This window comes from Acinetobacter sp. AS23, from assembly GCF_023612055.1.
Classification (GTDB): domain Bacteria; phylum Pseudomonadota; class Gammaproteobacteria; order Pseudomonadales; family Moraxellaceae; genus Acinetobacter; species Acinetobacter oleivorans.
The window spans coordinates 1,730,145-1,845,487 of sequence record NZ_CP082274.1; the positions used below are offsets into that span (position 1 = coordinate 1,730,145).

110 protein-coding genes and 1 pseudogene (2 of these 111 cut by a window edge) are annotated in these 115,343 nt (G+C 38.5%); 74 read left to right on the top strand and 37 right to left on the bottom strand.

Translation table 11 applies throughout. The annotated features are described in order from the left end of the window. From feaR to K6I41_RS08135, 5 genes are all read left to right on the top strand, one after another. Window positions 1-777, top strand: partial view of a transcriptional regulator FeaR gene (feaR, locus tag K6I41_RS08115; protein WP_004701415.1) — the 3' portion only. The gene continues 138 nt to the left of window position 1, outside the view; only the last 777 of its 915 coding nucleotides appear in the window; the start codon falls outside the window, past its left edge; the stop codon is at window positions 775-777. Between the two features lie 208 nt (window positions 778-985). Continuing rightward, window positions 986-3,301 (top strand): primary-amine oxidase, encoded by a 2,316-nt coding sequence (gene tynA, locus K6I41_RS08120; RefSeq protein WP_250375578.1) that lies wholly within the window; start codon window positions 986-988, stop codon window positions 3,299-3,301. A gap of 143 nt (window positions 3,302-3,444) precedes the next feature. After that, the gene (locus K6I41_RS08125; protein ID WP_250375767.1) at window positions 3,445-4,662 is read left to right on the top strand and encodes a hypothetical protein; all 1,218 of its coding nucleotides are present in this window, start codon (window positions 3,445-3,447) and stop codon (window positions 4,660-4,662) included. A 66-nt stretch (window positions 4,663-4,728) separates the two neighbouring features. Beyond that, entirely contained in the window at window positions 4,729-6,336 is a 1,608-nt protein-coding gene (locus K6I41_RS08130) for a GMC family oxidoreductase (RefSeq protein WP_250375579.1), read from the top strand. 44 nt (window positions 6,337-6,380) lie between these two features. Continuing rightward, window positions 6,381-7,868, top strand: a complete 1,488-nt coding sequence (locus K6I41_RS08135) for an NAD-dependent phenylacetaldehyde dehydrogenase (protein WP_250375580.1) — start codon at window positions 6,381-6,383, stop codon at window positions 7,866-7,868. Between the two features lie 56 nt (window positions 7,869-7,924). On the opposite strand, the gene pcaD is transcribed toward K6I41_RS08135, so the two are convergent. The 7 genes from pcaD to K6I41_RS08170 form a co-directional block, all read right to left on the bottom strand. Then, a complete protein-coding gene (gene pcaD / locus K6I41_RS08140) occupies window positions 7,925-8,704 on the bottom strand; it encodes a 3-oxoadipate enol-lactonase (RefSeq protein ID WP_250375581.1) in 780 nt (259 codons plus the stop codon). Between the two features lie 10 nt (window positions 8,705-8,714). Further along, entirely contained in the window at window positions 8,715-9,929 is a 1,215-nt protein-coding gene (pcaF, locus tag K6I41_RS08145; RefSeq protein ID WP_250375582.1) for a 3-oxoadipyl-CoA thiolase, read from the bottom strand. A gap of 417 nt (window positions 9,930-10,346) precedes the next feature. Then, entirely contained in the window at window positions 10,347-11,000 is a 654-nt protein-coding gene (locus K6I41_RS08150) for a 3-oxoacid CoA-transferase subunit B (RefSeq protein ID WP_004792017.1), read from the bottom strand. Between the two features lie 18 nt (window positions 11,001-11,018). Then, window positions 11,019-11,690: a 3-oxoacid CoA-transferase subunit A gene (locus tag K6I41_RS08155; protein WP_013197703.1), complete on the bottom strand. Its 672-nt coding sequence runs from the start codon at window positions 11,688-11,690 to the stop codon at window positions 11,019-11,021. Window positions 11,691-11,825: 135 nt separating this feature from the next. Then, window positions 11,826-12,746, bottom strand: coding sequence for a catechol 1,2-dioxygenase (catA, locus tag K6I41_RS08160; protein WP_016137995.1), 921 nt, complete (start codon window positions 12,744-12,746; stop codon window positions 11,826-11,828). A 161-nt stretch (window positions 12,747-12,907) separates the two neighbouring features. After that, window positions 12,908-13,198 carry a muconolactone Delta-isomerase gene (gene catC, locus K6I41_RS08165; protein WP_005069136.1) on the bottom strand — a complete coding sequence of 97 codons (291 nt, stop codon included), beginning with the start codon at window positions 13,196-13,198 and terminating at the stop codon, window positions 12,908-12,910. Between the two features lie 23 nt (window positions 13,199-13,221). Continuing rightward, the gene (locus tag K6I41_RS08170; RefSeq protein ID WP_005305941.1) at window positions 13,222-14,328 is read right to left on the bottom strand and encodes a muconate/chloromuconate family cycloisomerase; all 1,107 of its coding nucleotides are present in this window, start codon (window positions 14,326-14,328) and stop codon (window positions 13,222-13,224) included. Between the two features lie 100 nt (window positions 14,329-14,428). Here K6I41_RS08170 and K6I41_RS08175 point away from each other — a divergent pair, with 100 nt between their 5' ends. After that, window positions 14,429-15,343 (top strand): LysR family transcriptional regulator, encoded by a 915-nt coding sequence (locus K6I41_RS08175; protein WP_250375583.1) that lies wholly within the window; start codon window positions 14,429-14,431, stop codon window positions 15,341-15,343. A gap of 81 nt (window positions 15,344-15,424) precedes the next feature. Further along, the gene (locus tag K6I41_RS08180; RefSeq protein ID WP_250375584.1) at window positions 15,425-16,219 is read left to right on the top strand and encodes a TorF family putative porin; all 795 of its coding nucleotides are present in this window, start codon (window positions 15,425-15,427) and stop codon (window positions 16,217-16,219) included. A gap of 68 nt (window positions 16,220-16,287) precedes the next feature. Here K6I41_RS08180 and K6I41_RS08185 read toward each other — a convergent pair whose 3' ends face one another. Together K6I41_RS08185 and K6I41_RS08190 are read right to left on the bottom strand one after the other, a co-directional pair. Next, a complete protein-coding gene (locus K6I41_RS08185) occupies window positions 16,288-17,004 on the bottom strand; it encodes a FadR/GntR family transcriptional regulator (protein ID WP_009388335.1) in 717 nt (238 codons plus the stop codon). 83 nt (window positions 17,005-17,087) lie between these two features. After that, entirely contained in the window at window positions 17,088-18,821 is a 1,734-nt protein-coding gene (locus K6I41_RS08190) for an IlvD/Edd family dehydratase (protein WP_250375585.1), read from the bottom strand. A gap of 169 nt (window positions 18,822-18,990) precedes the next feature. Here K6I41_RS08190 and abaQ point away from each other — a divergent pair, with 169 nt between their 5' ends. From abaQ to K6I41_RS08225, 7 genes are all read left to right on the top strand, one after another. After that, a complete protein-coding gene (gene abaQ, locus K6I41_RS08195; protein WP_250375586.1) occupies window positions 18,991-20,295 on the top strand; it encodes a multidrug efflux MFS transporter AbaQ in 1,305 nt (434 codons plus the stop codon). Window positions 20,296-20,305: 10 nt separating this feature from the next. After that, entirely contained in the window at window positions 20,306-21,304 is a 999-nt protein-coding gene (gene araD1, locus K6I41_RS08200; protein WP_250375587.1) for an AraD1 family protein, read from the top strand. Between the two features lie 10 nt (window positions 21,305-21,314). Next, entirely contained in the window at window positions 21,315-22,889 is a 1,575-nt protein-coding gene (locus K6I41_RS08205) for an aldehyde dehydrogenase (NADP(+)) (RefSeq protein ID WP_250375588.1), read from the top strand. Between the two features lie 260 nt (window positions 22,890-23,149). Then, window positions 23,150-23,650: a 2-oxo-4-hydroxy-4-carboxy-5-ureidoimidazoline decarboxylase gene (gene uraD / locus K6I41_RS08210; RefSeq protein WP_250375589.1), complete on the top strand. Its 501-nt coding sequence runs from the start codon at window positions 23,150-23,152 to the stop codon at window positions 23,648-23,650. Continuing rightward, a complete protein-coding gene (gene uraH / locus K6I41_RS08215; RefSeq protein WP_250375590.1) occupies window positions 23,650-23,985 on the top strand; it encodes a hydroxyisourate hydrolase in 336 nt (111 codons plus the stop codon). The genes uraD and uraH overlap by 1 nt, the downstream gene beginning before the upstream one ends. Before the next feature lie 50 nt (window positions 23,986-24,035). After that, window positions 24,036-25,409 (top strand): nucleobase:cation symporter-2 family protein, encoded by a 1,374-nt coding sequence (locus K6I41_RS08220; protein WP_250375591.1) that lies wholly within the window; start codon window positions 24,036-24,038, stop codon window positions 25,407-25,409. A gap of 176 nt (window positions 25,410-25,585) precedes the next feature. Next, the gene (locus tag K6I41_RS08225) at window positions 25,586-26,881 is read left to right on the top strand and encodes a hypothetical protein (protein WP_250375592.1); all 1,296 of its coding nucleotides are present in this window, start codon (window positions 25,586-25,588) and stop codon (window positions 26,879-26,881) included. A gap of 99 nt (window positions 26,882-26,980) precedes the next feature. Here K6I41_RS08225 and hpxO read toward each other — a convergent pair whose 3' ends face one another. The 3 genes from hpxO to K6I41_RS08240 all read right to left on the bottom strand — a co-directional run bounded on the left by hpxO (window position 26,981) and on the right by K6I41_RS08240 (window position 30,294). Further along, entirely contained in the window at window positions 26,981-28,138 is a 1,158-nt protein-coding gene (hpxO, locus tag K6I41_RS08230) for an FAD-dependent urate hydroxylase HpxO (protein ID WP_250375593.1), read from the bottom strand. A gap of 192 nt (window positions 28,139-28,330) precedes the next feature. Further along, window positions 28,331-29,047 carry a FadR/GntR family transcriptional regulator gene (locus K6I41_RS08235; protein ID WP_192835646.1) on the bottom strand — a complete coding sequence of 239 codons (717 nt, stop codon included), beginning with the start codon at window positions 29,045-29,047 and terminating at the stop codon, window positions 28,331-28,333. Between the two features lie 233 nt (window positions 29,048-29,280). After that, complete coding sequence (locus K6I41_RS08240; protein WP_250375594.1) at window positions 29,281-30,294, bottom strand: isopenicillin N synthase family dioxygenase; 1,014 nt, start codon at window positions 30,292-30,294, stop codon at window positions 29,281-29,283. Between the two features lie 658 nt (window positions 30,295-30,952). Between K6I41_RS08240 and K6I41_RS08245 the strand changes: the two genes are divergently transcribed. The 15 genes from K6I41_RS08245 (at window position 30,953) to K6I41_RS08315 (ending at window position 47,367) form a co-directional block, all read left to right on the top strand. Continuing rightward, window positions 30,953-31,945 (top strand): ABC transporter substrate-binding protein, encoded by a 993-nt coding sequence (locus K6I41_RS08245; RefSeq protein ID WP_250375595.1) that lies wholly within the window; start codon window positions 30,953-30,955, stop codon window positions 31,943-31,945. 50 nt (window positions 31,946-31,995) lie between these two features. After that, complete coding sequence (locus tag K6I41_RS08250) at window positions 31,996-32,817, top strand: ABC transporter ATP-binding protein (RefSeq protein WP_250375596.1); 822 nt, start codon at window positions 31,996-31,998, stop codon at window positions 32,815-32,817. Continuing rightward, complete coding sequence (locus K6I41_RS08255; RefSeq protein WP_005305891.1) at window positions 32,810-33,604, top strand: ABC transporter permease; 795 nt, start codon at window positions 32,810-32,812, stop codon at window positions 33,602-33,604. The genes K6I41_RS08250 and K6I41_RS08255 overlap by 8 nt, the downstream gene beginning before the upstream one ends. Further along, entirely contained in the window at window positions 33,601-35,070 is a 1,470-nt protein-coding gene (locus tag K6I41_RS08260) for an amidohydrolase family protein (protein ID WP_250375597.1), read from the top strand. The genes K6I41_RS08255 and K6I41_RS08260 overlap by 4 nt, the downstream gene beginning before the upstream one ends. A 423-nt stretch (window positions 35,071-35,493) precedes the next feature. Beyond that, the gene (locus K6I41_RS08265; RefSeq protein WP_005305883.1) at window positions 35,494-36,390 is read left to right on the top strand and encodes a LysR family transcriptional regulator; all 897 of its coding nucleotides are present in this window, start codon (window positions 35,494-35,496) and stop codon (window positions 36,388-36,390) included. A 202-nt stretch (window positions 36,391-36,592) separates the two neighbouring features. Next, window positions 36,593-37,681, top strand: coding sequence for an LLM class flavin-dependent oxidoreductase (locus tag K6I41_RS08270; RefSeq protein WP_013197709.1), 1,089 nt, complete (start codon window positions 36,593-36,595; stop codon window positions 37,679-37,681). Between the two features lie 17 nt (window positions 37,682-37,698). Next, on the top strand, window positions 37,699-38,691 hold the full coding sequence (locus K6I41_RS08275; RefSeq protein ID WP_250375598.1) for an ABC transporter substrate-binding protein: 993 nt from the start codon (window positions 37,699-37,701) through the stop codon (window positions 38,689-38,691). 2 nt (window positions 38,692-38,693) lie between these two features. Beyond that, window positions 38,694-39,257 carry a cysteine dioxygenase family protein gene (locus K6I41_RS08280; protein ID WP_250375599.1) on the top strand — a complete coding sequence of 188 codons (564 nt, stop codon included), beginning with the start codon at window positions 38,694-38,696 and terminating at the stop codon, window positions 39,255-39,257. 1 nt (window position 39,258) lies between these two features. Further along, window positions 39,259-40,848, top strand: a complete 1,590-nt coding sequence (locus tag K6I41_RS08285) for a rhodanese-like domain-containing protein (protein WP_250375600.1) — start codon at window positions 39,259-39,261, stop codon at window positions 40,846-40,848. 324 nt (window positions 40,849-41,172) lie between these two features. Then, window positions 41,173-42,330 carry an acyl-CoA synthetase family protein gene (locus tag K6I41_RS08290; protein ID WP_250375601.1) on the top strand — a complete coding sequence of 386 codons (1,158 nt, stop codon included), beginning with the start codon at window positions 41,173-41,175 and terminating at the stop codon, window positions 42,328-42,330. 12 nt (window positions 42,331-42,342) lie between these two features. Continuing rightward, window positions 42,343-43,134 carry an ABC transporter ATP-binding protein gene (locus K6I41_RS08295; RefSeq protein WP_250375602.1) on the top strand — a complete coding sequence of 264 codons (792 nt, stop codon included), beginning with the start codon at window positions 42,343-42,345 and terminating at the stop codon, window positions 43,132-43,134. Window positions 43,135-43,174: 40 nt separating this feature from the next. Beyond that, the gene (locus K6I41_RS08300; RefSeq protein ID WP_005305864.1) at window positions 43,175-44,056 is read left to right on the top strand and encodes a branched-chain amino acid ABC transporter permease; all 882 of its coding nucleotides are present in this window, start codon (window positions 43,175-43,177) and stop codon (window positions 44,054-44,056) included. Window positions 44,057-44,059: 3 nt separating this feature from the next. Next, complete coding sequence (locus tag K6I41_RS08305; protein ID WP_250375603.1) at window positions 44,060-45,130, top strand: branched-chain amino acid ABC transporter permease; 1,071 nt, start codon at window positions 44,060-44,062, stop codon at window positions 45,128-45,130. Between the two features lie 42 nt (window positions 45,131-45,172). Further along, on the top strand, window positions 45,173-46,570 hold the full coding sequence (locus K6I41_RS08310) for an ABC transporter substrate-binding protein (RefSeq protein WP_250375604.1): 1,398 nt from the start codon (window positions 45,173-45,175) through the stop codon (window positions 46,568-46,570). Window positions 46,571-46,587: 17 nt separating this feature from the next. Beyond that, window positions 46,588-47,367: an ABC transporter ATP-binding protein gene (locus K6I41_RS08315; protein ID WP_250375605.1), complete on the top strand. Its 780-nt coding sequence runs from the start codon at window positions 46,588-46,590 to the stop codon at window positions 47,365-47,367. Between the two features lie 65 nt (window positions 47,368-47,432). On the opposite strand, the gene K6I41_RS08320 is transcribed toward K6I41_RS08315, so the two are convergent. Beyond that, window positions 47,433-48,509 carry a sigma-54 interaction domain-containing protein gene (locus K6I41_RS08320; RefSeq protein ID WP_250375606.1) on the bottom strand — a complete coding sequence of 359 codons (1,077 nt, stop codon included), beginning with the start codon at window positions 48,507-48,509 and terminating at the stop codon, window positions 47,433-47,435. A 92-nt stretch (window positions 48,510-48,601) separates the two neighbouring features. After that, entirely contained in the window at window positions 48,602-49,798 is a 1,197-nt protein-coding gene (locus tag K6I41_RS08325; RefSeq protein WP_250375607.1) for an acyl-CoA dehydrogenase family protein, read from the bottom strand. Between the two features lie 486 nt (window positions 49,799-50,284). Between K6I41_RS08325 and K6I41_RS08330 the strand changes: the two genes are divergently transcribed. Next, complete coding sequence (locus tag K6I41_RS08330) at window positions 50,285-51,346, top strand: sigma-54 interaction domain-containing protein (RefSeq protein WP_250375608.1); 1,062 nt, start codon at window positions 50,285-50,287, stop codon at window positions 51,344-51,346. Window positions 51,347-51,526: 180 nt separating this feature from the next. Here the strand turns inward: K6I41_RS08330 and K6I41_RS08335 are convergent, their stop codons facing one another. Then, complete coding sequence (locus tag K6I41_RS08335; RefSeq protein ID WP_250375609.1) at window positions 51,527-52,267, bottom strand: SDR family NAD(P)-dependent oxidoreductase; 741 nt, start codon at window positions 52,265-52,267, stop codon at window positions 51,527-51,529. A gap of 190 nt (window positions 52,268-52,457) precedes the next feature. Here K6I41_RS08335 and K6I41_RS08340 point away from each other — a divergent pair, with 190 nt between their 5' ends. The 5 genes from K6I41_RS08340 to K6I41_RS08360 all read left to right on the top strand — a co-directional run bounded on the left by K6I41_RS08340 (window position 52,458) and on the right by K6I41_RS08360 (window position 58,668). Then, a complete protein-coding gene (locus tag K6I41_RS08340) occupies window positions 52,458-53,264 on the top strand; it encodes an IclR family transcriptional regulator domain-containing protein (protein WP_005305842.1) in 807 nt (268 codons plus the stop codon). A 311-nt stretch (window positions 53,265-53,575) separates the two neighbouring features. Beyond that, window positions 53,576-55,360 carry an FAD-dependent oxidoreductase gene (locus K6I41_RS08345; RefSeq protein WP_151989410.1) on the top strand — a complete coding sequence of 595 codons (1,785 nt, stop codon included), beginning with the start codon at window positions 53,576-53,578 and terminating at the stop codon, window positions 55,358-55,360. Next, window positions 55,350-55,682 carry an NIPSNAP family protein gene (locus K6I41_RS08350; protein WP_013197722.1) on the top strand — a complete coding sequence of 111 codons (333 nt, stop codon included), beginning with the start codon at window positions 55,350-55,352 and terminating at the stop codon, window positions 55,680-55,682. Before K6I41_RS08345 ends, K6I41_RS08350 begins: the two co-directional genes overlap by 11 nt. Window positions 55,683-55,769: 87 nt before the next feature. Next, the gene (locus K6I41_RS08355; protein ID WP_250375610.1) at window positions 55,770-57,122 is read left to right on the top strand and encodes an MFS transporter; all 1,353 of its coding nucleotides are present in this window, start codon (window positions 55,770-55,772) and stop codon (window positions 57,120-57,122) included. Between the two features lie 211 nt (window positions 57,123-57,333). Next, complete coding sequence (locus K6I41_RS08360; RefSeq protein ID WP_502800635.1) at window positions 57,334-58,668, top strand: carbohydrate porin; 1,335 nt, start codon at window positions 57,334-57,336, stop codon at window positions 58,666-58,668. A 38-nt stretch (window positions 58,669-58,706) separates the two neighbouring features. On the opposite strand, the gene K6I41_RS08365 is transcribed toward K6I41_RS08360, so the two are convergent. Next, the gene (locus K6I41_RS08365) at window positions 58,707-59,324 is read right to left on the bottom strand and encodes a TetR/AcrR family transcriptional regulator (RefSeq protein ID WP_005305827.1); all 618 of its coding nucleotides are present in this window, start codon (window positions 59,322-59,324) and stop codon (window positions 58,707-58,709) included. A 101-nt stretch (window positions 59,325-59,425) separates the two neighbouring features. Here K6I41_RS08365 and K6I41_RS08370 point away from each other — a divergent pair, with 101 nt between their 5' ends. After that, window positions 59,426-60,634 (top strand): MFS transporter, encoded by a 1,209-nt coding sequence (locus K6I41_RS08370; RefSeq protein WP_250375612.1) that lies wholly within the window; start codon window positions 59,426-59,428, stop codon window positions 60,632-60,634. Window positions 60,635-60,722: 88 nt separating this feature from the next. On the opposite strand, the gene K6I41_RS08375 is transcribed toward K6I41_RS08370, so the two are convergent. Continuing rightward, complete coding sequence (locus K6I41_RS08375) at window positions 60,723-61,493, bottom strand: IclR family transcriptional regulator (RefSeq protein ID WP_250375613.1); 771 nt, start codon at window positions 61,491-61,493, stop codon at window positions 60,723-60,725. A gap of 209 nt (window positions 61,494-61,702) precedes the next feature. On the opposite strand from K6I41_RS08375, the gene K6I41_RS08380 reads away from it, so the two are divergent. The 6 genes from K6I41_RS08380 to K6I41_RS08405 are packed head-to-tail and all read left to right on the top strand — an operon-like array spanning window position 61,703 to window position 68,872. Then, a complete protein-coding gene (locus tag K6I41_RS08380) occupies window positions 61,703-63,058 on the top strand; it encodes an MFS transporter (RefSeq protein WP_250375614.1) in 1,356 nt (451 codons plus the stop codon). Between the two features lie 37 nt (window positions 63,059-63,095). Beyond that, entirely contained in the window at window positions 63,096-63,911 is an 816-nt protein-coding gene (locus K6I41_RS08385; RefSeq protein WP_250375615.1) for a shikimate dehydrogenase family protein, read from the top strand. Continuing rightward, window positions 63,901-64,728, top strand: a complete 828-nt coding sequence (locus tag K6I41_RS08390; protein WP_250375616.1) for a sugar phosphate isomerase/epimerase family protein — start codon at window positions 63,901-63,903, stop codon at window positions 64,726-64,728. The genes K6I41_RS08385 and K6I41_RS08390 overlap by 11 nt, the downstream gene beginning before the upstream one ends. Before the next feature lie 5 nt (window positions 64,729-64,733). Next, entirely contained in the window at window positions 64,734-66,509 is a 1,776-nt protein-coding gene (locus K6I41_RS08395) for an FAD-dependent oxidoreductase (protein ID WP_250375617.1), read from the top strand. Between the two features lie 12 nt (window positions 66,510-66,521). Beyond that, the gene (locus K6I41_RS08400; protein WP_250375618.1) at window positions 66,522-68,258 is read left to right on the top strand and encodes an FAD-dependent oxidoreductase; all 1,737 of its coding nucleotides are present in this window, start codon (window positions 66,522-66,524) and stop codon (window positions 68,256-68,258) included. Then, on the top strand, window positions 68,255-68,872 hold the full coding sequence (locus K6I41_RS08405) for an NIPSNAP family protein (protein ID WP_013197734.1): 618 nt from the start codon (window positions 68,255-68,257) through the stop codon (window positions 68,870-68,872). The genes K6I41_RS08400 and K6I41_RS08405 overlap by 4 nt, the downstream gene beginning before the upstream one ends. Window positions 68,873-69,001: 129 nt before the next feature. On the opposite strand, the gene K6I41_RS08410 is transcribed toward K6I41_RS08405, so the two are convergent. Then, window positions 69,002-69,898: an acetoacetate decarboxylase family protein gene (locus tag K6I41_RS08410; protein ID WP_250375619.1), complete on the bottom strand. Its 897-nt coding sequence runs from the start codon at window positions 69,896-69,898 to the stop codon at window positions 69,002-69,004. A gap of 328 nt (window positions 69,899-70,226) precedes the next feature. Between K6I41_RS08410 and K6I41_RS08415 the strand changes: the two genes are divergently transcribed. From K6I41_RS08415 to K6I41_RS08430, 4 genes are all read left to right on the top strand, one after another. Continuing rightward, window positions 70,227-71,057, top strand: coding sequence for an alpha/beta fold hydrolase (locus K6I41_RS08415; RefSeq protein WP_191900911.1), 831 nt, complete (start codon window positions 70,227-70,229; stop codon window positions 71,055-71,057). A 159-nt stretch (window positions 71,058-71,216) separates the two neighbouring features. Continuing rightward, window positions 71,217-72,455, top strand: a complete 1,239-nt coding sequence (locus K6I41_RS08420) for an NADH:flavin oxidoreductase/NADH oxidase family protein (RefSeq protein ID WP_250375620.1) — start codon at window positions 71,217-71,219, stop codon at window positions 72,453-72,455. 15 nt (window positions 72,456-72,470) lie between these two features. Then, window positions 72,471-73,538 (top strand): saccharopine dehydrogenase family protein, encoded by a 1,068-nt coding sequence (locus K6I41_RS08425; RefSeq protein ID WP_250375621.1) that lies wholly within the window; start codon window positions 72,471-72,473, stop codon window positions 73,536-73,538. A 201-nt stretch (window positions 73,539-73,739) separates the two neighbouring features. Continuing rightward, window positions 73,740-74,315 (top strand): dihydrofolate reductase family protein, encoded by a 576-nt coding sequence (locus K6I41_RS08430; protein WP_192835621.1) that lies wholly within the window; start codon window positions 73,740-73,742, stop codon window positions 74,313-74,315. Between the two features lie 67 nt (window positions 74,316-74,382). Here the strand turns inward: K6I41_RS08430 and K6I41_RS08435 are convergent, their stop codons facing one another. Both K6I41_RS08435 and K6I41_RS08440 read right to left on the bottom strand, forming a co-directional pair. Then, on the bottom strand, window positions 74,383-75,189 hold the full coding sequence (locus K6I41_RS08435; protein WP_250375622.1) for a type 1 glutamine amidotransferase domain-containing protein: 807 nt from the start codon (window positions 75,187-75,189) through the stop codon (window positions 74,383-74,385). 75 nt (window positions 75,190-75,264) lie between these two features. Further along, complete coding sequence (locus K6I41_RS08440) at window positions 75,265-75,681, bottom strand: MerR family transcriptional regulator (protein ID WP_199945620.1); 417 nt, start codon at window positions 75,679-75,681, stop codon at window positions 75,265-75,267. A 155-nt stretch (window positions 75,682-75,836) separates the two neighbouring features. Between K6I41_RS08440 and K6I41_RS08445 the strand changes: the two genes are divergently transcribed. Next, entirely contained in the window at window positions 75,837-76,529 is a 693-nt protein-coding gene (locus tag K6I41_RS08445) for a type 1 glutamine amidotransferase domain-containing protein (RefSeq protein ID WP_250375623.1), read from the top strand. A gap of 82 nt (window positions 76,530-76,611) precedes the next feature. Here K6I41_RS08445 and K6I41_RS08450 read toward each other — a convergent pair whose 3' ends face one another. The 5 genes from K6I41_RS08450 to K6I41_RS08470 all read right to left on the bottom strand — a co-directional run bounded on the left by K6I41_RS08450 (window position 76,612) and on the right by K6I41_RS08470 (window position 81,579). Further along, window positions 76,612-77,817, bottom strand: a complete 1,206-nt coding sequence (locus tag K6I41_RS08450) for an NAD(P)/FAD-dependent oxidoreductase (RefSeq protein ID WP_250375624.1) — start codon at window positions 77,815-77,817, stop codon at window positions 76,612-76,614. 158 nt (window positions 77,818-77,975) lie between these two features. Next, window positions 77,976-78,524, bottom strand: coding sequence for an RrF2 family transcriptional regulator (locus K6I41_RS08455; protein WP_003651943.1), 549 nt, complete (start codon window positions 78,522-78,524; stop codon window positions 77,976-77,978). Between the two features lie 198 nt (window positions 78,525-78,722). After that, on the bottom strand, window positions 78,723-79,742 hold the full coding sequence (locus K6I41_RS08460; protein WP_250375625.1) for an MBL fold metallo-hydrolase: 1,020 nt from the start codon (window positions 79,740-79,742) through the stop codon (window positions 78,723-78,725). Between the two features lie 140 nt (window positions 79,743-79,882). Then, window positions 79,883-80,452 (bottom strand): TetR/AcrR family transcriptional regulator, encoded by a 570-nt coding sequence (locus tag K6I41_RS08465; RefSeq protein ID WP_035366076.1) that lies wholly within the window; start codon window positions 80,450-80,452, stop codon window positions 79,883-79,885. A gap of 80 nt (window positions 80,453-80,532) precedes the next feature. Further along, entirely contained in the window at window positions 80,533-81,579 is a 1,047-nt protein-coding gene (locus K6I41_RS08470) for an AraC family transcriptional regulator (RefSeq protein ID WP_250375626.1), read from the bottom strand. 107 nt (window positions 81,580-81,686) lie between these two features. Here K6I41_RS08470 and K6I41_RS08475 point away from each other — a divergent pair, with 107 nt between their 5' ends. The 5 genes and pseudogenes from K6I41_RS08475 (at window position 81,687) to K6I41_RS08495 (ending at window position 86,261) form a co-directional block, all read left to right on the top strand. Beyond that, window positions 81,687-82,490, top strand: a complete 804-nt coding sequence (locus K6I41_RS08475; RefSeq protein ID WP_250375627.1) for an SDR family NAD(P)-dependent oxidoreductase — start codon at window positions 81,687-81,689, stop codon at window positions 82,488-82,490. Further along, the gene (locus K6I41_RS08480) at window positions 82,487-83,233 is read left to right on the top strand and encodes an acetoacetate decarboxylase family protein (RefSeq protein WP_250375628.1); all 747 of its coding nucleotides are present in this window, start codon (window positions 82,487-82,489) and stop codon (window positions 83,231-83,233) included. Before K6I41_RS08475 ends, K6I41_RS08480 begins: the two co-directional genes overlap by 4 nt. Window positions 83,234-83,246: 13 nt before the next feature. Next, window positions 83,247-84,104 carry a metal-dependent hydrolase gene (locus tag K6I41_RS08485; protein ID WP_250375629.1) on the top strand — a complete coding sequence of 286 codons (858 nt, stop codon included), beginning with the start codon at window positions 83,247-83,249 and terminating at the stop codon, window positions 84,102-84,104. 24 nt (window positions 84,105-84,128) lie between these two features. After that, window positions 84,129-85,355: an NADH:flavin oxidoreductase/NADH oxidase family protein gene (locus K6I41_RS08490; protein ID WP_250375630.1), complete on the top strand. Its 1,227-nt coding sequence runs from the start codon at window positions 84,129-84,131 to the stop codon at window positions 85,353-85,355. A gap of 35 nt (window positions 85,356-85,390) precedes the next feature. Continuing rightward, a pseudogene (locus tag K6I41_RS08495) lies at window positions 85,391-86,261 on the top strand (metal-dependent hydrolase). 152 nt (window positions 86,262-86,413) lie between these two features. On the opposite strand, the gene K6I41_RS08500 reads toward K6I41_RS08495, so the two are convergent. Both K6I41_RS08500 and K6I41_RS08505 read right to left on the bottom strand, forming a co-directional pair. After that, window positions 86,414-87,412 carry an NADP-dependent oxidoreductase gene (locus tag K6I41_RS08500; RefSeq protein WP_151826805.1) on the bottom strand — a complete coding sequence of 333 codons (999 nt, stop codon included), beginning with the start codon at window positions 87,410-87,412 and terminating at the stop codon, window positions 86,414-86,416. A gap of 54 nt (window positions 87,413-87,466) precedes the next feature. Continuing rightward, window positions 87,467-88,270: an oxidoreductase gene (locus K6I41_RS08505; protein ID WP_250375631.1), complete on the bottom strand. Its 804-nt coding sequence runs from the start codon at window positions 88,268-88,270 to the stop codon at window positions 87,467-87,469. A 428-nt stretch (window positions 88,271-88,698) separates the two neighbouring features. On the opposite strand from K6I41_RS08505, the gene K6I41_RS19165 reads away from it, so the two are divergent. Then, window positions 88,699-88,830, top strand: a complete 132-nt coding sequence (locus tag K6I41_RS19165; RefSeq protein ID WP_284453898.1) for a hypothetical protein — start codon at window positions 88,699-88,701, stop codon at window positions 88,828-88,830. A gap of 54 nt (window positions 88,831-88,884) precedes the next feature. On the opposite strand, the gene K6I41_RS08510 is transcribed toward K6I41_RS19165, so the two are convergent. Beyond that, window positions 88,885-89,583 carry a TetR/AcrR family transcriptional regulator gene (locus tag K6I41_RS08510; protein WP_250375632.1) on the bottom strand — a complete coding sequence of 233 codons (699 nt, stop codon included), beginning with the start codon at window positions 89,581-89,583 and terminating at the stop codon, window positions 88,885-88,887. A gap of 148 nt (window positions 89,584-89,731) precedes the next feature. On the opposite strand from K6I41_RS08510, the gene K6I41_RS08515 reads away from it, so the two are divergent. The 8 genes from K6I41_RS08515 to K6I41_RS08550 all read left to right on the top strand — a co-directional run bounded on the left by K6I41_RS08515 (window position 89,732) and on the right by K6I41_RS08550 (window position 98,805). Further along, a complete protein-coding gene (locus K6I41_RS08515) occupies window positions 89,732-90,838 on the top strand; it encodes an enoyl-CoA hydratase/isomerase family protein (protein ID WP_250375633.1) in 1,107 nt (368 codons plus the stop codon). Then, entirely contained in the window at window positions 90,835-91,752 is a 918-nt protein-coding gene (locus K6I41_RS08520; protein ID WP_250375634.1) for an alpha/beta hydrolase, read from the top strand. Before K6I41_RS08515 ends, K6I41_RS08520 begins: the two co-directional genes overlap by 4 nt. A gap of 38 nt (window positions 91,753-91,790) precedes the next feature. Beyond that, window positions 91,791-93,251 (top strand): class I adenylate-forming enzyme family protein, encoded by a 1,461-nt coding sequence (locus tag K6I41_RS08525; RefSeq protein WP_250375635.1) that lies wholly within the window; start codon window positions 91,791-91,793, stop codon window positions 93,249-93,251. Between the two features lie 80 nt (window positions 93,252-93,331). After that, window positions 93,332-94,936: a GMC oxidoreductase gene (locus tag K6I41_RS08530; RefSeq protein WP_250375636.1), complete on the top strand. Its 1,605-nt coding sequence runs from the start codon at window positions 93,332-93,334 to the stop codon at window positions 94,934-94,936. 275 nt (window positions 94,937-95,211) lie between these two features. Beyond that, window positions 95,212-96,225, top strand: a complete 1,014-nt coding sequence (locus tag K6I41_RS08535) for an alpha/beta fold hydrolase (protein ID WP_250375637.1) — start codon at window positions 95,212-95,214, stop codon at window positions 96,223-96,225. A gap of 24 nt (window positions 96,226-96,249) precedes the next feature. Next, window positions 96,250-97,113, top strand: a complete 864-nt coding sequence (locus K6I41_RS08540; RefSeq protein ID WP_151822943.1) for an alpha/beta fold hydrolase — start codon at window positions 96,250-96,252, stop codon at window positions 97,111-97,113. Between the two features lie 46 nt (window positions 97,114-97,159). Then, on the top strand, window positions 97,160-97,546 hold the full coding sequence (locus tag K6I41_RS08545) for a helicase (protein WP_198308241.1): 387 nt from the start codon (window positions 97,160-97,162) through the stop codon (window positions 97,544-97,546). 8 nt (window positions 97,547-97,554) lie between these two features. After that, window positions 97,555-98,805 (top strand): NADH:flavin oxidoreductase/NADH oxidase family protein, encoded by a 1,251-nt coding sequence (locus K6I41_RS08550; protein WP_151768045.1) that lies wholly within the window; start codon window positions 97,555-97,557, stop codon window positions 98,803-98,805. 67 nt (window positions 98,806-98,872) lie between these two features. On the opposite strand, the gene K6I41_RS08555 is transcribed toward K6I41_RS08550, so the two are convergent. Together K6I41_RS08555 and K6I41_RS08560 are read right to left on the bottom strand one after the other, a co-directional pair. Beyond that, complete coding sequence (locus tag K6I41_RS08555; RefSeq protein ID WP_005305679.1) at window positions 98,873-99,307, bottom strand: winged helix-turn-helix transcriptional regulator; 435 nt, start codon at window positions 99,305-99,307, stop codon at window positions 98,873-98,875. Window positions 99,308-99,413: 106 nt separating this feature from the next. Continuing rightward, window positions 99,414-99,773, bottom strand: coding sequence for a winged helix-turn-helix transcriptional regulator (locus tag K6I41_RS08560; RefSeq protein ID WP_003651924.1), 360 nt, complete (start codon window positions 99,771-99,773; stop codon window positions 99,414-99,416). A 127-nt stretch (window positions 99,774-99,900) separates the two neighbouring features. On the opposite strand from K6I41_RS08560, the gene K6I41_RS08565 reads away from it, so the two are divergent. Together K6I41_RS08565 and K6I41_RS08570 are read left to right on the top strand one after the other, a co-directional pair. Beyond that, window positions 99,901-100,758: an SDR family oxidoreductase gene (locus K6I41_RS08565; protein ID WP_250375638.1), complete on the top strand. Its 858-nt coding sequence runs from the start codon at window positions 99,901-99,903 to the stop codon at window positions 100,756-100,758. A gap of 273 nt (window positions 100,759-101,031) precedes the next feature. Continuing rightward, on the top strand, window positions 101,032-101,430 hold the full coding sequence (locus K6I41_RS08570) for a CDI toxin immunity protein (protein WP_250375639.1): 399 nt from the start codon (window positions 101,032-101,034) through the stop codon (window positions 101,428-101,430). A gap of 32 nt (window positions 101,431-101,462) precedes the next feature. Here K6I41_RS08570 and K6I41_RS08575 read toward each other — a convergent pair whose 3' ends face one another. After that, complete coding sequence (locus K6I41_RS08575) at window positions 101,463-102,395, bottom strand: LysR family transcriptional regulator (RefSeq protein ID WP_250375640.1); 933 nt, start codon at window positions 102,393-102,395, stop codon at window positions 101,463-101,465. A 98-nt stretch (window positions 102,396-102,493) separates the two neighbouring features. Here K6I41_RS08575 and K6I41_RS08580 point away from each other — a divergent pair, with 98 nt between their 5' ends. The 3 genes from K6I41_RS08580 to K6I41_RS08590 all read left to right on the top strand — a co-directional run bounded on the left by K6I41_RS08580 (window position 102,494) and on the right by K6I41_RS08590 (window position 104,575). Then, window positions 102,494-102,928: a DMT family transporter gene (locus K6I41_RS08580; protein ID WP_004792134.1), complete on the top strand. Its 435-nt coding sequence runs from the start codon at window positions 102,494-102,496 to the stop codon at window positions 102,926-102,928. A 9-nt stretch (window positions 102,929-102,937) separates the two neighbouring features. Next, the gene (locus K6I41_RS08585) at window positions 102,938-103,402 is read left to right on the top strand and encodes a DMT family transporter (protein WP_250375641.1); all 465 of its coding nucleotides are present in this window, start codon (window positions 102,938-102,940) and stop codon (window positions 103,400-103,402) included. Between the two features lie 624 nt (window positions 103,403-104,026). Next, on the top strand, window positions 104,027-104,575 hold the full coding sequence (locus K6I41_RS08590; protein ID WP_250375642.1) for a TetR/AcrR family transcriptional regulator: 549 nt from the start codon (window positions 104,027-104,029) through the stop codon (window positions 104,573-104,575). A gap of 80 nt (window positions 104,576-104,655) precedes the next feature. On the opposite strand, the gene K6I41_RS08595 is transcribed toward K6I41_RS08590, so the two are convergent. From K6I41_RS08595 to K6I41_RS08610, 4 genes are read right to left on the bottom strand one after another with little or no spacing between them, the layout of a single operon-like run. After that, a complete protein-coding gene (locus K6I41_RS08595) occupies window positions 104,656-106,269 on the bottom strand; it encodes an SAVED domain-containing protein (RefSeq protein WP_250375643.1) in 1,614 nt (537 codons plus the stop codon). Window position 106,270: 1 nt separating this feature from the next. After that, window positions 106,271-106,774: a Mov34/MPN/PAD-1 family protein gene (locus K6I41_RS08600; protein ID WP_250375644.1), complete on the bottom strand. Its 504-nt coding sequence runs from the start codon at window positions 106,772-106,774 to the stop codon at window positions 106,271-106,273. After that, on the bottom strand, window positions 106,759-108,414 hold the full coding sequence (locus tag K6I41_RS08605; RefSeq protein WP_250375645.1) for a ThiF family adenylyltransferase: 1,656 nt from the start codon (window positions 108,412-108,414) through the stop codon (window positions 106,759-106,761). The genes K6I41_RS08600 and K6I41_RS08605 overlap by 16 nt, the downstream gene beginning before the upstream one ends. 9 nt (window positions 108,415-108,423) lie before the next feature. After that, window positions 108,424-109,434: a nucleotidyltransferase domain-containing protein gene (locus K6I41_RS08610; RefSeq protein ID WP_250375646.1), complete on the bottom strand. Its 1,011-nt coding sequence runs from the start codon at window positions 109,432-109,434 to the stop codon at window positions 108,424-108,426. 280 nt (window positions 109,435-109,714) lie between these two features. Between K6I41_RS08610 and K6I41_RS08615 the strand changes: the two genes are divergently transcribed. From K6I41_RS08615 to K6I41_RS08625, 3 genes are all read left to right on the top strand, one after another. Beyond that, a complete protein-coding gene (locus tag K6I41_RS08615) occupies window positions 109,715-109,855 on the top strand; it encodes a hypothetical protein (protein ID WP_013197772.1) in 141 nt (46 codons plus the stop codon). A 159-nt stretch (window positions 109,856-110,014) separates the two neighbouring features. Further along, complete coding sequence (locus K6I41_RS08620) at window positions 110,015-110,197, top strand: hypothetical protein (protein WP_013197773.1); 183 nt, start codon at window positions 110,015-110,017, stop codon at window positions 110,195-110,197. A 151-nt stretch (window positions 110,198-110,348) separates the two neighbouring features. Beyond that, complete coding sequence (locus K6I41_RS08625) at window positions 110,349-110,579, top strand: hypothetical protein (protein WP_250375647.1); 231 nt, start codon at window positions 110,349-110,351, stop codon at window positions 110,577-110,579. Between the two features lie 275 nt (window positions 110,580-110,854). Here the strand turns inward: K6I41_RS08625 and K6I41_RS08630 are convergent, their stop codons facing one another. Then, window positions 110,855-111,028, bottom strand: a complete 174-nt coding sequence (locus K6I41_RS08630) for a hypothetical protein (protein WP_005305641.1) — start codon at window positions 111,026-111,028, stop codon at window positions 110,855-110,857. Between the two features lie 353 nt (window positions 111,029-111,381). Here K6I41_RS08630 and K6I41_RS08635 point away from each other — a divergent pair, with 353 nt between their 5' ends. The 3 genes from K6I41_RS08635 to K6I41_RS08645 all read left to right on the top strand — a co-directional run bounded on the left by K6I41_RS08635 (window position 111,382) and on the right by K6I41_RS08645 (window position 112,393). Further along, a complete protein-coding gene (locus K6I41_RS08635) occupies window positions 111,382-111,591 on the top strand; it encodes a hypothetical protein (protein WP_005305637.1) in 210 nt (69 codons plus the stop codon). Window positions 111,592-111,598: 7 nt separating this feature from the next. Beyond that, window positions 111,599-111,835, top strand: a complete 237-nt coding sequence (locus K6I41_RS08640) for a hypothetical protein (protein ID WP_013197775.1) — start codon at window positions 111,599-111,601, stop codon at window positions 111,833-111,835. 246 nt (window positions 111,836-112,081) lie between these two features. Further along, a complete protein-coding gene (locus K6I41_RS08645; protein ID WP_250375648.1) occupies window positions 112,082-112,393 on the top strand; it encodes a hypothetical protein in 312 nt (103 codons plus the stop codon). A gap of 140 nt (window positions 112,394-112,533) precedes the next feature. On the opposite strand, the gene K6I41_RS08650 is transcribed toward K6I41_RS08645, so the two are convergent. Continuing rightward, window positions 112,534-112,929 (bottom strand): putative four-helix membrane protein, encoded by a 396-nt coding sequence (locus K6I41_RS08650; protein ID WP_350028598.1) that lies wholly within the window; start codon window positions 112,927-112,929, stop codon window positions 112,534-112,536. Between the two features lie 284 nt (window positions 112,930-113,213). Between K6I41_RS08650 and K6I41_RS08655 the strand changes: the two genes are divergently transcribed. After that, window positions 113,214-113,927 carry a DUF2314 domain-containing protein gene (locus K6I41_RS08655; protein WP_192834993.1) on the top strand — a complete coding sequence of 238 codons (714 nt, stop codon included), beginning with the start codon at window positions 113,214-113,216 and terminating at the stop codon, window positions 113,925-113,927. A gap of 297 nt (window positions 113,928-114,224) precedes the next feature. Beyond that, on the top strand, window positions 114,225-115,343 hold the 5' portion of the coding sequence (locus K6I41_RS08660) for an OmpW/AlkL family protein (protein WP_199945655.1). The gene runs 15 nt beyond the window's last position; 1,119 of the gene's 1,134 nt are visible here — the first part of the coding sequence; the start codon lies at window positions 114,225-114,227; its stop codon lies off the right edge, out of view.

Here is a 115,343-nt window from a genome sequence, read left to right on the forward strand (position 1 = left end):
GAAATTGCTTTTATTAAAAACAATGCCAATAAAATTGTCCGAAAAGCCGATGAAATTGATCGAGTGAATAATCGTTTTTGTTTTTTGATTTTGCAGTATTCGGGAAAAATGCTGCTTGAGTATAAAAATGAAACCTTAAGCCTAAATGAAGGCGATATTGTGTTGGTCGACCCAGTCGAAACAATTTCGATGTATCCGCAAGGTTTAGTCAGCCAGATTTCAGTCCATCTATCGCGTGAAAAATTACTTAAAGAAAATATTAGTACTGAATATTTTGGAAAACTGATTACGCAAAATATGAGTGGTTTTTTGCTCAAGAATATTTTGAAAAATATGTCTGCTGAAAACATTAAACTTTGGTACGCAACTGAAGATGGTAATGCTTTTGAAGATGCATTGATTGCCTTAATCAAACCGACAATTAATTATAAAAATATTAATAGCTCCAATAATCTGATGGAAAAAGCTGAGCGCTATATTATAGAAAACTTAGCAAAACCAGATTTAACACCTAAATTAATTGCAGAGCATATTGGGGTGTCGCTGCGTCATCTCTACCGTTTGTTCCTTCAAGAAAATTTATCTATTAACAAATATATACAGCTCAAACGCCTAGAAAAAGTCAAAGCAGATTTGCTTGATAAAAAGAACAAACAAAGCTCAATTACCCAAGTTGCCTTGAAATGGGGTTTTTGGGACGGTGCTCATTTCTCAAAAATCTTTAAAAAGACTTATGGTATTTCTCCTAAAGAATTTAGAGAGGGTATGTCGGTTTAATTCTTTCATATCTCAATGTCATTTTTAGACAAGTTCGACGTCATTCTTGAACAAGCTAGCCCTATGTAACTGTGTTGAAATTAAATTCATTAGAACAGGTTAGATAAGCTTAATAACCATAAAACTATTAAGTTGGTCTAATGAATTTCACTCACAGGAAGTGCATTTTAACTATCTGATTCAGATAGTTCAGGGATAGATGAAAAGGATGAAACCAATGCGTAAACAACGATTATTGAATGACATACAAAAAATATTGGCACTTAACTTATCAATCGCTGCAAGCTTTTGGGGACTCAATACTCAAGCGTTTGCGCATGGTGGACATGCCGAAATGGTCTCACTTTATCAAAACATGAGTGAGCAAGGTGCTAAAGTTGTCAAAGACGATTTTACCAATACTTATATGATTACCAAAGGTTCTATGGTAGTTCGGGCCAAACCCAATTCAGATCAGGTTCTGGTGAATGGCAAACCTTTCAAGCTCAGTGTGCCTTTATTAATTAAGGATGGTAAGCCTGTTATTGGAAAAGATTTTTTTAATGAAGTATTCCAGTCGGGTTTAGATCAAACTTTTAAAATTGAAAATACGTTTCACCCGCTCAACAGCCTAAACTCTGAAGAAATTAAAAAGACCTTTGATGTGATTAATCGCTCGAAATACGCCTATAAAAATATGCGTTTTGCCGAGTTAAAGTTAAAAGAACCAGAAAAAGCCAAAGTCTGGGATTACTTTATTAATCACAAAGAATTTAAAGAAGATCGTATTGCCTCATTTATTTTGTTAAAGGGGAGTCAAGCGATTGAAGGTGAAGTTAATCTTAATACTCAACAAATCACAAAATGGAATGTACTTAAAGATACTCACGGTATGGTATTGCTTGATAATTTTGAAGCTGTACAGCGCGTAATTGAGACAAGTAAAGAATATCAAGACGCGTTACGCAAACGCGGCATTTCCGATGTGAAGAAAGTGATTGCTACTCCACTAACTGTTGGATATTTTGGCGGTAAAGATGGTCTAGACAAACAACTCAATATATTAAAAGTTGTTGCTTACCTCGATGTCGGCGATGGTAATTATTGGGCGCATCCAATTGAAAATTTAGTTGCTGTAGTCGATTTAGATAAAGAAAAAATTATCAAGATTGAAGAAGGCGCAATCATTCCTGTACCGATGGCAAATCGACCTTATATGTCGAATAAGCCCGTAGCAAGTAAGCTAAAACCACTCAATATTACTGAACCTGAGGGCAAGAACTTTAGCATTACTGGCCAAACCATACATTGGGGGAATTGGTGTTTGCATGTGGCATTAGATTCTCGTGTTGGCTTACAGCTTTCAACGGTGACCTATAAAGATAAAGGCGTTAAGCGTAAAGTTATGTATGAAGGTAACCTTGGTGGAATGGTGGTTCCATATGGTGACCCTGATATTGGATGGTACTTCAAATCCTATTTAGACTCTGGTGAATATGGTATGGGAACACTTACCTCATCTATTCTTCCGGGAACAGATGCACCTGACAACGCTGTTTTACTTGATGCTGTGATTGCAGACTACAAAGGCCAGCCACAAGTAATTCCAAATGCGATTGCTGTGTTTGAACGTTATGCTGGGCCTGAATATAAACATCACGAAATTTTTGGCAATCAAGATGCGAGTGAAGCACGCCGTGAACTTGTCATTCGCTGGATTAGTACGGTTGGAAACTACGATTACATGTTTGACTGGGTATTTGCCCAAAATGGTGTAATTGGGATTAATGCGGGTGCAACAGGTATTGAAGCTGTTAAAGGCGTTAAATCACGCACCATGCATGATAGTACAGCTAAAGAAGACACCAAATATGGAACTTTAATTGACCATAATATTGTTGGGACAACCCATCAACACATTTATAACTTCCGCTTAGACATGGATGTAGATGGGGAAAACAACAGCTTTATGCATATGGACCCTGTGGTGAAAGCCAATGACAAAGGTGGTGTTCGTACAAGCTCAATGCAAATTGATAGTAAAGTCATTACGAATGAGCAAAATGCGGCTGAAAAATTTGATCCATCCACTATTCGCTTACTCACGAATTTCAACAAGGAAAATAAATTAGGCAATCCGGTTTCTTACCAACTCATTCCATTTGCAGGTGGAACACACCCTGTAGCAAAAGGAGCCAATTTCTCTAAAGATGAATGGTTATTTAAACGTTTGAACTTTATGGATAAGCAAATTTGGGTGACTCAGTACAATCCAGACGAACGCTATCCTGAAGGGAAATATTCAAATCGTTCAACTCATGACACAGGGTTAGGACAGTTCATTGGCAACAATGAAAATATTGAAAATAAAGACCTAGTGGTGTGGATGACAACAGGAACAACCCATGTGGCACGTGCTGAAGAATGGCCAATCATGCCGACAGAGTGGGTGAATACACTCATCAAACCTTGGAACTTCTTTGACAGCACCCCGACTTTAAACTTGGGTGAAGAAGAGCAAAACACACAGCACGACCATCATTAAACAGGTGCATGATCTAGAGTGGGTAACGAATCGGTTACCCACACCTGAGCGTGGGTAAGTCGTTCGCAAAAAGGAATTTCTCAATGAAAAATTTATTTTCTCAGGTTATGAGAGGGACTCTCTTTGTCTCATTTTTTTCAACTGTGCATGCTGGTGAGTTTGAAATTAAACCGACTTTTGAAGCAACTTTTGGGGCTTTTAGTAGCGGTAAAAGCTATAACGGCGAAAATCTAGAGGATGAAAGAGTCAATTGGCAAGAAGGTCATCTTAAATATGGTGCGAAGGGAAACTACACCTTTAAAAACAATCAGCTCTATGCAAGCTTGAGCGGTATTAGCTCGGCAACATTTGGTGATGGTGACGCCGGCCAAAATAGTAATGGCAAAGAACGTAAAACGGATGTGAATGAATGGATCATTGGTTTTAAAGACGGTACCAATAAAGATGAGTTAACGACCTATGATTTAAGTATCGGTCGACAAAATATCATGATTGGTGATGGGTTCTTTATTGCGGGCGATGCATTAAATCTCGGTAAAGCGCCTGCGGACGGCACACTAGATCGGGGCGGAGCATATTATCTGGCAGCTCGTCGAAGCTTTGATTTTACAAGTTTGCTTCAATACAAACTGCAAGAGAATACAACGCTAAAGCTGGCTTATTTAAAGTCCGACAATAAAGCACAATTTTCCCCAGAACTCTTTGTGACTGATCTGATGTATCAGCTTAAAGATAAGGGTGTTGGGTTTACCTATTTAAACGTATTAGATCTTAAAGATGCTGAACACGTTTCAGGACGACAAGACCTTAAAAATTATGCTTTACGCTTGAATTATCAACCTTTACCAGAGCTGCAAGTTAAAACTGAGTTTGTTGTACAAGATAAAAAAGATAGCCACGAAAATGCTGGCTACTTAGCGCTGAACTATAACTTTTTATCTTCAAAATATACCCCCTCTTTAGGTTACCGTTTTAGTCATTTTTCAGACCAATACGACCCTATGTTTTATGGAAATACAGTCGGCTTTGGTACATGGTTTCAGGGCGAAGTTGCCGGAAACTATGCTGGTCCATTTAATAAAAATGCAGATATTCATCAAGTTTCTTACATGATGAACTTGAAAGAAAATTTTATGTTGGGTGCTTTGGCTTATAAGTTCAAAACAGTAAATAAGTCTTTAACCAATGTGGATGGACATGAGCTAGATGTCTTTTCAGTCTGGTCGGTTAATAAAAAATTCAATGTTATTCCTTTAGTGGGATTTTATAAACCAAAACACGATATACATAGTGGTGGTACTCAAAACTACGATGACAAGACCAATGTGTATGCGCAGTTGATTCTGCAATACATCTATTAAATTAGAGCGAAGGAGACCGTGTTTATTGGCGGTACATTCATAGAAATAAAATTAGGATGAAATCAGATGAATCAACAATATGACTATATCGTGATTGGTGCTGGCTCAGCAGGCTGTGTGGTCGCAGCACGACTATTAGAAGCCAAGGCAGGGCGTGTTCTTGTTCTAGAGGCAGGAAGCCGAGATAGCAGTATGTTTCATACTATACCTGCAACAGTAGTTAAAGTATTCCAGCAAAAATCATGGCAATACATGACTGTTCCGCAGAAATATTGTAATCATCGTGAAATGATCCTTGCACAAGGAAAAGTGTTGGGAGGTGGAAGCTCGGTTAATGGCATGATCTATTGCCGAGGCCAACGACAGGATTATGATTTATGGGCGTTGGAATGGGGATGCAATCAGTGGTCTTATCAGGATGTACTGCCGTTTTTTAAGAAAGCAGAAAAAAATGAAAGTCTTGCTGATGAATATCATGGACAAAATGGCATTTTACCTGTCAGTGAAAACCGCTATCGCCATCCTTTAACGCTTGCTTGTATTAAAGCAGGTCAACAAATGGGCATGAATTACGTCAATGATATTAATGGTTGGGATCAGGCAGGCGTAGGGTTTTATCAAACTACTACTCAAAACGGTTCTCGGGCGAGTACTTCTAAAACCTATTTAAAGTCAGTCGAAAACCACCCAGACCTTACGGTCATTACAGACGCCTTGGTACATAAAATTGAAACTCAAGGTGATCAGGTTACTGGGGTGACTTATAGTGTTGGCGGAAAATCACCAATTACGGTACTGGCTCAAAAAGAAGTCATTCTGAGTGCTGGTGCAATTGGCAGTCCTAAGGTTTTATTACTTTCGGGAATTGGTCCAAAACAGCATTTAGATGAACTCGGCATTGAATGTATTCGTGACTTACCTGTAGGTGACAATTTTCACGACCATTTGCATATGTCGGTTAATGCGACAGTAACAACCAATAATAGTCTGCTCGGTGAAGACCAAGGTTTAGCCGCAGTACGACACTTTTTACAGTGGTGTTTTACACGTTCAGGATTGTTAACCACCAATATTCTAGAAGGTGGTGGTTTTATTGACACCAATAACAATGGTCGACCTGATATCCAATTTCATTTTTTACCTGTGCTGGATAATTTCGATAATACTCCTGGTGAAAAAGCAGCGGCTCAGGCACATGGCCTTACCATTAAAGTCGGACATGTACAGCCAAAAGCACGTGGGACTTTACGTTTAAGCAGTAAAGATCCAAAAGATTTGCCTGCTATTGATCCTAATTATTTAGGCCATCAAGAAGATATTGACGCAAATATCCGTGCCGTACAGGCCGGACTTCGCTTATTACAACAACCAGCATTGAAAGCGATTGTCAAAGAAGTGATTGAGCCTGCAAATATCGATCCTGATGATATTGAAGCGATTGATAAATGGATGCGCCAAAACATTAAAACGGTCTATCACCCTGCGGGTAGCTGCAAAATGGGCAATACCCCGCAAGATTCGGTCACAGATCAGACCCTTAAAGTACATGGTTTTAAAAATTTACGTGTGGTGGATTGTTCTATTTGCCCACAAGTTCCAAGCGGTAATACCAATGCAATTGCCATCATGATTGGTGAGCGTGGTGCCGACTTTATTTTGAATCAAGTCGCTTAATTGCTGTCATATCAATATTTTAGAAATGAAAAGAGGGAAAGAAAATGAGTGAAGTTCAGATTTTAGAAAGCGTACAGCAATTTATGGCACGTCAACATGGACATTTTATTGATGGAAAATTAATTGCTGCCGAGCATTTAGATAAAGTGGATATTGTAAATCCATCGACTGAACAGGTTGTTGCTCAAATTAGTATAGGCAGTCAACAGGACGTGGAAAGTGCCGTGAAAAGTGCTGAACATGCTTTTCAAAATGCTTGGGCTGAAACAACACCGTATGAACGTGGCGTTAAACTGAACAAGCTAGCCGATTTAATTGAGCAATATGGTGAAGAACTTGCACAGCTCGAGACGTTATCTACTGGAAAACTTATCAATATTTCAAGACATCTTGAAGTCGCACAATCCGTTATTTTCTTGAGATATTTTGCTGGTTGGGCAACCAAAATTAATGGTCAAACCATGCAGCCCTCTATTCCTTCTATGCAAGGTGAAAAATATACAGCCTTTACTTTAAGACAACCAGTGGGTGTGGTTGCAGGTATTGTGCCTTGGAATTTTTCACTCATGATTGGTGTTTGGAAAATCGGTTCAGCTTTAACAACTGGCTGTACCATTGTGCTTAAACCAAGTGAGTTTGCCAGCTTATCTTTATTACGTTTAGCTGAACTTGCCATTGAGGCAGGTATCCCAGCTGGTGTAATTAATGTGGTTACGGGTAAGGGCGATACAGGGCAATATTTAATTGAGTCGCCACTCGTTAAGAAAGTCTCGTTTACAGGTTCAGTGCCCACAGGTATTGCGATTGGTAAACTCGCGATGAGCAGTGATTTAACCCGTGTCAGTCTAGAGTTGGGTGGTAAAAATGCCATAGCCGTTTTGGCTGATGCAAATATCGATGAGATTTTACCAACTTTGTTGCAAGCAACTTTTGTGCATCAAGGTCAAGTTTGTGCATCCCCAGAGCGTTTTTTTGTACACCGTACAAAATATGATGAACTTGTCGAGAAACTCTCTAAAGCACTCTCGCAGTTCAAAATTGGATCGGCTATGGATGAAGGAAGTATGTTTGGTCCACTCTCGAATCAGCCACATTTTCATAAAGTAAAACATTATTTAGATATGGCTAAAGCCAACAACCAGATTATTGCAGGGGGTGAGGCTCTAGATCAGACAGGATATTTTGTACAGCCGACTTTAATTTCCTTTAAAAATACGGATGATCCTTTATTTTCTGAGGAAACCTTTGGTCCGGTAGTTGGGGTAATGTCATTCGAAACTGATGAAGAACTCATTCAACTGATGAATCAGTCGCGCTTTGGTTTAACCGCTAGTATCTGGACAAATGACTTATCTAAAGCTTTGCGTTTAATTCCTAAAATTGAAGCAGGGACCTTGTGGGTCAATATGCATACGTTCTTAGATCCATCTGTTCCATTTGGCGGGGTAAAAGCTTCAGGAATTGGCAGAGAGTTTTCAGATGCATTTATTGAAGATTACACTGAATTAAAATCGGTCATGATTCGGTATTAAGTTTCTACGAGATATAAAAAATGGCCTTTATAGGCCATTTCTTTTGAATCATTAAATTAACCTAATAAAAAATCTTTTAAGATTTTATTAAAAGCTTCTGGTTGTTCTACATTGGAAATATGAGAGGCATCTATTTCTGCAAGTTTTGATTGTGGAATGCGTTGCTGCATAAATTCACCATCTGCAACTGTAGTGACTGGGTCTTGAGTTCCAGCAATTACCAATACAGAAATTTTAATGTCTTTTAACTGCTCACGGACATCCGCTTTAGCCAAAGCCTCACAACAATTGGCATAACCCATTGCGCTGCCAGCACTTAAGTCGTTACACAGGTTGTTGACAATTGAAGCATGACTTTGGATAAAGGGATCTGTAAACCATCGCGAAGCTGCTGTAGCTGCGATCGGTTGTAAACCTTGCTCACGTACTAATTTTGCACGGTCAAGCCATGCCTGTTCTTGTCCAATTTTAGCGGCAGTATTTGCCACAACCACATGACTAAAACGGTCAGGGTAGTGAATTGCAAGCCATTGACCGGTTAAACCGCCCATTGAAATACCACAAAAAGCAGCTTTGCTAATATTCAAATGGTCGAGTAAACGGACAACATCTTCACCTAATTGCTCTACAGTGTATGGGCCGTCAGGCGTAGATGATGAACCGTGACCACGAGAGTCATAGCAGATCACAAAAAATTGATCTTTTAACTCATTAAACTGTTTTTGCCACATGCCATAATTCGTTCCCAAAGAATTGGAAAACACCAAAGCAGGGGAAGACGGTTCACCAAAAGTTTGATAGTTAATTTGTGCATCGGCAGATTGAAAAGATGGCATTTGTTTCTCCTTAAAGTGCTTCAACACGTTCAATAATCAATGCGATGCCTTGGCCTACACCAATACACATTGAACACAAAGCGTAATGACCACCTGTTTGCTCAAGCTGGTTTAGGGCTGTAGTCACTAAGCGTGCACCTGATGCACCAAGTGGATGGCCTAAAGCAATGGCACCACCATTTGGATTTACCTTGTCAGAATCATCTGGCAAGCCTAAATCACGGGTGACGGCTAAAGCTTGGGCAGCAAAAGCTTCATTCAGCTCAATCACATCCATCTGATCTAAAGTCAGGCTGGCTTGTTTAAGTAGTTTTTTAATGGCTGGCGCCGGAGCAAAACCCATAATCCGTGGTTCTACACCCACCGCTGTTGAAGCAATGATCTTGGCACGTGGTTTTAGGTTATAAGCTTGAACTGCCTCATCAGAAGCAATCAGTAGAGCCGCAGCGCCATCGTTAATACCTGAAGCATTCCCCGCAGTGACTGAGCCATCCGCTTTGACAACAGGCTTAAGTTTGCTCAAAGCTTCAAGTGTAGTTGATGCACGCGGATGCTCATCAGTATCAATCACAACAGCATCACCCTTACGCTGAGGGATTTCAACTGCCACGATTTCTTTAGAAAAAAAGCCTTTGGCTTGCGCGCTTGCGGTGCGTTGTTGGCTCACCAAGGCAAACTGGTCCTGATCTGCACGATTCACGTTAAACTGTTCAGCTACGTTTTCGGCAGTCTGGGGCATGGTGTCTACACCATACAATTCTTTAAGTTTAGGATTAATGAAACGCCAGCCCATGGTGGTGTCTTCAATCTTCTGGCTACGGCCAAAAGCACTGTCTGACTTACCCATTACATAAGGTGCACGGCTCATGCTTTCTACACCACCTGCAATCACCAAGTTCGCTTCACCTGCTTTGATAGCACGGGCAGCAATGGCAATCGCATCGAGTGAAGAACCGCACAAACGGTTAATGGTGGTTGCTGGTACTTGATACGGTAAACCTGCAAGCAATGCTGACATACGGCCGACATTACGGTTATCTTCACCGGCTTGGTTGGCACAGCCATAGATCACATCATCGACCTGTTCCCAATCTACATTCGGGTTACGTTGGATTAAAGCTTTAATCGGCACAGCGCCAAGGTCATCGGCACGGACAGGTGCAAGGCCACCGGCATAACGGCCAAATGGAGTACGGATGGCATCGATGATATAAGCGTTTTTCATTCTAACTTTTGTCCTTTACTTCAGGCCTTTTTAGCCATTCTCCGTAAGTATTTCGTGGTGGCGACAGGGATGTCGCTGTGTTGCTCAGCACAACAGGGAGGTTGTGTCTGAGTAACAAAGGTTTTTGGTTACTTTTTTAAAAAAGTGACACAAATTAGCTGGTGGCATCTGGCTTAAACAGATAAGACCCCGTTGTGATGATTTATAAATTTTCATATCAACGGATAACATCACGGCTGTAATCTACTGTGATATCCGTAGGTCTGTTGTATAAGCGATACCTTACTTTTGAAAGGTCAAAAGTAACAAAAACCTTTGCTGAACAGAGGAGGCTTCCTTGCCACCCTGTCCAACGGGCGACATCCATGTCGCCTGTCACGATAGTGAATGCTGTAATAGATTTTTGCTATGCAAACCTTACCCTTGAGTCGCATCAATCAAAGTTGCACCAGTCAAAGCCTGTAACTCATCAAAGCTAAGACCTTCCACTTTCTCAATCACCTTTAAACCATCTTTAGTCACGTCAATCACACACAGGTCAGTGTAAATACGATCAACACAGTGTTTACCCGTAACTGGATAGCTCAGCTCAGCCACAATCTTCGGTTCACCTTGCTTAGTCACATGGTCTGTAGTGATAAATACTTTTTTAGCACCTACAGCTAAATCCATCGCACCACCCACCGCAGGAATCGCATCCGGTGCACCCGTGTGCCAGTTCGCCAAGTCACCATTCGCAGCAACCTGAAAGGCTCCAAGCACAGCAATATCAAGGTGACCACCACGCATCATCGCAAATGAATCGCCATGGTGGAAAAAGCTGCCACCTTCAAGCATGGTCACAAACTCTTTACCTGCATTAATCAGTTCAGGGTCTTCTTCACCGGCTGCTGGCGGTGGGCCAAAAGCTAACAGGCCATTTTCAGAATGAAGAAAAATATCTTTATCGTTAGGTAAGTAGCTTGCAATCTTGGTTGGTAAACCAATGCCTAAGTTTACATAGGCGCCATCTGGAATATCTTGTGCCACACGTTTTGCAATCTGGTCACGGCTGAGTTTCTGGTAGCTCATGTTATTTCTCCTTATTGCTTACTGTGCGGGCTGTACTTGTACAACGTGCTGTACAAAAATACCTGGGGTGATGATGTGCTCTGGATCTAGACCACCTAGCTCAACCACTTCAGAAACCTGAACAATCGTGACATCCGCCGCCATGGCCATAATCGGGCCAAAGTTACGGGCAGATTTACGGTAAACGAGATTGCCCCAGCGATCGCCCTTGTAAGCTTTAATCAAGGCAAAGTCAGCTTTAATCGGATATTCAAGTACGTAATCTTTACCATCGATCTGGCGGGTTTCTTTGCCTTCAGCTAAAAGTGTTCCAAAGCCTGTTGGGGTAAATACAGCACCAAGTCCCATACCAGCAGCTTGAATACGACAAGCCAGATTACCTTGTGGAACCACTTCAAGCTCGACCTTTCCGGCACGGTACAATTCATCAAACACATAAGAGTCTGATTGGCGTGGGAAAGAGCAGATTACTTTTTTAACTGAACCAGCTTTAAGCAGTTTAGCCAGACCATAATCACCATTACCGGCATTATTACTCACAATAGTAAGGTCTTTAACACCGAGTTCAATTAGTCCGTCAATGAGTTCAGCGGGTTGTCCTGCGGTACCAAAACCACCAATCAGAATGGTTGCACCATCTTTAATCTGCGATAGTACCTCGCTAAGAGAGGACTTACTTTTGTCAATCATGTGAGAAACCTTAGAGCATGAGGTAAGGTGATGTTATTACTACCGCTAAAAATTTATTTAAATTCTTAATGGTAGTAATAAATGGAATAAATTTTGTGAGTCAAAAGCGAACTTTTAACTCACATACACTTTCAATTAAGCGCTAGCGCGACGACGTTCAACTTCAGTTGAAGGAGCTGCAGCGGCATCTTTAACAAGTTCGATGTTAAATGTGATGTGTTTGAAAGCGTGATCTAAACCACGGCGTTGGATTTCAGCTGGGTCAGTTACATCAACTGCTGTTGCCACTAAGCCATCACGAGTTGCGAAAGCAAAGTCGTCCCATAAGTACTCATCACCCTCAATGTTGAATTGAGTTGTAAGCTTGCGGAAACCTGGTGCAGAAACGAAGTAGTGAACGTGAGATGGACGGTTACCATGACGGCCTAATTTGTTAAGAAGGGCCTGAGTTGTACCTTCTGGCGGGCAACCATAACCTACAGGCATAGTGGTTAATGCAACATATTTACCATCTGCATCAGTCAAAATACTACGGCGTAAGTTAAAGTCAGATTGAGACTTATCAAAGAATGAATAGTTACCTAAACTGTTGGCATGCCATACTTCAACTTTAGCATTTTCAATGATATTGCCATCAGTATCGGTTACCGTACCTTCAATAATTAAGGTATCAATTTTGCCAGACTCTGTACCATCATCCATACGTGCAAAACCAACAGTTTCAGGCGCGCCAGCTACATAAAGTGGGCCTTCAATGGTACGAGGTGTGCCACCACTAACGCCAGCTTTTGCATCGGCTTCATCTGCACGTAAGTCAAGATAGTGCTCTAAACCTAAGCCAGCTGCTAAAAGACCAAGTTCGTTTGCTTGACCTGCGTCTGTGAAATATTCCAAACCTTTCCATACTTCTGAAGGTTGGATGTCTAAGTCTTCGATGGCTTGAAATAAATCCCCGAGAAGGCGCACTACAATTTGTTGAACACGTGCATCTACTTCGCCTTTTGCAGTGTCGACATTCATTTGTTTTACAAGCGCATCAATTTGTTGACGGTTCATACTAAAACTCCTTAAGTATGCAATACGGTTTTGGGTGGCAGCGCTGCGGGCATGTTGTTTTGCTAGCGAATAAGTGCCGCCACGTTCCTTGTTACCTTCTGAATAAATATATTCACTTTTTGAATGTGCTTCCGACCACACATTCAAACTATTTTCTTAGATTACGAATCATCATCACGAACGGAAGAAGGGTGGCGATTCATTGCCATCACTTCGATGTTCATGTAAGGATAGAGAGGTAATCCTTGTAAAATGTTGTGCAACTCTTCATTGCTCTCAACATCAAAAATACTGATGTTTGAATACTGGCCTGTAATGCGCCAGATATGACGCCATTTACCTTGACGTTGTAAGTCTTGCGAATAGGCTTTTTCAACGGCCTTAATTTCATTTGCTTTGTCGGCTGGCATATCAAGTGGGATATGCACATCCATACGTACATGAAATAACATGGGAAACTCCTTATCCTGTTGCCTTAACGACGTAACTTCTCGACTTTCTCTTCATCAATTTCAATGCCTAAGCCTGGAGCCGTTGGCAAGTGCAATTCAAAGTTTTCGTAACGTAGCGGTTCTTTCAAAATTTCTTCGGTAAGCAATAACGGACCAAATAATTCAGTACCAAACGCTAATGTTTCAAAGGTTGCAAATGCATGAGCAGAAGCAATGCTACCTACAGGGCCTTCAAGCATAGTGCCGCCATAAAGATCGATTCCAGCCAAACCTGCAATCTTGGCAACTTCGCATGCCTCGATCAGACCGCCTGATTGTTCAATCTTCACCGCAAATACATCTGCACCATGACTTTTTGCAATACGGTATGCGCTGTCAGGACCAGTTAAAGCTTCGTCCGCCATGATTGCGACATCAAAACGACGTGTTAAACGCGCAAGTGCTTCAGTATTTTGAATAGCACAAGGCTGTTCAATTAAATCAATCCCGCCATCTTGTAGCTGTTGAATACCTTGAATACATTCCAGCTCTGACCATGCACGATTTACGTCAACACGTACACTAATATCTGCACCTAGTGCTTTTTTAATTGCAATCACATGATCAACATCGTGTTGCAAATGGCGTGCACCGATTTTGAGTTTGAACGTGTTATGACGTTTCAACTCAATCATTTTTCGAGCTTCGGCAATATCTTTTTCTGTGTCGCCAGACGCGAGCGTCCAAAGTACAGGTAAACTATTACGCAGACGGCCACCTAAAACTTCACTTAATGGCACGCCTAAACGTTTTGCCTGAATATCAAGTAGAGCGGTCTGAATGGCACATTTCGCGAAACGGTTACCATTAATATTCTTACGAATCAGTTTTAGTGTTTGAGCAACATTTAAATCTTTAACTGATGCGAGTAATGGTGCAAAGTAAGTATCAATATTGGCTTTGACACTTTCAGGACTTTCTTCACCATAGTTCAGTCCACCAATGGTGGTCGCTTCACCCCAACCTACAATACCATCCGTGGTCGTAATTTTAACGAGCACCAAAGTCTGAGTACGCATTGTAGTCACAGACAACTGGTGAGGACGGATAGTTGGAATATCCACAAGTATGGTTTCTATGGTTCTATACATGAAGTTTCAACTATTACGAACTTGTTTACATACCATAGAAGAATGTAATAGCCTAAAATAGATATAGAACGGTATTTTAAGATACTAAAAAGGTATATTAATGGAATTAAGACATCTACGTTATTTTGTTACCGTTGTGGAAGAACAAAGTCTGACTAAAGCGGCTGAGAAGCTTTTTATTGCCCAGCCACCACTCACGCGTCAAATCAAAAAACTAGAAGAAGAATTAGGCATTGATTTGTTTGTGAAAGGATCGCGTCCATTAAAAGTGACAGAAGCAGGGCTGTTTTTTTACCAACATGCCGTTCAAATTTTAACGCATACCGCTCAAGCTGCTTCGATGGCTAAAAAAATGAAGTTGGTAGAGAACATTGTGAAAGTTGGCTATGTCAGTTCACTTCTGTATGGGCGTTTACCACAGGTCATTTATCTATTTAGACAAAAGAATCCTGACATTCATGTCGAGCTTATTGAATGTGGCACAAGAGATCAGGTTGAGGCTTTAAAGTTAGGTAAAATCGATTTAGGTTTTGGTCGCTTACCCATTAGTGATCCAGCGATAAAAAGGCTTTTACTTCGCAAAGAAAAATTAAAACTCGCGATTCATAAAAAGCATCCATTAAGTGAATTTCAAGATTCAGGAATTTACCTATCTCAAATTATCAATGAGACGATTTTTTCTTACCCAACGACACCTAAGCCTAATTTTTCGACCACTATTCAAGCTTTATTTACCAAATTAGGTTTAATCCCAGCCAAGCTGACAGAAGTACGAGAAATTCACATGGCGCTTGGTTTGGTGGCATCGGGCGAGGGTATTTGTATTATTCCAGAAAGTGCTTGTGATATTGGAATGAAGAATCTAACTTATTTAAATATCTTAGATTTTGAAGCTTATAGTCCCATTTCTCTCTCTATGCGAAACATGGACCAAAGTTCTTATATTCCTAAAATTTTAGATTGTATTGAAGAGATCTATAGCCAAGAAGAAGTATCGAGAAATCTAAATTTATAACTTTTTAATACGTTTTAAATTGAATTATCATGTTATTTTAAAACTTTAAAATTATAGGTAATATTTAAAAGGGATTAATAGATGAGAAAAATTTTAGGCGCAGCTTCTCTCATTATGTCTACCTGTGTTGTACATGCTGAACAATTAAATGAACAAGAAAAAACTTCTCCATATAGCGCGAATGTTACTTTTGCTAGCCAATATATTTCACGTGGGTTTCAACAAACTTGGGGTAAACCTACTTTGCAAGGTGGACTAGATTATGCCAACCCGAATGGTTTTTTTGTCGGGACTTGGGCATCAAGTGTGAGCTCTAATTATTTGCGAGATGCTTCAGTTGAATGGGATTTTTATACAGGTTATTTAAAAACAATCGATAAATTTTCAATTGGGATGTCAGTTTTTTACTACTACTACCCAGGCGCGAAAAGTACACCAGAAACGGGGAGTAGCAGTTATAACTATGGTGAAATTGTGCCTCAAATTGGCTATGGTCCTTTAAGCCTCAAATACTTTGTGACTTACACACCAGATTATGCTGGATATAACTCTAAAACCATGGGTGGACCTGCTGGTAAAAGGTCGAGAGGTTCAAGTTATTTAGATCTTAACTTTACCCAGCCTGTCAGTGATACTTGGACTTTTGGCGCTCACTATGGCTATGAAAGAATCAAAAACTTTTCAGAGTCAAACTTTCAGGATGTTAAAGCCGAGCTAATAAAAGATTTAGGCGATGGCTGGACTACAGGATTGGCCTATACCAAAGCATGGGATAAAAATGACTACTATAAAAAGTATAGTAATGGAGAATCTGGTGCGCCTGTTTCAAATCCAATTGATTCGACTTTTACAGTCTCAGTTAAAAAGGTATTCTAATTTATAAATAAAAAAGCCTGATGACTTTATTTGGAGTGATCAGGCTTTAAATAATGAATATATAAAAATCATTTTTTTATTAAATCGTAAGCCATTTTTGTGTCGTCAAGCTGAACAAGTGAAGCATGGCGAGCCGAGAGCGGATCTTTATTTTCAATTGCTGTCAAAATTGCTTTGTGTCTAGGTAACGAATGGCCTTGTAAATTTGGGCGTAGACTGGTGACTTGAATCGATTGCTGCAAAGGTAAAACTAACATTTTTGACATATAAGCCAATAAGTCATTATGGGTTGCTTTGGCAATTGCCAAATGAAATTGAATATCTGGCTCGATAAATTCTTCAACTGTTGTCGCTTTTTCCATCCCATCATAGGCATGTTTAATACGTTCAATATCTTCTTCGTTGGCCGTACTTGCGGCAATATAGGCTAACTCTGGTTCCAACACGCGTCGTACGGTAGAAAGGGTTTTAAAAAACTCATGTTCAGGCGTGGTTTGAATTAGCCAAAACAATACATCCGGATCGAGCAAATGCCATTCGTCTTTCGGCCTAACCACCGTTCCGATTTTGGGTCTTGAGTAAGTTAAGCCTTTAGCGTTTAAAACACGGATTGCTTCGCGAAAGACAGGGCGGCTGACTTTATATTCCTCACATAAATCAACTTCACTTGGGAGTTTTTCATTTTCTGAAATTTCTCCAGAAACAATTTTTAATCCCAATTGTTGAACAATTAATGCATGTTGGCTTTTGCTTGGAATAGGATTTTTATAGTCAGCTTTACTCATATTTCACTATTACGACATGTTGAATATCCTATGGTATAGATGACCTTGTGTTTTAACAAGATCATCTTTTTCAAGAATAAATATTAATGAGAATGACGTGGAACTTCTGAGCCACGGCAACCGACCAAGAAATCAAAATCACAGCCTTCATCGGCTTGTAAAACATGTTCTACATAGAGTTTGCGGTAACCGCCAATAAAACTTGGTGGAGCTGGTGGTGCTAAATTTTCAAGACGTTGCTTAAGTTCTTCATCACTCACTTCTAGGTGAAGTTTTCCAGCATAGGCATCAAGTTCAATAAAGTCACCATTTTGAACTACAGCCAAAGGCCCACCCGCCATAGCTTCAGGGGCAACATGTAAAACCACCGTGCCATACGCTGTTCCACTCATCCGTGCGTCGGAAATACGAACCATGTCGGTAATACCTTTAGCTAAAATCTTTGGTGGTAGCCCCATATTTCCGACTTCTGCCATGCCCGGGTAGCCTTTAGGGCCGGCATTTTTCATCACAAGGATACAAGTTTCATCGACATCTAGATCTGGGTCATTAATGCGGGCTTTATAATCATCGAAGTTTTCAAATACGACTGCTCGACCACGGTGTTTCATTAATTCCGGTGTGGCGGCAGATGGTTTAAGCACCGCACCTTTAGGCGCTAAATTACCGCGCAAAATACACATACCGCCATCTTGTCGAATTGGATTATCTATTTCCCGAATCACTTCATCGTTATAAATAGGTGACTGTTGGCAGTTTTCCCAAATGGTTTGACCGTTTACGGTTAAAGCCTGTGGATGTGGTAAGAGATTGGCTTCACCCATGCGTCGAATCACGGCTGGCAAGCCGCCGCTATAATAGAACTCTTCCATTAAAAAACGACCTGAAGGCTGTAAGTCAACAATGGTTGGCATGCCACGGCCGACACGGTTCCAATCATCAAGTTGTAAATCAACCCCAATACGTCCGGCAATTGCTTTTAAATGAATGACTGCATTGGTTGAACCACCAATAGCTGCATTGACTTTAATGGCATTTTCGAAAGCTTCTTTGGTTAAGATTTTAGAAAGGCGTAAATCTTCATGAACCATGTCAACAATACGCATGCCAGAAAGATGAGCCAACACATAACGGCGCGAATCTACCGCTGGAATGGCTGCATTGTGTGGTAAAGAAGTGCCTAGGGCTTCAGCCATACACGCCATTGTAGAAGCCGTGCCCATGGTATTACATGTACCAGCTGAGCGTGACATACCAGATTCGGCAGATAGAAATTCATTTAAATCAATTTTTCCTGCTTTTAACTCTTCATGCATTTGCCAAACGATGGTGCCCGCACCAATGTCTTTACCTTTGTGCTTACCGTTAAGCATGGGGCCACCTGTTACTACAATGGCTGGAATATCACAGCTTGCGGCACCCATTAATAATGCAGGTGTAGTTTTGTCACAGCCTGTTAGTAACACCACACCGTCAATAGGATTACCACGAATAGCTTCCTCAACATCCATACTGGCTAAGTTGCGGGTAAACATGGCGGTAGGGCGTAAATTCGACTCACCATTTGAAAACACTGGAAACTCAACAGGGTAGCCGCCCGCTTCTAAAATCCCTTTTTTTACATGTTCTGCAATTTTTCGAAAATGAGCATTACATGGGGTGAGTTCAGACCACGTATTACAAATTCCAATAATCGGTTTGCCTTGAAACTCATGATCTGGAATTCCTTGGTTCTTCATCCAGCTGCGATACATAAAGCCATTTTTATCCGTTGTACCAAACCAGGCAGCCGAACGAAGAACTTGTTTGTTATTCATACAAATTTCCCTATATAGTATTACTATTAGAATTAATTAAATTAAAAATACACCATAAATTTTATTTTTAAAAGGTTTGAAATTTAAATAGTATTACTATATTTTAAATTAAAAGGATAATTTACGAGCAAGATGCTCTATAAGTAAATAATAGGAAATGGAGTCGAACATGGATTTCGAAAAGGATGTAATACGGACGGTCACGTTTAAGCTGATACCTGCATTAGTCATACTATATCTGGTGGCATACATCGACCGTGCCGCTGTCGGATTTGCCCATTTGCATATGGGTGCCGATGTAGGAATTGGTGATGCAGCCTATGGTCTAGGAGCTGGCTTATTTTTTATTGGATATTTTCTTTTTGAAGTTCCAAGTAATTTGCTTTTAGACAAATTTGGTGCTCGTAAATGGTTTACCCGCATTTTATTAACATGGGGCCTCATCACCATGGTCATGGCGCTTATTCAAGGCCCTAAAAGTTTTTATCTCTTAAGGTTTTTACTCGGTGTAGCAGAGGCGGGTTTTTTCCCTGGTGTTTTATACCTAATTACGCAGTGGTATCCGGTGCGGCATCGCGGAAAAATTATGGGAATGTTTGTACTTTCACAACCGATTGCCATGATGATTGCGGGGCCTTTAGCTGGTCTATTACTTGGAATGGATGGCATCGCAAACTTACATGGTTGGCAATGGTTATTCATTGCAGTCGGCTTACCTGCAGTTTTATTAGCTCTACCGACATTCCTGTGGCTGCCCGATAACATTGACAAAGTAAAATGGTTAAGCATTGAACAAAAACAATGGCTTAAAAATGAACTTGTTAAAGATGAAGCCGAATATGACCAAACCCGACATGCCAATCCATTGCATGCCTTAAAAGACAAACGCGTACTTTTATTAGCACTCTACTATTTACCAGTAACTTTAAGTATTTATGGTTTAAATCTCTGGTTGCCTTCTATTATTAAGCAATTTGGAGGTGGTACTGATCTTCAAATTGGCTTCTTATCTAGCATTCCCTACGTTTTTGGAATTATTGGACTCCTCATTATTCCGCGTAGTACTGACCGCCTGAACGATCGTTACGGACACTTAAGTTTTCTGTATGCACTAGGTGCTTGTGCAATGTTTTTAAGTGCTTGGCTAAATTCTCCAGTCATGCAGTTGGCAGCTTTGGCTGTAGTTGCGTTCTGTCTATTTTCATCGACTGCCGTGTTTTGGACATTACCGGGTCGTTTCTTAACGGGTGCAAGTGCAGCGGCTGGTATCGCCTTAATTAACTCTGTTGGAAATTTAGGTGGCTATGTCGGGCCATTTGGTATCGGACTTTTAAAAGAATACACGGGAAATATGGCTGCTGGTTTGTATTTCTTATCTATCGTCATGCTTTTTGGTCTGATTTTGACTTACATCGTCTATACCAAGCTAGAACGTCAAAAAACACAAACAGTGAATATTCAAAAGCCTTTGTAAGGAATAAAACATGCAAATTATTCAATTTGAAAATCGTGCAAATCAACGTGCCGTCGCCAAAGTAGAAGGCAACATGGCATATCCGGTTAAAGATATTCAATCGGTTCGTGATTTAGCACTTTTAGCAATCCGCAATAAAGTTTCATTGGAACAACAAGTTGAGGCGTTAGGGTTTGAGTCCGAAACTTATGATTATTCATCTTTATTAGCAAACTTAAAGGTACTGCCGCCTTTAGACCATCCAGACCCAACGCATTGTTTAGTTTCTGGTACAGGTTTAACCCATTTAGGTTCTGCATCTGCACGCGACAAAATGCATCAGCAAAATTTAAGCGATGACAGCTCGGTGACGGATACCATGCGAATATTTCAATGGGGATTACAAAAGGGGCGTCCAGCACAAGGTCAGGTGGGGGCACAGCCGGAATGGTTTTATAAAGGCGATGGATCAATTGTGGTAAGACCCGGGGCTGAATTACCTTTACCACCATTTGCCGAAGATGGCGGGGAAGAACCTGAAATCGCTGGTCTATATGTCATTGGAGAAGACTTAAAGCCTTATCGCATTGGGTTTGCGTTGGGCAATGAATATTCTGATCACGTGATGGAACGCCGTAATTATTTATATCTGGCCCATTCAAAATTACGTTTTTGTAGTTTTGGTCCAGCTTTACGAACGGGCGAGTTACCAAAACATTTAGTCGGAACAAGTCGTTTACGCCGTGATGGACAAATTATTTGGGAAAAAGAGTTTTTGTCGGGTGAGGACAATATGTGTCATAGCTTGGCAAATCTGGAATATCACCACTTTAAGTATCAACAATTTTTAAAAGCAGGGGATGTTCATATTCACTATTTCGGTACAGCCACTTTGTCTTTTGCCGACGGTATTCAAGCGCAGGTTAACGACGAGTTTGAAATAGAGATGAAAGAGTTCGGACTTCCACTCAAAAACAAACTTGCCCATACCCAACCAGAGCTACCGATCGGTTCAGTTATCACACTCTAAGGAATATAAAATGGTTATCGGACACAACTTTATTAGCGGTTCACGCAGCGCGCAAAGTGCAAACTTATTAAAAAGTGTGAATGCAACTACGGGCGAATCTCTGCCTTTTGAGTTCCATCATGCAACCGAGCAAGAGGTCAATCAGGCCTGTGAAGCAGCGAGTAAAGCATTTAAGACTTACCGTCATACTTCACCTGAACAGCGTGCAACCTTTTTAGAAAACATTGCTGATGAACTCGATGCATTAGGTATAGATTTCTTGGAAATCGTCTCACAAGAAACAGCTTTGCCACTTGCACGCTTGCAAGGTGAACGTGGCCGTACCAGTGGACAAATGCGCCTGTTTGCCAAAGTGTTACGCCGTGGTGGTTTTTTAGGTGCCCGTATTGATACCGCTTTACCTGAGCGTCAGCCTTTACCTCGACCAGACTTGCGCCAGATTAAAATCGGTGTTGGTCCTGTGGCGGTCTTTGGGGCAAGTAACTTTCCTTTAGCATTCTCAACTGCTGGTGGTGACACAGCTTCGGCACTAGCGGCTGGTTGTTCGGTGGTAGTCAAAGCGCATAGCGGACATATGGCCACAGCAGACTTTGTAGCACAGGCTATTGAACGTGCCGTAGAAAAATCAAATATGCCTAAAGGTGTATTTAACATGATCTACGGTAATGGTGTAGGTGAACCACTGGTTAAGCATCCTTTAATTCAGGCTGTAGGTTTTACGGGTTCATTGCGAGGTGGTCGTGCTTTATGTGACATGGCCGCAGCCCGTCCACAACCGATTCCGGTGTTTGCTGAAATGAGCAGTATTAACCCGATGTTGATGTTGCCTGAAGCCTTAAAAAACCGCGGTGAAAAAATTGCACAAGACTTGGCTGATTCGGTGGTTTTAGGCTGTGGCCAGTTCTGTACCAATCCGGGTTTAATCTTGGGTATTAAATCAGCTGAATTTAGCCGGCTCATTAGCAACCTAACCGACATTATGGGGGCTAAGCCTGCGCAAACTATGCTCAATGCCGGAACCTTAAAAAGTTATACCGCTGGTCTTGAGCACTTAACCGAGCATCAAGGCATCAAGCATTTGGCAGGTCAAACCCAGCAAGGTAATCAGGCGCAGCCACAACTATTTAAAGCTGATGTTGAGTTGTTACTAGCAGGCGACCAGCTTCTGCAAGAAGAAATCTTTGGACCAGCAACAGTGGTCATTGAAGTGGCAGATAAAGCCCAACTTTTGCAAGCGTTACAAAGCATGAATGGTCAGCTGACTGCGACTTTAATTGCAGATGAAACTGACTTAACCGAGTTTGCAGATGTAGTTCCAGTGTTAGAGGAAAAAGCTGGACGATTACTCATAAATGGTTATCCAACGGGTGTTGAGGTGTGTGATGCGATGGTACACGGCGGGCCATACCCAGCAACTTCAGATGCCCGAGGAACTTCTGTTGGAACCTTGGCAATTGACCGTTACTTAAGACCTGTGTGTTACCAAAACTATCCGCAGAGTTTATTGCCAGAAGCTTTAAAAGACAGCAATCCATTGCAGATTTTAAGATTGGTGAATGGTGAGATAACCAGAGAAGCTATCTAATCAATTAAAAAAAGAGACCACAAACTGGTCTCTTTTTTATTCTTGTTTTCTATCCCTAAGGATACTGTTCAAAAGTCTACATAAAGTTATTTTGAAAGAATTTTATTTCTTTTATTTGCATTTAAATAAGCCTGAAGTAGTTTTAAACCGATTGAAGGTGGAACTATTAGAAAGCCTATCTCATTTAAACTGGCATATTTGTTGCTTAATTCAATACATCTGGTCAGACCAGTCAGACAATGTATTAAATTGGAGCGGATATGCAACTCGAAACTTTTAATCAATTAGCTTCTAGCCAGGCTCGGCTGATCTTACAAGCCTGTGTGCATATCCCGACTTGGGTTTCTGAATTGATCCAGAAACGTCCTTATTCCTCTAAAGAACAGCTTTATCAGGCAGCAGATGAGCAAGCTGCTACTTGGCAATGGTCGGAAATTTCTGAAGCGTTGGCTAAGCATCCACGTATTGGCGAGAAAAAAGCAGCGGCAGTTTTGTCCGGAAAAGAACAGCAATTCTCCCAACGTGAACAAGCACAGATAGAAACAGATGCTGTATTACAACTAGCTCTATATCAGGGCAATTTAGATTACGAGTACAAATTTGGACATATTTTTCTGATTCGTGCCTCAGGACGTTCCGGGCAACAGATTTTGTCTGAGTTACAACGTCGTTTAGTAAACACAGTGGAGCAAGAGCAAACCGAAGTGAGGCAGCAACTAAGTAAAATTGCACTTCTTCGCTTAAATCAGGAGATTCAATAATGGCGGGTATCAGCACACATATTTTAAATGCATCACTCGGCCAGCCAGCAACTCAAGTATTGGTGAAGTTATTTGAGGAAACGAGCCATGGATATATTTTAATCGATGAACAGTTCACTGATGCAGATGGTCGTATTCCAGCATTCAATGTCAACTCATTTATTCGTGGTCATTATCAATTGGTTTTTGAAGTGGCGGATTATTTTAAGGCCCTAAATACCAATAGCTTTTACCCGAGAGTCTGTATTGATTTTAAAGTCAATGATATTCACCAGCACTATCACGTGCCTCTATTGATCAGTCCTTTTTCATATTCAACATATCGTGGCAGCTAAATCAACCCAAGCAATATGGACATCATGAATTTAATTTGAGGAACTAACCCATGCATCAAGACAATATAAATCCAGAACGAGATCCACATATCTCAGCAGAACATCAATATTTAGGGATGAATAAAAACATCTTATATGGTTTGCAGCATGTGTTGACCATGTACGGTGGAATTATTGCACCGCCATTGATTATTGGTGCAGCTGCTGGTCTAGATGCTTCAGAGATTGGCTTATTGGTGGCTGCCGCCTTATTTGTGGGAGGCCTCGCCACAGTTATACAAACCATTGGTTTTAAATATTTCGGTGCAAAACTACCGATTGTGCAAGGGGTGTCTTTCGCAGGGGTTGCCACTATTTTGGCAATTGTGAGTACCGGTGGTGGTTTGCCATCTGCATTTGGTGCTGTGATTGTCGCATCTCTAATTGGTTTGTTGATTACGCCATTCTTTGCAAAAATTATCCGCTTCTTTCCACATGTGGTCACAGGGTGCGTCATTACCATGATTGGTATTTCGCTCACACCTGTTGCGATCCGCTGGATTATGGGGGGAAACCCGAAAGCTGAAAATTGGGGAGATCCGACTAATACAGGTTTGGCGGTAATTACGCTAGCGATTGTGATTATTTTTAGTATATTGCAAAATCAGATTTTGCGCCGTCTTGCGATTCTTGCAGCAATCGTTTTGGGTACAGTAATTGCCTATATTGCAGGCTTTACTGACTTCTCAAGAGTAAGTACAGGTCCTATTTTTGCTTTTCCAAGTTTCTTCCATTTTGGTTCTCCTGTATTTGAATTTTCTGCCATTCTTTCCATGGTCATTGTTACTTTGGTAATCATGACTGAAACCACGGCCGATATTATTGCGATTGGTGAAATCGTTGGAACTAAAGTTGATTCAAAACGAATTGGTGATGGTCTACGTGCAGATATGCTATCGAGTGCAATTTCCCCAATCTTTGGTTCATTCATGCAAACCGCCTTTGCTCAAAATGTAGGTCTGGTTGCAATTACAGGCATTAAAAGCCGTTTTGTAGTGGCAACGGCTGGTGGAATTTTAATTATCTTGGGCTTATTACCTGTTATTGGCCGCTTTGTTGCATCAATTCCGATGCCAGTTTTAGGTGGAGCAGGCATTGTATTATTCGGTACTGTTGCTGCCAGTGGAATACGAACTCTAGCCAAAGTAGATTATAACGATCATAAAAATCTGATTATTGTGGCTACTTCACTCACAATCGGCATGATTCCAATTGTAAACCAAGAGTTTTATGCGCAATTTCCGACATGGGTAAAAACCCTATTACATTCAGGTATTAGTTCTGCCTGTATCACTGCCATTTTGCTCAATATTATTTTTAACCACTTACCGTTTAGCAAAAAGTCCGTTGATGTTGCAACTACGCCCATAAATTCAGGGCATTGATCGACACCGGTTAGGAATTAGACATTCTAATTTAACCACATTTTCATTCGCAAAAATTTAAAGGTCGCTTATTCAATGATGAATAGGTTAGGGGGATTTTGACTTTAAAAAGGTCAAAAACAGGTCTTTTGAAAGACCATAAGCGACTTTTAAACCAAATCTTACAGGGGAATTTTATGAGAAATTTTAAATTAAAATCAGCATTACTTATGCTGAGCATGGCTACTACTGTGCCGGTATGGGCTGCTGATACCAGTCTGAATGGCCTATTTAATCTAAAGCAGGATTGTCAGACGAGTAATGATGCAATGGACCGTATAGGGGCAGCATTTGCGTGCGGCAGTATTCATGGGGTAGTTAAATCTGCATATTACTCACTTAATAATGGCTATTTTGTGAATAATTTAAATCAGGATACGACCGTCATTGGTGGGTATATTAAATATGAAACAGCTCCTTTTTATGGCATACAGGCAGCTGTGGGATACGACATACAACGCCGACTGGATGATAAAAATGAAAATGATGAAGTGCCAGAATTAAAAGAAGATAGGGATGGTCTAGCAGAAGCTTATGTAAGCTGGAAAAACGATTTGGCTAGAGTGACGATTGGTAACCAGCGGCTAAATTTACCTTTTATGGGCGATTATGCTGACCGTCGTGTATTGATGTTTTTATATCAGGCCGCTGATGTACAGATCGGGAATAATTATGATTTTTTACGACTCACTAAAGTAAATAAATATAAAAGTTATGGCGAAGATGAATTCAATAAAACTTCTCGTCAAAATTCAAATGTGGAAACCAATGGGGTTTGGTCGGTTGGTGCAGGCAAGCGCTTTAATTTAGCCAATGATAAAAGTTTAAAAACGCAATTTTGGTATCAAAATTATGATGACTATACTCGTCTACTCTATACCCAAGCTGATTTAGTAATTCCAAAGCTTAATTATAGTCCTGAATTTTCAATCCAGTATATTTCAGGTAAAGATCAGGGCAAAGCACTTGCTGGAGAGGTTAATAGCCAAATTTTCGGTGTACAGGCTGCGTTTAAGGTTATGCCTGCCGCCAGTCTAAAAGTCGCGTATAACTATATAAAACCAGATCAGGGCAGTTATTTGAATGGGGCATTATTAACACCCTATGCAGCTAAAACCTCTTCAGGTGAACTTTTTGCGCAGCCATTTTTCACCAGTACTCAAGATTTAGGTGCAGGTAATGCATTGATGTTGTCTTTAGAAGGTAAATTGACAGATCAGTTGATAGCTGGCGCGCGTTATTCATTTATGGACTTAAAAGAGTCGGAAAATGTCGCGAGTCGAAATCAATCTGAATACATGTTGTTTGGTATTTATAATTTTACGGGAGCTTTAAAAGGTTTTAGTGTCAGCAATTTTGCAGGTATCCAAACATCACCACGCTATGACAAAAATTTCTTGCAAAACCGTTTTGCTCTGTCTTATAAGTTTTAACTGTGTTTTATAGCATCGAGTGCATATTTAAATATAAATATGCACTTTTTTTATGGGTTAAAAAAAAGCCCCCTATAGAGGGGGAAAGTATTTAAATATCTAGTCGAGAGGATTGCCGATAATATTACTGATGATCCCTTGCATGATGTGAGTACCTTGTTCCTGATATAAAGATTCATACCACTCTTGGGTGATTTTCGGGTCTTTCATGTGTGTCACATCGCAACGTTTTCGGGCTCTTAACACCATTTCCTTAGTACGATCATTGCGTTTGTTTTGATAGCGGTTCAAAGCATCTTCCAAACCAAAAGTATTGATTTGTAAGGCACGAGAAAGATAAATCGCATCTTCCATGGCTTGGCAGCCACCTTGTCCAATATCCGGAGTAGTACTATGGGCAGCATCACCTAAGAGCACAACACGTCCTTTATAGAAATTCATAAAAGGCTCGATATCATGAATCTCGACACGATTGGTTTTTTTCTCATCTAAACGCTCAATGAGTTTTTGTACTGGTTCACACCAACCACTAAAATGCATTTTAAGGTCTTGCTTATAATGTTCACGCTGATTTGACAGTCCAGCCTCAAGCGGTACATCAAAAAAGAAATAGAAACGATTTTGTGCAACGGGCATGAGTGATACACGTTTACCTTCACCAATATATGTGGTCCATTGCATGGCTGGTGCAATCTGCTCATCAATATCAACCAAGCCATTCCAATTTACATAGCCAGCATAGCGACGTTCAACTTGATGGCCCAATACAAACTGCCGCGTAAGTGAATGTGTACCATCTGCACCAATCAATAGATCAGCTGTAATTTGCGAACCATCCTGAAAATGTATGGTGACATCATTTTGATGAGCTTCAATTGCAGTCATTTTCATACCGAGTTTGATGTCTTCCAGACCAAATTGCTGCATTAATAATTGTTGTAGATCAGCTCGAGCGACAGGATAGGCACGTTGGCCTACTTCTTTATATAAAGGTAACAAACTAAATTGAGTCATGGTTTGTTGGTTAAGGCCATCAAGATATGCTAAAGACTCCATTTGTCCACCTAGTTTCTGGATTTGATCCGTTAAACCAAGATAGTTGAGACACTTAACACCATTTGACCAAAGTGAGATGGCAGCTCCAACAGGTAATATTTCGGCTGCTTGCTCATAGATTGTGACCTGATGACCAAATTTTTTTAAAGCGATACCAGCAGTTAAACCGCCCATACCTGCACCTACAATCGCGATATTCATTGTTCAGATCCTAAGTATTTAAGTAAGTTTCTAAACGGTTCTAAGCGAGAAGTGTGCCAATTTTATTAACTGGTTTTACTGGTCATACCAGTAATATTGCCTCATTAAAAAGCAATCTTAATAAAGTGGTATTGATGTGGTTCAAAGTATGGAGCAAAGTAGTGCATAGCACTACAAATTTGGAATTTATGATTATATTGCGCTGTTATGTCTGGAAAAATACACACCAGCACGCTGTGCGGCACCAATAATATGTGCTTGCATAGCTTTTTCAGCTGCTGCTGAGTCCTGATTAAATAAAGCTTCCAGAATTAATTCATGTTCATGAATGGTTTTAAATGCCAGATTGGGTTGAACAAAGGGTAGGATCTGACTCTTTTTAATCCAGTCAGTATGTATTTTAAGTGTTTGAATAATCGATTGATTATGACTAAGTTCAATAATATGTTGATGAAATGCATAATCGAATTCAGAGGCTGCTTGCCAGTTTTGTTCTTTGATTGCACTTGCTAATGATTGGTAATGTTGCTGTAAGATGGATTTATCATCTTCAGTTAAATACTCACATGCGAGAAGTGCGCAAAAACTTTCTAGTACATAGCGTAATTGATAGAAATCTTTAAGTGATACACGATGTTCACCATCCCATTGTTCTGCGGCTTGGCTATGCTGTGAAATAACGTAAACACCTTTACCTGCTTTGATTTCTAATAGACCTAAAGCGGCGAGGCGGGTTAATGCTTCACGTAAAGAAGCACGGCTGATTCCTAATTGAATGGCAAGCTCACGTTGTGAGGGTAAGGCAGACCCGACTGCATAAGTATTTTGTTGAATGCGTTGATAAATGATTTCCACCGCTTGCTCAGTCACCTGAGATGATTTTCCATTGAGCATAGCTTGTGGACTCATAAGCAACACACCGTAAATATATAAATAAATAATTTGATTCTACACAAAATTTATCTATTTGTTGGTGCGCGTGCTTGAAATTAGCCGTATTTTTAATAACAGATCAGACCAGTTGAACTGGATATTACGTTATTGAATAAGGATAAAAAGTTTAAGAATGATTAATGACAATATGTATTGCTGAAACTTCAGAACGGTCAGAGACTATTTATCTCTGACCGTACACAGTACTTTTAATACTTTCCGTTGAAGTTTGCGCTAATTCTTTGTTTTAAATATTCTTTAGCTGTAATGGCCGGATATTTCTTTTGTGGCCCTTCAATGATCATATCTTCATTGGCTTGGCAGAAGAATGCCAAACTATAACGTGCCCCTTGATATTCATTTGTTTCAGGATTTTTAACACGATGAAAATTAGAAGGCAGTTGATCATCGCTCCAACGCGTGAGCATATCACCGATATTACAGGTAATTACATCATCACGTGGCTCAATGCTGGTCCATTGTTGTTGTTCCATATCTTTACCCGGACAAACTTGCAGGCCACCTTGTCCTTTACGTTGGAACAGTAGCGTTAAACAGTCAAAATCTGTATGCGCTCCTGCACGCCATAGACCTAATTGATCTTTAAGAGCAGGGTCAATTGCATAGTAGTGCAGCATTCTTAAAGTACTTTGGTAGCTTTCTTGATCAGGGTCATGAGCAAGAGTAAAGAAGTTATCGGCAAAGCCTAGTTTATAAGCAAAGCAAGATAAAATTTTCATGCCGACTTGCCAGCATGCATGTTCAAACTCCAACATGGTATCTTTAAAATTAGGTAACTCCTCTTGACTAGGATAAAGACCTTCCATACGTGGGCGGGTAATTTGATAAGACTCTTTTTGGTCTGGTGTGCTGGTCGATGGACGAACCTGTGCCTTACTTTCCCAACCTGCATTGCGATTGAGTGGGTAGTGAGCTTTAATCGATTCTGGCAGATTAAAAAACTGTTGTGTCATTTCAAATGCAGTTTGAATCTGCTCAAGTGGAACGCCATGATTCGATACTTGAAAGAAGCCAATATCGGTAGCTGCTGACCAGAGTTGGTCCGCAATTTCATATTTACGTTGTTCAAAATTAGATAAATCAATGACCCGGACTTCCCGTTCAAAGGTCTCTTGACCCAAAGCTCCCATACGAGCTTCTTTTTGCAGTTCTTCTAAGCTGTAGTCATTTTCAGCTACTGGAGTCATATTGGCGCTATTCATATTTCAACCTCATATTTTGGATAATCGTGACCCAATCAAATAGATTGAAATAGATGGGTCACATTCAAAAAAGAGCCACACGTTCTTAATAAAAGATAACTTTATGTAAAGAACATGAACTGTTTTCTGAGCAATGACCCACATAGCAATTAATATTACTACTATGCTGAACGCTTCTACTCTGACATAGAGCATGTAGCACTTTTTATGCCAATTTCTAAGGATAGGTTATGAACTTGGGATGGGGAGAGCAATATTGCATTTATAGAGGAATCAGCGATGAATAATCAAAAAGCTCTTATGCTAGAAAAGCACCTGTGAAGTGCATTAATGATGACCTAGTGCACCACTAAGCCGCATATAAAACAAATTAATTAACGCAGTTTGTTCATTGAGGCATGATTAAAAATAAGCCCAAATTAGATTATTACTATGAAAAATAAAATGAAATCAAAATTGGCACAGAGCTTGCTAATTCATTCCTGAGTATAAGCGGTCAGTGTGTGGTAAACATGCGGGACATTGCTCTACAGCGTTTGCTGTTCCTCTTTTGGGGACAAAACCATCTTGGTTTTGAGAGAAATGTGCATTTGATACATTGATTGCCCCCCTAAAAAGAATAGCAAAATAAATCAATACAGATTTAGGGGGCTTATTTATGAATATTCAGCACTATGTAGGCAAAGGGCGACGTACTGTTATTGTAAGTGCATTATTGGGGCTAGGAACAATTTTCAGTTCAACCAGTTATGCTGCCGATAAACTTGTTCTACAAACCACGTGGTATGCACAAGCCGAGCAAGGTGGATATTATCAGGCACTTGCACAAGGGATTTATAAAAAATACGGACTCGATGTCGATATTAAAATTGGTGGGCCACAGGTCAATAATATGACCTTACTATTGTCCAAACGTGCCGACATTATAATTAATTATGATTTACAAGTCTTGAAGGGTATTGAAAGTAATTTTCCAATCAAAGCAGTTGCGGCACCATTTCAGTTTGACCCACAAGGTGTATTAACTCATAGCGATGTAAAGTCTTTGGCGGACTTAAAAGGCAAAACAATTCTTGTTTCAACCAGTGGGCAAGCAAGCTGGTGGCCATGGTTAAAAGGGAAATATAAATTAAATGCAGCGCAGGCTCGCCCTTATACCTTCAATATGCAGCCATTTTTAGCTGGCAAAAATGTGGCACAGCAAGCCTATGCAACCTCTGAAGTCTTTCAGGCAAAAAAAGCAGAGCCTTCAAGTAATTTCTTTTTATTTGCTGATGCTGGCTATCCAGCTTATGGCGGTATTTTAGTTACACGCAATGATGTGATTCAAAACAAACCAGATGTTGTGCGTCGTTTTGTTCAGGCATCGATGGAAGGATGGAAAAACTATTTAGCTGATCCTCGATTAGGGAATAGTCTGATTAAAAAAGAAAACCCAAATATGAAAGATGATCTGCTGGCCTTTGCAGTAGGTCAAATGCGCAAACTCAAATTGATTGATGGAGGAGATGCTAAAACACAAGGAATCGGGGTCATGACCGATGCGCGTTGGAAAGCCACACGAGATTTTATGGTGAACGCTGGTTTGTTAAAAGCTCAAACCAACTGGAAAACTGCTTATACCACACAGTTTGTTAAAACTGCCAAGTAGTCAGGGTTATAGGGTTAAGAAATAAGGCATTCGCGCGGAGGGGAAACCATATGAATTCTGCATTAACAATCGATACTTCTATACATGAATCTTCAAATTTTATTACGCCAATGATTATGGTCAGAGGAGTAGAAAAGACCTATCCAAATGGCACTAATGCTTTACAGCGTTTGGATTTAAATATTGCACGTGGTGAGATTATTTCATTACTTGGACCGTCAGGTTGCGGGAAAAGTACTTTACTAAAAATGTTTGCCGATCTGGAGAAACCTTCTGCGGGACTAGTGCGTTGGAATGGCAAGGCCGAGATTCAATCACAATGCAAAATGGCAATGGTCTTTCAAGAAGCAACCCTGATGCCTTGGGCTAATATTGCAGAAAATGTACGCTTACCTTTGGATTTGCAGCATATTTCGAAATCAACTAGTACACCAAAAGTTACGGCCGCGTTAAAGGCCGTTGGTTTAGAAAACTTTAGTCAGGCTTATCCCCGCGAACTTTCAGGGGGCATGCAAATGCGTGCCTCTTTGGCTCGTGCATTAGTGACTGAACCAGATTTACTGTTAATGGATGAGCCCTTCGGAGCTTTAGATGAATTTACTCGCCATAAACTTGACAGTGATATTCGTCAATTATGGTCTGAGCGAGATTTAACCGTAGTTTTTGTTACTCATAGCATCTATGAAGCAGTGTATTTATCTTCTCGGGTCATTGTGATGGGGGCACGACCAGGACGTGTGGTGGCTGACCTTGAAATTGAGGGGCCTTATGTGCGTGATGAAGCTTTCCGTAGTTCTGAAGTCTTTATTCAACAATGTTCACATCTATCCCAAGTATTAGCTGAGGCAAGCGGAGGGCATGGTCATGATTAAACCATTAATGGAACATCCAAAGTTACAACGTATTGCAGCTCCACTAGGGTTAGGTCTGATTTTCCTACTAGTTTGGCAGTTGAGTTTTCAACAGCTTGAAGTACCTGTCTATGTCGTACCAAAACCCAGCGATATTGTTATGGCAATGATTAAAGAGTCCAGTGTGTTATTTGGAAGCTTGTTGATCACACTAAAAATTACCTTATTGGCTTTTGTCTGTGCTGTAGTCATTGGCACCTTGATCGCTTTCGTCTTTGTACAAAGCCGTGTAGTAGAAGCCTGTTTTATGCCTTATGCCATTTTATTTCAGGTGACCCCAATTGTCGCTATTGCCCCTCTGGTGATTATCTGGATTCAAAATACAACATTAGCATTAGTAGTCTGTGCCATGTTAGTTGCAGTATTTCCGATATTGACCAACACCACTTTAGGTCTACGTAGTGTTAACAAAGGTTTGCTTAATCTTTTTCAGATCAATAAAGCCAGTCGTTGGCAAATTTTAATGCGCTTACGTGTGCCGAATGCTTTGCCTTATTTCTTTGGTGGGTTGCGTATTTCTTCTGGTTTGGCACTTATTGGCGCCGTGGTTTCTGAGTTTGTGGCTGGAGCTGGTGGGACTAGTGCAGGTTTGGCTTACCAAATTTTGCAAGCAGGTTTTCAGCTCGATTTACCATTAATGTTTGCAGCATTATTTCTTATCACGTGCACAGGCTTGGGTTTATTTGTGCTGATGTCTTTATTAAGTCATTTCTTTTTAAGTAAATGGCATGAGAGTGAACAAGTATGAGTCCTGATCTTTCAAATAATAGTTCTTTAAATCATCGCTATTTAATCAAAAATGCTTATGCCATTTTGACTGGGTTATCGGGGGGTGCAGCACGTTCTTCATTTACTGATATCCGTATTCAAGACGGTAAAATTATTGAATTGGGACAACTGACCGCACAACCGAATGAACAAATTATCGATGCGAAAGACTGTGTAATTTATCCAGCTTGGGTAAATACTCATCATCATTTATTTCAATCTTTATTGAAGGGAGAACCGCAAGGTTTAAATCAAAACCTAACCTCATGGCTTGCCAGTACACCCTATAGATTTCGTGGTGCATTCGATGAAGCCACATTTCGGGTGGCAGTACGCATTGGGTTGATTGAATTATTAAGGTCAGGTTGTGCAACAGTAGCCGATCATCATTATCTTTACTGGCCACAAATGCCGTTCGATGGGGCTGCGATTTTATTTGATGAAGCTGAAAAGTTAGGCATGCGTTTTGTGTTATGCCGAGGTGGCGCAACTCTAACGCGTGGCTTGGAAAGTGAATTACCGCAAGCATTACGTCCTGAGAAATTTGAAGACTATATGGAGGATATAGAACTCCTAGTACAGCGATATCATCAACCGAGTTCAGATGCGTTGCGGAAAATCGTAATGGCACCCACCACAGCTTTGCATTCGACCACTGCACAGCAACTAAGAGAAAGCGCCAAGATTGCTAGACAATTGGGTATCCGCATGCATAGCCATTTATCTGAAACAGTAGATTATCTGGATGCGGCTAGAGCCAAATTTGGTATGACACCTGTACAGTTTTGTGCAGAGCAGGATTGGGTTGGAAGCGATGTCTGGTTTGCCCATTTGGTTAAGCTATTACCTGAAGAAATACAGCTGTTGGGCCAAACTCAAACAGGGATTGCACATTGCCCTCAGAGTAATGCACGTTTGGGGAGTGGTATTGCTGATCTTGTCAGTTTAGAACAAGCGGGTATGACTATTTCGATTGGAGTGGATGGTGCAGGCTCGAATGAAGCCGCAGATATGTTATCTGAAACCCATGCTGCATGGCTGTTACAACGGGCCAGAAAGGGCATGTCGGCTCTACCTCAATATGAGGGCGGGTTATTTGAAGGCGGAGCAGATGCTGCAAGTATTGAGGATATCATTCGTTGGGGAACCTTAGGTGGAGCTAAGATTTTAGGTTTAGATCAAGTTGGTTCAATTGAGGTTGGACAACAGGCAGATTTTGTAGTTTATCAATTAGATGATCCACGTTATTTCGGCTTACATGATAGGGCGATTGGTCCTGTGGCAAGTGGTGGGCGAGCACATATTAAAGCCATGTTTGTGGCTGGAAAAATGGTGGTAGAAAATGATCAAATTCCTGATGTTGATATGATGGAATTAGCTTGGCAAGCGAAGCAATCGGTGAAACTGTTGCAGCAGCGTAGTGTAGAAATGGCGAAAATAGCCTAACTTAGATATGTGATTAGACAATGATCAATTGATAGCTTTAAGTTTATTCTAAATTAAAGGGAGGCGGTAATCATACCGCCAAATATCAAAGAAGTTTAATGGGTAGGTTTAATACCACCTGAGCATCCTCAATAACATCTAAGCGGAGAATTCTCTAGCGTAGTTCTTATATATAAATAAGGTCAGAAGAGATGAAATATTTGTCTTTTTATAATTTTTAGAAAACGTATCTAGGGTATAAAACTATATAAAAAATAAGATCTTGAAAAAATATAAAATTATACTTATGAGTACAGCCAGAGATAAGCTGATCTAAAAACATTACTGATATGAAATAAAATGAATAGTAAGCTACTGTTTATTCCATAAAAAAACATCATAATTGGATATAACCTTTACTTATAAATATTGTCCTAAGCTATTATGAAAATTGAAGATATTGAAGCTTTTGTTTGTTTTGTCAATGTTCAATCTACCAGTCTGGCTGCCCAGCAATTAGGTATTTCACAACCTGCTATTACTAGAAGGATCCAAAATCTAGAATCAGATTTGGGATTACAACTTTTTGACCGTAATACGCGCCCTCTAAAATTGACTCAGCTAGGATTTCAAATTTTTGAGCAGTGTGCTCAGGTTACTGCTGAAATAGATGCATTAGGTCAACTAGTTAACAGCTATAAATTATCGACCCAAAACTTACGGATTGGTATAGCGACAAGTCTATCAGACACGATCTTGTCAGGTATTTTAGAAGACTTAAAGCAAAGTTATCCAACATTAAACTTAGAAATTAGCACAGGTTGGGGTATCGATTTATTAGATAAATTTAAGGAAAAAAAGCTAGATTGCATTTTTTCAACAACAGCGCAAACTTATGGGCAGAATGACCAGATAAACATGGAAATTTTAGGTCAGTTACAAATTGTGCCGACTGTTTCTAAAAAATTAAAAAAGATGTCTGTACAGCATCTTACCGATTGTCAGTCTTTAGGATGGATTCTTAATACTGAAGGGTGCGGTTTTCGCCAATATCTTGTATCGGAATATCATAAATTGAATCAGTTACCTAATATAAAAATTGAGGTTACAGGAACCAATTTGCAGATGAATTTATTGGCTCAAGGTCTTGGAGTAGGATTATTACCCAAAGAAGTTTTTGAAAAGAGTATTTATGCTGCTCAACTTACCTCAATCGAACTTACTGACTTCAATTTATCAGTGCAACTTTTTTATATGATTCAACCCGATTTGAATGAAGTCTATCAATCAATTTGCCAAGAGATGAGCCGTAAAGTACAGAGCATACTCGGATGGGGATGAAATAAAATATCAAGAAATTTTATTAAGCAAAAACAATATAAAAAGCATTAATTGAAGATAATGCTTTCGTTGGCGTCCGCAATGTTTTGAGCACCACTCATTCTTTTAGTATTCCATATTTTAATATTATTATATATTTAATATTTGTTTTTAACATATTAAGACCTGCCGTATTCTTATAAAAAATACATCGGGTTTAAATATGGCAATTCAAATTTTAGGAATGATCTGGCACCGTGAGGCATCTGAAATTATTCCAGCGACGAAAACTTTTGATAAAAATTATATTGTCAAAATTGCTCAGGCACATGAACAGGCAGGGTTTGACCGTATTCTATGTGGCTATTGGTCCGATCAGGCTGATGGTTTTTTAGTGACAGCCTATGCTGCTGCACATACGTCTAAAATAAAATTTTTACTAGCACATCGTCCGGGCTTTGTTTCTCCAACATTGGCAGCCCGTAAATTGGCAACCTTGGATCAGTTGACGGATGGACGTTTAGCACTACATGTTATTTCTGGTGGGAGTGATATCGATCAGAAAAAAGATGGAGATTTTTTAAATAAGCAAGAACGCTACGCACGTAGTGCCGAGTTCATCGAAGTTGTACAAAAAACATGGTATAGCCAAGAACCTTTTAGTTATGAAGGTGATTATTACCATGTAGTAGATGCTTATTCTGAAATTAAACCACTCCAAACACACTTACCAATTTATTTTGGAGGTTCTTCCATAGAAGCTTTACAAGTTGCCGCAAAACAGGTTGATATTTTTGCGCTTTGGGGAGAGCCTCTAGCGGGGGCCCAAGAGCAGGTTGAAACACTAAATCAGTTGGCAGCACAACATGAGCGCCAACTTGATTACAACATTTCATTTCGTCCAATTATTGCTGATAGTGAGTCCAGAGCTTGGGAAAAAGCGCAAGAAATTTATCAATTATCTAAAAAGCAATTAGAAAATTTTGGCTTGCAAGCTGCCAGAAAAAAACCACAAAGTACGGGTGGGCAACGTTTACTTGCAGCAGCTGGTCAAGGCGAACGTTTAGATACCAATTTATGGACTGGTATTACTTCTTTAGTTCAAGGCAGTTATAACTCCACGGCATTAGTGGGTACCCCAGAACAAGTTGCAGAGTCTATTTTGCAATATTACAAACTCGGCATTCATAGCGTATTGATACGTGGGTTTGATCCTGTTCAGGACGCAATTGATTATGGTCGAGAGCTATTGCCCCAAATCCGTGAAAAAACAGAAAAATATGATCAACAGCAACAGCTGATTTCGGCCTAATTAGAAAGGAAATAATAATGAATCACTATGGCAAAATTTTATTGGGTGTTTTTACAACAGCAATTTTAGTCGGTTGTACAAAAAAAGAGGCTTCACCTGAACATGCTCAGGCATCTGAAGTCAAAGCAAATAAGGGGCAGGCTGTGCTCAATATTGGTGATCAAAAAGGCAATATGCGTGCACAGCTTGAAGCATCTGGTGCTTTAAAAAATGTCTCATATAAAATCAATTGGTATGAATTTCCAGCTGCTGCACCAGTTGCAGAAGCATTAAAAGTAGATGCGATTGATATTGGTTATTTGGGTGATGCACCGTTTATTTTTGCCAATTCTAATGGGGGAACAGCCAAGGCTATTGCCGTGTATAAAGCAGATCCATATCCAGTTGCTATTTTAGTGCCACAGAATAGTCCAATTAAGTCTGCCAAAGATTTAAAGGGTAAAAGTTTAGCATTTAATAAAGGCTCAATTAGTCATCTTTTAACTTTAAAGGCCCTAGAACAACAAGGTCTGAAGCCTGAAGATGTGACGTTTAAATTTTTACCGCCTGCCGATGGAAAATTAGCTGTTGCCAATGGTTCAGTAGATGCTTGGGTAGTATGGGATCCATATACGGCATATGCTGAGCTTAAGGATCATTTTCGTGTTGTGGTTAATGGCCGTGGTTTGTATTCAGGTTATACCTTTTTAGCAGCCACAGATAAATCTTTAAAGGATCAGAGCAAACGTGTGGCAATTCAAGATTTCATCTATCGTTTAAAAGAGTCACAAGCTTGGGCAGGACAACACGGGGATGAGTTTGGTAAAGCTTATGCCAAAATCACTGGGCTACCAGAAGATGTGGGAATCAAAGCTTTTAAACGCCGTAATGCCTCGTGGGAGCCGATCGATAATGAAGTGATCAAAGTTTCTCAAGGAACTGCCGATTTTTATACCAAATATAAGCTGATTGATAAAAAGTTTGATGTGACATCTTCATTTGATACTGGTTTTAAAGTGGAGCAAAAATAAAGATGAGTCAGTTGCAACAAGTACTCCAGCCGTTGATTGAAAGAATTAAATATGGAATTTCACAGCAATTAGAAGATGTTGATCTCATACAATCTTTTATTCCAGAGTTTCGTAGATTGCTGCATTTAAATGATTGGTTGCCAAGCTCTTATCGGCAGCCGAACCCTGAACGCTATCAACAGTTTTTATTATATCGCGATCCGCAAGATCATTTTTCAATTGTCAGTTTTGTATGGGATAAGGGACAAACTACACCAATCCATAATCATGAAGTTTGGGGAGTCGTTGGTGTCCTGCAAGGTGAAGAAATCTCACAGCGCTATCAAAGAAATGCATTAGGGCATTTTGAGATCACAGGTGAACCAGATCACTTAAAAGTTGGCGAAATTGATTTTTTTACTCCAGCCTTGGGTGATGTGCATCAAGTGAGTAATGCGCTGTCCGATCAGGTTTCGATTAGCATCCACATTTATGGTGCAGATATTGGCAAAGTAGAACGCTATACCTTTGCTTTAGATGGCACAGCAAAGCGTTTTATTTCAGGTTATTCAAATCAGGAACATTAATATGACAACCAATATTCAAACTTATCAAGATATCCGCAAAAAGCTATTGGCTGGTCAAGAAATCGCACTAATTGATGTACGTGAAGAGGATCCATATGCTCAAGGTCATCCTTTGTTTGCTGCCAATATTTCACTTTCCAAATTTGAAGTAGAAATTCTCAATCGAATACCTCGTTTATTTACTGATATTGTTATTTATGACAATGGTGAGGGCTTGGCAGAACGGGCCTATCAACAGTTACAAGCATTAGGCTATCAGCAGATTTCATTATTGGATGGTGGTTTACAAGGCTGGAAAGATGCAGGCGGTGAAATTTTTATTGATGTCAATTCGGCAAGTAAAGCCTTTGGTGAATTTGTTGAACATCATAAAGGAACGCCGTCACTGTCAGCTCAAGAAGTCAAAAAATTAATTGATGATCAGGACAACATTGTCATTCTGGACGCTCGTCGTTTTGATGAATATCAAACCATGAGTATTCCGGGCGGTATCAGCGTACCTGGTGCTGAATTGGTACTCCATGCTAAAAATATTGTTAAAGATGAAAATACTAAAATTATTGTGAATTGTGCAGGGCGTACACGTAGTTTAATTGGTACACAGTCATTGATTAATGCCAAGATTGGACATGAAGTCTATGCTTTACGTAACGGTACGATTGGTTGGACATTGGCACAGCAGCAATTAGCTTTAGGACAACACCAACAATATACTAATTTTGCTAATAAAAATAATTCATCAGGTGTATTGGAGAATGCCAAACAATTAACCCAGCAGGCTGGTGTAAAAACGATTAGTTTGGAACAACTACAATTGTTCCAACAACAGAGTGAACGCACTACCTATGTTTTTGATGTACGGTCAGAAGAAGAATATATACAAGCGCATTTACCTAATAGCCGTTGGATTGGTGGTGGGCAACTAGTTCAGGAAACTGACCATTATGCGAGTGTACGCGGTGCCAGAATTGTACTCATTGATGATCAACTCGTCCGTGCTTATATGACTGCCTCTTGGTTGGCGCAAATGAATTGGGATGTCTACGTACTCGATGCGGATTTTCAGACAATATTTACCGAGCAAGGAGCATGGAAACCAGTTGTTCCGTTATTGCAAATAAAACATCGGATTACACCTGAACAATTGCAAGCATGGTTAGATGTCGGTGAAGAAGTCACTATTCTGGATTTTACAACTAGTGCAAACTATCAAAAAGGGCATATTCCTACTGCTCAATGGATCTTAAAAGCAGATATTGAACGTCTGTTTAATGAGAAAAAAATTCCAACAAACCATAAAATTGTTGTGACTTGTGGTACTAGTCTGTTAGCACAATATGCAGTATCTGCTCTTCAAGCTAAAATTTCAGAAAATGTTTATGTCTTGGAAGGCGGTAATCAGGCATGGGCAAAAACTTTTGTTTTGGAAACTGATAAACATGTGTACTTATCACCCCGCATAGATCGGTATAAACGCCCTTATGAAGGAACGGATAATTCTATCCAAGCTATGCAAGACTATTTAGAGTGGGAATATGGATTAGTTGCCCAACTGAATACAGATGGAACACATGGTTTCTTTGTAGTTTAGTTAAATATTTAACTAAGATATTGATAAAAATCATAATAGCTCTTTTAACGCGAAGAAGAGCTATTATGAAAATCAAAAGTATTAATCAAAACTTTTTCTTGAGATTTCTCTAAAAAAATCTTTTTGAAACTAAAGTAATAACTGTTGCCTGAAAAACAGTTATTCAACAATAAGCTATCACTTTTATGCACAGATAGAGAAAGATATTTTTGTAAGACATTGAAAATAATTATAAAAATATTTGGCATGTAAATTGAAATATAACAGCAATATTTTTTTATCTCATCGTTTAGCAATCGACGTTATGAGGGGGGTATTGCAAAAATGTCAGATTATTCGCAAAGTCTTATTTCACTGTTGGCATACCACGCAACAGCACGTCCAGATGCAATTGCATTAAGACATAAAAAGCTAGGTCTGTGGCAGCAGTGGTCATGGAAAAATTTACTAGAACTTAGCGCAAGATACGCGTCAGCGCTTTATGAGTATGGTTTTCAAAACAAGCAAACTTTTCTTATTGTCAGTGCTCCGAATATTGATGTAGTTGCTATTAGTCTGGCTATACAGGCTTTAGGTGGCGAAGTTCAATTGATTGACCAAAGTGTTGATACATTAAAAACAGAAGACTTTTTACGACACCTTGCGATTTTAAAGCCAGATTATATTCTCGTAGAAGAGCTAGAGCAGCTTGTTTCAATTGAGACATTACGTTATCACCCAATTTATATTTTTTATATTGAACAAAGCAAATTAAGTACATTTGAATATGACTATGTTGTATCTGTCGATAAGTTATTAAAAAATTCCAATGAGAAATATCGTATTGATTTTAAAAAGATTCAGCTCGAACCTGCACAAATTGCTTTTAGCTTTGAACGGATTGAATCTAATCAACGACTGAGAGTGCAATATTCTCATCAAGATTTGATTGCAGAGGCCAAACATTTAGTTCAAAACCACCACCTAGATCATCAAGAGGAAGCATTTGTCACACGTGCTTTTTCAAGTGTTGGTCACATTCGTTATCTATGGTCATCATGGCTACTTGCAGGTTTTAACTTAAATATTCCTGAGACCTTAAATACTCGCGATCAGGATAGACAGATTATTTCACCAACATTGATTTTAGGGACCAATGAAACCTATGCCCGTGTTGAGCAGTTAATTTATAACCGCTTACCAAGTGATAAATGGCTTGCCAAATATTACCAGCAAGCACTTCAAAAACAGAAAAATGAAGAAAAATTATCTTTCATTGATAAGTTTAGCTTTGCCTTATTTAAACAAGTCATTTTAGAAGAGTTGGGTTTTTCACATCTTAAAGTGGCTTTAACAGTGGGGCAGCCTGTAACGCTTGCAACACGAAATTTTTATCAAAGTTTAGGTGTGAAGTTACACGAATGGGGAGAATATGCCGAATGGCAAAGTACCCAATTGGACAATTCGCAGCTTCATTCTTTGCCAATAACAACAATAACTTAAGACGAGGAATATATGTCAGTATCATCTGTGGTATTGCTAGAAATTAAGGCAATTGATTTATCTTTTGGCTCTTCACAAGTGCTCAAGCAGCTTAGCTTAGAGGTGAGAGAGGGAGAGATTTATTCTTTAATTGGTCCCAATGGTGCCGGCAAAAGTTCGGTAATTAATATTATTAATGGCATTTATCAGCCGCAATCTGGTCAGATCATTTTTGCTGGTCAGGTTTTGCATAACTATAAGGCAAAGCATGCACCCTATTTAGGAATTGCACGTACCTTTCAAAATTTAGCACTCTTCAAGCAAATGTCGGTATTGGACAATGTCTTAACTGGACGAGTATTAAAAAGTCGTCACTCATTGCTAGGTGCATTATTGTCTTTACCAAGCACTCAAAAAAATGATGATTTACAGCGTTTTAAAGCTGAAGAAATTTTAAAACTGTTAAATCTACAAGAATACCGAGACCAATTAGTTAGCTCTCTGTCTTATGGTTTGCAAAAACGTGTGGAGTTGGCAAGAGCATTGGCAGCAGAACCTCAGTTTCTGCTTTTAGACGAGCCAATGGCGGGAATGAACCATGCTGAAAAACGAAGTATTGCCAAGTTTATTCAAAAGATAAATCAACAGTTGGATATAACCATTTTCATGATTGAGCATGATTTGGCTGTCGTTATGGATATTTCTGACCATATTGTGGTGCTGGACTATGGCAAAAAGATCGCAGAAGGCACTCCACAACAAATTCAAGAACATCCTGAAGTGCTGAACGCATATTTAGGGATTCAAGCCCTTGAAGCGCATTGAGCATATACAAATAAATTAAAAATAAGAGGTTAGTTTTTATATGTCATTTTTTCTAGAAGTCTTGCTAGGGGGTACGTTGGCAGGTGTCATGTATTCCTTGGTTGCCATAGGGTTTGTTTTGATTTATCGGGCATCGGGTGTTTTTAATTTTGCACAAGGTTCTTTGGTTTTATTTTCAGCCTTAACTTTTGTCAATTTAACTGAACGTGGCATTCCATTTGTGGTGGCTTTTATTGTCACGCTATTTGTCATTTTTGTGCTGGTACTACTGATCGATGCATTGATTTTAAAACATTTAATTAATCGCTCTGTCATTACATTGTTCATGGCAACTCTGGGTTTGAGTTATGTCATTGAGGGATTAGCTCAAACTGTATGGGGAACACAGGTCCATGGATTAGATCTGGGAATTTCTGATTCACCCATTAATTTCTTTGGCATCATGCTGAGTAAGTTTGATCTGTTCGCAACAGGTATTGCTGGAACATTGGTCATTATTTTATCTCTTTTATTTAGTAAAACTCGCTTTGGTATTTCACTACGTGCAGTTGCTGATGATCCTTTAGCCGCACAATCTGTGGGGATCCGTTTAAATCATATCTGGATATTGGTTTGGACAGTAGCAGGGTTTGTTGCATTAGTCGCTGGTTTGTTGTGGGGCGCACGTTTAGGTGTTCAATTCTCGCTTTCATTGGTTGTACTAAAGGCATTACCTGTACTGATTATTGGTGGTTTTACTTCGATTGCAGGTGCGATTTTAGCGGGCTTGATTGTGGGAGCAACCGAGAAACTAGCGGAGATTTATTTAGGCGGCATTATTGGCTCCGGAATTGAAAACTGGTTTCCCTATGTGCTGGCGATTCTCTTTTTATTGGTATACCCAACTGGTCTGTTTGGTCAGAAACAAGTGACGAGGGTATAAGCCATGTTTTTATTTAGTCAAGCAAGACAGTACGTACAGCAATATCAAGATGAGAAACGCATTTTCCGCCTTAAAGAGCATCGTATTTTATTTATTTTTGCACTATTGATTGCCTTTCTTTTCGTTCCATTTGTGGGGCCAGATTACTTATTTAATGCCATTTTAGTCCCTTTTCTAGTTTTGGCACTTGCCGGATTGGGACTCAATATTCTGACAGGTTATACCGGACAACTTTCATTAGGTGCCGCAGCTTTTATGGCAGTGGGCGCATTTGCAACTTATAACTTAGAGCTGCGAATTCCTCAGTTGCCATTACTGGTCAGCATTTTTTTGGGCGGTGTAATTGCTGCTTTAACTGGGGTCGTGGTTGGTCTGCCAAGTCTTCGAATTAAAGGCTTTTATTTAATTGTTTCCACTTTGGCTGCACAGTTTTTCATACCGTGGTTATTCACACAGTATGGCTGGTTTACTAATAATAATGCTTCGGGGGTGATTACTGCTCCTCGTATGGAAATATTGGGTTATTCCATAAATAGCCCAGTCGGGCACTATTTATTGACCTTAAGTATTGTTGTGGTACTCACCGTTTTGGCTCGCAACCTGATCAATAGTCAATATGGTCGTAATTTTCGTGCTGTACGAGATATGGAAACTGCTGCAATCACCATCGGCATTCCGGTGAGCCAGACTAAATTGCTGGCGTTTGCGATCAGTTCATTTTATCTCGGTATTGCGGGGGCACTTTGGGCTTTTGCTTATCTTGGAACTATTGAAGCAGATGGGCTAGATCTTAATCGATCATTTCAAATTCTATTCATCATCATTATTGGCGGTTTAGGCAGCCTAACTGGCAGCTTTTTGGGCGCCGCATTTATTGTGCTGTTGCCTATTTTATTGAGTGTTTTGGGGCAAGCTGTTTTTGGACAGGCTATCGATCAAGCACTACTACAGAATCTACAAAAAATTATTTTCGGGGCTTTGATCATTTACTTCTTGATCAAGGAACCAGAAGGATTAAGCCGTTTACTACGTAATTTGTATCACAGATTAAGAAAATGGCCATTACGTTACTAATGTTTTAACAACACTTTTGTCTGTTTATTTAGAGATTAATTTATGAAGTTATTTAAATCCTTGTGGTTTTGGCTGGTGGTTATTGCCATCGCTTTAGTCGCTATTGTGTTTGTCACGAAAAAAGACAAACAAAATCCACCTGAGCAAAAACAACAAGCTGCAACTGAGCAGCAAACACAATTGTCGGATAAAAATGCCCAGTATTTCCCGTTACAGAGTTATCGGGTTGGCCCTTATGCTGCTGGGGGAACGGGCTTTTTCGGAGGCTTTATTGACTACATGAAAGCCGTTAATGCCAAAGGTGGTGTGAATGGCGTGAAGCTGGTGTGGTCTGAGTGTGAAACCGAGTACGTAGTAGAAAAAGGGGTAGAATGCTATGAGCGTTTGAAGAATGGTTTAAATGGAGCACCTGCTGCTGCAACCAACCCTTTATCTGTCGGTATCGCTTATGCAACTTTGGAACGTTCAACAAAAGATAAATTACCATTGATTACTATTAACCATGGGCGTACTGATTCTACCGATGGTCGTGTTTTCCCATACGTGTTTCCATTGCAGCTCAATCCATATAGTGAAGTATCTGCAATTATTAATTATTTAGGTCAGCAAAGCGGTGGCTTGGAAAAACTAAAAGGTAAAAAAATCGTGGTTCTATATCACGGTTCTCCTTACGGCAAAGAAACGATTCCAGTCATTGAGATTTTATCGAAAAAATATGGCTTTGAAGTAACCAACATCGAAGTACCACATCCCGGTAATGAACAACAATCTCAATGGTTGAATATTAGACGGATTCAACCAGATTGGGTCATTCTTCGTGGTTGGGGTGTGATGAATCCTGTTGCATTAAAAACTGCACAGAAAGTAGGTTACCCAACCAATAAAATTATTGGAAATATCTGGTCAAACTCAGAAGAAGATGCTGCACCAGCAGGTGCTGCGGCAAATGGGTTTATTTCAATTACGACACATCCATCAGGAGCGAATTTCCCTGTATTACAAGAAATTAAACAACTTGTTGTTGATAAAGGCCAGTCAGATCTTGCCGATAAAAATCGTTTCGGTACGGTTTACTATAACCTAGGTGTGGTAAACGGTATTTTGAATGTAGAAGCAGTACGTGTGGCACAAAATAAATTTGGTAAACGTCCGCTTACTGGTGAAGAGGTCCGTTGGGGCTTTGAACATATCAACTTAACTGAAGCACGTCTAAAAGAACTTGGTGCATATGGTTTGGTACAGCCTTTAAAATTATCGTGCCAAGATCATGAAGGCGGTGGTGCGGTACGTTTCCAACAATGGGACGGTAAAGAGTGGAAAGTAATTAGTGATTGGGTACAAGCAGATCGCAGCTTATTACGTCCGATTATTGAACAATCTTCAGAAAAATATGCCAAAGAGCAAGGCATAAAAGTTCGAGATTGCGCAACTGAAGAATAAGATCAGGAGATGACCGCATGTCTAAATCATTAAACAGTACCAAACCTGAAAGCAGTGAACCATTGTTAAATGTCGATGATATTGAAGTCGTATATGACCAGAGTATTTTGGCAGTTAAATGGGTGAGTTTAACTGTTCCTTCTGGTTCTATTGTTGCATTGCTTGGTGCCAACGGAGCTGGTAAGAGTACAACTCTGAAAGCAATATCACAGTTGATTTTTGCTGAAAATGGGCAAATTCACCGTGGCAAAATTGAATATCAGGGTGAATCCATACTTGGGAAAAATCCAAGTGATATTGTCAAAAAAGGTTTGGTGCAAGTCCTTGAAGGACGTCATTGTTTTACACATTTGACTGTCGATGAAAATTTACGGACAGGCGGTTTTATTTCGCATCATTCGGGTGCCAAACTTTCAACTGCATTAGAAAAAGTTTATCAATATTTTCCAAGGCTTGCTGAAAAGAAGCAGACATTGGCTGGTTATCTTTCTGGTGGTGAGCAGCAAATGCTCGCCATTGGACGGGCATTGATGACAGAGCCAAAGTTGGTTTTATTAGATGAACCTTCAATGGGGTTAGCTCCTAAGATTAGTTATGAAATTTTTGAATTAATTAAGTCGCTCTCTGAAGAGCAAGGTGTGAGTTTTTTAGTTGCTGAACAAAATATTCGTTTGGCACTTGGTTACACCAACTATGCTTATGTCATCGAAAGTGGCGAAGTCAAAGTTTCTGGACAGACTCAAGTTCTTTATGAAACCGGACAAATTCAAAAAGCATATTTAGGAGAGATTGCTTAGCTTTTAATAACCAGTCATCAATCAAATGATTGATGACTGGCTTAATATTGATAGATAAAAATAATTTATTCGCCGCGTTTATTTACAACCAGCTCACCTAAATCAATCAGTCGAGAACGAATGACATTACGACTTAAACCTAGCATTTGTGCAGTTTTAACTTGATTTTGATGGCAATAATGATAGGCGATTCGTAATAATTGCTCTTCAAATTGTGCGTAAACTTGTCCATCATTTTGCTGAAATAGCTGATGAAAAACTTCTTTTAATTTAGGGTTTATGACGGGTTCACTGGCTTTTTTTTCTTGAAACTTATTTGGGTTCAATTGAGTAGGAGGTTGAATTAATGTGAGATCATGACTTTCAATAATGCCATTTTGGCAAATTAATAGCGCATGATGGATCATGTTTTCTAATTCACGAATATTACCAGGCCACCAGTAATTGCTGATTTTTTCTTTTGCAGCGTTGGAAAAATCGGCTTTATCATAACCCAGTTGAGCATGATATTTATCAATAAAGTGATAGGCGAGAGGTAGAATATCTCCTTTTCGTTCACGTAAAGGTTTAATGTTTAAGGTAACCACATTAAGACGGTAATATAAGTCTTCGCGAAACTGATCGCTAAGAATGGCTTGTTCTAAGTTTACATTTGTTGCTGCAAGTACTCGTACATTTACAGGAATACTTTTACGAGAGCCCAAACGGACCACTTCACGTTCTTGTAATAGTCTTAAAAGTTTAACCTGAATCCGTTTAGATAAATCCCCAATTTCATCAAGTAATAATGTCCCACCGTTTGCAGCCTCGAACCATCCGGCATTGCTCGATAATGCCCCTGTAAAGGCACCTTTTTCATGACCAAAGAGTTCGCTTTCAACAAGGGTCTCCGAAAAAGCCCCACAGTTTACAGCAATAAACGGTTTATTACGCCGTTTACTGTGGTTATGAATTTGTCTGGCAATGAGCTCTTTACCTGTACCTGTTTCCCCATGAATTAATACACTCGCTTCGCTAGGTGCAATCTGCTTGATATATTCAAGCAATTTTTTGGATTCTGGGTCATTAAATACCTGTGCGGTGGCTTTATGCGAGTCACTGCGCTGGGTAATTTCAGGTAGGGTAACAATATTATGCCGCATCTAATATAGGTCTCTCATTTATATCAAATCGTTTCTGTCGGTGGGAGTTCGATACATATCGGTTATTCCTAAGTATTCAGTTGTGGATGATGTTATGAATAGAATGACGCTTTGGGATAAAGATCATTTAGAGCCCAAATTCCTAAGTCTTGCAGCTTATATTCCACTGGGTCATGTAAGGTTTGTGTTCGTACATTGCGCCAGAATCGGTCAAATCGTAATGATGCCTGAGTTGCTCTGGCTCCTGTCACCTCAAAAATACGATTGGTAATATCTAGACTTGTTCGTGTTGCTGCTACTTTTGCTGTTGCTACTGCAATAGCAACCTCACCACGTTGTTGTTCTGTCAGGTTTTCGGCAATGTCCCATGCTTCTTGTAATTTGGTAATCGCATTTTTGTTTAACAGGCGTAAGGCTTCTAGCTCTAACCAGAACTCCCCATAGTGTCGCAAGATGTACGGGTCTTGGTCTGCATGTTCCACACCAGATAAAAACCATGCACGTGATTCAGTTTTTGTATAACGTTTGGCTTCAAGCATTGCACCTTCGGAAACGCCCAAGAACATATTCACAAAAACCAATTGTGCAATTAAAGGTCTTAACGTTGAAAATGGGGTACTTAGTGGCCCTGGGTCAAGCAACATATCTTTTATTTCAACACGAACCCGTTCGAAAATGGAACTACCACTGTCTGTTTGACGTTGTCCAATATTATCCCAGTCATGGTACAACGTAATTCCTGAGCGTGAGGTTGGTACCGCTGCAATTAAAAGATTTCCAGTTCTTTCATCTACTCCTGATGCAATAAGCATTTCTGAGTCAAGCGCACCTGAGCAAAAACTTTTTTTTCCCGAAAATTCGTACCAGTCATCTTGTTTTTTTACGACGGTACGTTTGTCGAGTGGGTTTAATGCATTTCCCCAAAACCACGATTTTTCAGCAGTGAGTTGGTACCAACGCTGCCATTGCTGTGAATTACCAAATAAGCGAACCGTTGCTAAAAGCAAATGATGAAAACCAAAAACATGGGCGAGTGAGCTATCAGCCTGAGCAAAGATTTTGACAACATCAAAGATATCTTGCCACTGACCAGACAAGCCACCAAATTGCTCTGGAATGGATAAAGAAAGAAGACCACTTTGACGAATTAAATCACGTTCATGTTTAGGAGTACCGCCAACTTTATCTCTTTCTATAGCAGTTTGCGCAAACTGCTGAGTCAGAGACTGTGCAACAGGAATAACATCAGAAAGACTACGAATACTGTGGTTCTGATTAAAAACGTTCATACTTGCCTTATCCTTTATTTATCTATTTTTGACATAATTTAAGACTTACTTTCACGATGTGGCGTGAAGGACGAATAAATAATTGGTTGGTGCTTCAATTGATTTATAAGTTGTTATAGCTAGATAAATCATAAGAGATCAACCAAACTAAAGTCTCATAGCATGCAGCCAGCAAACACTATGCCAATAAAATATTTATTAAATTTCAACAGACTGTATCTTTTTTCTCATGGGGCAGGTTGGCTCTAAATTCAAAGTGTTGATGTGCTGTTGCATAAACAACACTATGCTTTTGGAATGTTGCCTATTTCACATCGAGTACTCTAAATGAGCAAATAATTAAATTTAATATTATTTGCACTTAATATTATTGGTATTAGTTATCTAGAAAATTTAGATTAAGGTACGTTGTTTAGCTATTTTTCTGATTTAAGAAAAAGTACTCGTTCAGATTGATCTCATCCACTTTAAATTTTGGAGATTATTATGGATATCGTCAAACATCCCGAATCTCGCCAACTCGTACGTACGGTTAAAGCTAGTGCATATGTATTTGAAGATCAAAATTCAAAGTGTTTAATGTCTTATGTTGAACAAATCGCACCAAGCGAAGCGTCCGTTTTAATTGTTGGTGAAACAGGAACAGGCAAAGAACTGGTTGCTCGAAAGATTCATGCTTTATCTAATCGGAAAAATAAACCCTTTGTTGCTGTAAACTGTGGTGCTTTATCTGATACGTTGGCTGAAACAGAGTTGTTCGGTCATGAAAAAGGAGCTTTTACAGGAGCTATAAGCCATCAGATCGGATGGTTTGAAGCAGCGCATGGCGGAACCATTTTTTTAGATGAAATTGGTGATTTATCACCAAGCATTCAAGTGAAGCTGCTAAGAATTTTACAAGAAAATGAAGTGGTTCGGGTTGGTTCTCGACAGACAAAAAAAATTGATGTCAGAGTAATTGCTGCAACGAATATTCGATTAGAAGAGGCCGTCTATGCAAGTAATTTCAGAGAAGATTTATATTTTCGATTAAAAGTTGCATCGCTCCATGTTTTACCACTTCGACTACGGACTGGTGATATTTTGCCTCTAGCACAGCACTTCATTTATGACTACTCGCAGAGTCTGAATAAGAAGCCGCCTATGTTAAGTGAAGAAGCTCAACAATTGCTCGTTGATTATCATTGGCCGGGAAATATTCGTGAGTTAGAAAATGCAATTCATCATGCATTGCTCATTTGTAAAAATGGGGTGATTCAAAGTTATGATTTCCAACTATCCGGTTTCAAGCATAAATTACTCACTTCCGAATATGATTTTTCGATTTATCGCAACTCAAATCAAACTTTAAAACAATTGCTGTTTAGTTGGTTTGAACAAGGAATCGAAGATTTAAATGAGCAATTAGAGGCAGAAATTACAGAAGCTGCCTATGAATATTGTCATTATAATCAATTGCATACTGCAAAATTATTAGGAATAAGTCGAAATATTATTCGTGCAAGATTGATTAAACATGGTTTATTGTCTCCAAATATTCGCATATAGATCGTGCTTATTTTTGTATCGACTCCAAATTACAATGTGATCTTAGTTTTTTTTACCTAAGAAAGATTTAACATTGTTGTTTCTTTAATTTCAAAATAAGACATATATCATTTAAAACAATTACTATTGTTTTTAAACTAATCTAATAGATATTTCTATTAGATTAGTAAAAATATCTTATTAAATAATAGTGTATCCGCCATCAATTGTAATACATGAGCCATTCATAAAACGGGCTTCATCGGAAGCTAGAAAAATAGCTAACTCGGCAACTTCAGACGCTTCTCCAAAACGGTCCAGTGGAATTTTATCAGTCGGACGGGTTTCTAGCATTTTGGCCGTCATTGGCGTACGAATAGTACCTGGGCAAATAGCATTAATTTTGATGCCATGTTTGGCATACACTGCTGCTAGATGTTTTGTATAACCAATTACAGCATGTTTTGAGGCTGTATAAGAAGCGCCTCCCATTTGAGCAACTAGACCCGCAATAGATGCAATATTGATAATTGCACCAGAACCTTGCTCAATCATTTTAGGCAAAACTAAATTACTTAAATTGAATACAGCTTTTACATTTATGGCAAACATAGTGTCCCAAAGTTCCTCGGTCGTATCTAAGCTATTGGTATATTTGTCGAAAATACCTGCATTATTCAGTAGTACATCAATTCGACCAAATTTCTCTAATGTAAATTCAACTAACTGCTTGAGCTGATTAAATTGAGTGACATCCACTTGAAAAGCAAAGGCTTCTCCTCCTGCGTTGATGATCTTCCCGGCAACTTGGTTAGCCTGTTCTAAATTCATGTCGGCAATAATTAATTTTGCTCCTTGTTGTGCAAAAGCAATTGCTTCGGACTCACCCATACCAGAAGCTGCACCTGTGATAATACAGACTTTATTTTGTAGTCTAGACATAATACATTTCCTAAATCCTAAGTTTTGATCTAAGCTCTCTTTGTAAAATAGATGCTTAAATATTGAAGTTCTCCTGTAAGACTTAAAATACGTATTTAGCCAAACGAGCTCTAGATACAATCTGGGAATGAAGACGATATTCAGACATACTGAGCGAATATCGGACAGGGAATTTAGAAAAGGGAAAATGATGAGGGATCAGATTATTCAACATCCGCTCTCAGAAGAGACGATTAAATACGATGACTATATTGCAGGTTTAGCAAAGGGCCTCAATATTCTTGAAGCATTTGGCACAGATCGACAGCGTTTAAATGTTACTCAAGTCGCAGAGCGAACTAATATTACTCGTACAGCAGCACGTAGATATCTAAAGACACTCAAGTTTTTAGGCTATCTTGAAACTGATGAATATTATTACTGGTTAACACATAAGGTACTTAAGTTTTCAGGGGCTTTTTTAAGTACAGCACATTTGCCAAAAATATCGCAGTCTGTCTTAAATCATTTATCTGAAAAAACGACATTAGTTTTCTCCGTGGTGGTTCAAGATAATTATGAAGTCGTTCCGATTGCTAGAAGTGTCCCGCAAAATGATCATTTCCGGGTAAGTCCTTTTGGTATTCATCTAGGTAACCGAATTCCTGCTCATGCTTCGTCAACCGGTAAAGTTTTATTAGCGCATAAATCCTTAGAAGAGCAAAAGAATTGGATTAAGTTATATGGACTTAAACGATTTACTGCATATACATACACAGAAGAAGCCAGTTTTCTAGCTGCATTACAGACCATTAAGGACAATGGTTATTGTATTTCCGCTGAAGAATATGAACTGGGCGTAACAGCAATTGCGATACCGATTATTAATCAGACTGGTGATATTATTGCGGGATTAAATGCTGTTGCTCCGATTTCTAAAGTAAATGATACCTATCTGATTAATACGGTTTTGCCATTACTAAGAGAGGCAGCCAAAGAAATTCGAGACATGATTTAGTTTATTGTTTTGTAGTTTCAATCAAACGTCCTCATCGGGCGTTTTTTTATATTTAAAATAATTTTATCAATATTTTAAGACTATTTAATTTGTCTTATATAACCGTTGGAAGAGATGATTTTATAAACAGTGAACGATATAAGATGTGTTTGCGCGATCATCGTTCAATTTAAAAGAAAGTAGTCTAGTCGGAACTGTGATAGCCCCGTAGTTTAATAAAAAGAAAAGCGTTCGATACAACACTATCAGGATGGTGTAGCCAGCTATTTCAGGCAAGTGAACGCATGGATCTGTCGCAAGGAGTGACAACAATGAATACCAAATTACCTCAACAGCTTGAATGCGATTTGGTTGTGGTGGGTGCAGGGGCAGGCGGTTTGTCGACTGCGATTACTGCTAAGAAAAAAGGCTTAAATGTTATTGTCCTTGAAAAAGACGATGTGTTCGGAGGTACAACAGCTTTTTCTGGTGGAGTACTATGGGTTCCAGGGAATCATCATGCAAAACAAAATGGTATACAAGATAGCCGTGAAGCAGCATTGACCTATTTAAAGCATGAAACCAAAGAATTTTTTAATGCTGAGGCTGTAAACGCATTTCTGAATTATGCACCTGAAATGCTCCAGTTTTTTGAACAAAATACCTCAGTCAAATTTATCCCGACACTTTATCCAGACTATCATCCGGATGCTCCGGGTGGGGTTGATATTGGTCGCTCTGTACTAGCTGCACCCTATGATATTCGTGGTTTGGGCGAGAATATGAAGCGCCTACGTCCACCTCTTAAAACCATTACCTTTATTGGCATGATGTTTAATTCATCTAATGCAGATTTAAAGCACTTTTTTAATGCCACTAAATCGTTTACTTCATTTATCTATGTGGCAAAGCGATTAGCTATTCATTTAAAAGAACTGGCTGTCTATGGTCGTGGTACCAATGTCACAAGCGGTAATGCTTTGGCTGCACGTTTGGCTAAATCTGCATTTGATTTAAATATTCCAATCTATACAGAAGCTGAAGTTAAGCAGTTAAATTTTGAAAATGGCAAAGTTGTTGGCGTACAAGTTCAACAACCCGATCAGCACTGCCAGATTAAATCTAAAAACGGAGTCGTGCTGGCATGTGGCGGTTTTTCACATGATATTGAACGACTTAAACAAGTTTACGTGCACCTGAAACGTGGTGGTGAACACATCTCACCTGTGCCAAAGACTAATACAGGAGATGGTTGTCGCCTTGCAGAATCGGTTGGTGGTGTAGTGGATATTCAATATGCGGATTCTGCTGCATGGATGCCTGTGTCAAAAGTCCCTTATACAGCTGGCTACGGCGTGTTCCCACATTTATTAGACCGTTATAAGCCTGGAATTATTGGTGTGCTTAAAAACGGGAAACGTTTTACCAATGAATCAAACTCTTATCATGATGTAGGTGCAGATTTATTTAGGGCGTGTGAGGAGTTCGATGAAACAGCCATGTGGTTGATCTGCGATCATAAAACGATTAGCAAATATGGTTTAGGTTATGCCAAACCCGCCCCAATGCCACTTTCATCTTTAATTAAAAAAGGCTATCTCTTTAAAGGTAATAGTTTAAAAGAACTGGCACAGCAGGTGGGAATTAATGCTGAGCAGTTGGCTAAAACAGTACAGCGTTATAACGAAGGGGCTGTGAAAGGCCAGGATCCAGAATTCCACCGTGGTTCTACTTCGTTTAACCGATATTTGGCCGATCCAGATCACAAACCCAATCCATGTGTAGCACCAATTGAGCAAGGTCCATTTTATGCTGTGAAGGTGTTTATGGGCGATTTAGGAACATTTGATGGAATCAGAACCGCCGTTACTGGTGAAGTTTTAAATCAGTTTCACCAACCCATTCAAGGTTTATACGCAGTTGGTAATGACCGTGCGAGTATTATGGGTGGAAACTATCCAGGTGCAGGAATTACTTTAGGGCCAATCATGACTTTTGGTTATATCACAGGATCACATATTGCTGATTTAGCTAAAGGAGGGAATGGTTTTATATCATCTAAAAATTCTAAATCTGCCAACTCTCAATCTGTTAAGGAGACTTTTCATGTTTCATAAACCGATTGTTGATCACCGTATTTACAATATTACACCACGATGCATGCCTAGATTTCTTGAGGTATTCGATCAGCTGGCGATGCCTATTTTGAAAAAGCACTTGGGCGAGCCACTTGGTTTTTATATTAGTAATATCGGTACGTTAAATCAGGTCGTACATTTGTGGGGTTATGACAGTCTGGATGACTATGAAAAGCGTAGTTTTGCCCGAGATACAGATCCTGACTTCCAAATTTATTTGAAAGCATCTGAAGGTTTAGTGACGTCACAGGTGAATCAAATTTTAAGGCCAGTGAACTTAGCTTCACTAATTAAGCCTTAAACAGCAGTTTATTTAAAAATTCCCTTAAGGAACGGTGTTTTGAGAAAAACACCGAGGGAAACTTCGTGCTTTTAAAAGGAGAAACTCATGAGCACAAGTCAAATACAAAGGAAAGATGTAAAAAGCATATTAAATGAAAATAAGATGGGTGGACTACAAAAACTCATTCTATTTTTTTGCTTTGCTATTATTGCCCTAGATGGTCTCGATGTCGTGGTTATGGGTTTAATTGCTCCTCAGATTATTCAGGAGTGGGGTATTAGTGCACAAGAGTTAGCACCAGTTTTAAGTGCAGCATTGGTTGGATTAGCAATAGGTGCATTAGTTTCTGGGCCTTTATCAGATAAATTTGGCCGAAAACCAGTGCTAATTTTAAGCGTACTTGGCTTTGGTATTTTTACTTTGCTAACAGCGTTTTCAACTGATATCACACATCTTTTAATTTATCGTTTTCTTACTGGATTAGGTGCAGGTGCTGCTGCTCCCAATGCAGCGACTTTAGTTTCAGAATATGCAGCAGATCATCGCCGTTCATTTTCAGTTACTGTTGCCTACTGTGGATTTTCTTTAGGCGCTGCCGCAGGTGGTTTTTTAGCAGCATGGCTGATTCCGGAGTTTGGCTGGCGTAGTATGTTGATATTAGGCGGCGTACTGCCTTTAATTTTGGTACCATTTTTATATTGGAAAATGCCTGAATCAATTACCTATTTAGTCAAACAATCGTACTCACAAGATAAAATCAAAGCGATTTTAAAACGCTTATTTCCACAATCTTCTTTTTTAAATCAAGAAATTTATCTGAATGAAGTAAAAACCGAGAAATCTGGTCTAGGTCTAATTTTATCTAGTAAATATCGCTATGGCACAATTATGCTCTGGATCAGTTATTTCATGGCATTATTTTTAATCTATCTATGCAGTAGCTGGTTACCAACCTTAATTAAGTCTAATCAATTTACGATTTCTCAAGCTGCCATTGTGACCTCGTTCTTTCAAATTGGTGGTCCTGTTGGAAGTATCACTCTAGGTTGGTGTATGGATCATTATCGTCCGCGTTTGGTACTTTTTATTGCCATGTTGATTGGCGCACTTGCAACCTTTGGGTTAGGGCATTTTGGTCATGATATGGTGCTTATGTGTATTTTTGCATGGATTCTTGGTTTTACCTTTAATGGTGGGGCCGTTGGTTTAAGTGCTTTAGCGACTGGATATTATCCGACTTCTGCTCGCGCAACCGGAGCAAGCTGGATGAATGGTATTGGGCGCTTTGGTGCAATATTAAGTGCGTTTGCTGGAGCTGCGATGATCAGTTCAGGTATGCCATTTTCTATGATGTTCTCATTATTAATGATTCCTGCTGTACTTTCTGGTTTTGCCGTTTTAATTCAGGGTATTAAAACGAAACAGCCTATTGTGCAAACCAAAACACAGTTGAGTTAAATCAGTAATAAAGCAAGTTGATTAACTATTTTAAAATCTATCTTTGCTTCTTAAATGTTTTCTATGGCTTTGAATTAGCTTGATCAGCATGCTGGTCAGGTAGGGATAAATACACTTAAAAAATGTATAGCAGTTGATTCAGCTGAAATAATTCAAGGCTTTATGTTCATAATAAACAATGTGCTAAGGAACAGCATTAATGAAATTTTCTATGACTTCGCTTGCGATGATTTCAACTTTTACATTAGCAAGTAGTGCGGTATTTGCCTTCGCTCCTTTAGCTCAGGACCAAAAATGGATATTGGGCGATTGGAACGGAAAACGCGCTCAACTCGAGCAGCAAGGTTATCAATTTACCGCAGCTTTTCAAAATGAAAGTGCTATTAATCTGAGTGGAGGATATAACGATTCACCACGACTATTTAATGCAAACCAATGGACATTTGGTACACGTCTAGATTTAGAAAAAATAGCAGATTGGAAAGATACTCAAGCCCAGTTGAGCATAACGAAACGAGATGGACAACCGCTTTCTACTGATCGGATTAGTGATCCTAGAGCGCCGCAATTTAGTAGTGCTCAAGAGATTTATGGGCGTGGACAATGGTGGCGCTTAACCAGTGCATGGATTAAAAAAGGATTTTTGAATAATGATCTACACATTAAGGTAGGTCGCATGGGACTTTCAGATGATTTTAATGCATCACATTGTGAGTTTCAAAACTTAATGTTATGTGGAGGTCAGTTAGGTAAAACAGTAGGAGATATTTGGTTTAATAGTCCTGTAAGCCAATGGGGAATTAACGCCAAATATCAAGTTTTACCTTCACTCTGGTTTGGAACAGGGATTTATGAGGTCAATCCTGAAAATGCCTTAGAGCAACACGGTTTTAATTTGGATATGGATCAACGTAAAGGTATTTTAATTCCTGTGGAACTATCTTGGAAACCCAATCTAGCATTTTTCGATGGCTTAAGTGGTGAATATAAAGTCGGTGCATTTTTGTCAACGGCAGATGCACATAATGTTAGTACAGATGAAAAAGGTAATATTGAGCCAAATGCAGCAGATCGGAAATCGCAAAACAATAAGCATAGTCTTTGGCTTAATGCGCAACAACAGGTTTTTGCGCCTGCGGACGACCCTAAGCATGGTTTATTTATTTCAGCAAACTTTACTTTTAATGATAAATCTACAACTGTCGTTGAAAGCACACAGCAATTAGCACTTTGGTATAAGGGCATATTCGAGCATCGACCAAATGATACTATTGGTTTAGGTCTGGCACGTTTTGATGTGAATGATCGTGTCCGAGAACGCCAAAATGCATCTAATCAATTGCTGGGATTAACCGAAGTTGACTATGCGAATCCGAAATATACACCGATTCAGCATGACGAATTGAATATTGAATTGAACTATAACTTTCAATGGTCACCTAGTATTGCTTTACGACCAAATATTCAATATGTGCATCAAGCTGGTGGTCTAAAACAAGTGGATGATGCTTGGGTAGTCGGTATGACCATGAAACTTAATTTTTAAATATGTATGAGTAAAAAGGCAAACAGAGGTTTGCCTTTTTATTTTCCAAACAAGATTTTTAGATTTTCTTGGAAAAGCGTTTCAAGTGATAAAACTTCATTTGGATTTAGGATGCCATTGTGAATCATACCCATCCACATAGGGCTCACAATAAGCAATGCAAATTGCTGTGGGGAAATAGTGGCTGATAATTCTCCACGTTGAATCGCTAAACTGGTTAATTGCTCAAGCTCATACTGAATAGGTAAAAAAATCTTATTTACGTAAGTTTGACGAATATGCGGAAAATTATTTCCTTCACGTAAAATTAAGAGTGCCATATCCGCACGACCAGTCGTTTCAAGCGTTAAAACACTGGGAATAATCTTTTTACAAATAAACTCGTAAACAGTTTCATTTTGAGTGATTTCAGAAGCGCGAATAGGGCGAAATGAATCGTTGATGAGAGCATCAATTACTGCTTCAAATAGCTGATCTTTAGTTTCAAAATAAGAATAAATTGTACCTTTGCCTAATTCAGCATGTTTAGCAATATCTGAAATTTTTGCTCTTGCAAAACCCACTTCAATAAAATGTTGTAGAGCAGAGTCAATAATTTTCTTTTTAGTTTCTTGCGTCTTTTCTAGACTAGGGCCGCGTGTTTTAGATTTCGTCATGTTGAACTAGATTTCATTGTTAACAAGATTATTTTAACATAAATTGACCTGTGGGTCATATTTGAATTAAAATCGACTTAAAAGTCATTTTTGGTTGAATTATGCAGACACCAAAGTCCAGTGTTCAATATTGCATTATTAGCTTTGCGCTGTGTCTTGCTGCTTTAAGTACCGCTCTGGCAAGCCCTCTATATGCAATCTATGAACAACAGTGGGGAGTTTCAACATCTCAAATAGGTTATATCTTCATTTCCTATATGTTAGGCGTAGTTTTTTCACTGCTGTTTTTAAATAAACTCAATGCAATTTATCACTATAAAAATGTGATTTTGGTCAGTTTGGCTTTAACCATTTTAGGTTTAATGTTGTCTGCATTTGCAAGTTCTGTTTGGTTACTGGGCTTTTCAAGGTTTCTGATTGGAATTGCTTCAGGACTTATTACCACCGCTGCAATGGTAGGACTCAAAGACCAATATCCGTTTCGTAATAAGGCATTAGCTGAAAAACTTACCTCTATAATTACTGTCTTGGGCTTCGGTTTGGGACCTTTGGTCGGTGGTGTATTGGCTGACCATACCGTGCGACCTTTGGCTGATCCTTATTGGATTATTATCTTTTTTTCACTTCTAATATTTATCAGTGTGTTTTGGGTCAAACCCAGATTTAAAATTGAGAAAAAATATCAGTTAAATGAGTTATTAAAGTTACAAGGTTTAGCATTGCCGCAGGTAGCTTCACGTAAAGTTTTCTGGGTCTGTAGTGTGGCTGCACTTTGTAGTTTCGGAGCCTTCAGCTTATATGCAGCTTTGGCTGGGACTTTTATTAAAGAATTACCGATTAAATCGTCAGCCACCTTAACAGGTGTATCAATTTCAATCATTTTATTTGTGTCAGTACTGAGTCAATTATTTTGTAAATCGTTTAAAGAATTGCATGTGTTGTATGCAGGGCTATTCGCTTTATTGCTTGGAATCATTAGTTTGGTAATGGCAGAAATCGAACACATCGTTTGGTTTTTATTGATCAGTATTTTACTGACGGGTATGGGACATGGTTTTACCCTAAGTGCTGTCTACCACTTTATTGGCAATATGATGGATCGGGAAAAAAATCCGCTGATTTTTTCTAGTTATTTGTTTATTGCTTATCAAGGTACGATCTGGCCTGTCATCCTTTCCAGTTATTTTATTGAATATTTCGGGGTGGTCATCACATTAGGGCTGATTGCAGCATTATTAATGGTGACTATCGTTTGGTTGATGCATCAACTTAAATTTAAGGTAGGGCCTATATTAGCTTGTCATAAATAATGATTGCTCAGTTTTTGGAGCTTGAAAAATATTTTAAAGGGAGTTTAGGCAATCGAAATATGATTTTGATTGCCTTAGAAGCTAAAAATTAGATATGGATTAAATTGATGATGGATGCAATTTTTTCAGAAGTTGCCATGAGTGCTGGTGCTAACTCTTCAATACGTTTAGGACTTAAACGTACGGAAGGCCCTGCAATACTGACTGTGCCAAAAGGTTTGCCCGTCTGTGGGTTGAGAATGATTTTAGCCATAGCAGACATGCCTAGCTCATAGGTGTCACTAATCACACCATAACCTCGCTCTCTAGAAGCATTAATCATTTGCTCTAGTTCTGTAAGGTCTTTTGGTGAGTTTGGTCCAAAGTTCTTGGCTTTATCGAAACCTTCACGTTCCACAATTCGTGAAAAGTCATTTTGGTCAAGGGTAGATAAATAGGCTAAACCACAAGCTGAAGCTGGTAAATAGGCCACGTTGCCTGAGTCAGGATCATATTTTAGACCTGATTTTGCTCCTTGAGCCTTACCAATCCAGATAATTTTTTCGTCTTCGATTAAACCGAGGCGAACCAGTTCAGAAGAGGTTTCTGCCAGTTCATCAAGGTAGGGTTGAAATGTTTCGGTAATCGAGCGTGAAGACAGAAAACTCAAACCCATTGAGGCAATTTTAAGAGTGAGCTTGTAGTGCTGCGTGATTTCATCTTGATAGATATATCCCATGTCTTTCATCGCAGTCAGAATGCGATGCATTGCAGACTTTGGGATATCAAGATCAATAGAAAGCTGACTAAGTGCACATCCATCCACTTCTTTTAATAGTGCTTCGAGGATGAGCAAAGAACGATCGGTATTGCTGAGCATAAAAATCCTAACATTATTTTCTGGAACAGTGTTCCAAAAAAATTAAAAACAGATTATAGTTGTTTTAGATTCTATCTCAAATGCCGTACAGATGAATCATTCAGATAAGGAGTTTCCTAATTATTCAGCTTTTGGGAATAAGTAGGGAGCAAAACTGAATAAGCGATGGAAAACGCATATTTGCTTATACACACTAATGGAGTAAGTGTATGACTCAACAGGTAAATTTAAGGGAGTTTATTGATGAAAATCGCATATCCCCAATACAAAAACTAGTTATCTTTTTATGTTTAATGATTGTCGTTGTTGATGGTATTGATATATCAATCATGGGATTTGTGGCTCCTGTCATTAAGCAGCAATGGGGAATTACTACAACTGATCTTGCACCCGTAATGAGTGCAGCATTAATTGGTTTAGCTGTAGGTGCAGTGATTTCAGGACCTTTGGCAGACAAGTTTGGACGTAAAAAACTACTCATTATTAACTTAATGGGTTTTGGTGTATTTACTTTATGTGCAGCAGTTTCTAGCAATGTGACGGAACTGATGATGTTCCGTTTTATTGCTGGTTTATTTATGGGTGGAGTAATGCCGCAAGCTGTTACGTTGGTAACGGATTACTCTCCCATGAGAATGAATGGCCGTATGGTTACCATCATTCTAAGTGGATTCACAATTGGTGCTGCTATTGGAGGTTTTTTGGCTGCTTGGGTGATTCCACATTTTAACTGGCATGCCATGATGATTATTGGTGGAGTCCTACCACTTGTTCTAGCCGTTATTGCAGTATTTAAATTACCTGAATCTATTGGTTATAAAGTCCTGAAGGAACATCCAAAAGCAGAGATTGATGCCATTATCCATAAAATGGCACCAGATTTTGATACAGCTAACACTGTTTTCGTTTTACCTAAAGCAAAAACTAATACGGTTGATAATCCGGTAAAAGCAGTCCTGAGTCCTTTTTATTTCTTAGGTAGCTTTTTGCTCTGGTGGAGCTATGCATCTGGTTTGTTTGTGGTGTATTTACTTGGAAGTTGGTTACCAATGATGAGCCATGAATTTGGTTTCAGCATTAGCGAAGCTTCAATTATCACTGCGATTTATCAGCTAGGGGGTCCAGTAGGTTGTATCGCATGCGGTTATTTGATGGACAAGTTAAATCCACACCTTGGATTAGTGATTGCATATCTTTTAGCGATTGGCTTCATGTTCTTTCTAGGTGCAGTGGGTCATAACTTTGTAATGTATAGCATGATGTGTTTCTTCATCGGTATGTGGATGAATGGTGCGAACGCAGGTCTTAACAGTGTTTCCAGTTCATTTTACCCAGTTTTTGCTCGCGCGACCGGCAACAGTTGGATGCATGGGATAGGCCGATTAGGAGCAGTGGGTAGCGCATTTGCGGGAGCATATTTTTTAAGCCTAGGATGGGCGACGAGCAAAATATTCCTTGTGCTTTGCTTACCAACCGCCGGTATGGTCGCAGCATTAATCATTATGAAACTGGTTTATTCGCCAACAAAGATACGTCAGCACGAACTTAAAAAAGTTCAAATCTAAAATTTTCTAACTCATCGACTTTTAAGGAGATTGAATAATGGATATTCAATTGAATGGATCAACTCGTCTTTATTTTGTGGTCGGACATCCGATTGTACAGGTCAAATCACCTGAGGGTGTAACGATGGAGCTGCTTAAAAAGGATTTAAATGCGATTGTTATACCTGCTGATGTGGCACCAGAACACTTCCCAAATTTTGTTCAGCAAAATTTGTATTTAAATAATAGTGACGGCTTGATTGTCACGGTACCTCATAAAATTTCGGCTTTGAATTGCTGCCAAAAATTAACTTCACGTGCACAGTTTATTGGGGCGGTAAATACGATTCGCCGCTGTAAAGAAGGGTGGGAAGGAGACATGCTTGATGGTAAAGGCATGGTACAAGCGATACGAAATAAGTTAATCGAGCTAAAAGATAAACGTGCCATTTTGGCGGGAGCTGGTGGAGCAGGTAAAGCGATTGCTTATGAATTACTTCTTGCTGAGGTAGCAGAGTTAGCAATTTTTGATGTAGATCAAACGCGTCAAAAACAACTAGTTGAACAACTTCAACAGCTAGGTAAAGGAAAAGTTGTTGCACATAACAATGATCCAACAGGATTCGACGTTGTGGTCAATGCGACACCTATGGGAATGAATGGCGATCCTTCAGCAGCTTTTCAATTAGAAAAAATAACTGAACAAATGTCGGTTGCAGATGTGGTGACTAGTCCTGAAAACACGCCATTTATTCAGCATGCGTCTACTTTGGGATGTAACGCAGTTAAAGGAACGGACATGTTTATTGAGGTTCGCGACTTAATGATTGCTTATTTACTTGAGAAAGAGCAGGAGCAACAAGATGTCGCGTGAATATTCACTTTCATTTTTGACCGTTGCAGATGTGAGTCCTGTAGAAGCAGTCAAAATTGCAGCAAAGTGTGGTTATGCAGCAGTGGGCTTACGCCTGCTGCCAGCAGCACCTAATGAAGTAGATTATCCAATTTTAAATGATAGCAAGCTAATTAAGGAAACAAAGGCTGCTTTGAATGACACGGGTGTTCGTATTGCTGATGTTGAAATTGTGCGAATTACTCAAGATTTTGAACCAAGAAAATATTTGCAGTTTTTAAGTACCGCTGAGCAGCTCGGTGCTAGGCATATTTTAGTTGCAGGAAATGACCCTGAGCAATCACGACTAATTCATCACTTCGCACAATTTTGTGAATTAAGTAAACAGTTTGACTTGAGTTGTGACCTAGAGTTCATGCCGTGGACCAATGTGAAAAATTTGGCGCAGGTTGAATATATCGTGAATCAATCAGGGCAAGAAAATGCGGCCATTTTAATTGATGCATTACATTTTGACCGATCAGATTCAACACTTGATCAGATCAAAGCACTTAATCCAAAGCAATTGAACTATGTTCAGCTTTGCGATGGTTTTGCTGAATATGATCCGAGCGACGAAGGCTTAATTAAGATTGCACGTTCTAATCGATTAGTGCCAGGGCAAGGAGAAATTGATCTTGTAGGGTTAATTCGTGCTTTACCTAAAGAAATTATGTTAGCTGCAGAAGTCCCCAATTTAGTACTAGCTGAACGTCCTGCTCTCGAACGCGCTGAAGTTAATTTGCAAGCAATGAAGCAGCTCGTTGCGCTCGCTCAATTGGGCACGGTTACGGGGTAATAAGTATGAACGCAAAAACCCAACAACCATTTCAGATGATTCCGATGCCAATTCGTGAATGCTACGAATGTGATGTTTTGGTCATTGGCTCAGGTGCAGGTGGGCTTTCAAGCGCCGTGACCGCAGCATATGAAGGATTAAAGGTTATTGTCGCAGAGAAAGCATCCGTATTTGGTGGAACTACTGCTGTATCGGGAGGGTGGTTATGGATTCCTAATACACCTCATGCTGTACGTGAAGGAAAAGCCGAACCAATTGAGGTACCAAAGCTATATTTAAAAAATATTTTGGGTGAAAAGTATGATGAAGCAAAGATTCATACTTATTTAACTCAAGCACCCAAAATGGTGGAATTTTTCGAAGCCAAAACTGAGGTTAAGTTTAATATTGGTGCCGCAGTACCTGACTTTTTCAATATTGAAGGTGCTAGGGTTGGGTGGCGTTCGATTGTTGCAGCACCTTACGATGGCTGTTTACTTGGTCAGAAACTAAATATCCTACGTCCGCCAATTCCTGAAACTACGCTTTGGGGAATGGGTATCGCTTCTGGCGCAGATATGAAGCATTTCATTAATACTTTTAATGCAATTCCATCCTTTATCTATGCGACCAAAAGAGTATTACGACATTTTTTTGATCTAATTTTTACTAAGCGCTCAACTCAAATTGTGAATGGTAATGCTTTGGTGGCTCGGCTACTCAAATCTGCATTCGATTACAAAGTACAACTATTAGCAAATCATGCCATGACTGAATTACTTGAACAAAATGGTCGAGTGATTGGAGCATTATTTAAAACACCAGCTGGTATCGTCAAGATAGTAGCAAAACATGGCGTGGTATTAGCGACAGGCGGTTTTCCGCATGATGAAAAACGTAAACAAGCTTTATTCAAACATGTGAGTGAAGGAACTCCTCATCATTCAGCCGCTCCTGAAACAAATATAGGTGATGGCTTAATTGCAGCAGAAGCAATTGGAGCAACTGTTGATCAAACCTTGCCTTGGTCTGGCGCATGGGCACCTGTTTCACTTATGCCACGTTTAGATGGAACTTTAGGTCGTTTTCCACATTTGGTTGAGCGAGGCAAACCAGGGTTAATTGCTGTTTTAAAAAATGGCCGTCGGTTCACGAATGAAGGTGATTCCTATCCATTATTTATTAAAGATTTATTCAAACATACATCGCAAGGCAAACAAGCACATTGCTGGTTGATTTGTGATCACAAGTTCATCCGCCGTTACGGCTTAGGCGCTGTTAAACCTTTTCCAATTTCTCTAAAGCCTTGGCTAGACAACGGTTACTTAAAACAAGGACACACTATTCAAGAGCTGGCTGTGGCGTGCGGTATAGATCCAGTTCAGTTTTTAAAAACAGTAGAGCAGTACAACCAATATGCCTATTTAGGCCAAGACCCCGAATTTCAACGTGGTACTACTCCTTATCAAAAAGCACAGGGTGATGCCGATCATCATCCGAACCCATGTATTGCCCCGATTGAAAATGGACCATTTTATGCAGTTGAGGTGGTGCCAGGAAGTTTAGGGACATTTGCAGGACTGGTTACAGATGAATATGCCCAAGTTCTAAATAAAACAGGGCAACCGATTAATGGATTATTTGCGGCTGGAAATGATCTTAATAGCATCATGGGGGGGCAATATCCAAGTGGTGGAATTACCTTGGGTCCAGCCATGACATTTGGTTATCTTGCTGCAAAAAAAATTGCTGAACAAGCTAGAACTGAAACAGTAGCGTTCCTGCCACATAAGCAAGACTAAGGAGAATTGAACATGGATAAAGAAGTTGATTTATTGGTTATTGGCGGTGGGGCAGCAGGCATGTCCGCAGCACTTTTTGCCAAGCTTAATGGATTAGATGTCTTACTTTGCGAAAAGGCTTCACAAGTAGGTGGCACTTCAGCAACATCAGGTGGAACGATTTGGGCACCAGGCTCACATTTAAGTGTTCAAGCAGGCGTTCCTGATGATATTGAGCAAGCTCGAATTTTTCTTAAATCTGTCGTTGGTGAACGTGGTGGTGAAGAACTTCGTGAAGCATTTCTAGCTTCATGTGCGGATATGGTCCGTGATTTAGATGAGAAAACTACAGTTAAGCTTAACGCTTGTTTAGCACACCCCGATTATGTGAAAAATCAACCAGGTGAAGCATTTGGTGGTCGTGCACTTGCACCTGCTGAGTTTGATGCAAGTGTTTTAGGTGCTGACTTTAAATATGTACGTCCCCCACGATCGGAATTTATGGGCTTAGGCGGCATGATGGTCAATCGTACTGAATTAAATGCATTGTTAAATCCTTTACAAAGCTTTCAGAACTTTATGACTACCTTAAAAGTTGTGGTGCCTTATTTGCTGTCACGTCTACGCTTTAATCGGGGTACACGGCTTGTTATGGGTAATGCTTTGGTAGGTAGCTTATTTTATAACCTTAAACAAAAACATGTTCCTGTTTGGTTCAATGCACCACTGCAAGAATTATTAGTCGAAAAAGGCAAAGTGGTGGGAGCCAAAATTGAAACCGAACAAGGCGTAAAAGTCGTTCGTACCAGAAAGGGTGTAGTTTTAGCTACTGGTGGTGTGGGGTGGAATATAAAGTTACGCCAACAATTGTTCCCAAAAGGTTTAATCACAGACTCACTTTCACCTTACTCAAACACGGGCGATGGGCTTAGTAAAGCTATGGAAAAAGGTGCAAAACTTGACCCATCTGTGGATAGCAGTGTGCTGTATTTCCCATGCTCCGTCCATGTTCATGCCAATGGTTATAAAGCTATTTGGCCACACATTATTTTAGACCGGGCCAAACCAGGTGTAATAGCTGTCAATGATGATGGCAAACGCTTTGTCAATGAGTCAGATTCCTACCACGACTTTTGTATGGCACAGCTCAAAACTAATCAAGGTAAACCAAAAATTCAGTCTTACCTGATTTGCGACCAAACTGCGATTCAAAAATATGGGTTAGGTTTTGTTTTGCCAGGCGCAAAAAAACTCGATTACTACCTCAAAGCAAAATATTTATTCTCTGCAAATTCACTAGAAGAGCTTGCCCAAAAGGTTGGGATTAACGCTCAAGGATTGGTGAATACAGTTCAACGTTTTAATCACCTCGTTGAACAGGGTGTAGACACAGACTTTGGTAAAGGCAGTGGTGTGATGAATCGTTTTAATGGAGATCCTGAAGTCAAACCTAATCCATGCTTGGGCAAACTTGAGCACGGTCCCTTTTACGCTTTACCTGTCATTCCAATGGACTGTGCGAGTAGTGGTGGATTAGCTGGCGATATTTATGGTCGAGTGTTTGATCAGAATAATCAGGTGATTACTGGACTATTTGCCTGCGGTAATGACCTATCTTCAATTTTTAAAGGAACATATCCGGGCCCAGGAACAACACTAGGGCCAGGGATGGTATTTGCTTGGCGAATTGCTCAATTTGCCGCAGGAAAACTAAATAAACAAGTGACTGAACAACCTACACAAATGACACAACCACGGAGAACCGCATGAAGCTTTATCAACTGATTAACATTACTATCAAAATGGGTACAACTGCGACTGTTGCAGCAGGTATTCAAAGTTTTTACCAAGATGAGGCAGCTAAGGGTAAGTTACTTGGAGTATTTTTCTCTGATATAGGCGAGCTCAACCAAGTTGTTGTATTACGCAGCTATGCTTCACAACAAGAATTAGATGATGAAAATACGCGTTTAGCAGCACAAGAAAACTTGTTTGGTGCATCTGAAAATATTATTAGATATTCAGTAGAAAATTTTGCTGGTTTTGACTTCTTACCAGAAGTTGAGGTGGGTGAATTTGGTCCTGTATATGAAATCCGCACTTATGAGTTGAAACATGGTGGTGTCCCTCATGTCCTTGAAGCATGGAAAAATGCAGTGCCAATTCGGACTCAATACTCAAAATTAACAATAGCGATGTATGCTCTTGATGGCACACCTCGTATTGTAAGTATTTGGCCATATGCGTCATTGAATGAGCGTTCGGAAGTTCGTGCCAAATCAGTGGCAGATGGCATTTGGCCACCAAAAGGTGGTCCACAGTGGTTAACTCATGCAATGAAGTCAATGATTGCACTACCAACTTCAGTATCGCCACTGAAATAAAATTTGGTAATAATGTATTGAAAACTAGCCTACTATTTACTTAGTAGGCTTTTAAATATAGAAAATACAAGCAAGAAATAGGTTTATATATCTAGTTTAACTACTCAAATCTTATTGAATAAAGCATTACTAAATTTTAACTGGCAAATTAAGCACCACCTGAGCATCCTCAATAACATCTAAGCGTAAAATTTTTGAAGCGCCAAGTTCATTTAGCAACTTAGTTAAAGGGCCTTCATTTTTCACTAGTTGTACTTTCTTTGGAAAAAGCTTTTGCGCAAAAGAAAGAATGTTGGACTGAACCTCTGTCTGGTGCCATTTTCCATCGACTACATGTAGCATAGTTGCTTTATTAATATGTGTTTCAGAATCGACACTTTTTAAAGTAAGAACAGCAGTTTTTAAACTTAAATCTAATTTTCCATTAACATCAAAAATATTGGCTTGCACTTCTTTTGAGTTAATCTCGACATCAATTTTAGTTAACCATTTTGGTAGTTGGTAACCATATACACCACGCACTCTGGCGATTTCAGTATCAACTGGCAAAGCTAAAACATGTGCATAAAAATGACGTTGACGCATCGATTTCATTAACTCTGCGATGTGTGGCCCACGAGCATTAGGCTTACGGACAACAATCGCAATCGACACTTCGTTATAAGGGTCATTGTCACAAACTGAATAGGTAAAAAATGTGACGGCGACCAAACCATAGCCCGGAAATGGTTGTAATGGCGTTAAAGCAGCGGGAAGTTTTGCTTTAATTTGCTTAATCGGAGCAAGCATTAACAACTGAACATTTGCACTACGATAATAAAAGTTGGGTGCCCAAACAGGACCTACTCTCGATTCCACAATTTTTTTAGGAATATGACGGAAAAAGCTAATATTGCCAGCAGCTGGATCTTGAGCCACTTCATCTAGGTCAGGATTCATTCTAAAGCGGTCATAATAACCACCTTTCGGTACTTTGACTTTTTGTTGCCCGAATTCAACCTCAGTAAATTGTTGTTTTATATTCATTGGAGTTCACCTTTACATTAATTGACCGAGTAGCTACCGTTGTCTTTAACAAGACGTATTAATTAATAGCCAATGTGGTCACTATAAGTTTAAAGCTAACTTTAAAGTCAAGGCTTTAATTTTGACATATCAAATCCTTGACATTTAAAAGAAATAAAATAAAAACAATTAAAGTTTAAAAAGATACAAACTTGATGAGCGTCTTCATATAAATTTTATTTTTAAAAGATGATTAAGATAGTTGACCTTAAAGTTAACTTTAAGATTAGTATAAATATTCAAATCTTTATAACGAATCAACAAGCAGTTTTTCACCAGGAGAACAAAGATGGGATATGTAACCACAAAAGATGGCGTAGAAATTTTCTATAAAGATTGGGGACCACGCGATGCCCAAGTTTTATTTTTTCATCATGGTTGGCCTTTAAGTTCAGATGATTGGGACACACAGTTACTTTTTTTCCTTAAAGAAGGTTTTCGTGTAGTTGCTCATGACCGCCGTGGCCATGGACGTTCAAGTCAGGTGTGGGATGGTCACGATATGGACCACTACGCAGATGATGTGGCAGAAGTGGTTAAACATCTGAATATTAAAAATGCAATTCATATTGGCCACTCGACAGGTGGCGGTGAAGTTGCTCACTATATTGCGCGTCATGGTCAAGAAAACGTTGCAAAAGCTGTTCTTGTCAGTGCAGTTCCACCCCTAATGGTTAAAACTGAAAATAATCCTGAAGGTTTACCAAAAGAAGTCTTTGATGACCTGCAAAATCAAGTTCTCACCAACCGTGCGCAATTTTTCCGAGACCTTCCATCTGGCCCGTTCTATGGTTTTAACCGACCAGATGCGAAGCCATCTGAAGGTATCATTGCTAACTGGTGGCGTCAGGGTATGACGGGCAGTGCAAAAGCACATTACGATGGTATTGTGGCGTTCTCACAAACTGACTTCACCGAAGATTTAAAGAAAATCACCATTCCTGTTTTGGTGTTGCATGGCGATGACGACCAGATTGTGCCTTATAAAACTTCTGGTGTGAAATCTGCTGAGTTACTCCCAAATAGCCAACTCAAAATCTACCCAGGTTTTTCGCACGGCATGTTAACTGTAAACCATGAAGTGATTAATGCTGACTTGTTGGCGTTTATTCGTGAATAATTTAAAGCTTTAAACTTTAAAAAAGAGGCCTGTTAAGTGCCTCTTTTTAATTTATAAGTAAATGAAATTGAAAGTAATAAATATAAAAATGCTAAAAGGTATTGACATTAAAGTTAGCTTTAATCTTAAAGTAAAGCCATACTGAATGAGGTCATTCCAATGAAAGTGTTCGAAAAATTAGTATTCCCAAATGGCTCATATGTTCCGAACCGTATTGCTAAAGCAGCAATGGAAGAAAACATGGCCGATTTAAACCATGCACCATCAGAAGAATTAATGCATTTATATCAAACTTGGGCAAATGGTGGTGTCGGTCTAATCATTACTGGAAATGTGATGGTAGACCGCCGAGCGATGACTGGACCGGGCGGCGTAGTGCTTGAAGATGAAAAGCATCTGGATACTTTTAAAAAATGGGCACAAATTGGTCGTTCAAAAGGCGCTCAAATTTGGCTTCAAATTAACCATCCGGGTCGACAAATGCAAGCTAACCTAGGTCAGCAGACTTGGGCGCCATCAGCTATTTCACTAGATCTTGGCAAAATGTCAAATCGCTTTAATACACCAATTGAAATGACTGAATCTATGATTGCAGAAGTGATTCAGCGTTTTGCAAACACGGCACGTTTAGGTGAAAAAGCAGGATTTACTGGTGTGGAAATTCATGCAGCGCATGGATATTTATTAAGCCAGTTTCTTTCACCACTGAGCAATAAACGCCAAGATCGTTGGGGTGGTTCTTTAGAAAACCGCGCTCGTATTTTAATTGAGATTGTTGAAGCGGTCCGTAAAGTGGTTTCGCCAGAGTTTACCGTTGCAGTGAAACTAAATTCAGCCGATTTCCAGCGTGGCGGTTTTAGCGCTGAAGATGCTCAGCAGGTGGTTAAAATGTTAAATGAGCATGCAGTCGATTTGGTTGAACTTTCAGGTGGTAGCTATGAAGCGCCTGCAATGCAAGGCCAAGCACGTGATGGCCGTACACTTGCTCGCGAAGCTTACTTTTTAGAATTTGCGCAAGAAATTCGTAAAGTTGCCAAAATGCCTGTTATGGTCACAGGTGGCATACGCCGTAAACAAGTGGCAGAGAAAGTGGTTGAAAGTGGTGTAGATATGGTCGGTATTGCCACAGCTTTAGCGATTGAACCTAATTTGCCAAATGCTTGGAAACAAGGCAAAAATGTTTCACCTGAACTCAAGCCAATTACATGGGAAAATAAAACATTCGCTTCACTTGCCAATATGGCTGTGGTCAAATTCCAGTTACGTAATTTAAGCGCTGGTAAAAAAACAAAACCAAATGTTTCACCAGCTTGGGCTTTAATTTTGCAACAATCAGCTATGTCATGCCGTACCCGCCAATACAAAAAAGGCATGCGTGACTATACATTTGCTTCTTAATAAGTGAGTTGTGTTATGACAAATCCTAACGATTCAAACTGGATAATTTATGGAGCAAATGGCTACACCGGTGAGTTAATCGCTCGTGAAGCTGTACGCCAAGGTATAAAACCAACTTTGGCTGGTCGTAACAAAGCTAAGGTTGAAACATTAGCTCAAGAGTTGGGGCTCGACTATAAAGCTTTTGGGCTTGATAACGTAAATGCGATCAGTGAGCAACTTCAGGGCTTTAAACTGGTCATGCTCTGTGCAGGGCCATTTTCAGCAACATCAAAACCCATGATGGAAGCTTGTATAAATGCCGGCGCTCACTATTTAGATATTACGGGTGAAATCGCTGTATTTGAATTGGCACAGTCACTTAACAGCCAAGCTGAAAAAGCCGATATTGTGCTTTGTCCGGGTGTTGGTTTCGATGTGATTCCGACAGATTGTGTTGCCGCTGCCCTCAAAGAAGCATTGCCAGATGCGACTCATTTAGCACTTGGTTTTGACTCTAGAACAGGTTTTTCACCGGGTACTGCTAAAACAAGTACAGAAGGCATGGCCGAAGGCGGAAAAATTCGTAAAAACGGAAAAATTACCACCGTTCCATTAGCACATTATGTTCGGACTATTGATTTTGGTGACGGTAAAAAAAGTGCCATGAGTGTTCCATGGGGAGACGTATCTACTGCATTCTATACAACAGGTATTCCAAACATTGAAGTGTTTGTACCTGCATTCCCTAAAATGATTTTTGGTGCGAAAATGATGAACTATTTACGCCCAGTATTAAAAATTAATGCTGTGCAGAAGTTTATTAAGTCTCGTATTGAAAAAACGGTTGTGGGGCCAAATGAGGAACTTCGCGCAAAAGTACCTACTTATGTTTGGGGTGAAGCCAGAAATTCACGTGGGGAAATTAAAACTGCCCGTATCCAAACAGAAAATGCGTATAGCCTTACCGTAAATGGCTCACTGACTGTGGTGAATTATTTACTCAAAAATACCGTGAAAGGCGGTACATATACGCCAGCAAAACTGATGGGTTATAAGCTAGTGACTGAGCTGCCGGGTTCTGGTCCGCTGGTCATTAATTAAAAGCTTTTATCAAAACAGCATGTTTATAAATAGTCCCGAATAAGGAGTTATTCTTGTTCGGGTTATTTTTAAATATTTCAAGTAAATACGGCTTAATATGGATAAAAAGAAAAACAGAAAACAAAACACTCCATAAGAAATAATTCAAATTGAATATACTAAAAAGCGATAAATATTTTTCATAACAAAGGAATGAGAATAATGAGAAAACTCATACTATTTCTACATGCATCGCTTGACAGTTTTGTCGAAGGTCCAAATGGGGCAATGGACATAGGTTGGATTGCTTACGATGCCGATTTAGCAAACCATGCAAAAGAAGTTTTGAGCACTGCCGATACGGTGATTTGGGGACGTGCGACTTACCAAATGATGTATAATTACTGGCCAACCATGCTTTCAAATCCAGAAGCTTCAGAGCATGAACGCAACCATGCTGAATGGATTGAAAAGACCGAAAAAATCGTTTTTTCAACTACTTTAGATACAGTTGAATGGAATAATTCCCGCCTTGTAAAAGACCATGTTGAAGAAGAAATTAATAAGCTGAAACAGCAATCAGGCAAGGATATGGTGATTCTGGGAAGCCCACGATTCGCGCACTACCTGATGCAACTTGATTTAATTGATGAATATAAAATTACAGTTTCACCGGTGCTGATTGGTAGTGGCTTGCCACTGTTTCAAGGCATTCAGCAAAAGACCAATCTTAAACTTATTGAAAATAAAACGTTTGCTTCTGGCGCCATCGGGCTTCACTATCAAAAGATTGGTTAGTTTTTTCTATAATATTTGTATGGAAAAGACGAATTACAGCGCTGGTCTATAATTCGTCTTTTTAGCTTTATTGCATGCTGCTTAAACGCTTAACAACTGCTTCAGCAATTTCTTTACTCGACTGTGGGTTTTGTCCAGTAATTAATCTGTCGTCTGAAACCACATATGAGGTAAACGGAATAAATGCTTCTTTATATTTTGCACCACGTTCAATGAGTCCATTTTGTAAAGAAAATGGAACTTGAGATTTAATACCAGAAAGTGTTTCTTCTATATTTGCAAAACCCGTAACAGTTCTACCTGTAATTAACGGTTTGCCATTTTCATCCTGCAAAGGTAATAAACCACCTACGCCGTGACAGACCGCTGAAACGACTCCACCTTGGCGATAGATCTGTTCGCTAATGTTTTGCAAAGCTTTATTGTTTGGGAAATCCCACATGGTGCCGTGTCCACCCGTATAGTAAATGGCTTTGTACTGGGTAGGATTAATCGCGTTCGGAGCTAATGTTGTTTTTAACCGCTGCATAAATGCTGGGTCGGCTAAATGCTGACGAGCAGATTCATCTAGGTAAATAGACTTTAAACTACGTTCATCTAGTGGAACTTCGCCACCTAAAGGACTTACAAAATCCATTTCATAACCCGCAGCCAAAGCGACATCGTAAAAATGAGTGAGTTCAGTCAGCCAAAGTCCTGTTTTATCCGAACGGGAAGGATAAGCCGAGTGATTGGTCATTACGACTAAAATTTTTCCATTTGCTTTGGTAAGGCTTTGAGCTTTATCTGACTCTGCAGCGTGTACCACGTTTGTAGTCAAAAAAATGGCAAAAATAATGGTTAACCAACGCTGAAAATTCCAAACTTTAAACATGACAGGTCCTCATTCATTACCTGTAGCCAATCGTATGTTTAAAGCATACTTTAAGGTCAATAGGTCTCGAAGAAATTACGGTGTTTTTGCTTTGTCGAAATAGAGATTCATGAGGCGTTCTGCATTTTGCTCGCAGGTAATTTCATCGGGTTTGTTGTTGATCGCATCAATCATGGTACGTAAGTTTTGCTTACTCACCTTGAGTTTTTGTTCTAAAAGCTCTATTTCTTGAATTTTTAATTCAATTGTTTGAATAAGGGCATCATGGTTCCAAGTGGCAACTTTTGAAGGCAAAAAACCTTTAATTTCTGCTAAAGAAAACCCAACTTGCTGGGCTTGTTGGATAAGAGAAAGTTGCTTCAAATCGTTATCGGTGTATTCACGATAACCATTCGATTTTCTTTTTGCTTTAGGTAAGAGTTTGATTTGCTCATAGTAACGAATTGTAGGGGTGCTTAAGCCGCTTAGTTTCGATAACTCGCTAATATTCATGGCATAGACTCTATTGACATTCAAGTTAACTTTAGACTTATAGTGTTGTAAAAGCAAGGTTCATAACTTTACCAAGCACACACTTTCAGTAACAACTTTCTATGCTTTGATAGAGGAAAGAATAGAATTATAAATATGAAAAATGAGGTGAGAAAATGTCTAAACGTATATTACACGTCGTCACCAATGTTTCACGCTATAAGGATGTAGATGAACCAACAGGGCTATGGTTAGGCGAACTCACCCATGCCTATGATGAATTTGAAAAGCAAGGTTACATACAAGATATTGTTAGCCCAAATGGCGGTAAAACTCCAATTGAACCTAAATCGCTTGTACCGTTAGTTGCAGATAAGTCTGTTAAAGACCGAGAAAAAGATCAAGCCTTTATTACGCTACTGGCGAATACCTTTAAGCCTTCAGATATTAATTGGGAAGATTATGACGTGATTTACTACACAGGTGGTCACGGGGTGATGTGGGATTTTTTAGATAACCCAGAGCTCCAAGAAATTACCAAAAACATTTATGAAAAAGGCGGCATTGTTTCAAGTGTTTGTCATGGCTACTGTGGGTTACTTAATGTACGACTTTCAAATGGTGAGCGACTGATAAAAGATAAGAAGTTAACAGGCTTTGCTTGGAGTGAAGAGGTTTTGGCCGGAGTGGCAAAAAAAGTGCCGTACAATGCCGAAGAGTTAGCGAAAGAATACGGCGCTCATTATGAAAAAGCTTTTATTCCCTTTGCACCATATGTAGTTCAAGACGGCAAGTTAATTACTGGTCAAAACCCATTTTCAGCTAGAAAGACGGCTTTAGCGATAATAGAAGAGCTAGAAAAGTCGTAATTGTTAATGATTCAAACATAAATCCGACAAGCAAAACCAGTGACGGTTTTGCTTGTCGGCTGGGATCTAGCACGGCTAATTTTTAAGGAACAATCACAAAATCAGGGTTTGCTATTGCAAAAACTGCTTCGCGATCTGCGGCTGGTGGATAAATCCAGACGGTATTAATTTCTTGTTTAATTTTTTTAGCTTCATCACGCACAAATTGAACTTGGCGATCCCAACCTTCGCTATAAAGTGCGCCCCAAGGACCTAAGTCAACACAGGTCACATACTTCGGTTGACTGTATGGATGAAGTGGTAAATCAACTAGTTCTGCCGCAGCGTTGTAACCCGCTACACGACCTAGACTCATGGCATGTTGGCAAGACATCACGTTAAAGTTACCTAAATCATCGGTTGGAACTTTTACAGTGTCGCCAGTCACAAAAACATTTTTTGCTTCAGGTGCATGTAAATAAGCATCACCTAAAATACGTCCTAAATTATCTTTTTCACCAGCAATTTGAGAGGTGAGCGAGTTAGCTCTCATGCCAGCAGTCCAAATCACGGTTTCTGTTTCAATTCTTTCGCCGTTTGAAAGCGTTACCCCTGATGCATCAAGTGCAGTAACGCGTAGCCCAGCTTTACCTTCCACACCAAGCTCGTTAAGAGCTTCTCGAATAACTGTAGCAGCTTGGTCACCCATTGCTGCACCAATTTCTATAGATGAGTCTACTAAAACAACACGTATATCAGTTTCGCCTAAAATGCTACGCAGACGTTCAGGCATTTCGGTAACGGTTTCTAGCCCCGTAAGCCCACCACCTGCAACGACCACGGTGTTACGCGCTGCATTTGCAGGTTTATTAGCTAAGTTTTTAAGATGTTGGTCTAGTTTTTCAGCATCTTCTAGTGTGCTTACGCTGAAGCCATATTCGGTAAGGCCCGGTATCGGGGGCATAAACGTAGTACTTCCGGTTGCCAGAATAAAACGGTCATAGCTTAAGGTTTGTTTGTTGCCATCGGTGGTTGAAACTTCGATTGTCTGTTGGTTGCCATCAATTTGATTTACCCAACCTGCTAGATATTTAACCCCAACCACGCCTAGTAACTCTGAAATATCAGGGTTCATGTTTTCTAGTACAGCTTCATAAAGACGAGGGCGAATACCAACATTCGGGCTAGGGGAAACCATCACTACTTCAATATTTTGTTCTTGCGACGCTAAATGAATTGCTCTTTGTGCAGCAAGTGCAGCCCATAAACCAGCAAAGCCAGAACCAGCAATAATAATACGCTTACTCATTTGATTATCCTTTTGATAGATTTTCGGACAACACATTCCAACTCATCACAAAATTTAGGGTGAGCGAATCCTTTCCCTGATTGTCCGAAAAATCTGAGAAGGCGTTTAAAACGATTAGGGGGTGTTATTACTCTAGTGTTTGAGACCCTTTCAGCTCATTAGTCGGGGGTATCCCGTGAGATTTTGTTTTTCCGCATTTTTGCTGTTCTTCCTTCGATGCGTTCATTGATCCAGCCATTTACATCACTAAAAAATACGTCGGGTGCATAACGGCCAAAACGGTCAGCAATATCACCAAGGGTATGAGCACCTAAAGCGTCTCGCATGGCTTTTTCGGCCTGTAGCATGACGGCATGTACTGCACACACACCGCTGGTTGCCCAGTCTGGTGGAGCATGATTAAAGACTGCACATTTACCACGAACTTCTTGGCACTCAAAAAGTGGTTTTTCACCTTCGATTGCATTCACAATATCTAAAAAACTGATTTCATGAGCAGATCGAGCAAGTAAATACCCACCACGAACACCTTCTTGAGCAATAACGAGACCTGCCTTTTCAAGTTTAGGAAAAATCTTGGCCATAAAACTTGGAGAGACTCCTTGTAATTCGGCAAGATCCTTACTACTCAAAGGTTTATCTTCATTGTTCACAAGAAAAAGAAGACAGTGAATCGCATACTCGACGCTACTAGTGATATAAGCCATTTAATTTCATAATTGATCAACTACAAACACAGACTAATGCAGTCTGCGTTTTTAGTCAATAATAAAACTAAGACAAAGTTAGTCCTAGTTTTATTTTGGAGTGGGATGGATGGCAGAAGTGGAGGATATATAACTGAATTTAAATACCTTTAAAGTAAAATTGAAGGATATAAATAATTTAGAAAAATATCGAAAAACTTACGAACGCCACCAATAATTTTCGACATTTGGTTCATTTAAGTTTAATAGTTCTCCCATTTGCGGTGTGCTAATCGCTAACGCATTTTCTTTAGCTAAACCGACAATACGTTCGAATGGGTCATCCCAAGCATGAAGCGCCAAATCAAAAGTACCGTTGTGTACAGGTAATAAATGACGACCTTTTAAATCGATATGTGCTTGTAAAGTTTGCTCTGGTTGCATGTGAACATCAGGCCATTCGGGGTCGTAAGCACCAGTTTCTAACATGGTCAGATCAAATGGGCCATAACGATGTCCAATCTCTTTAAACCCATCGAAATAGCCTGTGTCACCGCTAAAAAATACACGTAAGTCATTATCAATAATCACCCACGAGGCCCAAAGCGTCGCATTGCTATCGCCCATACCACGGCCTGAAAAATGATGAGCAGGGGTAGCCACCAATTTTAGTCCATCCACATTGGTAGTATCCCACCAATTAAGTTGTTGAACTTTTTCTGCTGGAATTCCCCATTTAATGAGTGTGTCACCGACACCAAGCGGTGTTAAGAAATGCTCAACTTTATCGTTAAGTTGCATAACCGCATGATAGTCGAGATGGTCGTAGTGGTTATGCGACAAAATCACGCCTTTAATGGGTGGTAAGTCGGCAATGCTAATCGGTGGCTGGTGGAAACGTTTTGGTCCAAGCCACTGAAAAGGTGATGCACGCTCTGAAAAAACTGGGTCGGTTAACCAAAATTCATTTTGCAGTTTTAACAAGATGGTTGAGTGGCCCAAACGAAATAGAGAGCGATCGGGCGCACTTAATAACTGTTCTTTCGACAAACTTAAAACAGGAATTTCTCTGTTTGGAACGGTATCTTTTGGTTTATTAAATAAAAACTTCCACATGAGCTGGAGCGTTTTACCAAAAGAAGGCTTGTGTTGGTTTGGACGTGTATTTCTAAATTTGCCATTGTGTTGTTGAGATGGCATTAAAGGAGAAGGCAAGTCTGTTGTGTTTGAAATAGTCATCTTGTTTTTCCTTATTGGAACAAACCTATATGTGCAAATAAGAACTTGGGCTAAGTGCTTATTTTGATTTATTTAAATGAGTATTTGCTCACTCATTAATTCGTTTAAAAATAAGGACGCCGCGCATCCTTAACTTTTATCTAAATTGAAACTGCATGCCAAAACGCTTCAAAACCAGATTTACGATAAAGTTCGGTTTGAGAAGGGTCTTGGGCAATAAAATTAAGTGTAACTTCTGCAAGCGCACCTAAAATTGAAGCAATAAATAACGGTGGATAATCTCTTAATTTGCCATCGTTAATACGTTCTTGAATGTTTTGGGTGAGGTCACAAAAGGTTTGCATACCAATTTGTTTGCTTTGCTCAGTAATTTGTTCCGAAGTCGAAAGCTGTGCCATGACTTTTCGTTTAAGAGGAGCTTCTAAACTCCAGTCCAAATAGCTTTGCCAAATATGTGACATTTGTGTTTGTAGGTCAGAATCAGCAGGGTAACCAAGCATCATGACCTGACGTAGTTCAGCCTTTAGTGAAAGATATAACTGATTGAGCAATTCTTCTTTATTGCTAAAATAGGTAAATAAAGTACCTTCTGCTACACCAGCGACTTTTGCAATTTTTGAGGTAGACGCACGTTCACCAAGCTCTGCTAATGTTTCAATAGCAGCACTTAAAATTGCATTACGTTTATCTTCACTGCGTGGACGAGCCATATATAAACACATTAATTGAGTGATTACTCAATCATACATAAAAATAGCAAGACAGCAAGATATATTTTGTTAGATCTACATTATTGATTCGTTCTAAATGTAATGGGTGTTTGACCTGTCCATTTCTTAAAAGCTCGTGTGAAATTTGTAGGTTGTATATAGCCCAGATAAAGCGCAATTTCTTGTATATCCATATCACTATGAAGTAACAAATGTTCAGCTTCTTTTTGTTGAGCTTCTTCAAGCAGTTGCAGATATGAAGAACCGACTTGGTTCAAATGGCGCCGTAATGTTCGACTAGACATGTTTAAGCGAGTCGCAATTTCATCAAATGAGGGATAACCCACCTGTGGTTTTAAGTTTAGTTCGGCCTTTACGGTCAGGCATATATCTTTAATTTGCTCTGAAAAACGGATTTGTTCAGCTTCACACTGCGCCAGAGCTTGTTTAAAGGCAATCGGATCTGCCATTTTAATGGGTAAATCTAGAAGCTGTTTTTTATATCGAATTTGATTAGTTGCTTGGTTAAATCGAATAGGTGGCAATAAATGCTGATAGGCTTTGTGATAGGTAGGTTCTGACCAATCCACCCATAACTCAATTTCAGTAAAGTCATGCTCTATCAAAAATTGACCAGCTTGAATCACCCCAATCATCAAACATTCATAAAAAAAACGTCTAAGCTTTTCCACTTGCGTGGGCTGATTGCTGACAACAGGATGAGTTTCTTTAATTTCAATAATAGAAAATTCATGATCGTCTAGCAGAGCAATGCGGTAATCTTTTAATCGCATGTTAAAGAATTGCGTTGAAACATCGAGAGCCTGATGTAAGTTTGGGCTACTCATTAAGGCATATCCCATCGGGCCATGAGCAGTTAAACGCAGTTTTAGCCCATATTCATATCCCAAGCCAGAATCTTTCGACAATAACAAGCTTTCCCATGCCAGTTTAGACCACTGCACAGGAGTAATTCGCGCATCTAGTTGATCTAAAAGGTTTAAGGGAATTTTACTTTTCTTCAAAATTTCAAGCGCAGAAAATCCTTTGTCGACCATGATTTCTAGTAACAAATGCGCATAAGAAATAGGAATGCTGGCTTTGGAAAGCCCATAAGGATCTTTCATATTGTTTTTTATTATGGCCGAAAATGATTATCAGTATGTCTGATCCACATCTCACGCTCAAGTTAAAAGTTCGGAATAATCAATTTACTATATTTTGAGCATCAATTATGAGCTTACCTATTCCACAAGCTTCCTCTCGAGTTGTGATTACTGGCGCTTCATCAGGCATTGGTGAACAGCTAGCAAAACAGTTTGCTGTACGGGGCTATTCTTTAGTTTTAGTGGCTCGTCGTGTAGACAAACTAGAGACACTCGCAGAAAAATTAAAAGCCGAATATCAAATATTCGTAGATTTATATCCATGTGATTTGGGTGATCGGGCGGCGCGAGCTAAATTTCGTGATTATTTAGAAAATATTGAAGTAGCCATTCTTTGTAATAACGCTGGATTTGCGACTTTTGGTTGCCTACAAGACTTAGATGCAGACCGAGAGCGTGAAGAAGTTGAAGTTAATTCGGTGGCAATTCATGATCTGACTTTAGCTGTGTTGCCACAAATGATTAAAAGAAAAGCTGGGGCAATACTCATTGTGGGGTCTACCTCTGGTCATCAGCCGACTCCAGCAAATGCAACTTATGCAGCAACTAAGGCGTTTGCCAATTCTTTTGCCGAATCATTACATAGTGAACTTAAAGGAACAGGTGTCAGTTGTACGTTGCTGGCACCAGGGCCAACCAAAACTGGTTTTAATGAAGTTGCAGGCATTACAAAAATTGATGGTGTTGGTGGCAATTTTGTTTGGGTAACAGCAGAACGAGTAGCTAAAGAAGCGATTCAAGGCATGGATCGAAATTGTCGAATTGTGATTCCGGGGTTTGTGGCACAGGCCCAAACCTTTGGAGGGCGTTATACACCACGCATTATTTTACTGCCCATTCTTAAACAAGTATTTTCGAGATTAAGCCCATGAAACAGTTGATTAATGACTTACGTGTGCCTGTAGGTTTAGCCAATCTTGGCAATAAGCTTTATCACAATGCTCAATATTTGACTGCTGTTGTTGAAATTGATGAAAAAGCAATGGCGCGCTGGTTACCATCTGGAATGACACTAGTTAAACCTGCCAGAGCCGATCTGTTTTGTGCGTATTTCCCAGAAAATGTCTATACGGGCGCTTACCATGAAGCGGGTTTATTCGTTCATATTAAAGTAGGCAATAAAACAGGAATCTTTTGTCCTTGGATGATTTTGGACGATGACCGAGCCATGATTATTGGCCGTGAATTGTTAGGCTACCCTAAAAAGATGGGAGAAATTAGCTGGGAAAATGATGGCAAACGCATTTTAAGCAAAGCTTCACGCCGAGGCACAACACTCATTGAAATGGAAGCCAAGCTGGGTGAAGTCATTCATGATGCACCTCCAATTTTAGGATTACCGCATCGGAATATTACGGGTGGATTAGGAATTAGTTTACCCCGTGAAGTTCGATTTACCCCGAAAGAGCATCCAGTTGAAGTACGTCAGGTTGAAATGAACTTACGTTTTACAGGCACAGCAAACGATCCTTTACATGATATGGGGTTAGTCGAAGTTATAGAGGCCAGATTACATCGCGTTGATTTGTCGGGAGGGTTAATTCCACCGATTCAAATACCTCGGTTACGTACGCCGTTATTTTTATTACGTCAGTTTAATCCACGCGTTTTATAACTGGAGAATAAAGATGAATGCAGTTTTTGAGTCAAAGCCAGCACAAGGTTTTTTTAAAATTTCCGCATCAATTGACATTACAGTGCGCCAGTTAGACTTATCTTTTCCAGATGAAATACCAGAGTTTTGGTTTAAAAATAATCCCTTGCTGACCATGTTATTTACTGCCTTGTCGAGTGCTTTTCCAGATGGTGAACGGCAGTTTATTTATAGTGTGCGTAATTATCAGGACAAAATTAGCGATCCTATTTTGCTTAAACAAGTCCGAGCTTTTATTGGTCAAGAAGCTCATCACGGCAAAGAGCACGATGCGCTTAATGCTGTCATGCTTAAAAAAGGTTATCCAGTTGAACGTATTTATAAACGTTTTAAAAAGATGAACCGTATGTTGCAGCAACGATTTTCTTTAGAGCATCAGTTGGCTTGCACGGTATGTATGGAACATTTAACGGCAATTTTAGCGGACTATTTTATTAGTATCGCGCCCGAAGACTTAGAGTTATTTGATGTTCATTTGCGAAAAATTTGGGCTTGGCATGCCATTGAAGAAACAGAGCATAAAGCTGTGGCGTTTGATGTTTACCAATCTTTAGTGAATAGACCTTATTTCTTACGGTTGGTGATGTTAGAAACCACGCTTTCTTTTCTCATAATTACCACCAGAGGAACAAAAGAGCTTTTAAAGGCTTCGGGCAAAAATAGAGATTTTAAAAGTCTATATGTGGGTTTGAAATATTTGCTTGGCGGTCAAGGTGTGATTCGAAAAATTAGTCGCAGTTACTTAGATTTTTATTCTAAAAATTTCCACCCTTGGCAACATGATAACCGTGAGCAAATGATGAAATTAAAAGACATATATCTCAATGAATGATTTTTAAATTTAGGAAGAAAGAAAATGACAAAACCTAATCCAAAGGCCACATTAGCAAGCCCTTTAACGTTAGCCTGTGGCATTACCATTCCAAACCGAATTGCCAAATCTGCAATGAGTGAACAACTTGCTGATCGGCATGGTTCACCGACCACTGACTTACAGCAACTCTATGCAGCTTGGGCCAGAGGTGGAGCAGGGTTGTTAATTACCGGCAATGTCATGATTGACCATCGTGCTTTTGTGGAACCACGAAATGTGGTTTTAGAGTCAGCAGAATTTCTGCAAGCAAATAAGTTATGGGCTCAGGCTGCTCAAGCCAATGGCAGCAAAATTATTATGCAGATTAATCACCCAGGCCGTGTTGCGGTTTTGCCACTTTTGAAAAAGCCGATCGCGCCCTCAGCAGTCGGGCTTGATTTACCTGCTATGAATATTATTCGTATTCCACGAGCAATGACTGAAGCAGATATTTTAGAGCAAATTAAACGCTTTGCTAAAACCGCAGAGCTTGCTGTTAAAGCCGGGTTTGATGGCGTGCAGGTACATGCAGCACATGGCTATTTACTCTCACAATTTTTATCACCTCTAGCCAATGTTCGGACAGATAAGTGGGGCGGTAGTCCTGAAAACCGACGCCGTATGCTCATTGAAACAGTTCAGGCTGTGCGAGCTGCAATAGGCAAAGACAAAATATTAAGTGTAAAACTCAACTCTGCCGATTTTCAAAAAGGCGGATTAAGTCAGGAAGAATCGATAGACATTGCATTAGCTTTAGAAGCAGAAGGGATCGACCTATTAGAGATTTCAGGCGGGAATTATGAATCCCCTGCACAGTTAGGCTATGCGCCAGATTGTTCTGCTCAGCGTGATGCATATTTTATTGACTATGCCACTGCACTTCGTAAACAAAGCAAATTACCACTCATGTTAACAGGTGGACTGCGCGATGTAGATTTTATGAACCATATTGTTGCCAATGGTACGGTCGATTTGGTTGGATTGGCTCGACCTTTTGCAGTACAGCCTGATTTAGCCAAACAACTGTTAGCAGGAAAATCGGTATTAGAACCAGCAAAAATTCCAGCCATTGGATACAAACCTGTAGATGCCTATTTGCAACTCGCTTGGCATGCTTCGCAATTTCGCCGTATTAGTAGTGGACAAAAGCCGAAAGTGATTAAGGGCTTAGTACGTACATTGATTGCTTTTGGTCCACGTATGGGCTTTAACATTTTGACTCAGGATTAATGGTAAGTGCTTTTGATATATAAGGATTTATTATCATGAATAGTTTAATCAGACAAAACCATATCATTGTGCCGCGGCGTCCAGTATTTAATTTTACTGAAACCCCATATCATTGGATTTATGATGATCCCATAGTTTCACAAATATTAAATTCAATTAACCCAATTACACCTGCACCAGAGCGTTGGTTTTGTCAGACGTTTAGAGAAGCATTGCCTTATATTAAAGATGAAAAAATTAAAGAGGCAGCAATTGCTTTCATTAAACAAGAGGGTGCTCATAGTTATGGGCACACTCTTGGAACGCGACATATAGAAGCTTTGGGTATTGATTTAAGTCGTTATACCAAGATGACGAATTGGATATTTAATGACATGATTGGCCCAAAACCATTAGGCTATGAATTGAAGCATCCACGCTTAAAGTCGATGTGGCTAACGACCCGATTAGCAATGGTGGCCGCGGCTGAGCATCTGACTGGAGTATTAGGGGGATTGGGTTCTCAATGCAGAGGGGCTACAACAAGCACCTGTCGATTTGGAAATGTTACGTTTATTGCAATGGCATGGGGCTGAAGAGGTTGAGCACCGTGAAGTAGCCGATGCAATGTTTAGATATTTTAGCAATAGTAATGTACTTCGAGTGGGGGCAGCGGTTTTCACGTTTCCTCTATTTATTGTTTTGGCTTATGTTGCTGTCGAAAATCTAGTAGAACAAGATGCGCAATTACCACATCGTTTTCGTTTCAAAGATTATTTCCGAGCAGCTCGACAAGACCGTGTGCCTAAAGTTGATAATATAATATTTGCATGTTTGCGATACTTTAACCCCAACCACAGCCCTTTAAATGAAGGGTCAACTGAGCAAGCCTTAACTTTTTTATCTACAATAAAAGAACTTAACTAAATAAAAGCTTGTACGAATATTGCTTCTTTTAGGCTCAGAAATAATGAATAAGACCTTTTAATTCATCTTATTCATGGTCTATAGCCGCCATATGAGCGGCTATATAATCTTCGAACCCTTGCGTAATCTAGATAATATTTGAGCTATGTACCTTATTCATCAAATTGTAAAACAACTTTCCCTTTTGCTCGTCCAGTATTTACATATTGGAGCGCTTCTTTAATTTGAATAAAGTCATAGGTTTGGTCAACTACGGGTTTAATTTTTCCAGCTTCTACCAGTTCAGTAATTTTTGAGAGCTGTTGACCATTTGGCTGCATAAATAAAAATGTATAAGTAATGCCGCGTTTTTTTGCTTTATGTCGAATTGACCAGCTTAACATCGGAATAACACATTTTAGGAACCAGTTCGGATTAATTGCCTCTGCAAAAGCATGGTCAGGTGGTCCTGAAATACTAATAAGACGTCCACCACGTTTAAGAACGTTCAGTGATTTTTCTAAGGTTTTCCCGCCTTGTGTATCTAAGACTACGTCGTAATCTTTAAGTTCTTGCTCAAAGTCCATTGTTTTATAGTCAATGATGATGTCAGCACCTAGCTCTTTCACCCAACCACTGTTTTTGGCACTGGTTGTGGTTGCTACTGTAGCGCCAAGTGATTTGGCAAGTTGAATTGCAATTGAGCCAACACCGCCAGAACCTGCATGAATAAGTACTTTTTGACCAGCTTTAACTTTTGCAATTTCAACTAGTGCTTGCCATGAAGTTAAGGCAACTAATGGTAGGGCTGCCGCCTGTTCCATTGAAATATTTTGCGGTTTCAGTGCAAGTGAAGACTGTTGAACCACAGTATATTCAGCAAAAGCGCCGTTTAAATCTGTCTTGGCATAGACTTCATCTCCAGCTTTAAACTGGGTAACCTTCGATCCAACTTCTACGACTGTACCTGCAAAATCATTGCCTAATATAAAAGGAAACTTCACTGGGAGAATTGCTTTAAATTCACCCTCTAAAACTCTTAAGTCGAGAGGGTTAATGCTGGCTGCATGAACTTTAACGAGCACAGCGTCTGCTGTTAGTGGTGGTTGAGATTGTTCATCGAGCTGTACGTCATCAATGTTGCCATAACGGCTAATGTAGGCTGCTTTCATTTGAAACCTCTATTTCTCAAAATTATTTTAAAGTTTTATAGGCTTGGGTTTGTTCTAAACTTTCAAGCTACGGTGAATTAATTTGTCAAAGATCTTTGCAGGTGCAAATCGTCTTAACGCTTTTAAGCTTTTTGCAGTTTTTCCTGCTGTGTAGCGTGGCACAACATGTTGACTTTGAATGACCGCTAAAATTGTATTGGCAACCACACTCGGGTCATCTGACTTATTAATTGAATTAATCATTTGTTTATGTAGCTTTTGACGAGTTTGATCGTAAAAAGAAATTTTATTATCTGCTTCGAGCAAGTTTACTCCCAAAGAAGTATTAGTGTAAGCAGGTTCAATAAGTGACACACGAATGCCTTGAGATCTTAATTCGTGATCTAAAGATTCAGAGTAGCCTTCAAGTGCATGTTTTGATGCAGAGTAAAGTGCACCAAAAGGCAGAGGTAAAAGCCCAAGAATTGAACTGATATTTAAGATCAATCCTGAGTGTTTCTGGCGCATATGTGGAATCACAGCACGAGTCATTCGAACCGCACCAAAAAAATTGGTATCAAAAATAGCCTGTGCTTGCTGCATTGAACTTTCTTCGGCGCCAGCAGGTGCTATTGCAAACCCAGCATTATTAATTAAGACATCAATTTTTCCTTCGCTTGAGATGACTTTCTCAACGGCTTGGGCAACTGAATCATCTTGATTTACATCTAACTCAATAAGATGGAATTTGTATTTTGATGAATCTTTTGCTTGTCGGCTTGTGCCATAAACAATAAATCCAACCTCATGTAAAAGGTTTGCTGTTGCTAAACCAATACCAGAAGATGCACCTGTAATTAGAACTACTTTACCAGTCATACCATTTTTTCCAATTTGAAGGTGTTCGCTATTCAGTTTCACCTTGATATTTTCATCATAATCTAAAAACAAAATAGTTACTACTAAAATGATAGTGACTTTTATCGAATTTATTTCTAGTTTTTATTGGCTCATACGATTTTCAAACCAATTTCAAAATTAATGGAGAAAGAAATTGCATAAAAAAATAAAAACTCTGCAAATCATTCACCAACCTTAAAGCTCAATGTCGATGGAACTTTATTTACTTATCGTGAATTTGGGAAAAAGAAGGCACACCAATTATTCTGCTAAATCATTTTAGTGCTGTAATTGATGATTGGGATCCTAGAGCCATTGATGGGATTGCTAAAGAAAAGTGGAGCATCATCTTTGACAATCGGGGTGTTGGCGGTTCACAAGGAAAAACTCCAGCTACTGTTCAAGCAATGGCTGATGATGCGATTGAATTTGAAATACTGGGTTTAGTTTTATTAATTATTTACCCAGACGCAGGTTCCGGAAGAATATTTCAATTTCATCAAGACTTTGTGGGAAAGGTAATTCAGTTTTTAGAATAACTTCAATATTGTATAAAATGATGCCTCGGTTGACATCATTTTATACAGCTAGCTTTATACGATATTCTTTGAATTCCAGATAGTTAGAGCTTTACTCGCCGCATTTTCTGCTATTTGTGCTTCTGCACCTAATCCAACTATTAGATTAATACACATTGGAATTAGAATTTCGGTGGTTGGATTAGAGCAACTGGTAAAATGTTGCCCAAGCTCTAACATAATAAATCCATGCAGTGCACTCCATAACTGTGCCGCCATAACATCAGGGTCAATGTCTCGAATATATTTTGCTTCTATCAGATTGACACATTCTTGACGTAAGTATGAATAAGAATTTTTAAATGCTTCTGTACTTTCATTGGCTGAAGCTTCACTTCTCCGAAGTGGTGTATATCGTCCCTGAATAGACAAGCCAAACATCAAATCATAAAGATGCGGATTAGCCATAGCAAAATTTCGGCATTCTAAAGCCATTAAACACATGTTTGTCATTGGCTCGTCTGTGTTTTCTATACTTTTAAATAAACGAGCTTGTTGGGTAAATCCTTCGTCAGCTATGGCTTGCAGCAGCTCAGGCACCCCGCCAAAGTGAGTATAAACACCCATAGTGGACTGACCTGCTTCTAAAGCAACAGTTCTCGCTTTAATTTGAGAAGGACCTTGGTTTTCGATTATTCGCATTGCTGCTTCTAATAAACGTGTACGAGGACTTTTTTTTTCCATAACAAAGTTATTGCGCAATAAAAATAACATTGTTATATTAAACCATAACAATGTTATTGTTAATGCTTAGTAGCTACTAATTTCATATTTTTTCAATAAAAGTTAAGCAAAGCTGAATGGATTCTTCCAGCGAGATATCGAGCTTAGAGACATAAAATGTGGTGACTAGGATTGCATCATGAAGATACTTAAAAGTGCTGTTTTGTCAGCAGTAGCAATAAGTTTAGCGGCCTGTAGTCATTATTCTCAGTCGTTAAATACAAGTAATAGTAAGGCTAATGTTAGTCAAATAAAGAAGGGTTCTGAAATGATTAATAGTGAAATACAGAGAAAGCACATTAAATTGGAAACTCATGACAATGTGCTCATTGCTCACCTAGATGGCGGTCCTTATCAGTTAATGGGACTAGATATGGCTGAAGAGTTATCTGAACTATTAGATGACCTTGAAAAAAAGCATACATCTGTTGAGGCAGTAATTTTTACTGGAGATCATCCAGATTATTTTATTGCCCATGCTGATGTCCGTTGGTTACAAGAAGGTGGAGCTAGTATTCCAAAGCTGGGGCTAAAAACTTCTTCTTTGGTAGCACGTACATCTAAAAGTATTCGAGGGGTTCCAGGCTTAGAGCAGTTAGCGGAACTTACCCCTTTAGATGGTGGTATGCAATTAGATAAATTGCATGAAACTTTTTTACGAATGAATAGAAGTGGTGTCATTTTTATCGCAGCATTAAATGGCTCTGCTCTGGGTTTGGGTAGCGAGTTTGCACAAGCCTGTGACATCAGAATTATGGCTGATGGCGATTATGTGATTGGCCAACCTGAAGTTTTATTGGGTATTAATCCAGGTGGTGGAGGGACTCAGCGATTAACGAGATTAGTTGGAACTCATCGAGCGTTAATGATGATGCTTGAAGGAAAACCTGTATCTCCAAAAGTTGCGTTAGAAATTGGCTATGTAGATGAAGTCGTGCCTAAAGATCAGTTGATCGATAAAGCTTTAGAGCGAGCAATTTATTTAAGTAAACGTCCTAAAACAGCACGCGCTGCAATTAAGCGTGCGGCATATTTTGGTGGGTCGGAAACATTAGAAGAAGGTCTGCATAGAGAGCGAACTGAATTTATTCATATATCCCCAACAGAGACAGCACAAAAGCTCATGAAAGGCTATCTAGAGCAAACCGATCAACGTAAAAAATTACCTTTCTATGATGCTGAAGTATTTCAAGAAACTTTAAAGAGTGGCTCACTTCCATTAGCGTCTGAAGGAAATAAAAAATGAATAAAAATCAAGTAAATGTTTCTAAATATCAGGTTGTTAAAGAAGATATTCGTTTTGATTCAGGTGAAACTTATTGTTCTGCATGGCTATTTTTACCTAAAGGAGTAACAAAACCTCCTGTAGTTGTGCTTGGGCATGGCATCGGTGCAATCCGAGAAATGAGATTAGATGCTTTTGCAGAACGTTTTGCCCAAGCGGGTATTGCTGCTTTAGCCTTTACCTATCGATATCTTGGCGACAGTGGTGGTGAACCTCGCCAACTCATGTCTGTAAATCGCCAGTTAGATGATTGGGAAGCAGCTTTAAAATTTGTAAAAAACTATCCGTCGCTTGATGGTGAACGTGTAGGAATTTGGGGAAGTTCTTTCGGTGGAGGGCATGCAATTACTATTGCGAGCAGACATCCAGAACTTAAAGCCGCAATTGCACAGTGTCCGTTCACAGATGGTTTAGCTTCAGCATCTGCACTAGGCTTAAAAGATACCTTAAAAGTAATTCCAGTAGTAACCAAAGATTTATTTGCAAAACTATTTGGATTGCCACCAGTCATGGTGCCAATTGCAGCTCCTCCGGGACAACCCGCTCTTATGAACGCTCATGATGCCTTAGAGGGCTATCTAGCATTAATGCCAGAAGGCGTCGAATTCGTAAATTACTTAACCGCAAGAATTATTCCAGAAATTCTAAGATATCGACCTGGATTAGTCGCCTCTAAAATCCAGAGCCCAATACTCTTTTGTGTAAGTGATACCGATACAGTTACACCAGCAGGCCAAACTTTAAAACTCGTTAAACATGCTCCACGTGGTGTTATTAAGCGTTATGAAGCTGGGCATTTTGATTTTTATACAGGTCAGGCATTTGAGCAATTGGTCAAAGATCAAACTCAATTCCTTAAGCAAAATTTCAACTAATTTGCACTGAATTTATCAAAATTTGTAAAGGAACTACTATGCAATTTACTATGCTTTCAAAATTAAGGGCAGAGGAAGCCCCAAATGCTCACTGCATTTCAGACTCAAATATTTCTTTAACCAATGTTGAGTTTCATAAAGCTGTTCTTCGAGCAGCTGGCACAATGAATAGCCAAGGTATTTGTGAGGGTGAGGTCGTCGCACTTATGCTACCAAATCAAGTTGAATTTGTTGTTGCCATGTTCGCCGCATGGTATTTAGGAGCGGCTATAACTCCAATTAATCCTATGCTTACGCACAAAGAAGCAAATCATCAGTTAAAGGATTCAGGAGCAAAACTACTCATCAATTTAACAGGTGAGAAAATTGATAATAATGTCTCTTCAATAGCTGTGACTATGCTCAAGCATGGTGATGAGTTTCAACATGCTCCAGTTGTTAATCCTGAGGCATTGGCTTTATTAATATATACAAGTGGTACAACGGGTTTACCAAAAGGAGTCATGTTAGATCATTCAAATATTGTGGCTATGACAGAAATGGGGCGTGAGGGATTACAAATATCAGAAAAAGACCACTGCCTTTTGATTTTACCTTTATTCCACGTCAATGGAATTGTTGTGAGTATTCTTGTTCCCCTTGCTTCTGGTGGCCGTGTAACCATCCGTCAAAGATTTGATATAGAAACTTTCTTTACTGATATAGAGCATTTGCGCCCAACATATTTTTCAGCTGTACCTACCATTTATGCAATGTTATATGCCTTGCCTAAAGAGGTTGTGCCAGACGTATCAAGTTTACGTTATGGCATTTGTGGAGCTGCGCCTGCTTCAGCTGATTTACTCGTTAATTTTGAAAAGCGATATGGTTTTCCAATTGTAGAAGCATATGGCTTATCGGAAGGTACGTGTGGCTCTACATTAAATCCAGTGAATGGTATCAGAAAAGCTGGAACGGTAGGGCTGCCATTACCCGGTCAAAAAATAGCTATAGCTGATTTTAATGGAAAACATTTATCTGTAGGTGAAATCGGAGAAGTGTTGATTCAAGGTAAAAACGTTATGCGGGGTTATCTGAATAAACCAGAAGAAACAGCCAAAACGGTTGTAAATGGTTGGCTACACACAGGGGATATAGGTCGAATTGACGATGAGGGATATCTTTCAATCGTTGGGCGATTAAAAGAAATGATTATTCGCGGGGGCGAAAATATTTATCCAAAAGAAATTGAAGATACATTGCTCGAAGTATCCGAAGTTTTTGAAGCGGCTGTGATTGGTGTTTCTGATGAAAAATGGGGGGAAGTAGTTTGGGCATTTATATCCCTTAAGCCTAATGCCGAATGTTCAATTGATCAAATAAATCAGTATTGTAAGCAGCATTTGACTCGTTATAAGCAACCAGAAAAAGTGATTGTTCTTCCGACTCTTCCTAAAAATGCAGTTGGTAAAATTGATAAACCTAAGCTTCGTGGGCTATATCAAGTTCAGGGAGCATAAAATGTCGAAATTACTAAATATCGTCATGCATCTAAAAAATGGGTTGTCCAAAAGATAACAAGCTAGAGTGAGGAATTATTATGCGAAACACTTCTTCTGACAGCCCATTATTTGATTACGACTGGGTGGTTATAGGTTCTGGTTTTGGTGGTAGCGTTTCTGCCTTACGCTTAGCTGAAAAAGGCTATCGAGTTGCCGTATTAGAACGTGGAAAACGCTATAAAGATGAGGACTTGCCTAAATCGACTTGGCAACTCAGTAAATTTTTATGGGTACCTTCAATTGGATGGAAAGGAATCATGCGAATGAAGATTTTTCGCCATGTTTTTTTTCCTAGCCAATCTGCTGTTGGTGGTGGTAGTACGGTTTATGGGGGAGTTCTCTATCGGGCTAGGCCAGAGTTCTTTAAAAATCCTCAGTGGAATCATCTTAGTGATGATTGGCAACAGGTTTTAACGCCATTTTACGATAAAGCCGAATATATGCTGGGCGTAGAGACAATTAAATTTGATTCCACAAATCAAAATATTGCAAAAGAAATGGCAGCTCATTTTGATTGTAGTGATGGATTTAAACGATCTCCTACAGGTGTTTTTTTCGGTGAGCCAGGCAAAAAAGTGCCTGATCCTTATTTTGGTGGAGATGGTCCAGATCGCACTGGATGTATTCGCTGTGGCGCATGTATGGTTGGTTGTCGAGTCGGAGCAGTCAACTCATTAAGTAAAAACTATTTATGGTTTGCTGAAAAAAAAGGTGTTCAAATTTTACCAGAACATCAAGTTACTGATATTAAACCTTTAAATGCATCAGATGGAAGTGATGGCTATCGCGTTACAGTTCAAACAAAAGGGTTGTTCTTTACTAAAAAAATTACGTTTACGACTAAAGGTGTCGTGTTTGCAGGAGGCGCACTGGGAACTAATGAATTATTAGCCAATTGTAAATTTAATGGTTCACTACCGAATATCAGCAATAAATTAGGACAATTGGTGCGTACCAATAGTGAATCTGTGCTTAATGTAAGATTGCCCAAAGATCTAAAAACGTGGAATGACGTTACTGCAAGTAGCAGTGTACATATTGATCAAAACACACATATTGAGTTTTTGACCTATGGGCGACATGCGGACTTTATGAGTTTGATGTATACCGTTTTAGTGGGTAACGGAAATCGATTAACACGCCCACTAAAATGGTTGTGGCAAATTGTGCGGCATCCGGCACAATGGCTGAAAACAGTGTCACCTATTGGGTGGAGTCAGCACATGATTACGTTGTTGGTCATGCAATCTCTAGATAACTCAATCCAATTTTTACCTAAAAAGCGTTGGTTTGGTTCTGGATATAAATTAATTACTAAGCAGAATAGTGATAAGCCAAATCCAACATATATTGATATTGCCAATCAGGCTGCACAGTGGGTAGCTGATTATACAGGTGGTGTTGCGCAGAGTAATATTTTAGAAGCAATAGCTGATATCCCGACGACAGCACATGTTTTAGGTGGGGCTGTCATTGGAAAAGATGCTGCTCATGGTGTGATTGATCGTAATTTACAAATATTTGGATATAAAAACTTATTGGTTTGTGACGGATCAGCAATGCCAGCAAATCCTGGGGTAAATCCAGCTTTAACAATTACTGCTTTAGCTGAATATGCAATGTCTAAAGTAATAGAACCCTAGAGATATCCAACCTTTAAGTCTTGAACTGTTGATCAGTAATTTTAAGGGCTGTTTTGTGTATCAACATGAAGCAGTCCTTTTTTATTTCATTTAATTTTTGCAAGAAATTCAAGTAAATAATAGTTAGTACTAAAAAGATAGTGACAAACTGAATTTATCAATATATAGTTAATATTAAATCGATACCTACTCTGTTTTTATCTTTTCTCTCTTTGAAAGATCACTCATAAAAACAGATGAATCAGATCAATGAATTAAATTTGAGGATCAGAGAAATGAATTTTTTATTAAATACAGTTGCTATGAGTTTGACGGCGGTATTTATTTTTAGTGCTCCCTTAACTCAGGCCGAGACTGTGGAATCACTCTCTTTTAGCACCCCCTTAACTAAGGCTAATGAAGTGTCAAAAAACAGTGTTATCAATCAGCAAGCTGGTCAAAATTCCCAACTCAATACAAATTGGACAAATGTCCCAACTCAATTTATTAGTGCAGGTGGCGTTAACTTCGCTTACCGAGAATATGGTCAACAAAACGGTGGAACGCCTGTCATTTTTTTAAACCATTTAGCTGCTGTACTAGATAACTGGGATCCACGAATTATTGATGGAATTGCGGCTAAACATCATGTTGTTGTGTTTGATAATCGCGGCGTTGGTGCTTCGACTGGTGAACCAGCAAAGTCAATTGAACAAATGGCAGATGATGCGATTACTTTCATTCAAGCAAAAGGCTTTAAGCAGGTTGATTTATTCGGCTTCTCGATGGGCGGCATGATTTCACAAGAGATTGTGCTAAAACAGCCGAATTTGGTTCGAAAAATGATTTTATCGGGAACTGGTCCTGCGGGCGGTACTGGAATTAGTACAGTCGGTCGAGTTTCTAATTGGGATTTAGTTCGCGGAATGGTAACTGGTCAAGACCCTAAGGTTTATCTTTTCTTCACTCGTACAGAAAATGGTAAAGCTTCTGCAAAAGCCTTTATTCAACGTATTAATGAACGTACTGAAAACCGAGATAAAGAAATTACTATTTCTGCATATCGTGCCCAGCTCAAAGCATTAAAAAAATGGGGAAGTAAAAAACCTGCTGACCTTTCTGTGATTCAACAACCTGTTCTTGTTGCCAACGGTGATCATGACCGAATGGTGCCAACAGTAAATACTTATGATTTAGCAAAGCGTTTACCAAATAGCTCACTTGTTATCTATCCAGATGCAGGTCATGGGGGAATATTTCAGTTTAATGAAGATTTTGTAAAACAATCACTTACATTCTTAGCTAAATAAGAACTTAAAATTAGGACTATGACCATGACAACAATTACACACCAAACAGCCGAGACCCAATTCATTGAAGTAGATGGAGCAAATTTTGCCTATCGTCGATGGGGTAACTCAAATGCAGGGCAACCACCGCTATTTTTTCTTCAGCATTTCCGAGGTGGTTTAGACAATTGGGATCCACTGATTACTGATGGTTTAGCGCAAGGGCGTGAAGTCATTTTGTTTAACGGTCGCGGCATTGCTTCATCTACTGGCCAGCCCCGTACTCGCATTGAAGATATGGCAGACGACGCGGCAGCAGTCATTCGTGCATTAGGTTTAAAGCAGGTTGACCTATTAGGCTTTTCACTGGGCGGGTTTCAGGCACAAGATTTAGTACGCCGCCATCCTGAACTCGTCAGAAAACTAATGCTTTTAGGTACGGGACCAAGAGGTGGCAAACCACGCGGTGATGACCCAGAAGTAGCTGCATTGGTATTGAAACATGCAACAACTGCTGTGCCATCTGAAGAAGACTTCCTCTTTTTATTTTTTGGCCGATCTGAAGCCGCTATTCAGGCGGGGCATGAATTTTGGCAACGTCGCCATGAGCGTAAAAACCAAGATCCAGCAAGTTCAGTTGAAGTCATGCAGGCACAGATAGAAGCCAATATGCATTTTTTACCTAAACTTGATGAACAAGATCCTTTTGCACATTTACGTGAGATTAAACAACCTACTTTCATTTTAAATGGTGTCGATGATGTGATGATTCCGACCATCAATGCATATCACATGGCACTTAACATTCCAAACGCTCAGCTATTTATTTATCCCGATGCAGGACATGGTGCCCAATTTCAGTACCCTGAACGCTTCGTAAAACATGCAATACAGTTTTTAGATGAATAATACCATGAGTTCGGTCCATTCAATTTGATGAATTAAGAAGATAAAAATGATGAAATTTAAATTATTGCTGTGGATGCTGACCAAGCTCATGCAGCGTGCTGTAAAAAAGAACCCGAAATGCGCAGCTTATGTGAAAGATAAAAATGTCATCTTTCAGATTCAAACAGCAAGTGGTGAAGGCCGCTATTTCGAAGTGAAAAATGGCAAGATTAACTCTTACTCGGGGCTAACCAAGTCACCAAGTTTTACCTTTACGTTTAAAACGGGTAGCAAAGGGTTTGCAGTGTTGTCAGCCAAAGACAGTGTGAACACTTTTTTAACTGCACTTAGAACACAAGACCTTGTCATTACCGGAAATTTTGTGGATGTGATGTGGTTTCAAAGTTTAGTGGACTTTATTCAACCCCATTCAAAACCCTCTTTAACTGTGTGAGATAAGCCATGACTCATCTGCAATTAAAAACGAATCTTTTGAATCAGCCTTTAACTTTACCGAATGGTGTCATCATTCCAAACCGGTTAGCGAAGGCTGCAACCAGTGAAACTTTAGCCAGCTATTCAAATAATCCAAACGAAAAACATGTTCGGCTATATCAGCGTTGGGCCGCATCAGGGATTGGGATGATCATAACTGGCAACATTATGATTGACCGCAAAGCCTTAGGTGAGGCTGGTAATGTAGTGGTTGAGGATGAACGTGATTTTGCAATTTTACAGAAATGGGCAAAAACCGTGACCGAACAAGGTTCTCAATTATGGGCACAGTTAAATCATCCGGGAAAACAATCACCGAAAGGATTAAATGTACGGAATATTTCTGCATCGGCAGTGCCATTTGGTGCAGAAATGCAGTCTTTATTTGCAACACCTGATGAAGCAACACACGAAGAGATTTTAGAAATTATTCAGCGTTTTGGGCGTAGCGCTGCGATATGTAAAAAGGCTGGCTTTAGTGGAGTTGAGATTCACGCTGCGCATGGTTATCTGATTAACCAGTTTTTGTCACCTTTGCACAATTTAAGAAATGATGAGTGGGGTGGTACACCAGAAAAACGTCGCCGTTTCTTAATGGAAGTTTATGCAGAGATCCGAAAACAAGTCGGTAAAGAGTTTCCTATTGCGATTAAGCTTAACTCGGCAGACTTTCAAAAAGGCGGGTTTACCGAGCAAGATTCTTTAGAAACCATTCAGGCATTAGCGAATGCAGGCATTGACCTGATTGAAATATCGGGTGGTACTTACGAATCTGGTGTAGCCAAAGCTCCACAAAAAGCATCGACAATCGCACGCGAAGCTTTCTTTATTGATTTCGCAGAAAAAGTGAGATTACTCGTAAAAACGCCGTTGATGGTAACAGGTGGATTCCGAACTGTAGAAGGTATGGATCAAGCTTTGCAGTCCCATGCATGTGATGTCATTGGAATTGCAAGACTTATGGCAATTGAACCTGATGTACCCAAATCTTTACTGGCAGGAAAAAATGGTTTTCAGTCAGTGCAACCCATCAAAACTGGCATCAAAAAAATTGATAGTCTGGGGATTATGGAAGTACTTTGGTATACCCAACAACTCAAACGGATTGGTAAAGGTAAAGAGCCGAAACCTAAGGAAAGTGGGTTATGGGCATTTATTAAATCAGTTTTACTCAGTGGTTGGGGAACTTATGCCACCCAACGTAGCCGAGCAAAATAACCCATTTACTTTACATCAGGCCAATAAAAAGCACTCCAATTGAGTGCTTTTATATTTAAATCATTCATTACTTTTGACTGATCGGGCGAGTACCAATTTCGGCTCCCGTCACTTGGTCAATTACAATAGGTTTGATTTCAGTGCCTTGTTCTGCATCAATGAAAGTTACCATTTTCTCAGGTTGCTCAAAGGGTTTATATTTTCGACCCCATGCACCAATCACAAATAAAGCTGGTAAAAAATCTTTACCTGCTTGAGTTAATACATACTCTTCACGTGGTGGGTGTTCAGAATATTGTCTTTTTTCGAGTAAGCCTTCTTCTACTAAAACAGATAACCGTTTTGTTAGCATGGTTGGTGCAATACCTAAGCTTTTACGGAACTGATCAAAACGAGTGAAACCCGCATGAGCATCTCGTAATATCAACATGCTCCACGCATCACCTAGTACAGAAAGGCTTCTGGCGATTGGGCAGACTTCTAGATTGCTATTTTTACTCATATCGAATTAATAAACTCAATAGTAACTACTAAAACAATACTAACACAAAGTAGCGAATTAAGCGAGTTTGAATGCTAAATATACAATAATAACTCTATGTCCCGAGTCAATTTTGAACTATGTCTGCACTAGGCTGACTTTCTAATAACTTGGATAAATTATTTTCAAGCCAAGTAGTTAAATCAAAAAGTCGTTCGGAAGCCTCGCGTCCAAAGTCAGTTAATTGATAATCTACGCGAGGCGGTATTTCCGCATAATCCTGACGTACGATAAAACCATCGTGCTCAAGCGTTTTTAGGGTTTGTGCCAACATCTTTTCACTAATGCCATCAATAATTTTCTTTAACTCATTAAAACGCAGACGTTGATCTCGAAGTGCAACTAAAATCAAGACACTCCAACGGCTCGTGAGAGTTAATAAAATTTTTCGAGAGGGACAATCTGCTGCAAAAACGTATCCTTTCATCGCGTACCACCTTCATTACAAAAGTTTACATTTGTTTCTAAACTTACTTTTAGGTAAGTACTTACTTTTAGTAAGTTAAGGTACTACGATGATTGGAATATATCAACTACATCAGATGGAGATCATCATGCGTATTGCAGTTACTGGTGCATCAGGTCAACTCGGCCAATTGGTTATTTCTCAATTACTCGAACGGACTGACGCAAAAAATATTGTCGCATTAGTTCGCAATCCAGAAAAAGCATCAGATTTAAGCTCAAAAGGGATCGAAGTGCGTGCTTTTGATTATGGCCATGACGCAGATAAACTTTCGGTTCAATTGGCTGGTATTGATAAGCTTTTATTAATCTCATCGAGTGAAGTTGGTCAACGTACAGTACAACACCAAAATGTGATTAATGCGGCAAAACTTGCAGACGTAAAATTTATTGTTTACACGAGTTTATTAAATGCAGATACATCACCACTTCTATTAGCACAAGAACATGTTGAAACTGAACAATATTTAAAAAAATCGGATATCCCATATACGCTATTACGTAATAACTGGTACAACGAAAATTATGCGATGGGACTTGCACAAGCAGTTGAGCATGGCAAAATTTTTGGGGCAACCCATCACGGCAAAATTGCTTCTGCTTCGCGCTTAGACTATGCGACTGCTGCCGCTGTGGTATTAACGCAAGACGGGCATGAGAATAAAGTTTATGAACTAGCAGGCGATGCGAGTTATACCCTTGACGATGTTGCAAAATGGGCAAGTGAAATTAGCAAAAAAGAAGTCATTTACCAAGACCTACCAGAAGAGGAATATAAAGCGCTCTTGGTACAATTGGGCATACCAGAAGGGTTTGCTGGCATCTTGGCAGATTCAGATGAAGGCGTATCTAAAGGTGGTTTGTATAGTGATAGCAAAGATCTGCACCAGTTAATTGGTCGTGCCACTACCAGTATGCAAGAGACGATTAAAGAATTCTTATCTTAAGTTAACGCTATAACTCTTATCTAAGAACAAAAGGCTTAAATTGTTCAGATTTAGGCCTTTTGTATATTTAAATAAATAGGTTTTCCATCATTAATAATGTGCAAAGTAAGTTGACCCGATCAGATTTTTTCCTGATGTATAGTGCAACTTTATTTGAGATGTAGACTTTACTGAAATATATAATTAAATGAAAACAATAAATTAATAGCTAAAAAGTTATAAAATGAGTGTGAAATATATTGTTAATCGTTAAAAGAAAACTAGGTAAAAGAGATGTCTTTATTTGAAGAATGTAAAAATGCACTCAAAAATGATTTTCAAATTATTAGTGATATAGACTCAGAAGATGTTTATACGAAGTTGAATATGTATCCCATAAAACAAAACTATATTTTATGGAAAAATATAGATTTCAAAGATTTTGATGACATGGAAGAGTTGTTAGAAAGCATGCAAACGATTCAGAATGAAAATGTCTATGTCGTTGCAGATGATCAGAATATTCCAGTCTTTACTTCTAAGCTGACATCAATAATCGAAAATATATACGATGTTATGGCTCTATGTCCTAAAGTCTTTATTTTTAATGAAACTATCCTGTTAGAACCACTTTTTCCAACTTACACCGTTAGAGTGGCTTTTAATCCTAACTTAAATAAACCTTATATTTAAGGTTTTTCTTAATTGTGTAATTAAAAGAAAAATTAATCCTGCCAATAAGGTGTTTCACCGTAGACTTCAGCAAAATAATCAATAATTACCCGAATGTTTAAGGGCGGATGACGCACATTAGGATAAATTGCTGCGATGTGCTGTGGTTGAGGTTTAATAGATGCTTCATATTGAGGTAAAAGTTTTATTAATTTGCCGTGCTTTAATGCCTCACCAATGAGCCAGTCAGGAAATAAAACAATTCCCATCCCATTGAGTGCAGCCGTCATTAAGCTCTCAGCATTATTTGAAGCAAGTAAAGGCATAATTGGATAATGTACCCATTCCTCATTTGGTTTTCTAATTAACCAACGGTTAGGTCCTTCAAACCCTTTATAGACTAAGCATTTATGGTCATTGAGTGCCTTGGGGTGATCAAGAGTACCGTATTTAGCAATATAAGCAGGAGAGGCCGCCAAATGATATTTTTGTGTGCCAAAAATACGCGCATGAAATGATGAATCTGTGAGGGTTCCAATGCGAAATATTAAATCAGTACTATCCCGAAGAGGATCTATAAATTCGTCTGTCTGAATCAGTTCTATTAAAAGCCGTGGATAACGTTCTGATAAACCCGCTAACCACGGTGCAATATGCCTTTGACCAAAAAATACGGGAGCATTAATTCTAACCAATCCAGAGGGTTCTACAGTTTTATCCTGTAATGCCTTTTGAGCTTCATCAAATTGCTCTGTAATTCTTTTAGCATATTCAAAAAATAATTTACCCGATTCGGTCGGTGTGATTGCTCGTGTATTTCGATAAAAAAGTTGCTGTCCCAAGGCATCTTCTAACTGTTGAATAGTCCGAGAAATCATCGATGCCGAAACATCTTCTTTTCTCGCCACAACAGAGAAGTTTTGAGCTTTATATACACTGATAAAAAAGCGAAGGGTACGAATATCAATCGAATTTGACAAATTCATCTGTGCAATTTCTGCAAAAGTGATTCATGGATTATGCTGTTTTTCTGCTGAATTGGCTACTTTATGATTCGTTGCCTAAATACCAGGAGGCAATGTTCATGCAAATTCTATTACTGTTTCTAACCATTTTAGGTGGGATGGGGCTATCCGTAGAAGCTGGTCTTTTAGGGCCATTAGGTACAGAAGTTGGGGAGTTGTGGGCCACTTTTAGTATTTTTGGAGTAGGGGCAGCACTTACTTTTTTATTGATGTTGTTTTTTAGTCCACGTAACAGTCCTTCATTTTTTACTCTTCCATCATGGCAGTTATTGGGTGGGGTAATTGGCCCGATCTACGTCATTATTCTCACCATTACAGCGCCGATTATTGGTATTGCCATGACCATGATTGGGATTTTGGCTGGTCAAGTTTTTAAGAGCCTGATTATTGATCATTATGGGTTACTCGGAACCCCACATAGAAAAGTAGATCGAAAACGTGTGCTTGCGCTTGTTTTTATTGTGGTTGCACTTTCATTAGTCGCAAAAGCATAAGGGGGAAATATGACTATATTGATGATTTTATTGGCAGTCATCGGCGGTGCTTTACTCAGTGTACAAGCGGCAATTAATGGACAGCTTGGCAGTAAAGTTGGCGTATTCCGTAGTGCATTTTTAACGTTTTCGGTAGGCGCTTTAATTACTGCATTACTTATTTTTTATTTTGAACCCAAGCAAACTTTAACCCTATTAGATGTACCTAAATGGCAATTACTGGGTGCAATGTGTGGCGTTCCTTATATTGTGATTATGGTCTTAGCTGTGCAAAGAATCGGGGCGGCTGTTGCAACAGTTGCGGTTATTTTTGGGCAACTTCTCATGAGTATGTTAATTGATAATTTTGGTTGGTTTGGCAATGAAATTCTGCCTTTTTCAACTTATAGATTGGGCGCGCTCATTTGTTTAGCGATTGCGCTTTATTTTATATATTCAAGTAGTAAAACGACTCAAATTGAACCTAACAGCTAACATGTTTATAAAACAGGAGGGTTTTATTAAGTTAATATTTAAGGTTTTTCTTAATTGTGTAATTAAATGAAAAACAATAATTAATTAAATAATTTCTAGCCAATTTCACATTGACACCTTAATTTTTGAAGATTACCATTTGCGGGCTGGCCTACATTGCCAGACGGTTTTGACGGACCGTTATTTGAACCACATCAGGATTATTTCTTCTGAGGAAGAGTCTTGTGTGCACACCTCGTTCCCTCCCGTAGCGGTAGGACGGGAGTGGGACACTTTCGAGTGTGCTGGAGTTCAAACCAGTCCGTCAACCTGCTTCCGTTCTGCCACCATAATTTATAATGTTTCGGCAGAACTCCCAAAAGAAGGAGTTGGCTATGCACATTCATAAATTATTGGCAGTTACTGTCAAAATCTATCTCGACACAACTTAAATCAATTTAAAGCAGTTTGATGAGTTATAGGCTTATCGGACTTTAATTCGTCACGACTAAAACTTAGCAACAATAAAACTTGAGATGTGCCACGCACAGTCTTTACGGCTTTGCTGTGCCTTTTTTTCTCCCAGAGAAGGCACAGGCTTTTTTTATCTCTTTTGAAACAACAAGAATTTATAACGGTAAAACTATGCCAACTTTAGAAACATCTTCCAAAAAATTACAGGTTATTCATACTGCAATAGAGCTGTTCAATCTCTATGGATTTCACAATACGGGCGTGGACTTAATTGCCAAAGAATCCAAAATTCCTAAAGCCACTTTTTATAACTACTTCCACTCAAAAGAGCGGCTTGTTGAAAGGTGTGTATCTTTTCAAAAAAGCCGATTGAAAGAAGAAGTGATGGCAATTATTTACTCAAGCCGTTACCGAACCTCAAGCGATAAACTCAAAGAGATTATTGTTTTACATGTCAATTTTAATAGTCTGTACTATCTATTACTTAAAGCCGTTTTTGAAATTAAACAGATTTACTCTCAGGCCTACCAAATGGCAATTGAGTATAGAAAATGGTTGCTCCGAGAACTTTTTGATCTGGTTTTTAGTTTAGAGAACAGTACACTAAAACCCGATGCCAATATGGTTTTAAACTTAATTGATGGTTTGATGTTCCAGATTTTAAGCTCAAATCGTTTGGATGAAAGGGATGTAGTGGTGGAGATGTTTTTTTGTACTTAAAGTCAACTAATTATAAAGAGGATGAAAGGTTATATGCGGATATAACCTTATAAAATATTAAAATAAGAATTTTCTATATCTTAATATACATTAACTTCATTATTGTTATTTATATTTTTAATTGCCAGTCTAGGGATCATTAAGTCATCTTGGAAGTCATATATTATCATTTCTGGATGATTTAAATCAAAGGCTTGACCAAACCAAATACAGGCCGCATTTGAAGCGCAAGGTAATATATGTATTTTGGTAATCCCTTTTGCTTTTAAAGCATGTAATAAATTATGAATATCTCGCATAAAAATGAGACCTCTTTCGGGGTTTCTTATTGCTCCATTCCCCATATATTTTGCTTTAGCAGTAATATTAATTATTGGAAATCCTAAGCTTTCAGCCATTTTATTAGAAAGGTCTGGATTAGCAGTTAAATTTAAGCGAATAGTTACTTGATTACAATCTTTTATTTTTTTAATACCATTAATAGTATAAGAAGTGTCGGTACATTCATGATTAGGCCACATCCAACAATTTCCATCCCTATACATTAACATTGGTATAAATTTTCCTTTGTTACCTAATTTGCTGCCTAAAGCGATTAAACATGGCATTGGACCAAAACCAAATATTGCTATTTTTTTATCATGGAATTTAGCTTGTCTAAGTAATTGTGAAGTTTGTGACTCAAAATCTTCTAGAAAATGTTTTTGATAGAATTCATCAGATGTTGCTCTTAGATGTGCTTGTGATATTTCATGAATAAGATCTTTATCTTTAAACATAATTGCTTTTAATGGACGAAGACAATTTGCAACATCTAATCTTGAAGGAGATTGAGGTATATTTTTGTTAACAGGCCAAAAAAATAAATAAACTGGCATTGGGTTGAAACTAAGAGAATCTAGCAAATCTTCACATTCTGCAATGAAGTTAAGTCTCATTTGTGAAAGATTCGCTGCTGTATATTCTGCACCTGCAACTTTATCAATTAATCTATGATGTTTTTCACATAATAATAAAATATTTTTTGGATCATCTGAAAGTTGATATGAGAAAAAGGGAATTCCTCGAGTAGATTTTTCAGAAGAAGCAACATTATGAGCTAACACACCATATGTACCACTTATACCTGTTATTTCATCAATATTTAACTTAATTCCACATCCATTGAACATGCATCTACCATGACTTGTATTAATAACTTGATTTTTACTTTTAGTATCTAAATCATCACCTCTTCCCGTCAGTAATTCAAAATCAAAAATACGGTTTAAAAATTCTTCTAAAATATTTACTGGACCTTTACCTTTTATTAGTTCCTTAATTTCATCTTTTAGATCAATATGTTGGGTTTGAGTTTTAACCCAAATTTCATCTAATTTAGAAAAATCTAAAAGGATTTTAACATCAATGGTTTCACCTTGAAGAGCGCGACTGCAAAATAAGATATCTTTAGATAGTAATTCACGGATAAAAGTTAAGGTATCTTCTAAATTTAAATTAATTCTGAAAAAAGCTAAAGGGTCATCATTCATTAATATAACAAAGATTATATTTTTACACTTTTCATCAATAATTACGCCTAATTTATCTATTTTAAAATGTTTATAAACTTCTTCAAAATATTTGGTTGCATTCTCTAAACTATCTATTGCAGGAAGAGAGGTTTGTAAACTAAGGGATTGCTCTAAATGCATATTAATTCCTGATTTTAATATAACCTAAATGAATGTTGATATTATTTCTAAAACTAACCCATACTCCTAATCTTATTCTTCCAACAATTAAATATAAAAAAGGATCATGAAAATTTTGCATAGAAGTAAAGACATTCTGTATGTCTTTTAAGTCTGTTTGAGAAGGAGAAGGGGTATCTTCTGGGTGTGTATGCCACAATCCTTGAAAATTTAAAAATTGTTCCGATTGTTTCCAAATATTTTGTAAAATATTATTGTGCTTTTTTGACCTATAAAAACTAGTAATGGTTTGTTTATCTTCATTAACTGGAAATGTAAAAGATTCAATAATCTTAGCTTTTGTATCTTTATCAGTTCTTCCAACTAAAATTCCTCCTGATTCAGGATCAAAAGATTTATATTGTATAAAGGTATTTAATTCAACTATTACTTTAGATTGAATAATAAATATATCACCTAAAGGGGTTTCACATTTTATTCTATTACCATTTATGTATTGCAACATGAGCATACTTCTTCATATATTTCATCTAAACTTATTATATTAACTCCATTTTTACTATTTACTTTTTCATAAAAATTAGAAGTTAATATGTTGTTTTTAACTGCATTATGATTTTCACCAGATAAAGAAATAAAACCTGTTTGATTATTTAGTGTGTATTCAGTAATATAGCTAGCAAGCTTTGAGCAATTTAAAGATGAAAAAGGAGTAAAAGCACCTGAGCAACCTGTTATGTTCTTAGATAGTATTTGTCCAGATTTAATATATTTATATTTTGGATTAAGACTTTTATTGGAATTGCTATCATAGTATAAACAATTCAAGCACCCACGTTCTTTATTGTTGAAAGATATAAAGTGACCTCCTAAATCATATGGTTCAACCCATCCAACTATAATATTAATATTTTTATTTATTTCAAAAATGGATTTTACTAAAGCTATTTCTGTTGGAGTATGTCCAATAGTAATAATTATTGTATCTATATTATTAATACAGTTAGATTGTATCCAATTTTCTGCATTAGTTATATATGGTTTTACTGTTAAGCCTGGTCTCTCTAATTCTATTTTTTTTGCTAAAGCCTCAGATTTAGCTATATTTACTTGTTGCAGTCCCAGTGAGTGCCTGAAAATATTATCCGTTGTTAGCTTTTCTGGATCAACTAATGAAAAATTATTAATACCAGTTTGGGCTAAAATTTCAATTACCTTCGAACCTAAAGCTCCACAACCAAATACAGCAATGTGTTTGTCTATTTGCTCTTGCCCAGTTCTTTTCAATAAGTAGTCTATCCACGCTCTTTGTGTTAGAGAAATTTTAAATTTTTGAAAAGATATTATATTTTTGTATGAATACCAAATTGAGTAAGAAAAGACTAAATATGTAAAGCCATTTTCATTTGGAACTCCAATTAAAACATTTTGATTACCTCTGCTCAACAATGTTTCTATTTTGTCAGAAGGTAGGGTATGAATAATTTTTAGAAAGTCTTCTTCTGAGAAAACAGTATCCATATGAGGAATAGGAAAAATAGAGGAGTCTTTTAATAGAATTTTATGTATTTTTACTTTCGTTAAATGTGTTTTATTAATATTGTTATTTTGGCCATCATCAATATGAGCTATTGTTTGGATTCCATTCTTATTTTTTTTCAACCATCCGTATAGAAAAGGCGTTGAACAGGGATCACTATGTAATTGTACATCATAATTCACATTATCAATATTTTCTAAGTATCCTTCTAATTCGTTATAAATACTTGTACGATTATTTAAATCAAGATTGTTAAATGATTGATTTAGTATTTGTAGAGTTTTTTCTAAAAAAAATGAAATTAATTTTTCATGTTTATTTCCATCAAAATTTTCACCTTGATGGTCTGTAGTGCAGATCAAACCGCTATGACCAACATGATCTAAAGCAGGTAAAGGCCTATTCAAAATTATAAAACTCGGTGGAATTGTCCAATTAGCTTTATTTTGAAAATTTAAACCTAGGCTAACTAATTTTTTATCAAAATAAATATCAAATTTTAATTTAATTTGAACTTTACTATTTTCCAGAATTTGGATATTTTGGGCCCCATAATCATATAATATATGATTAATTTTTTTTAACTTGTTTTCATTGAAAAACATTCACTTTTCCTATGCCGATTTACCATCTTGAATATAAATTGCTTCAGGCGTTGATTCTGAAACTTGATTTATTTCAGGAATAGGGAATTGGCTACCAAATGTTCTATTCAATACTTTACAAGCCTCCACTGTATCGCTTTCTTCGTTTACTTGCTCTAATGAATTTTTTAACTCTTCTAAACGATTTTTTAAAATATCCATTTGATTTTTTGTTAAATTTTCGAGTAAATCAACACCTTCATGAGCTGGTAAGTTTATTACAAGACGAAAATATGTTTGTGAGGTTTCTTCATCAATACTGTAATGGATAAAATTATCTAAAAAACTGTTAACCAAAGATAATATTGTATTGTTATCATTTTCATAATCACTTGAGTCAAGGTATTCATATATTGCTGAAGTAATAGCAATACTTTTAAAAAAAGCTAAATTATTTTTTTCATTTCTCCATTGTTTAAGATAACGAGTACATCGTCTAAATTGACTTCGTGCATCGCCTTTAAACTTATCCAGAATTGTTTCAGTAAGCTCCGTGGGATTTGAAATATCCCATACTTTAAACTCTGCTGAAGAATGTTCTTTCCCTCTTGCTAAATACATATTTTGATTAGTATCTTCTGCATAAATTGGTAAATCTACGTGATAATCTGGTTGCCCATTTTTAATGTAAGTTACTGTAACACATGGCTTTCTTATGTTTAATGTACGATTATTATGCTCTAGAGCTTCTGCAACAATTTTTTTTATCTCAACTGGACAATAGCTATCTTTATCACAATCTAATAAAACTCCCACATCAATATCATAGTCTCCTTCTTTGGGTTTAATTCCTGTACCTAAAGCATAACTGCCTTGATTAAATGATTCCAAGAATTGTGGACCTGAAGGATCTTTTTTTAATTCATTTTTTAAGGTGTCAATTAAAAGATCACGTTTTTCACGTAATGTATTTTCTTCATCATAACGCCCTAAACGAATATTAGTATGAAACTCCATGTATTGTTTTTGTGGATTAGCCATTGTTACTTTCCTGTTTTGTTTTTGTATTTATATGATGGCATTATAGTAAATTCAAGTTTAATTTTATTATTTATAACTAAATGTAAAAAATACTATAAATTCATTACATGAATTTATTGAGTACTGATTATTACTGTCATTAAAGAAAGCTCACAATTATGAGGGCTTTTTTATTACACATTGCTTAAAATACATACAGAAACCTCGCTAAAACGAGTTGGAACGCTACAAACGCGAATGATACTTTAAGTTTCACTCTTCCCAATAAGTGAGGTGAGCAATGAAATTGTTAGCTTTGTTCAGTATGGGAGTTGCAGCAAGTTATTGGTATAAAACTATAAAAGATAGCAAGCTAACTCTTCTGAAACCTAATTTTGATGAAATAGTAAAAAACTTTGTATTAGCAGAATTTAACACCTAATACATACCGCTAATTTTAATTAAATAAAAAGCTCATCGGAAGGTGAGCTTTTTTGTTTTATAGATTTCAGATTTTCTTTTAATAATAAAAAACACTCTAATGCACTTGTTTATTTAGTTGTTCTAAACTAACAATGCAGTAAAACAGGAGTGTTAAAGTATGAAATCAATAAGTGAGTACATTCCTAATGAGGAGCAAGAAGAGGAATCTTTGATTACTGCAAAAATTGATTCAGAAATTGGAAAATTAAGGAAAAGAAGGGATGAACATTTACTATCCTATATTGATGAGGAGAAAAATATTAAGTATAAAATTCAAATAGAAAGTTCAACCAAGAGTTGATATTCGATTAATAAAGCTTATCTACCCTAACCAATACGACTAAAAATTCCTGACCGTTTACAGTAAATAAAGCTCCGCAAAATATCTTTATTTTGGGGGGATTTTTTCTATATGTGTTAAGCTGATCTTCATAAATTTATGGATTATTACAATGTTTATTTGTATTGGCGGTGATTTAGATGGTGAAGTTGTATGTGACCGTGAAGGTACTTACTTTGAAGCCAGTGAAATAGATGCAAGTAAACAATCAACATACAACCGCCAGAGTTACTTAGTGGGCGAAAATATATATCGTTTTTGGCTTTGTGCAGAATTATCTTATTTTGAAATTACAAAAATAGCGAATGATCACTTGGCGCAAAAACATCCCTATCTTTCATAATTCACATATTAAAAAATAAGCCCGCCAATTATGGTGGGCTTAATCTATCTAGGCGGAGTCGGCTAAATAGGAGTTAAGTAAAAACAATTAAAAAAGCCCCTCATATCTGAGAGACTAGTCATATCAATTTTCTGGAATGAATGGCTGTAATTTCTTAAATAACTAAACAAATCAAATTGATAAAAGTAGTTAATAATATAATAAATCAGTGCACTAATTTATTCTTTATAGTAGCAGAGCCTCAAAACAACGTCCCAGGCACTGTTAATAAGAAATTATTTGTTATTAGGATCAGGTTGTTCATTATTCTCAGGCAGATCTTTTACTGTGCCTGGAACTTCTGAAGGTTGAGTTTCAGTAGGTGGTGTTGCAGGATGCTTGTTCATTTGAGATTTGATGATATTAGCGTGGTTAGTTGTATTTTGAGAAAAACTTTTAAAACCTGACATTTTTATCTTCTTATCTTCATTAGGGAGAGTTGATAGTACACTTTAAAGGCCTTTACATTGCGGTAGTTTTAAGACTCATGTGTGTTGATTTGTCCAAAAAAGGATCTTTATCTCGACAACTTATTTCATAAATAAAATCAATTAAATATAACCTGTTGAGTCTTATCCTTTAAATTTTGAAATTACCTTATCCAACTTTCAAGTAGGGGTACACAAAGTACACATATATAAATTTTTTCCACGTTTTGGATTGATAGTTTTTTAAAAATTAATTCAATCTAGTTGCCTACAAAATATTCATAGTATAAAAATATCGTTGGGCATAATATGTATGATTAAATTGGAGCATATTAATGCTAAAAGAAATTACAATTATTGATTTCCAAGGTAAAGAAAAAAGAGCGCACGCAAACTATACAGAAGTAGATACTAATAAAATCGGTCATTCATCTAGAGTTCAGAGACCCAAAGTTGAATATATTTTGTTAAAAGGTGAATGTATTTACCCTACTTTAAATTTGGTTTTCAACAGTTCCGATGGCAACAGCTATTATATAGAGTAAACATGATATGTCAGACAATTCAACAAAATGGCTTTGCGTGGGTGGTGTTCTAAGTGGTGAGTGGAGAGAGCAGCAATTAGAAGCATTTGATGTTGATCCTAATGATTTAAATACTCATAGTTATGAAGCAATGAAACTCATTAATCCTGTTACCAAGACAGAACAGCATTTCTATGTATATACCGAGTTACAAGAACACGCATATGACAGGGCAATAAATTTTGCCTTATCCAAAAATCAATAAGAACAAGAGAGCACTTAGGTGCTCTTTTTTTTAATAAATAGTCGTTGTATTTAAATCATAGATTTTATAAGCCTAGTATTAGCAGAATTTAAAGCCAATACATACCGTTAATTTTAATTAAATAAAAAGCTCATCGGAAGATAGGCTTTTTTATTGTAGTAGTGTTTATTTATTTTATTGTTGACTGTTAAAATTTAAAAATATATTTTGTCATTTTTGTTTTTCAATTCAACGAACTAAGAAATTATGAATAAATATCTTATGCTAACTCTTCTTGCAACATCTACTCTTTCTTTGACAGGTTGTGCGCAAATGTTTCCAGCTCAAGCTACCAAACTTGAAAATGGAAATTATATGATTCAAACCACTTCTAATATTTTAGGTTCTAATGAAGCAATGGAAAACAAAGTAAACAAAAAGGCTGAAACCGTTTGTGCTGGTAAAGGCTTTAGTGAAATAAATAATAATCATCAAACTCATAGCCAACGGATTTATACCGCTCAAGTAATTACAACAGGCACATATAAGACCTTCAATAAGACGATTAAATGTAATTAACCACTTTTATTGATAGCAATTGAACCCACTTTGGTGGTTTTTTTTAAAGGTGGTTTTTAATTTGTAGAAAGTGTTATAACTTTGAACCCGACTAAATAAAGATTATTAGTGGGATTTTTATTTTATAAAGTAGATGGCTTCTAAGTCCTTCTTAAAAAAATCAATAATCCAAAACAAAATATAAATACAATATACCAAGTGTCTCTTACGAGTTGATAGTCGCCTATACTTTGTAGTATTTCAAATATAGGTCCACATGCAAATATTGATACCAGTACATATCCTGCAAGTGTAATGCCCCAGTCATCAAGGCCAAGTTTACGTTCTGGTTTTTGACCAGTTGATTTTCTTTTGAGCCATTTTAAGAATGACTTATAGTAAAAATATAAAGCTCCCATCCCCACAATCATTAGTATAAGTGTGTCGAAGGGACCACTATAAGAGGAGCTTCCCATTCTTGGGCTTATATGTATTGCAGCTAATCCATGTAGTGATGTAGACAATAATATTAATAATGCACTTAATTTTTTTATCATAGTAAATATAACTTAACTCAACATAGATTTTAGGAAATTAAAGGAAAAGATTAATTTATGTAAAAGTGAACCCGTATTGTAAGTGCTTTGCTAGAGGTTTTACAGAGTAAAAAGCTTACTTTAGTTTGGTATTGGCGGAGTTTCTTTTTTTTGAAAATTCATATTTATAATTGATAAATTTTGAGATATTTAAATTTATCATAGTGTTAATATAAGTAGGTTTAATATTAATCAAGTGTAATATGTGTTATATGAATAAATTGTATAAGAATGAATCTCCAGAAATGATTCTAGCTTTTGAGAGTGCCATAGGTACATTTAAATATTTTTGGCGTGAACTTTATTGGGAATATCGGCGAATTGTTCCTGCTCTAGAACTGGCTTATGTGAAGTGTGCATTTATCCAAGAAAACCCTGAAGATACAAATCAACCTTTGATTGAGTATATGTGGATTGATCAAGTTGATTTTAATGGCAGTACAATTTCAGGAACTTTGTTAAACGACCCTTATATTATTGATAATGTGCAAGCTGGTGAAACAGTAAAGCTTCAATTTGAGTCTATAGTTGATTGGATGTTTCTATCCAATGGCACTGTTCATGGTGGGTTTACAATTCAAGAGTATCGTAAAACTTTAAATGCAATAGATCGTAAAAAATATGATGAGGCGTGGGGGATTGATTTTGGCAACCCTGATGAAATTTTCCTAGTTTATGACCAGAAAAATTGTCCTGAAAATTTAGACGAACATCCTATGTGTAAGAGTATTTTGGATCAGTTCATAAACATTATAAATACAGATCCTACAATCATTAGTGAAAAGGACGAAAGTAGTAATCAATTATTACATCGTGAAGTTATAGCTGGTAATTATTTATTTGTTCAAGAGCTTTTAAGGTTGAATACCAATAAGTTGGAAGTGAATAACCAATCAATGACTCCTTTAGATTTGGCTCATAAGATGGGGTGGACTAATATTGTAAATTTACTTAAGTAATGTCTACTCACACTCTCTAATGGAAGCTTTTTAATAGGCGAAATTTGAGAAAAATAAAATCGACTTTGATCCTAGTAAGAATAAGCTCATCGGAAGATGGGCTTTTTTTTAATTTATAAATTCCCATAGAAAATTCACTTATATTGTATATTTTTCAATCAATTAAAATAAATTAAGTAAAATTAATATATTGTTTTATAATGCTTTTTATCGGAAAATTTTACCAAAAGTTAAAAAAATCTTTATTTTAAATGAAGAGGTTAATGGAAACCTCTTAAATAAAATAAAGGAAATAAAATGGATATTTTAAAATTAATAGGCGGAAATCTGCTCGCCGTGGCTTTTGTAACGGGAACTCAAACAGCACATGCAGAATTTAAACGGTTTTCTGTATCTGCTGGATGGTTGCATGTCATGCCACAAGGGAAAGCAAATCCATTCAACATCAATACTGCTGTAGCAAATGGAACCACTGCCAAAGTCGGAACTATTTCTACTTCAGCATTTATGAAATCCATAGACCCTAATGCAACATTATCAACTGGGGAAAATGCTAAAGAAGTTCTTGATATGGTATTTAGTCATCCAGTCGATGAAAATGGCAATCAACAACAATCGGTTGGTCAGCTATTAGGGCTTGTAGATGAAAATGACATGGTTTCGCCAGATATCACGGGTACAGCAACCATTAAAGGACTAGAACAATGGGAAGGTAAAGGCACAGGGCTTGAAGCAGAAGATGTAGACACTCTGGGTTTAATGTTCAATTACTATGTGAATGAGAACGTGTCTTTACAGTTAATCGGTGGGATTCCTCCAAAAGTTGATATTAAGGGGAAAGGAGAAATCAATGCGCCGTTATCTGGTTTTGCAAATCCTGAAGGGTTAGCTGCTTTGGTTATCGGGGATAAACTTGATTTATTACAAGATATTCCGATCACTAATCTGGGTAATAAATCGAAAGCTGCTACGGTGCGTGCATGGACTCCAGCATTAGAGGCTCAATATCAGTTTGGTAAGGCAGGAGTAAATAAATTCCGTCCATATATTGGTGCCGGAATTATGTATTCACGCTTTTCTAACATTAAGTTAAACGATCAAATTAATTCTGACTTAATTGCTGCGGGGCATATGATTCAGAATGTACTAGATAACAATGCTGGTGCAGCTTTAGATGGCAAAACTTCAAGTGCAAATCCATATGTTCGGGTTAAAGCAACTGATGCGATCGCCCCAATTGTGAGTCTAGGCGCTACTTATGACATCACGCCAAATTGGTATGCTGTTGGTTCAGTGTCTTATGCAAAGTTAAATAACCGCGCAAATATTGATGTGATTGATAGCAAAACAGGTAAGCAATTAATTCATGCCTCAACCAAAGTTGATATTGATCCTTTAATTACTTATTTGGGGGTG

What these genes read in the sequence shown, in the direction of transcription:
- tynA (WP_250375578.1), top strand. Translation starts at nt 986, where the DNA reads ATGAAACCAATGCGTAAACAACGATTATTGAATGACATACAAAAAATA.
- K6I41_RS08130 (WP_250375579.1), top strand. Translation starts at nt 4,729, where the DNA reads ATGAATCAACAATATGACTATATCGTGATTGGTGCTGGCTCAGCAGGC.
- K6I41_RS08135 (WP_250375580.1), top strand. Translation starts at nt 6,381, where the DNA reads ATGAGTGAAGTTCAGATTTTAGAAAGCGTACAGCAATTTATGGCACGT.
- pcaD (WP_250375581.1), bottom strand. Translation starts at nt 8,704, where the DNA reads ATGCCATCTTTTCAATCTGCCGATGCACAAATTAACTATCAAACTTTT.
- pcaF (WP_250375582.1), bottom strand. Translation starts at nt 9,929, where the DNA reads ATGAAAAACGCTTATATCATCGATGCCATCCGTACTCCATTTGGCCGT.
- K6I41_RS08150 (WP_004792017.1), bottom strand. Translation starts at nt 11,000, where the DNA reads ATGAGCTACCAGAAACTCAGCCGTGACCAGATTGCAAAACGTGTGGCA.
- K6I41_RS08155 (WP_013197703.1), bottom strand. Translation starts at nt 11,690, where the DNA reads ATGATTGACAAAAGTAAGTCCTCTCTTAGCGAGGTACTATCGCAGATT.
- catA (WP_016137995.1), bottom strand. Translation starts at nt 12,746, where the DNA reads ATGAACCGTCAACAAATTGATGCGCTTGTAAAACAAATGAATGTCGAC.
- catC (WP_005069136.1), bottom strand. Translation starts at nt 13,198, where the DNA reads ATGTTATTTCATGTACGTATGGATGTGCATATCCCACTTGATATGCCA.
- K6I41_RS08170 (WP_005305941.1), bottom strand. Translation starts at nt 14,328, where the DNA reads ATGTATAGAACCATAGAAACCATACTTGTGGATATTCCAACTATCCGT.
- K6I41_RS08175 (WP_250375583.1), top strand. Translation starts at nt 14,429, where the DNA reads ATGGAATTAAGACATCTACGTTATTTTGTTACCGTTGTGGAAGAACAA.
- K6I41_RS08180 (WP_250375584.1), top strand. Translation starts at nt 15,425, where the DNA reads ATGAGAAAAATTTTAGGCGCAGCTTCTCTCATTATGTCTACCTGTGTT.
- K6I41_RS08185 (WP_009388335.1), bottom strand. Translation starts at nt 17,004, where the DNA reads ATGAGTAAAGCTGACTATAAAAATCCTATTCCAAGCAAAAGCCAACAT.
- K6I41_RS08190 (WP_250375585.1), bottom strand. Translation starts at nt 18,821, where the DNA reads ATGAATAACAAACAAGTTCTTCGTTCGGCTGCCTGGTTTGGTACAACG.
- abaQ (WP_250375586.1), top strand. Translation starts at nt 18,991, where the DNA reads ATGGATTTCGAAAAGGATGTAATACGGACGGTCACGTTTAAGCTGATA.
- araD1 (WP_250375587.1), top strand. Translation starts at nt 20,306, where the DNA reads ATGCAAATTATTCAATTTGAAAATCGTGCAAATCAACGTGCCGTCGCC.
- K6I41_RS08205 (WP_250375588.1), top strand. Translation starts at nt 21,315, where the DNA reads ATGGTTATCGGACACAACTTTATTAGCGGTTCACGCAGCGCGCAAAGT.
- uraD (WP_250375589.1), top strand. Translation starts at nt 23,150, where the DNA reads ATGCAACTCGAAACTTTTAATCAATTAGCTTCTAGCCAGGCTCGGCTG.
- uraH (WP_250375590.1), top strand. Translation starts at nt 23,650, where the DNA reads ATGGCGGGTATCAGCACACATATTTTAAATGCATCACTCGGCCAGCCA.
- K6I41_RS08220 (WP_250375591.1), top strand. Translation starts at nt 24,036, where the DNA reads ATGCATCAAGACAATATAAATCCAGAACGAGATCCACATATCTCAGCA.
- K6I41_RS08225 (WP_250375592.1), top strand. Translation starts at nt 25,586, where the DNA reads ATGAGAAATTTTAAATTAAAATCAGCATTACTTATGCTGAGCATGGCT.
- hpxO (WP_250375593.1), bottom strand. Translation starts at nt 28,138, where the DNA reads ATGAATATCGCGATTGTAGGTGCAGGTATGGGCGGTTTAACTGCTGGT.
- K6I41_RS08235 (WP_192835646.1), bottom strand. Translation starts at nt 29,047, where the DNA reads ATGAGTCCACAAGCTATGCTCAATGGAAAATCATCTCAGGTGACTGAG.
- K6I41_RS08240 (WP_250375594.1), bottom strand. Translation starts at nt 30,294, where the DNA reads ATGAATAGCGCCAATATGACTCCAGTAGCTGAAAATGACTACAGCTTA.
- K6I41_RS08245 (WP_250375595.1), top strand. Translation starts at nt 30,953, where the DNA reads ATGAATATTCAGCACTATGTAGGCAAAGGGCGACGTACTGTTATTGTA.
- K6I41_RS08250 (WP_250375596.1), top strand. Translation starts at nt 31,996, where the DNA reads ATGAATTCTGCATTAACAATCGATACTTCTATACATGAATCTTCAAAT.
- K6I41_RS08255 (WP_005305891.1), top strand. Translation starts at nt 32,810, where the DNA reads ATGATTAAACCATTAATGGAACATCCAAAGTTACAACGTATTGCAGCT.
- K6I41_RS08260 (WP_250375597.1), top strand. Translation starts at nt 33,601, where the DNA reads ATGAGTCCTGATCTTTCAAATAATAGTTCTTTAAATCATCGCTATTTA.
- K6I41_RS08265 (WP_005305883.1), top strand. Translation starts at nt 35,494, where the DNA reads ATGAAAATTGAAGATATTGAAGCTTTTGTTTGTTTTGTCAATGTTCAA.
- K6I41_RS08270 (WP_013197709.1), top strand. Translation starts at nt 36,593, where the DNA reads ATGGCAATTCAAATTTTAGGAATGATCTGGCACCGTGAGGCATCTGAA.
- K6I41_RS08275 (WP_250375598.1), top strand. Translation starts at nt 37,699, where the DNA reads ATGAATCACTATGGCAAAATTTTATTGGGTGTTTTTACAACAGCAATT.
- K6I41_RS08280 (WP_250375599.1), top strand. Translation starts at nt 38,694, where the DNA reads ATGAGTCAGTTGCAACAAGTACTCCAGCCGTTGATTGAAAGAATTAAA.
- K6I41_RS08285 (WP_250375600.1), top strand. Translation starts at nt 39,259, where the DNA reads ATGACAACCAATATTCAAACTTATCAAGATATCCGCAAAAAGCTATTG.
- K6I41_RS08290 (WP_250375601.1), top strand. Translation starts at nt 41,173, where the DNA reads ATGTCAGATTATTCGCAAAGTCTTATTTCACTGTTGGCATACCACGCA.
- K6I41_RS08295 (WP_250375602.1), top strand. Translation starts at nt 42,343, where the DNA reads ATGTCAGTATCATCTGTGGTATTGCTAGAAATTAAGGCAATTGATTTA.
- K6I41_RS08300 (WP_005305864.1), top strand. Translation starts at nt 43,175, where the DNA reads ATGTCATTTTTTCTAGAAGTCTTGCTAGGGGGTACGTTGGCAGGTGTC.
- K6I41_RS08305 (WP_250375603.1), top strand. Translation starts at nt 44,060, where the DNA reads ATGTTTTTATTTAGTCAAGCAAGACAGTACGTACAGCAATATCAAGAT.
- K6I41_RS08310 (WP_250375604.1), top strand. Translation starts at nt 45,173, where the DNA reads ATGAAGTTATTTAAATCCTTGTGGTTTTGGCTGGTGGTTATTGCCATC.
- K6I41_RS08315 (WP_250375605.1), top strand. Translation starts at nt 46,588, where the DNA reads ATGTCTAAATCATTAAACAGTACCAAACCTGAAAGCAGTGAACCATTG.
- K6I41_RS08320 (WP_250375606.1), bottom strand. Translation starts at nt 48,509, where the DNA reads ATGCGGCATAATATTGTTACCCTACCTGAAATTACCCAGCGCAGTGAC.
- K6I41_RS08325 (WP_250375607.1), bottom strand. Translation starts at nt 49,798, where the DNA reads ATGAACGTTTTTAATCAGAACCACAGTATTCGTAGTCTTTCTGATGTT.
- K6I41_RS08330 (WP_250375608.1), top strand. Translation starts at nt 50,285, where the DNA reads ATGGATATCGTCAAACATCCCGAATCTCGCCAACTCGTACGTACGGTT.
- K6I41_RS08335 (WP_250375609.1), bottom strand. Translation starts at nt 52,267, where the DNA reads ATGTCTAGACTACAAAATAAAGTCTGTATTATCACAGGTGCAGCTTCT.
- K6I41_RS08340 (WP_005305842.1), top strand. Translation starts at nt 52,458, where the DNA reads ATGAGGGATCAGATTATTCAACATCCGCTCTCAGAAGAGACGATTAAA.
- K6I41_RS08345 (WP_151989410.1), top strand. Translation starts at nt 53,576, where the DNA reads ATGAATACCAAATTACCTCAACAGCTTGAATGCGATTTGGTTGTGGTG.
- K6I41_RS08350 (WP_013197722.1), top strand. Translation starts at nt 55,350, where the DNA reads ATGTTTCATAAACCGATTGTTGATCACCGTATTTACAATATTACACCA.
- K6I41_RS08355 (WP_250375610.1), top strand. Translation starts at nt 55,770, where the DNA reads ATGAGCACAAGTCAAATACAAAGGAAAGATGTAAAAAGCATATTAAAT.
- K6I41_RS08360 (WP_502800635.1), top strand. Translation starts at nt 57,334, where the DNA reads ATGACTTCGCTTGCGATGATTTCAACTTTTACATTAGCAAGTAGTGCG.
- K6I41_RS08365 (WP_005305827.1), bottom strand. Translation starts at nt 59,324, where the DNA reads ATGACGAAATCTAAAACACGCGGCCCTAGTCTAGAAAAGACGCAAGAA.
- K6I41_RS08370 (WP_250375612.1), top strand. Translation starts at nt 59,426, where the DNA reads ATGCAGACACCAAAGTCCAGTGTTCAATATTGCATTATTAGCTTTGCG.
- K6I41_RS08375 (WP_250375613.1), bottom strand. Translation starts at nt 61,493, where the DNA reads ATGCTCAGCAATACCGATCGTTCTTTGCTCATCCTCGAAGCACTATTA.
- K6I41_RS08380 (WP_250375614.1), top strand. Translation starts at nt 61,703, where the DNA reads ATGACTCAACAGGTAAATTTAAGGGAGTTTATTGATGAAAATCGCATA.
- K6I41_RS08385 (WP_250375615.1), top strand. Translation starts at nt 63,096, where the DNA reads ATGGATATTCAATTGAATGGATCAACTCGTCTTTATTTTGTGGTCGGA.
- K6I41_RS08390 (WP_250375616.1), top strand. Translation starts at nt 63,901, where the DNA reads ATGTCGCGTGAATATTCACTTTCATTTTTGACCGTTGCAGATGTGAGT.
- K6I41_RS08395 (WP_250375617.1), top strand. Translation starts at nt 64,734, where the DNA reads ATGAACGCAAAAACCCAACAACCATTTCAGATGATTCCGATGCCAATT.
- K6I41_RS08400 (WP_250375618.1), top strand. Translation starts at nt 66,522, where the DNA reads ATGGATAAAGAAGTTGATTTATTGGTTATTGGCGGTGGGGCAGCAGGC.
- K6I41_RS08405 (WP_013197734.1), top strand. Translation starts at nt 68,255, where the DNA reads ATGAAGCTTTATCAACTGATTAACATTACTATCAAAATGGGTACAACT.
- K6I41_RS08410 (WP_250375619.1), bottom strand. Translation starts at nt 69,898, where the DNA reads ATGAATATAAAACAACAATTTACTGAGGTTGAATTCGGGCAACAAAAA.
- K6I41_RS08415 (WP_191900911.1), top strand. Translation starts at nt 70,227, where the DNA reads ATGGGATATGTAACCACAAAAGATGGCGTAGAAATTTTCTATAAAGAT.
- K6I41_RS08420 (WP_250375620.1), top strand. Translation starts at nt 71,217, where the DNA reads ATGAAAGTGTTCGAAAAATTAGTATTCCCAAATGGCTCATATGTTCCG.
- K6I41_RS08425 (WP_250375621.1), top strand. Translation starts at nt 72,471, where the DNA reads ATGACAAATCCTAACGATTCAAACTGGATAATTTATGGAGCAAATGGC.
- K6I41_RS08430 (WP_192835621.1), top strand. Translation starts at nt 73,740, where the DNA reads ATGAGAAAACTCATACTATTTCTACATGCATCGCTTGACAGTTTTGTC.
- K6I41_RS08435 (WP_250375622.1), bottom strand. Translation starts at nt 75,189, where the DNA reads ATGTTTAAAGTTTGGAATTTTCAGCGTTGGTTAACCATTATTTTTGCC.
- K6I41_RS08440 (WP_199945620.1), bottom strand. Translation starts at nt 75,681, where the DNA reads ATGAATATTAGCGAGTTATCGAAACTAAGCGGCTTAAGCACCCCTACA.
- K6I41_RS08445 (WP_250375623.1), top strand. Translation starts at nt 75,837, where the DNA reads ATGTCTAAACGTATATTACACGTCGTCACCAATGTTTCACGCTATAAG.
- K6I41_RS08450 (WP_250375624.1), bottom strand. Translation starts at nt 77,817, where the DNA reads ATGAGTAAGCGTATTATTATTGCTGGTTCTGGCTTTGCTGGTTTATGG.
- K6I41_RS08455 (WP_003651943.1), bottom strand. Translation starts at nt 78,524, where the DNA reads ATGGCTTATATCACTAGTAGCGTCGAGTATGCGATTCACTGTCTTCTT.
- K6I41_RS08460 (WP_250375625.1), bottom strand. Translation starts at nt 79,742, where the DNA reads ATGACTATTTCAAACACAACAGACTTGCCTTCTCCTTTAATGCCATCT.
- K6I41_RS08465 (WP_035366076.1), bottom strand. Translation starts at nt 80,452, where the DNA reads ATGGCTCGTCCACGCAGTGAAGATAAACGTAATGCAATTTTAAGTGCT.
- K6I41_RS08470 (WP_250375626.1), bottom strand. Translation starts at nt 81,579, where the DNA reads ATGAAAGATCCTTATGGGCTTTCCAAAGCCAGCATTCCTATTTCTTAT.
- K6I41_RS08475 (WP_250375627.1), top strand. Translation starts at nt 81,687, where the DNA reads ATGAGCTTACCTATTCCACAAGCTTCCTCTCGAGTTGTGATTACTGGC.
- K6I41_RS08480 (WP_250375628.1), top strand. Translation starts at nt 82,487, where the DNA reads ATGAAACAGTTGATTAATGACTTACGTGTGCCTGTAGGTTTAGCCAAT.
- K6I41_RS08485 (WP_250375629.1), top strand. Translation starts at nt 83,247, where the DNA reads ATGAATGCAGTTTTTGAGTCAAAGCCAGCACAAGGTTTTTTTAAAATT.
- K6I41_RS08490 (WP_250375630.1), top strand. Translation starts at nt 84,129, where the DNA reads ATGACAAAACCTAATCCAAAGGCCACATTAGCAAGCCCTTTAACGTTA.
- K6I41_RS08500 (WP_151826805.1), bottom strand. Translation starts at nt 87,412, where the DNA reads ATGAAAGCAGCCTACATTAGCCGTTATGGCAACATTGATGACGTACAG.
- K6I41_RS08505 (WP_250375631.1), bottom strand. Translation starts at nt 88,270, where the DNA reads ATGACTGGTAAAGTAGTTCTAATTACAGGTGCATCTTCTGGTATTGGT.
- K6I41_RS19165 (WP_284453898.1), top strand. Translation starts at nt 88,699, where the DNA reads ATGGCTGATGATGCGATTGAATTTGAAATACTGGGTTTAGTTTTATTA.
- K6I41_RS08510 (WP_250375632.1), bottom strand. Translation starts at nt 89,583, where the DNA reads ATGTTATTTTTATTGCGCAATAACTTTGTTATGGAAAAAAAAAGTCCT.
- K6I41_RS08515 (WP_250375633.1), top strand. Translation starts at nt 89,732, where the DNA reads ATGAAGATACTTAAAAGTGCTGTTTTGTCAGCAGTAGCAATAAGTTTA.
- K6I41_RS08520 (WP_250375634.1), top strand. Translation starts at nt 90,835, where the DNA reads ATGAATAAAAATCAAGTAAATGTTTCTAAATATCAGGTTGTTAAAGAA.
- K6I41_RS08525 (WP_250375635.1), top strand. Translation starts at nt 91,791, where the DNA reads ATGCAATTTACTATGCTTTCAAAATTAAGGGCAGAGGAAGCCCCAAAT.
- K6I41_RS08530 (WP_250375636.1), top strand. Translation starts at nt 93,332, where the DNA reads ATGCGAAACACTTCTTCTGACAGCCCATTATTTGATTACGACTGGGTG.
- K6I41_RS08535 (WP_250375637.1), top strand. Translation starts at nt 95,212, where the DNA reads ATGAATTTTTTATTAAATACAGTTGCTATGAGTTTGACGGCGGTATTT.
- K6I41_RS08540 (WP_151822943.1), top strand. Translation starts at nt 96,250, where the DNA reads ATGACAACAATTACACACCAAACAGCCGAGACCCAATTCATTGAAGTA.
- K6I41_RS08545 (WP_198308241.1), top strand. Translation starts at nt 97,160, where the DNA reads ATGATGAAATTTAAATTATTGCTGTGGATGCTGACCAAGCTCATGCAG.
- K6I41_RS08550 (WP_151768045.1), top strand. Translation starts at nt 97,555, where the DNA reads ATGACTCATCTGCAATTAAAAACGAATCTTTTGAATCAGCCTTTAACT.
- K6I41_RS08555 (WP_005305679.1), bottom strand. Translation starts at nt 99,307, where the DNA reads ATGAGTAAAAATAGCAATCTAGAAGTCTGCCCAATCGCCAGAAGCCTT.
- K6I41_RS08560 (WP_003651924.1), bottom strand. Translation starts at nt 99,773, where the DNA reads ATGAAAGGATACGTTTTTGCAGCAGATTGTCCCTCTCGAAAAATTTTA.
- K6I41_RS08565 (WP_250375638.1), top strand. Translation starts at nt 99,901, where the DNA reads ATGCGTATTGCAGTTACTGGTGCATCAGGTCAACTCGGCCAATTGGTT.
- K6I41_RS08570 (WP_250375639.1), top strand. Translation starts at nt 101,032, where the DNA reads ATGTCTTTATTTGAAGAATGTAAAAATGCACTCAAAAATGATTTTCAA.
- K6I41_RS08575 (WP_250375640.1), bottom strand. Translation starts at nt 102,395, where the DNA reads ATGAATTTGTCAAATTCGATTGATATTCGTACCCTTCGCTTTTTTATC.
- K6I41_RS08580 (WP_004792134.1), top strand. Translation starts at nt 102,494, where the DNA reads ATGCAAATTCTATTACTGTTTCTAACCATTTTAGGTGGGATGGGGCTA.
- K6I41_RS08585 (WP_250375641.1), top strand. Translation starts at nt 102,938, where the DNA reads ATGACTATATTGATGATTTTATTGGCAGTCATCGGCGGTGCTTTACTC.
- K6I41_RS08590 (WP_250375642.1), top strand. Translation starts at nt 104,027, where the DNA reads ATGCCAACTTTAGAAACATCTTCCAAAAAATTACAGGTTATTCATACT.
- K6I41_RS08595 (WP_250375643.1), bottom strand. Translation starts at nt 106,269, where the DNA reads ATGCATTTAGAGCAATCCCTTAGTTTACAAACCTCTCTTCCTGCAATA.
- K6I41_RS08600 (WP_250375644.1), bottom strand. Translation starts at nt 106,774, where the DNA reads ATGTTGCAATACATAAATGGTAATAGAATAAAATGTGAAACCCCTTTA.
- K6I41_RS08605 (WP_250375645.1), bottom strand. Translation starts at nt 108,414, where the DNA reads ATGTTTTTCAATGAAAACAAGTTAAAAAAAATTAATCATATATTATAT.
- K6I41_RS08610 (WP_250375646.1), bottom strand. Translation starts at nt 109,434, where the DNA reads ATGGCTAATCCACAAAAACAATACATGGAGTTTCATACTAATATTCGT.
- K6I41_RS08615 (WP_013197772.1), top strand. Translation starts at nt 109,715, where the DNA reads ATGAAATTGTTAGCTTTGTTCAGTATGGGAGTTGCAGCAAGTTATTGG.
- K6I41_RS08620 (WP_013197773.1), top strand. Translation starts at nt 110,015, where the DNA reads ATGAAATCAATAAGTGAGTACATTCCTAATGAGGAGCAAGAAGAGGAA.
- K6I41_RS08625 (WP_250375647.1), top strand. Translation starts at nt 110,349, where the DNA reads ATGTTTATTTGTATTGGCGGTGATTTAGATGGTGAAGTTGTATGTGAC.
- K6I41_RS08630 (WP_005305641.1), bottom strand. Translation starts at nt 111,028, where the DNA reads ATGTCAGGTTTTAAAAGTTTTTCTCAAAATACAACTAACCACGCTAAT.
- K6I41_RS08635 (WP_005305637.1), top strand. Translation starts at nt 111,382, where the DNA reads ATGCTAAAAGAAATTACAATTATTGATTTCCAAGGTAAAGAAAAAAGA.
- K6I41_RS08640 (WP_013197775.1), top strand. Translation starts at nt 111,599, where the DNA reads ATGTCAGACAATTCAACAAAATGGCTTTGCGTGGGTGGTGTTCTAAGT.
- K6I41_RS08645 (WP_250375648.1), top strand. Translation starts at nt 112,082, where the DNA reads ATGAATAAATATCTTATGCTAACTCTTCTTGCAACATCTACTCTTTCT.
- K6I41_RS08650 (WP_350028598.1), bottom strand. Translation starts at nt 112,929, where the DNA reads ATGATAAAAAAATTAAGTGCATTATTAATATTATTGTCTACATCACTA.
- K6I41_RS08655 (WP_192834993.1), top strand. Translation starts at nt 113,214, where the DNA reads ATGATTCTAGCTTTTGAGAGTGCCATAGGTACATTTAAATATTTTTGG.